The sequence below is a fragment of the Streptomyces sp. NBC_00490 genome, from assembly GCF_036013645.1.
Taxonomy (GTDB): Bacteria; Actinomycetota; Actinomycetes; order Streptomycetales; family Streptomycetaceae; genus Streptomyces; species Streptomyces canus_F.
Genome location: NZ_CP107869.1, coordinates 9,450,369 through 9,565,044 on the forward strand (window position 1 = coordinate 9,450,369; position 114,676 = coordinate 9,565,044).

General features: G+C 70.1%; 99 protein-coding genes (2 of these 99 only partly in view). 40 read left to right on the top strand and 59 right to left on the bottom strand.

The features are described 5' to 3' along the window. Positions 1–241 carry the start of a Cmx/CmrA family chloramphenicol efflux MFS transporter gene (locus tag OG381_RS43130; RefSeq protein ID WP_327721428.1) on the bottom strand. The gene continues 989 nt to the left of window position 1, outside the view, so only the first 241 of its 1,230 coding nucleotides appear in the window; the start codon lies at positions 239–241; the stop codon falls past the left edge of the window. A gap of 207 nt (positions 242–448) precedes the next feature. Beyond that, positions 449–2,104 carry a phosphodiester glycosidase family protein gene (locus OG381_RS43135; protein ID WP_327721429.1) on the bottom strand — a complete coding sequence of 552 codons (1,656 nt, stop codon included), beginning with the start codon at positions 2,102–2,104 and terminating at the stop codon, positions 449–451. A gap of 244 nt (positions 2,105–2,348) precedes the next feature. Between OG381_RS43135 and OG381_RS43140 the strand changes: the two genes are divergently transcribed. After that, entirely contained in the window at positions 2,349–2,660 is a 312-nt protein-coding gene (locus OG381_RS43140) for a ferrous iron transport protein A (RefSeq protein WP_327721430.1), read from the top strand. Between the two features lie 384 nt (positions 2,661–3,044). Next, the gene (locus tag OG381_RS43145) at positions 3,045–3,248 is read left to right on the top strand and encodes a cold-shock protein (RefSeq protein ID WP_037751662.1); all 204 of its coding nucleotides are present in this window, start codon (positions 3,045–3,047) and stop codon (positions 3,246–3,248) included. A 69-nt stretch (positions 3,249–3,317) separates the two neighbouring features. On the opposite strand, the gene OG381_RS43150 is transcribed toward OG381_RS43145, so the two are convergent. Both OG381_RS43150 and OG381_RS49725 read right to left on the bottom strand, forming a co-directional pair. Beyond that, positions 3,318–4,088, bottom strand: coding sequence for a polysaccharide deacetylase family protein (locus OG381_RS43150; RefSeq protein WP_327721431.1), 771 nt, complete (start codon positions 4,086–4,088; stop codon positions 3,318–3,320). Positions 4,089–4,256: 168 nt separating this feature from the next. Then, positions 4,257–4,490, bottom strand: coding sequence for a methyltransferase (locus OG381_RS49725; protein ID WP_443061985.1), 234 nt, complete (start codon positions 4,488–4,490; stop codon positions 4,257–4,259). A 501-nt stretch (positions 4,491–4,991) separates the two neighbouring features. On the opposite strand from OG381_RS49725, the gene OG381_RS43160 reads away from it, so the two are divergent. Then, a complete protein-coding gene (locus OG381_RS43160; RefSeq protein WP_327721433.1) occupies positions 4,992–5,156 on the top strand; it encodes a hypothetical protein in 165 nt (54 codons plus the stop codon). A gap of 77 nt (positions 5,157–5,233) precedes the next feature. Here OG381_RS43160 and OG381_RS43165 read toward each other — a convergent pair whose 3' ends face one another. The 4 genes from OG381_RS43165 to ligA all read right to left on the bottom strand — a co-directional run bounded on the left by OG381_RS43165 (position 5,234) and on the right by ligA (position 10,012). Continuing rightward, positions 5,234–6,652 (bottom strand): DEAD/DEAH box helicase, encoded by a 1,419-nt coding sequence (locus OG381_RS43165; protein WP_327721434.1) that lies wholly within the window; start codon positions 6,650–6,652, stop codon positions 5,234–5,236. Between the two features lie 202 nt (positions 6,653–6,854). Then, on the bottom strand, positions 6,855–7,205 hold the full coding sequence (locus OG381_RS43170; RefSeq protein WP_327721435.1) for a hypothetical protein: 351 nt from the start codon (positions 7,203–7,205) through the stop codon (positions 6,855–6,857). A gap of 108 nt (positions 7,206–7,313) precedes the next feature. Next, on the bottom strand, positions 7,314–7,787 hold the full coding sequence (locus OG381_RS43175) for a hypothetical protein (protein ID WP_327721437.1): 474 nt from the start codon (positions 7,785–7,787) through the stop codon (positions 7,314–7,316). 137 nt (positions 7,788–7,924) lie between these two features. Continuing rightward, positions 7,925–10,012 carry an NAD-dependent DNA ligase LigA gene (ligA, locus tag OG381_RS43180; protein WP_327721439.1) on the bottom strand — a complete coding sequence of 696 codons (2,088 nt, stop codon included), beginning with the start codon at positions 10,010–10,012 and terminating at the stop codon, positions 7,925–7,927. A gap of 242 nt (positions 10,013–10,254) precedes the next feature. Between ligA and OG381_RS43185 the strand changes: the two genes are divergently transcribed. Together OG381_RS43185 and OG381_RS43190 are read left to right on the top strand one after the other, a co-directional pair. Beyond that, on the top strand, positions 10,255–10,401 hold the full coding sequence (locus OG381_RS43185) for a hypothetical protein (RefSeq protein WP_327721440.1): 147 nt from the start codon (positions 10,255–10,257) through the stop codon (positions 10,399–10,401). Positions 10,402–10,422: 21 nt separating this feature from the next. Then, positions 10,423–10,983, top strand: coding sequence for a hypothetical protein (locus OG381_RS43190; RefSeq protein WP_327721441.1), 561 nt, complete (start codon positions 10,423–10,425; stop codon positions 10,981–10,983). A gap of 88 nt (positions 10,984–11,071) precedes the next feature. Here the strand turns inward: OG381_RS43190 and OG381_RS43195 are convergent, their stop codons facing one another. From OG381_RS43195 to OG381_RS43205, 3 genes are all read right to left on the bottom strand, one after another. Next, the gene (locus OG381_RS43195; RefSeq protein ID WP_327721442.1) at positions 11,072–12,826 is read right to left on the bottom strand and encodes a pentapeptide repeat-containing protein; all 1,755 of its coding nucleotides are present in this window, start codon (positions 12,824–12,826) and stop codon (positions 11,072–11,074) included. Positions 12,827–13,121: 295 nt separating this feature from the next. Further along, positions 13,122–13,652, bottom strand: a complete 531-nt coding sequence (locus OG381_RS43200; protein ID WP_327721443.1) for a proline dehydrogenase — start codon at positions 13,650–13,652, stop codon at positions 13,122–13,124. 30 nt (positions 13,653–13,682) lie between these two features. Then, entirely contained in the window at positions 13,683–14,045 is a 363-nt protein-coding gene (locus tag OG381_RS43205; RefSeq protein ID WP_327721445.1) for a hypothetical protein, read from the bottom strand. Positions 14,046–14,295: 250 nt separating this feature from the next. On the opposite strand from OG381_RS43205, the gene OG381_RS43210 reads away from it, so the two are divergent. Further along, complete coding sequence (locus OG381_RS43210) at positions 14,296–14,709, top strand: SCO4402 family protein (RefSeq protein ID WP_327721446.1); 414 nt, start codon at positions 14,296–14,298, stop codon at positions 14,707–14,709. A gap of 249 nt (positions 14,710–14,958) precedes the next feature. Here the strand turns inward: OG381_RS43210 and OG381_RS43215 are convergent, their stop codons facing one another. Beyond that, on the bottom strand, positions 14,959–16,881 hold the full coding sequence (locus OG381_RS43215) for a rhamnogalacturonan lyase family protein (RefSeq protein WP_327721448.1): 1,923 nt from the start codon (positions 16,879–16,881) through the stop codon (positions 14,959–14,961). A 434-nt stretch (positions 16,882–17,315) separates the two neighbouring features. On the opposite strand from OG381_RS43215, the gene OG381_RS43220 reads away from it, so the two are divergent. The 4 genes from OG381_RS43220 to OG381_RS43235 all read left to right on the top strand — a co-directional run bounded on the left by OG381_RS43220 (position 17,316) and on the right by OG381_RS43235 (position 22,983). Then, the gene (locus OG381_RS43220; RefSeq protein ID WP_327721449.1) at positions 17,316–18,383 is read left to right on the top strand and encodes a hypothetical protein; all 1,068 of its coding nucleotides are present in this window, start codon (positions 17,316–17,318) and stop codon (positions 18,381–18,383) included. 2 nt (positions 18,384–18,385) lie between these two features. Further along, positions 18,386–19,495: a hypothetical protein gene (locus OG381_RS43225; RefSeq protein WP_327721450.1), complete on the top strand. Its 1,110-nt coding sequence runs from the start codon at positions 18,386–18,388 to the stop codon at positions 19,493–19,495. A 112-nt stretch (positions 19,496–19,607) separates the two neighbouring features. Continuing rightward, entirely contained in the window at positions 19,608–21,323 is a 1,716-nt protein-coding gene (locus tag OG381_RS43230) for a serine/threonine-protein kinase (RefSeq protein ID WP_327721451.1), read from the top strand. Between the two features lie 511 nt (positions 21,324–21,834). Continuing rightward, entirely contained in the window at positions 21,835–22,983 is a 1,149-nt protein-coding gene (locus OG381_RS43235) for an FAD-dependent oxidoreductase (RefSeq protein ID WP_327721452.1), read from the top strand. 93 nt (positions 22,984–23,076) lie between these two features. Here the strand turns inward: OG381_RS43235 and OG381_RS43240 are convergent, their stop codons facing one another. The 11 genes from OG381_RS43240 to OG381_RS43290 all read right to left on the bottom strand — a co-directional run bounded on the left by OG381_RS43240 (position 23,077) and on the right by OG381_RS43290 (position 38,407). Continuing rightward, complete coding sequence (locus OG381_RS43240) at positions 23,077–24,615, bottom strand: hypothetical protein (protein ID WP_327721453.1); 1,539 nt, start codon at positions 24,613–24,615, stop codon at positions 23,077–23,079. Further along, the gene (locus OG381_RS43245) at positions 24,615–25,796 is read right to left on the bottom strand and encodes an FAD-dependent monooxygenase (protein WP_327721454.1); all 1,182 of its coding nucleotides are present in this window, start codon (positions 25,794–25,796) and stop codon (positions 24,615–24,617) included. The genes OG381_RS43240 and OG381_RS43245 overlap by 1 nt, the downstream gene beginning before the upstream one ends. Positions 25,797–25,978: 182 nt before the next feature. After that, the gene (locus OG381_RS43250; RefSeq protein WP_327721455.1) at positions 25,979–27,304 is read right to left on the bottom strand and encodes an MFS transporter; all 1,326 of its coding nucleotides are present in this window, start codon (positions 27,302–27,304) and stop codon (positions 25,979–25,981) included. Positions 27,305–27,574: 270 nt separating this feature from the next. Further along, complete coding sequence (locus tag OG381_RS43255; protein WP_327721456.1) at positions 27,575–29,380, bottom strand: RICIN domain-containing protein; 1,806 nt, start codon at positions 29,378–29,380, stop codon at positions 27,575–27,577. 46 nt (positions 29,381–29,426) lie between these two features. Next, entirely contained in the window at positions 29,427–31,553 is a 2,127-nt protein-coding gene (locus OG381_RS43260) for a beta-galactosidase (protein ID WP_327721457.1), read from the bottom strand. 46 nt (positions 31,554–31,599) lie between these two features. Further along, a complete protein-coding gene (locus tag OG381_RS43265) occupies positions 31,600–32,541 on the bottom strand; it encodes a carbohydrate ABC transporter permease (protein ID WP_443061986.1) in 942 nt (313 codons plus the stop codon). Continuing rightward, positions 32,538–33,434, bottom strand: a complete 897-nt coding sequence (locus OG381_RS43270; RefSeq protein ID WP_327721458.1) for a carbohydrate ABC transporter permease — start codon at positions 33,432–33,434, stop codon at positions 32,538–32,540. Before OG381_RS43270 ends, OG381_RS43265 begins: the two co-directional genes overlap by 4 nt. A 1-nt stretch (position 33,435) precedes the next feature. After that, positions 33,436–34,827 carry an ABC transporter substrate-binding protein gene (locus OG381_RS43275; protein ID WP_327721460.1) on the bottom strand — a complete coding sequence of 464 codons (1,392 nt, stop codon included), beginning with the start codon at positions 34,825–34,827 and terminating at the stop codon, positions 33,436–33,438. A gap of 322 nt (positions 34,828–35,149) precedes the next feature. Continuing rightward, entirely contained in the window at positions 35,150–36,292 is a 1,143-nt protein-coding gene (locus OG381_RS43280) for a LacI family DNA-binding transcriptional regulator (protein WP_327721461.1), read from the bottom strand. A gap of 290 nt (positions 36,293–36,582) precedes the next feature. Then, positions 36,583–37,707 (bottom strand): sensor histidine kinase, encoded by a 1,125-nt coding sequence (locus OG381_RS43285; RefSeq protein WP_327721463.1) that lies wholly within the window; start codon positions 37,705–37,707, stop codon positions 36,583–36,585. Continuing rightward, positions 37,700–38,407 carry a response regulator transcription factor gene (locus tag OG381_RS43290; RefSeq protein WP_327721464.1) on the bottom strand — a complete coding sequence of 236 codons (708 nt, stop codon included), beginning with the start codon at positions 38,405–38,407 and terminating at the stop codon, positions 37,700–37,702. Before OG381_RS43290 ends, OG381_RS43285 begins: the two co-directional genes overlap by 8 nt. 86 nt (positions 38,408–38,493) lie before the next feature. On the opposite strand from OG381_RS43290, the gene OG381_RS43295 reads away from it, so the two are divergent. Next, the gene (locus OG381_RS43295) at positions 38,494–39,147 is read left to right on the top strand and encodes a M15 family metallopeptidase (protein ID WP_327721465.1); all 654 of its coding nucleotides are present in this window, start codon (positions 38,494–38,496) and stop codon (positions 39,145–39,147) included. A 23-nt stretch (positions 39,148–39,170) separates the two neighbouring features. After that, positions 39,171–40,289 carry an endonuclease/exonuclease/phosphatase family protein gene (locus tag OG381_RS43300; RefSeq protein WP_443062064.1) on the top strand — a complete coding sequence of 373 codons (1,119 nt, stop codon included), beginning with the start codon at positions 39,171–39,173 and terminating at the stop codon, positions 40,287–40,289. Here OG381_RS43300 and OG381_RS43305 read toward each other — a convergent pair. After that, positions 40,279–40,899: a hypothetical protein gene (locus OG381_RS43305; RefSeq protein WP_327721467.1), complete on the bottom strand. Its 621-nt coding sequence runs from the start codon at positions 40,897–40,899 to the stop codon at positions 40,279–40,281. The two genes, OG381_RS43300 and OG381_RS43305, sit on opposite strands and share 11 nt — an antisense overlap. A 249-nt stretch (positions 40,900–41,148) precedes the next feature. Here OG381_RS43305 and OG381_RS43310 point away from each other — a divergent pair, with 249 nt between their 5' ends. Together OG381_RS43310 and OG381_RS43315 are read left to right on the top strand one after the other, a co-directional pair. Beyond that, positions 41,149–42,285 carry a sensor histidine kinase gene (locus tag OG381_RS43310; protein ID WP_327721469.1) on the top strand — a complete coding sequence of 379 codons (1,137 nt, stop codon included), beginning with the start codon at positions 41,149–41,151 and terminating at the stop codon, positions 42,283–42,285. Further along, complete coding sequence (locus OG381_RS43315; RefSeq protein WP_327721471.1) at positions 42,282–42,935, top strand: response regulator transcription factor; 654 nt, start codon at positions 42,282–42,284, stop codon at positions 42,933–42,935. Before OG381_RS43310 ends, OG381_RS43315 begins: the two co-directional genes overlap by 4 nt. Positions 42,936–42,967: 32 nt before the next feature. On the opposite strand, the gene OG381_RS43320 is transcribed toward OG381_RS43315, so the two are convergent. Together OG381_RS43320 and OG381_RS43325 are read right to left on the bottom strand one after the other, a co-directional pair. Next, positions 42,968–43,933, bottom strand: coding sequence for a GNAT family N-acetyltransferase (locus OG381_RS43320; RefSeq protein WP_327721472.1), 966 nt, complete (start codon positions 43,931–43,933; stop codon positions 42,968–42,970). A gap of 287 nt (positions 43,934–44,220) precedes the next feature. Next, the gene (locus OG381_RS43325; protein ID WP_327721473.1) at positions 44,221–44,952 is read right to left on the bottom strand and encodes an HAD family hydrolase; all 732 of its coding nucleotides are present in this window, start codon (positions 44,950–44,952) and stop codon (positions 44,221–44,223) included. Positions 44,953–45,618: 666 nt separating this feature from the next. Between OG381_RS43325 and OG381_RS43330 the strand changes: the two genes are divergently transcribed. Beyond that, a complete protein-coding gene (locus OG381_RS43330) occupies positions 45,619–46,389 on the top strand; it encodes a phosphotransferase enzyme family protein (RefSeq protein ID WP_327721474.1) in 771 nt (256 codons plus the stop codon). Positions 46,390–46,422: 33 nt separating this feature from the next. Here the strand turns inward: OG381_RS43330 and OG381_RS43335 are convergent, their stop codons facing one another. Together OG381_RS43335 and OG381_RS43340 are read right to left on the bottom strand one after the other, a co-directional pair. Beyond that, positions 46,423–47,391 carry a phosphotransferase family protein gene (locus tag OG381_RS43335; protein ID WP_327721475.1) on the bottom strand — a complete coding sequence of 323 codons (969 nt, stop codon included), beginning with the start codon at positions 47,389–47,391 and terminating at the stop codon, positions 46,423–46,425. A gap of 12 nt (positions 47,392–47,403) precedes the next feature. Continuing rightward, entirely contained in the window at positions 47,404–48,615 is a 1,212-nt protein-coding gene (locus tag OG381_RS43340) for an acyltransferase family protein (RefSeq protein WP_327721477.1), read from the bottom strand. 274 nt (positions 48,616–48,889) lie between these two features. Here OG381_RS43340 and OG381_RS43345 point away from each other — a divergent pair, with 274 nt between their 5' ends. Then, complete coding sequence (locus OG381_RS43345; RefSeq protein WP_327721478.1) at positions 48,890–52,621, top strand: nSTAND1 domain-containing NTPase; 3,732 nt, start codon at positions 48,890–48,892, stop codon at positions 52,619–52,621. Positions 52,622–52,785: 164 nt separating this feature from the next. Here the strand turns inward: OG381_RS43345 and OG381_RS43350 are convergent, their stop codons facing one another. Further along, entirely contained in the window at positions 52,786–53,961 is a 1,176-nt protein-coding gene (locus OG381_RS43350) for a cytochrome P450 (protein ID WP_327721479.1), read from the bottom strand. A gap of 113 nt (positions 53,962–54,074) precedes the next feature. Here OG381_RS43350 and OG381_RS43355 point away from each other — a divergent pair, with 113 nt between their 5' ends. Then, entirely contained in the window at positions 54,075–54,593 is a 519-nt protein-coding gene (locus OG381_RS43355) for an adenylate kinase (protein WP_327721480.1), read from the top strand. 639 nt (positions 54,594–55,232) lie between these two features. Continuing rightward, positions 55,233–56,042, top strand: coding sequence for a peptidoglycan-binding domain-containing protein (locus OG381_RS43360; protein WP_327721481.1), 810 nt, complete (start codon positions 55,233–55,235; stop codon positions 56,040–56,042). A 62-nt stretch (positions 56,043–56,104) separates the two neighbouring features. Here OG381_RS43360 and OG381_RS43365 read toward each other — a convergent pair whose 3' ends face one another. Then, entirely contained in the window at positions 56,105–57,445 is a 1,341-nt protein-coding gene (locus OG381_RS43365) for a diacylglycerol/lipid kinase family protein (RefSeq protein WP_327721482.1), read from the bottom strand. Positions 57,446–57,762: 317 nt separating this feature from the next. Between OG381_RS43365 and OG381_RS43370 the strand changes: the two genes are divergently transcribed. Together OG381_RS43370 and OG381_RS43375 are read left to right on the top strand one after the other, a co-directional pair. After that, a complete protein-coding gene (locus OG381_RS43370) occupies positions 57,763–58,137 on the top strand; it encodes a hypothetical protein (protein WP_171145452.1) in 375 nt (124 codons plus the stop codon). 205 nt (positions 58,138–58,342) lie between these two features. Next, positions 58,343–58,702 (top strand): ArsR/SmtB family transcription factor, encoded by a 360-nt coding sequence (locus OG381_RS43375; protein ID WP_327721483.1) that lies wholly within the window; start codon positions 58,343–58,345, stop codon positions 58,700–58,702. 43 nt (positions 58,703–58,745) lie between these two features. Here OG381_RS43375 and OG381_RS43380 read toward each other — a convergent pair whose 3' ends face one another. Then, positions 58,746–59,963 (bottom strand): serine hydrolase domain-containing protein, encoded by a 1,218-nt coding sequence (locus OG381_RS43380; RefSeq protein ID WP_327721484.1) that lies wholly within the window; start codon positions 59,961–59,963, stop codon positions 58,746–58,748. A 516-nt stretch (positions 59,964–60,479) separates the two neighbouring features. Here OG381_RS43380 and denD point away from each other — a divergent pair. Next, positions 60,480–61,490, top strand: a complete 1,011-nt coding sequence (denD, locus tag OG381_RS43385; RefSeq protein ID WP_327721485.1) for a D-erythronate dehydrogenase — start codon at positions 60,480–60,482, stop codon at positions 61,488–61,490. Between the two features lie 23 nt (positions 61,491–61,513). Here denD and OG381_RS43390 read toward each other — a convergent pair whose 3' ends face one another. Both OG381_RS43390 and OG381_RS43395 read right to left on the bottom strand, forming a co-directional pair. Beyond that, the gene (locus OG381_RS43390) at positions 61,514–61,825 is read right to left on the bottom strand and encodes a hypothetical protein (RefSeq protein WP_327721486.1); all 312 of its coding nucleotides are present in this window, start codon (positions 61,823–61,825) and stop codon (positions 61,514–61,516) included. Next, the gene (locus OG381_RS43395; protein ID WP_327721487.1) at positions 61,822–62,640 is read right to left on the bottom strand and encodes a phytanoyl-CoA dioxygenase family protein; all 819 of its coding nucleotides are present in this window, start codon (positions 62,638–62,640) and stop codon (positions 61,822–61,824) included. The genes OG381_RS43390 and OG381_RS43395 overlap by 4 nt, the downstream gene beginning before the upstream one ends. 70 nt (positions 62,641–62,710) lie before the next feature. Here OG381_RS43395 and OG381_RS43400 point away from each other — a divergent pair, with 70 nt between their 5' ends. After that, positions 62,711–63,496 carry an AraC family transcriptional regulator gene (locus tag OG381_RS43400; protein ID WP_327721489.1) on the top strand — a complete coding sequence of 262 codons (786 nt, stop codon included), beginning with the start codon at positions 62,711–62,713 and terminating at the stop codon, positions 63,494–63,496. Positions 63,497–63,545: 49 nt separating this feature from the next. Here OG381_RS43400 and OG381_RS43405 read toward each other — a convergent pair whose 3' ends face one another. Further along, positions 63,546–63,899, bottom strand: coding sequence for a VOC family protein (locus OG381_RS43405; protein WP_327721490.1), 354 nt, complete (start codon positions 63,897–63,899; stop codon positions 63,546–63,548). Between the two features lie 50 nt (positions 63,900–63,949). Beyond that, positions 63,950–65,059 carry a hypothetical protein gene (locus tag OG381_RS43410; RefSeq protein ID WP_327721491.1) on the bottom strand — a complete coding sequence of 370 codons (1,110 nt, stop codon included), beginning with the start codon at positions 65,057–65,059 and terminating at the stop codon, positions 63,950–63,952. A gap of 362 nt (positions 65,060–65,421) precedes the next feature. On the opposite strand from OG381_RS43410, the gene OG381_RS43415 reads away from it, so the two are divergent. Together OG381_RS43415 and OG381_RS43420 are read left to right on the top strand one after the other, a co-directional pair. Continuing rightward, positions 65,422–66,210 carry a heparin lyase I family protein gene (locus tag OG381_RS43415; protein ID WP_327721492.1) on the top strand — a complete coding sequence of 263 codons (789 nt, stop codon included), beginning with the start codon at positions 65,422–65,424 and terminating at the stop codon, positions 66,208–66,210. A gap of 168 nt (positions 66,211–66,378) precedes the next feature. Continuing rightward, on the top strand, positions 66,379–66,834 hold the full coding sequence (locus OG381_RS43420) for a hypothetical protein (RefSeq protein WP_327721493.1): 456 nt from the start codon (positions 66,379–66,381) through the stop codon (positions 66,832–66,834). A gap of 151 nt (positions 66,835–66,985) precedes the next feature. Here the strand turns inward: OG381_RS43420 and OG381_RS43425 are convergent, their stop codons facing one another. From OG381_RS43425 to OG381_RS43435, 3 genes are all read right to left on the bottom strand, one after another. Next, the gene (locus OG381_RS43425) at positions 66,986–67,441 is read right to left on the bottom strand and encodes a DUF6069 family protein (protein WP_327721494.1); all 456 of its coding nucleotides are present in this window, start codon (positions 67,439–67,441) and stop codon (positions 66,986–66,988) included. 296 nt (positions 67,442–67,737) lie between these two features. After that, positions 67,738–68,736, bottom strand: a complete 999-nt coding sequence (locus tag OG381_RS43430) for an RNA polymerase subunit sigma-70 (RefSeq protein WP_327721495.1) — start codon at positions 68,734–68,736, stop codon at positions 67,738–67,740. An 82-nt stretch (positions 68,737–68,818) separates the two neighbouring features. Beyond that, complete coding sequence (locus OG381_RS43435; protein ID WP_266883743.1) at positions 68,819–69,199, bottom strand: winged helix-turn-helix transcriptional regulator; 381 nt, start codon at positions 69,197–69,199, stop codon at positions 68,819–68,821. Positions 69,200–69,334: 135 nt separating this feature from the next. Here OG381_RS43435 and OG381_RS43440 point away from each other — a divergent pair, with 135 nt between their 5' ends. After that, on the top strand, positions 69,335–69,742 hold the full coding sequence (locus OG381_RS43440) for a RidA family protein (protein WP_327721496.1): 408 nt from the start codon (positions 69,335–69,337) through the stop codon (positions 69,740–69,742). Positions 69,743–69,746: 4 nt separating this feature from the next. Here the strand turns inward: OG381_RS43440 and OG381_RS43445 are convergent, their stop codons facing one another. Beyond that, complete coding sequence (locus tag OG381_RS43445) at positions 69,747–70,235, bottom strand: carboxymuconolactone decarboxylase family protein (protein WP_327721497.1); 489 nt, start codon at positions 70,233–70,235, stop codon at positions 69,747–69,749. Positions 70,236–70,237: 2 nt separating this feature from the next. Then, positions 70,238–71,314 carry an NAD(P)H-dependent amine dehydrogenase family protein gene (locus tag OG381_RS43450; protein WP_327721498.1) on the bottom strand — a complete coding sequence of 359 codons (1,077 nt, stop codon included), beginning with the start codon at positions 71,312–71,314 and terminating at the stop codon, positions 70,238–70,240. Positions 71,315–71,585: 271 nt separating this feature from the next. Between OG381_RS43450 and OG381_RS43455 the strand changes: the two genes are divergently transcribed. The 7 genes from OG381_RS43455 (at position 71,586) to OG381_RS43485 (ending at position 82,003) form a co-directional block, all read left to right on the top strand. Then, complete coding sequence (locus OG381_RS43455; RefSeq protein WP_327721499.1) at positions 71,586–74,135, top strand: discoidin domain-containing protein; 2,550 nt, start codon at positions 71,586–71,588, stop codon at positions 74,133–74,135. Between the two features lie 344 nt (positions 74,136–74,479). Further along, positions 74,480–75,496 (top strand): DNA-directed RNA polymerase subunit alpha, encoded by a 1,017-nt coding sequence (locus OG381_RS43460; RefSeq protein WP_266818958.1) that lies wholly within the window; start codon positions 74,480–74,482, stop codon positions 75,494–75,496. 583 nt (positions 75,497–76,079) lie between these two features. Beyond that, positions 76,080–77,201, top strand: coding sequence for a DUF4037 domain-containing protein (locus OG381_RS43465; RefSeq protein WP_327721500.1), 1,122 nt, complete (start codon positions 76,080–76,082; stop codon positions 77,199–77,201). A 222-nt stretch (positions 77,202–77,423) separates the two neighbouring features. Next, positions 77,424–77,513 (top strand): K(+)-transporting ATPase subunit F, encoded by a 90-nt coding sequence (kdpF, locus tag OG381_RS43470; protein ID WP_016434100.1) that lies wholly within the window; start codon positions 77,424–77,426, stop codon positions 77,511–77,513. Between the two features lie 7 nt (positions 77,514–77,520). Further along, positions 77,521–79,200 carry a potassium-transporting ATPase subunit KdpA gene (gene kdpA, locus OG381_RS43475; RefSeq protein WP_327721501.1) on the top strand — a complete coding sequence of 560 codons (1,680 nt, stop codon included), beginning with the start codon at positions 77,521–77,523 and terminating at the stop codon, positions 79,198–79,200. A 29-nt stretch (positions 79,201–79,229) separates the two neighbouring features. After that, positions 79,230–81,329, top strand: a complete 2,100-nt coding sequence (gene kdpB, locus OG381_RS43480) for a potassium-transporting ATPase subunit KdpB (protein ID WP_443062065.1) — start codon at positions 79,230–79,232, stop codon at positions 81,327–81,329. A gap of 5 nt (positions 81,330–81,334) precedes the next feature. Continuing rightward, positions 81,335–82,003, top strand: coding sequence for a potassium-transporting ATPase subunit C (locus OG381_RS43485; protein ID WP_327721503.1), 669 nt, complete (start codon positions 81,335–81,337; stop codon positions 82,001–82,003). Positions 82,004–82,033: 30 nt separating this feature from the next. Here OG381_RS43485 and OG381_RS43490 read toward each other — a convergent pair whose 3' ends face one another. After that, positions 82,034–82,861: a class I SAM-dependent methyltransferase gene (locus OG381_RS43490; protein ID WP_327721504.1), complete on the bottom strand. Its 828-nt coding sequence runs from the start codon at positions 82,859–82,861 to the stop codon at positions 82,034–82,036. A 72-nt stretch (positions 82,862–82,933) separates the two neighbouring features. Between OG381_RS43490 and OG381_RS43495 the strand changes: the two genes are divergently transcribed. Continuing rightward, entirely contained in the window at positions 82,934–83,536 is a 603-nt protein-coding gene (locus tag OG381_RS43495) for a TetR/AcrR family transcriptional regulator (RefSeq protein ID WP_327721505.1), read from the top strand. A gap of 16 nt (positions 83,537–83,552) precedes the next feature. Here the strand turns inward: OG381_RS43495 and OG381_RS43500 are convergent, their stop codons facing one another. The 4 genes from OG381_RS43500 to OG381_RS43515 all read right to left on the bottom strand — a co-directional run bounded on the left by OG381_RS43500 (position 83,553) and on the right by OG381_RS43515 (position 88,340). Then, entirely contained in the window at positions 83,553–84,164 is a 612-nt protein-coding gene (locus OG381_RS43500; RefSeq protein WP_327721507.1) for a glyoxalase, read from the bottom strand. 81 nt (positions 84,165–84,245) lie between these two features. Continuing rightward, positions 84,246–87,257: a glycosyl hydrolase gene (locus OG381_RS43505; protein ID WP_327721508.1), complete on the bottom strand. Its 3,012-nt coding sequence runs from the start codon at positions 87,255–87,257 to the stop codon at positions 84,246–84,248. 159 nt (positions 87,258–87,416) lie between these two features. After that, entirely contained in the window at positions 87,417–87,740 is a 324-nt protein-coding gene (locus OG381_RS43510; protein WP_327721509.1) for an antibiotic biosynthesis monooxygenase, read from the bottom strand. Positions 87,741–87,944: 204 nt separating this feature from the next. Further along, complete coding sequence (locus OG381_RS43515) at positions 87,945–88,340, bottom strand: RidA family protein (RefSeq protein WP_327722707.1); 396 nt, start codon at positions 88,338–88,340, stop codon at positions 87,945–87,947. Positions 88,341–88,476: 136 nt separating this feature from the next. On the opposite strand from OG381_RS43515, the gene OG381_RS43520 reads away from it, so the two are divergent. Continuing rightward, positions 88,477–89,451 (top strand): helix-turn-helix transcriptional regulator, encoded by a 975-nt coding sequence (locus tag OG381_RS43520; RefSeq protein ID WP_327721510.1) that lies wholly within the window; start codon positions 88,477–88,479, stop codon positions 89,449–89,451. Positions 89,452–89,477: 26 nt separating this feature from the next. Here OG381_RS43520 and OG381_RS43525 read toward each other — a convergent pair whose 3' ends face one another. From OG381_RS43525 to OG381_RS43545, 5 genes are all read right to left on the bottom strand, one after another. Continuing rightward, entirely contained in the window at positions 89,478–90,122 is a 645-nt protein-coding gene (locus tag OG381_RS43525; RefSeq protein WP_327721512.1) for a hypothetical protein, read from the bottom strand. A gap of 116 nt (positions 90,123–90,238) precedes the next feature. After that, positions 90,239–90,442, bottom strand: a complete 204-nt coding sequence (locus tag OG381_RS43530) for a hypothetical protein (RefSeq protein ID WP_327721513.1) — start codon at positions 90,440–90,442, stop codon at positions 90,239–90,241. A 343-nt stretch (positions 90,443–90,785) separates the two neighbouring features. Beyond that, positions 90,786–91,313, bottom strand: coding sequence for a DinB family protein (locus tag OG381_RS43535; protein WP_327721514.1), 528 nt, complete (start codon positions 91,311–91,313; stop codon positions 90,786–90,788). Positions 91,314–91,472: 159 nt separating this feature from the next. Continuing rightward, a complete protein-coding gene (locus OG381_RS43540; protein ID WP_327721515.1) occupies positions 91,473–92,171 on the bottom strand; it encodes a response regulator transcription factor in 699 nt (232 codons plus the stop codon). Then, entirely contained in the window at positions 92,168–93,445 is a 1,278-nt protein-coding gene (locus OG381_RS43545; RefSeq protein WP_327722709.1) for a sensor histidine kinase, read from the bottom strand. Before OG381_RS43545 ends, OG381_RS43540 begins: the two co-directional genes overlap by 4 nt. 241 nt (positions 93,446–93,686) lie before the next feature. Here OG381_RS43545 and OG381_RS43550 point away from each other — a divergent pair, with 241 nt between their 5' ends. Then, positions 93,687–94,409, top strand: a complete 723-nt coding sequence (locus OG381_RS43550) for an ABC transporter ATP-binding protein (protein ID WP_327721516.1) — start codon at positions 93,687–93,689, stop codon at positions 94,407–94,409. Further along, positions 94,406–96,760, top strand: a complete 2,355-nt coding sequence (locus OG381_RS43555) for an ABC transporter permease (protein ID WP_327721517.1) — start codon at positions 94,406–94,408, stop codon at positions 96,758–96,760. Before OG381_RS43550 ends, OG381_RS43555 begins: the two co-directional genes overlap by 4 nt. A gap of 31 nt (positions 96,761–96,791) precedes the next feature. Here the strand turns inward: OG381_RS43555 and OG381_RS43560 are convergent, their stop codons facing one another. Further along, entirely contained in the window at positions 96,792–98,009 is a 1,218-nt protein-coding gene (locus OG381_RS43560) for a GNAT family N-acetyltransferase (RefSeq protein ID WP_327721518.1), read from the bottom strand. Between the two features lie 151 nt (positions 98,010–98,160). On the opposite strand from OG381_RS43560, the gene OG381_RS43565 reads away from it, so the two are divergent. Continuing rightward, positions 98,161–98,472 (top strand): NIPSNAP family protein, encoded by a 312-nt coding sequence (locus OG381_RS43565; protein WP_307022121.1) that lies wholly within the window; start codon positions 98,161–98,163, stop codon positions 98,470–98,472. A gap of 48 nt (positions 98,473–98,520) precedes the next feature. On the opposite strand, the gene OG381_RS43570 is transcribed toward OG381_RS43565, so the two are convergent. The 5 genes from OG381_RS43570 to OG381_RS43590 form a co-directional block, all read right to left on the bottom strand. After that, positions 98,521–101,076 (bottom strand): CBM35 domain-containing protein, encoded by a 2,556-nt coding sequence (locus OG381_RS43570; RefSeq protein WP_327721521.1) that lies wholly within the window; start codon positions 101,074–101,076, stop codon positions 98,521–98,523. 133 nt (positions 101,077–101,209) lie between these two features. After that, positions 101,210–102,055, bottom strand: a complete 846-nt coding sequence (locus OG381_RS43575; protein ID WP_327722710.1) for a carbohydrate ABC transporter permease — start codon at positions 102,053–102,055, stop codon at positions 101,210–101,212. Positions 102,056–102,060: 5 nt separating this feature from the next. Further along, entirely contained in the window at positions 102,061–103,017 is a 957-nt protein-coding gene (locus tag OG381_RS43580) for a carbohydrate ABC transporter permease (protein ID WP_443061987.1), read from the bottom strand. A 78-nt stretch (positions 103,018–103,095) separates the two neighbouring features. Beyond that, positions 103,096–104,406, bottom strand: a complete 1,311-nt coding sequence (locus OG381_RS43585) for an ABC transporter substrate-binding protein (RefSeq protein WP_327721522.1) — start codon at positions 104,404–104,406, stop codon at positions 103,096–103,098. 112 nt (positions 104,407–104,518) lie between these two features. Beyond that, positions 104,519–105,589, bottom strand: coding sequence for a LacI family DNA-binding transcriptional regulator (locus OG381_RS43590; protein WP_327721523.1), 1,071 nt, complete (start codon positions 105,587–105,589; stop codon positions 104,519–104,521). Between the two features lie 242 nt (positions 105,590–105,831). Here OG381_RS43590 and OG381_RS43595 point away from each other — a divergent pair, with 242 nt between their 5' ends. Continuing rightward, complete coding sequence (locus OG381_RS43595; protein WP_443062066.1) at positions 105,832–107,901, top strand: alpha-galactosidase; 2,070 nt, start codon at positions 105,832–105,834, stop codon at positions 107,899–107,901. A 50-nt stretch (positions 107,902–107,951) separates the two neighbouring features. Here OG381_RS43595 and OG381_RS43600 read toward each other — a convergent pair whose 3' ends face one another. From OG381_RS43600 to OG381_RS43610, 3 genes are read right to left on the bottom strand one after another with little or no spacing between them, the layout of a single operon-like run. Beyond that, positions 107,952–110,243, bottom strand: a complete 2,292-nt coding sequence (locus OG381_RS43600) for an ABC transporter permease (protein WP_327721525.1) — start codon at positions 110,241–110,243, stop codon at positions 107,952–107,954. A gap of 3 nt (positions 110,244–110,246) precedes the next feature. After that, entirely contained in the window at positions 110,247–110,996 is a 750-nt protein-coding gene (locus OG381_RS43605) for an ABC transporter ATP-binding protein (RefSeq protein ID WP_327721526.1), read from the bottom strand. Next, positions 110,993–111,508, bottom strand: coding sequence for a PadR family transcriptional regulator (locus tag OG381_RS43610; protein WP_327721527.1), 516 nt, complete (start codon positions 111,506–111,508; stop codon positions 110,993–110,995). The genes OG381_RS43605 and OG381_RS43610 overlap by 4 nt, the downstream gene beginning before the upstream one ends. Before the next feature lie 124 nt (positions 111,509–111,632). On the opposite strand from OG381_RS43610, the gene OG381_RS43615 reads away from it, so the two are divergent. Both OG381_RS43615 and OG381_RS43620 read left to right on the top strand, forming a co-directional pair. Further along, the gene (locus tag OG381_RS43615) at positions 111,633–112,901 is read left to right on the top strand and encodes an ABC transporter substrate-binding protein (protein ID WP_327721528.1); all 1,269 of its coding nucleotides are present in this window, start codon (positions 111,633–111,635) and stop codon (positions 112,899–112,901) included. A gap of 195 nt (positions 112,902–113,096) precedes the next feature. After that, positions 113,097–114,676, top strand: the 5' portion of a protein-coding gene (locus OG381_RS43620; RefSeq protein WP_327721529.1) for a glycoside hydrolase family 13 protein. Its footprint extends 67 nt past the window's final position; 1,580 of the gene's 1,647 nt are visible here — the first part of the coding sequence; its start codon is at positions 113,097–113,099; the stop codon falls past the right edge of the window.

Genomic DNA, 114,676 nt, shown 5'->3' on the forward strand with positions numbered 1-114,676 from the left:
CTGCCGCGAAGGTGAGGACGAAACTGAGAAGAGTGGAGCGCCTGGGCCAGGTGCGGGCAAGCGTGGCGACAAGAGGGGCGCCGACGACCATGCCGATGGCGAAGGCGGAGGTGAGTACGCCTGCCGTGGCGACGCTGATATCGAGATCCGACGCGATGTCCGGCAAGAGGCCGGCGAGCATGAACTCCGAGGTGCCCATGGCGAAGACCGCCACGGCAAGCAGATACAGGGGGAGTGGCATCGAGTGGCTCCGAGGTGAGGACAAGCACGAGAGGGGCATCTCGTCACCGCGGCCGGCCCTCAGGAGCGCTCGCGTCCCACCGCGGGACGCGGTGCGACGGCAGGGCTATGAGCTCAGTGGTTCAGGGGGCTGACGGCGTGACCGAAAGCCCCCACCGTGTCTGACTCAGGACTCGACATGGCCCGCACGCTACTCGACCGATGCCGGTCAGGGCACCTCGGTTTCAGCGGAAGCGGACCCAGTCGCACGCGGCAGGATCTGGACGGTGTCGCCGACGGCTCGCTCGCCGGTCGCGTCCGACGGCACGTTGACCAGGGCTCCGTCGACGGCCATCGCGCTGGAGCCGCCGCCGTCGAGGTTGAGGGCCTGGACGGCGCCTAGGGTGCGCATGAACCGCGCGGCCTCGGCGAGTGTGAAACCTTCGCTGACGCCGGGCTGCCGTCCGTCGACGGTCACCAGCAGCAGCCTGCCCTGCCGGTCGACGCCGGCCAGCGTGCGGGGCTGGCGGACGTTGGACCAGGCGAACCCGAAGGAGAGGTCGAGCGGGTCCAGCGTGCCCTCGGTAGCGGCGTCGATGTGGATGCGGCCGTTCTCGACGAGGGTGGGTGCCGCGCTGACGACGTCGTCGTCGGGACCGAGGCGCAACTGCCGTCCCGCGGCGTCCCGCACGAGCTCGCGCAGGTGCAGCCGTCGGCCCACCTCGGCGTTCTCGGTCAGCCAGGCGGCCGCTGCCCCGGTGCCCTGGAGGACGGAGCCCTCGGCGGGCACGGAACCGCCCCGGTCGCCACGGGAGACGACGACATCGTGCTCGTCCAACACGACCTGGACACCGGCGCCCGTGGGCAGCGGCGCCCCGAACGACTCGGTGAACTTCACCAGGTCGTCCGGCAGGGAACACGTGAGGTCCTGCCGGGGCAGTTCGGTGGGTACGGCGCCGGGACGGCCGCAGTTGCGCACCTTGCCCGGCACCCGATTGATGCCCTGCACCGCGTGGACGGCGGAACCGGCGCGCACGGTGACGGTGGTGGACAGATCCGCGACACGCACGTGCCGACCTCCGTCCTCGAGAACCAGCGCGGCGCGCGAGCCGACCGCCATCGACTGCAACTCGCCGTCCACCACCGACAGTCCGGCGGTCGTGCCCTGTACGCCGTCTGCATCGGAAGTGACGAAGAATCCGCCGTTGACACCCACCAGGGACCCCAGCCGAGCGGCCACTGCCGAGGTCTTCTCGCGGTCGGCCGTATTGCCGCCGTCACTGACCTCGACGGTGCCCCGCAGCCGGCCCGGATCGATCACGGCCACGTGGATGCGCTCCGCGTCGGCGCGCTGCCGCCCGTCGTACCCCGTCCACTCCACGGACGTACGGAAACCAGCCGCCGACACCGCCGAGTTGAGCGTACGGGCCTCGGCCTGGGTGCCGTACTGACCGACCCTGACCTGCCACCCCATCGTGCCGCGCGGGGTGTCCGCATACGCGTCCCAGGTCACCCGCTCCAGGCGCGGCGCGAATCCGTCCGCCCGCAACTTCTCGGCGGTGGTGTCGGCCCAGGACCGGTCACCGAGCGGCGCCCATGTGGCCGCCCCGGTCAGGCGGTTGACCGCGGGCGCCTGAACCGTGACCGTCCAGACGCCGACGGCCTCCGGGGCGCTCAACACCCCGGTACGGACCTCGACTCCGGGCGCCACGTACTGCGTGGTCCACGAGATGGCACCATCGCCGACCGAACTGTCCCGCTCGCTTGCGGCCGCCGGTGGAGCGAACGCGATCAGGGCGAGCGCGGTCCCCAGCGCGAAGCTGCGTACGGTCCTGTGTTGTCCACGGTGTGCTGTGCGTCCGGGTGTCTCGGCAATCACAGACATACCTCTCCTGACCTCTGGCCCGTGCGGTGGGCGACGGCACCTGGGCACCGCACCCGTCATCACAGTTCCGCGCGAAGGCCGTTGCGTGAAGACGCGGGCATGAGCAGGGAAAGCCTCGCTGATATCCGGGAGACCGAGAAGGACCGGATCGAGACGTCTCGCGTGCCTCGAGACAGGCCCCGGACGCAGGGTGTCGAGGGGTCACCTGTGGCGTCTCGGAGACGGTGCGGGCAGGGTGGGCGCCATGAAAGAAGCTTCCGACCCCGGTCCTGCCGATGTGGGTCAGACATGGCCGACCGGTGCATTGCCGCCCGGCAGCCGGGTCACGGTGGTTCGCGCCTCGGACTGGGACGGCCCCTGGCAGGCCGAGTTTCCCGGAACGATCGACACCACCTGCGCGCCCGAGCCCAACGAACATGCCCAGGCGCTCAGTGGCGAGTTGCTGTACTGGGTCACCTTCGACACCCCGCAGTACGACAGCGACGGAGACGGCCCCTACCGCAAGGCCCAGATCTGGGGCCGGTATCTGAGGACCGGGCCCGCTGCCGACGCGTAGGGACTTCCCAGCCGCTGACAACCACTGCGTAGGCGACCGCTGCTCGAAGGCATGAGAGCCGATGGAGCCTCGGTCGCGGAGTGCATGGGCAGAGCCTGCTCAGGCTGCGAGAGGCCGGCCTTTCCGTACCATTTTGAACAATCCCGCACCGTGGAATGCGGCAGAACGAAGCTCTTGAGACATTTTTCCAACCAGCTTGGTGTGGTTCGCCGTTGTTGCTCTCTGGTGATCGTCCTTTCCGCGGTGTAGCGTCACTGTCAGCTGTCGTGGTTCGCAGTACCTGCCCGCGCTTAGGCGCGGGCGCTTTGCTGTGCAGTACCGGACCAGGGCGAGCACCTTCAGGACCGCGAGGTGCGGTTCTGACGTCTATTGAGAGGTACCAGCATGGCCAGCGGAACCGTCAAGTGGTTCAACGCGGAGAAGGGCTTCGGCTTCATCGCCCAGGACGGCGGCGGACCGGACGTCTTCGCTCACTACTCCAACATCAACGCCTCCGGCTTCCGTGAGCTCCAGGAAGGCCAGGCGGTGACCTTCGACATCACCCAGGGCCAGAAGGGCCCGCAGGCGGAGAACATCACCCCCGCCTAGTTCTGAAGGCAGCGTTTCGGGCCCGCGAGTCGAACTCGCGGGCCCGAACCGTTTCACGGCTGCCGGGGTTCAGCGCACCGGGAAGCCGAAGGAGTAGCCCTGGGTCTTGAGCCAGGGCAGGACCCGGCGCAGCGCCTCGACGGTCTGGGAGCGGTCGCCGCCCGCGTCGTGGAAGAGGAGCGTCGGTCCGTTGGGCAGCTCCCGCTGGACGGTGGCGACGATGGCGTCGGCGCCCGGCCGTTCGAAGTCCTTGGTGTCCACGTTCCAGCCCAGCGGGCGCATGCCCCGGGAGGCGGCGAGCTTGCGGCTGTAGGGCGTGAACGCGCCACCGGGAGCCCGGTAGTACATCGGCCGTACGCCCCCGGACGCCTCGGTGATCATCCGTTGGGCGTCGAGGATCTGCTGCGACTGGTACGCCTGGGGCTTGGTGTCCATGGCGGTGTCGTGCGCCACCGAGTGGTCGCACAGCCGGTGCCCGGCCGCGACCACCTGCTTCACGAGGTCCGGGTGGGCCTGCGCCTGGGTACCGACCATGCAGAAGGTGGCCTTCACCCCGTACTCCCGCAGTACGTCGAGCATCTGGGGCGTCCACACGGGGTCGGGACCGTCGTCGATGGTGATGTTGACGCCGCGCGCGCCCTTGTCCGAGGCATGCGCGATGGTCACCGACACGGGCTTGGCACTGCCCGGCGTGGCGGAACTCTCCGCCCGCGGCGACGAGCCGTCCACGGCGCCGGCTTGCGCCGACCACGCCGAGGCACCGGCGGCCAGCACCGTCACACCGAGAGCGGCCCCGACGACCTTGCCGTACCAGCCCCGCCCGCCGCCGTGCTGCGCCATGTCCGCCCCGCCTTCCAACAGTTCCTCGCTGATCCCGCGTCGCCATGCGACACCAAGCAGGACGATGGCCGGCGCCCCCGGGATGCGTCTGTTACCGATCAAGGACAATTCCGGGGGAGTTCACGGACAACACGGCGAGCAGCAGCCGGAACCAGACGCAGGGAGACGTCACATCGCGGCACCTCTCACGACGTGGATCAGAGAGCCGCCCAGGGGCAGACCATGGCAGGCCGTCACCTCGAAGCCCGCTTCCGCCGGCAGCCGCTCGTAGTGTTCCTCGGTCCGCTTCCTGCCGCCCACGTCGCACAACATATGGAAGTCCCAGGCCACCGCAAGCGACGGCACCCCCTCGTCCTGGGGCAACACCCGCTCCACGACCAGCAGTTCGGTTCCGGCCCGCATCGCCCGCGCGCACCGCCGGAGAAACCCTCCAGATGCCCGTGTGTCCGCAGGACTCGCGTGAGCAGGGCGCCGTTTCCGCCGCCGACGTCGACGACGCGCCGCGCACCGGAGAAGTCCACCAGTGCCGGAACCGGCATGAACATCTCCGCGCGCGGCCATCGCCCGGTTGCCCGTGCGCACCGGGCGCGAGGCCTTGGCCCACCGGTACGGGCAGGAGTACGTCAGTCCGGCGAAGGAGTCGTAGAACGGGCCGCCGTAGAGCTGGGCCAGCGGCCGCAGCGAGAACTCGGTTGTGGTGCGCGGGGGTTGGGAGTGGTGCTGGTGTTGCGGTGCATGGATGATTCCCTGCGCCGATGGATTGGCGGTCACAGAAGGGTTCGTAGCGGACATTCGGTCGGCTTGCTCTCGGCCGAGTCAGCAGTGGCGCAGGCCGTGCCGGACACCTGGAACTGATCGACTCCCGGGGGCGTCCTGGCGTGTATGGCACAGGGTGGGAGCACGATGGGCGAGGAGCCGACCTGGGCGGAGCTTCTGCTGAACTTCGCTCTGATAGCCGCCGTCCCCATGGTCATCGGAGGGGCGTTGATCGTTTCCCTCGTCGGGCTGACGGTGTGGGGGACAGCACCGCTGCGGCGACGCAGACGTTCACGCGCCGCCGACCGCTGAGCGGTTTCGTATCGAGGGTCCGCTCCGCAATGCTCGTAGTTCGTACGACGTTCAACGCCCGACCAACCACACCGCCGTCAGCGGCTCTTGCGCACCCGGGCCGCCGCGCGGGCTTCCGCGGCCTTGCGGGCATCGGCGGCTTTGCGGGACTCCTTCGCGGGGCGGCCCGTACGGTCGCCGATGCCGCGGAAGGGGATGTTGCCGGTGGTGGACTTCGTCGCCGTCGGCGGGCGCTTCGCACCGGTGATGGCGGTCAGTTGCGCCTCGCCGGAGCGCACCTGGGTGACCGTCGGCCGGATCCCGGCCTCGGACATCATCCGGTTCACATCACGTCGTTGGTTGGGTGTGACCAGGGTGACCACGGTCCCGGACTCGCCGGCGCGTGCCGTACGCCCGCCGCGGTGCAGGTAGTCCTTGCCGTCGGCGGGCGGATCGACGTTGACGACGAGGTCGAGCGTGTCGATGTGAATGCCTCGCGCGGCGACATTGGTGGCCACCAGGACGGTGATCTCGCCGCTCCTGAACTGGCTCAGGGTGTGCATGCGCTGAGGCTGCGACTTTCCGCTGTGCAGGGCCCCGGCCCGTACGCCGCTGGCCCGGAGATGACGGGTGAACTGGTCCACTGCGGCCTTGGTGTCCAGGAACATCAGGACCCGGCCGTCCCGCGCGGCGATCTCGGTCGCGGTCGCGTACTTGTCGGCGGGGTGGATGTTGAGCTGGTGGTGTTCCATCGTGGTGACCGAGGCCGCCGCCGGGTCGACGGATGCGAGGACCGGGTCGTGGAGGTAGTCGCGCACCAGCTGGTCGACGTTGCGGTCGAGTGTGGCGGAGAAGAGCAGGCGCTGCCCGTCGGTGGGCATCTGGTCCAGGATTTCCGTGACCTGCGGCAGGAAGCCCAGGTCGCACATCTGGTCCGCCTCGTCCAGCACGGTGATCCGCACATGATTCAGGAGGCAGTCCCGGCGTGACACGAGGTCGGCCAGTCGCCCCGGCGTCGCGACGACCACCTCGGCTCCGTCCCGCAGAGCGGCCTGCTGCCGGTTGATCGACAGCCCGCCGACCGCCGTCGTCAGTCGCACCTTGAGGGTCTGCGCGTACGGCGTCAGCGCGTCGCTCACCTGTTGCGCGAGTTCCCGGGTCGGCACCAGGACCAGCGCGAGCGGGCGCTTCGACTCAGCTCGCAGGCCCGCGGTTCGGACGAGGAGCGCCAGCCCGAAGGCCAGCGTCTTGCCGGAGCCGGTTTGTGCCCGGCCGAGGACATCGCGGCCGGCCAGCGCGTTGGGCAAAGTGGCTGCCTGGATCGGGAACGGTTCCGTCACCCCGAGACCCGTCATCGCCTTCCTCAGCTCCGACGGCAGCTCGAGTGCCTCGAAGGACGCGGCCGCGGGCAGGCCCGGCGACACCGTCTTCGGCGTCGAAAGGTCGCCCTGCACCCCTGTCGCCCGCTGCGGTGTACCAGCACGGGAACGTCCACGGGTCGACGGCTTCGCGTTCATGAGGGGAACCTTCCTGAAGTGGCGCCCCGGAACGGTCCGGGGCCCGTACCCCTTGGCACGGGCCCCGGCGATGTCGAAGCGTGCCCCCATTTTACCAGCGGACGTCCAGCGGCCCGCTGGTCCGGGCCCCGGGCATCACGGCGGTCGCTTTCAGCGGCGAGGGGGAACAAGTGTTCGTTTAATCTGTTCGCCGATGTGGCACTCAGCCGTGGCCTGTGTGGGGGCGCACGGGACGTGGCATCGGCTGACGCCAGTCGCCCAGCGCCGTGAGGAGGAACTGGCGGGCGAGAAGACGTATCTCGCCCCACGCCGGATCCGCAGCTGTCAGGGCGTCGGTCCAGAGGCCGGTGCGGGAGGCGGCATCGATCTCGCCGAGGCGACGGCCGACGGCGCGAAGATCGCGCAGCTCCTGGGGTTCGAAGACTCCGCGCTCTGCCAGCCCTTCGGCGACGCGGCAGAAGAGCTCCAACTCTTCGACGATGGACTCCGTCTCCAGCTCACGCTCGCCCAGCCAGGAAAGCTGATCGTGGGCGTCGGCTGCGACGAGAGTCATCAACCGCACCGTCAAAGTGCGTAGGTGCGCGTCACCGAGATCGTTCATACCGGCAGGATCGCACCCGGCTTCCGCCGGACCGTGTTCGAGGGCGAGGGCGAGGGCGCCTCACTGATCATCGAGGGATGCCTGTCGGGCAAGGAACTCCTCGAACGCCGCCTTCTGCTTCGGATCCATGAACCCTTGGCGGACGTTACGGACCTTCTCCTGGAGCCAATGCGCCTCGTCGGGGTCCAGAAGCTCGGCGACCACCACGCCCTTACGGGCAACCGCCGTACGCCCGCCCACGCGACGACGAAAAAGAGTGAACGCACCGAACTCCGCCGGGTGGGCCAGCTCCGGCTCCTCCGCCACAGCCTGGTCCGCTTCCCCAGCGCCGCTCGGCGTGTACGCCGTAGGGGCCCAGTGCTCCCAGAGCGCCAGCTTGGCCGCGGGCACCAGCACCACGCGTTCCGCCTTTTCGTGCCCCTCCCACATGAACGTGACGGTGATGGGTTCATCGACAGCCTCGGCCAACCCGAGCACCCGCTCCACCTCGTCGTTGATCGGGTAACCCACCACTACGTCGATCTCAATGCCCATGATTCGCAGGCTACTTGCCGCCTCTGACATGTCGGTACGACGGCACCTGGTACAGGCCCGGCTCCGGCAGCGCGCCCTGTATTTGGGGGCGGCGCCGCGGCTGGACGGGGGAGGCCGGCCGCGGCTCCAGGTGTCGGTCAGTTGAGGAAGTCGGCGATGAGCGTGGCGAATTCGTCTGGGCTGGCCAGGCGGATGCCGAGGTCTTCGGCTTTGGCTCGCTTGGAGCCGGCGCCGTCTCCGGCGACGACCAGGGAGGTCTTCTTGGAGACGCTGGAGGAGGCACGGCCGCCGGCGCGTTCGATGAGCTCGTTCATCTCGTTGCGGGAGAGCTTCTCCAGCGCGCCGGTCATGGATCCGGTGACCACGACGGCCATCCCGGCCAGCGGCAACTCAGCTCCTTCGACCTCGCCGTCGGCCCCAGCGCTGTTCTCGTCCACCGGGACGGGCGGGGTGGCGCCCGGTTCGGTCATGTTCACCCCGGCCGCGGCGAGCTTGTCGATGAGCGGGGCGAGCTCGGCGAGTTCGGCGACGATGGAGGGGGCTTTCTCGGTGCCGATACCGTCGACCCGCTGCATCGCTTCGGCGTCGGCGGCCCGGATGTTGTCCATGGTGGCGAAGTAGCGGGCGATACGGCGGGACATGGACCGGCCGGTGCCGCGTACCCCGAGCGCGCAGAGCACTCGCGACAGCGGCTGGCTCTTGGCCGTGGTCAGCGCGGCAAGGAGGTTGTCGGTGCTCGTGTCGCCCATCCGTTCAAGGGCCAGGAGTTGGTCTCGGGTGAGGGTGAACAGGTCGGCGAGGTCGGCGACCAGGCCGGCGTCGACGAGCTGGACGACGCGGGTGTGGCCGAGGCCTTCGATGTCGAGCTGGTCGCGGCCGGCGGCGTAGGACAGGGATGCGACGAGGTGGCAGTTGCGGCCGTTCTCGCAGCGCCAGCGCTGTTCGCTGGTGTCGATGGCGGAGCCGCAGCGCGGACAGACCTCGGGGAAGACGATCGGCTGTTCGTCGCCGGTGCGCAGGTGGGCGACGGGGGCTTCGATGCGGGGGATGACGTCGCCGGCGCGGTAGACCATGACGTGGTCGCCCAGGCGCAGGTCGCGGCGGGTGATGTCGGCGGGGTTGTGCAGGGTGGCGTAGGTGATGGTGGAGCCGTCGATCTCCACCGGTTCCAGGACCGCGCGGGGCGCGATGATGCCGGTGCGGCCCACGTTCCACTCGACTTCGAGCAGCCGGGTGACCTTCTCCACGGCGGGGAGCTTGTAGGCGATCGCCCAGCGCGGGGCGCGCGTCCCGGATCCGGCGGTCCGCTGGTCGATGGCCAGGTCGGCCTTGATGACGACCCCGTCGATCCCGAAGGGCAGCTCCGCCCGGAGTGCCGCGATCTCCTGCACGCGCGCCAGGACCTCCTCGACGGTGTCGGCGGTGCTGCCGGGCACGGCGGTCGTCGCGGTGGTGTTCACGCCAAGCCCGCCGGCCTGTGCCATCAGGTCGCTGTGGGCGCTCTCGCCGAGCTGTTCCGCCAAGGCCGGCGGGGTGTCGGGCAGGGGGAGCAGACCGTAGCCGAAGAAGGTCATCGGCACGGTGTAGGCACGCTCCTTGGCACGCAGAGTGCCCGCCGCGGCATTGCGCGGATTGGCGAACGGCTGCCCGCCGTGCGCGGTGCGCACCTCGTTGGCGTGCTCGAACTGCGCCGTGGTCATGAGGACCTCGCCGCGCACCTCCACGGTGACCGGCTCGGACAGCTCCTCCGGGAGCCCCTCGATGGTGCCGATCGCGTGCGAGACGTCCTCCCCGGCGGTCCCGTCCCCGCGCGTGATCAGCTGTCTCAGACGGCCGTGGGTGTAGCGAGCGGCGATCGCCAGCCCGTCGAGCTTCGGCTCGACGCTGAAGCAGGTGACGTCATGGCCGATGCGCCGGGCCAGCGAGGCCGTCCAGGTGGTGAACTCCTCCGGCGAGAACACGTTGTCCAGACTCAGCATCGCCACCGTGTGCGGTACATCCCCCTCCACGGCCCCGCCGGCGACCTTCCCCGTCGGAGAGTCGGACAGCACCTCATCGGGATGCTCCGCCTCCCACGCCGCGATACCGCGCACCAGCCGGTCGTAGGTGTCGTCGTCCAGGGCTGAGGTGCCGCCCTCGTAGTAGGCGGCCGCGGCCTTCACCGCATCCTCGACCGCCTGCGCGTAGGCGGCGGCATCCACGATCTGTGCAACGGGTGTCGTCATACCCATCATCCTGCCTGCCACCACTGACAATGCCCTCGCGACCCGGCTCCGGGTGGAAGATCATCGGGGTCGGTGAGCGGACGGCGGGACGGCGGTCACGCCGGCCGGCACCACGCTGCGCCGAACGATCACGAGGCGATGCGGCCTGGGGTGCCAGCGCGCCGCCACCTTCCGGAGGGCCGCACCTGGAGGCGGCGAGGCTTTGCCTCAACTGGCGGCTGTCGAGGGCCCATGAGCAGTCTTTGATCGGCTGGTACACCTTCACGCTGTACGTCGGCGAGGTCAGCGGCGACCTGAGCCGGGCTGGCCAGGCCTGCACCTCGGCAGTTGAAGGCGCCTGCGAAGCTGATGACGCATGCGCCGCGATATCCAGTGTCGGCACCGGCTGATCTGTTGCGAAACTTCGCGTCATGACCTCACCCGAGCTGAGCGAGTTGGACTATCTCCGGGAGATCGAGCGCCTCGCCAATCGCGTCAGAGTGGAGGCATCCGACGAAGGATGGCTTTCGTTCCAGGCAGACCCGGCAGAGTCCACACCGCTGCAGCGCAGCGTGAACGCGCTCGCTCGGACACTGCGCAGTTACCACTTCGAGGGCGATGGCTGTACGGAGGAGGACCGGCCCCTGGTCCGACTCGTCGGAGCCTCGGTGCTGAAGCCCGGGGTCCTGCCGGCAGGGGTGGAGGAGGAGTACGACGAGGTGTGCGCTCGGATCGGTGTGGAGCCGAGGCCTGAGGGCTGGGCCCTGTGGAACACCTGGAGCGACGGCGGGGAGTCGAAGGTGACCATGGTGGTGTCCGCCGTCGAGACGACAGAGGGACTGCTGGAGAACTGGTCACGAGGACGGGCGATCGATCCGGTCTCCCCTCTGCCGTCCCAGATCGTCCTCGTCCGCCACGGCTGGAGAGGACCCATCACGTTCTCACCACGGGGCGTCCGCCGGACGGGCCTGTCCGGGCACCCACTGTCATAGATCACTGCACCCCGTCCCGCCAGGTCCAGCAGGGGCAATCAGATGGCGCGTGTGCGCGTCGGCATGCGGAGCATCGCCCAAGAGACTGTCACCGCTTGACGCGGCCACGGGCGGCAAGAGCCGCCAAGCCGAGCAAGGCGGGCTCGACAAGACGGGACAGCATCTCGGCGTACGTTCCAACGGTGGTGAGGTCCTGGCTCGATGACCGGAACACCGCCGAGTTGATCACCACGCGCATGGACTTCTCGAATCGCTGAGACGTCAGACGCCGGCCGAGAGGCCCGTCGGGAGCGACGGGATCGGTCGTGCTGTTCGTCATCAAGATGTTTTGGCCTACCAGCCGACCCCTGCTCTCGGATGGCGCCACCTCCTTCGGCACACCCCACAGCATCATCACGAGCACAGTCGCGGCCATGGACCCGAGCAGCCAGCCAAAAGCGCGAGAAGCACGTAGGCCATAGCCCGAAACCGCCCAGTAGACGGAAAGCAGCGAACGCTCGGCGCGGGGCCGTTTGGTGTCGTGTCGCCGCATTTCCATCTCACCGTAGTAAAAGTCGCTGGCGTCAGGCTCGTTCTTGCTGTCTTCGAAGGCCTTGCGAAGCTGCCGGTACGCGGCGGCCAACCCTGCGGGTCCTACAACTTCCACGCCGGTCGGCGCCGCTGTCCACGCATTCCAGCCCTGGGCGGCTCGCCAGTGCTGCTCTTCGGCCAGCGTTCGCCGTGTGGTCCAACGCACAGGCAAAAGGCCGCGTCGACGCAAGCCCGCGGGCGGCAGCGCGAGAAGGTATTCGCCCTCCAGACGTAGTTGGTCCAGATGCACGGCATCGGACAGCAAGCAGGGCGTCATGTCAACGTCTTGGAGCACTAGATGGGCTGCGTCCACACCTTGCAGGGAAGCGATGCGCACTCCAGAGTCGCCGCCATCCAAGGGCCCCTCTTCCAGAACTTCTTCAGGCCCCTCGACCCCGGTCCGCTCGGTAAATGGAGTCGCCCGGATCGTGATGATCAAGGGATAGGCGAGGACCGCATCGCTGAGGTCCACGGTGGCGTACCGCAATCGCAGGCTTGCTCTTGCGGCCCATTCTGTCCGTATGCACCACAGCCTTCTCGTAGCCGCCTCGATGACGACCGGAGCGGCGAATATCGCTGCTGACAGATCCACTGCCTCTTCGCACACCAAGGGACCCAGCCGCGACGCGCTCTCAAACCTCGCTCCGTCAAACCAGGCGCAGCCGACGAATCGGGCGCCCTGAAAGTCGACACTTCCCGAGAACTGCACGCCGTCGAACGCAGCGTTGCCGAAGTGAGTGTGCCGGAACCTGACATGTCCAGAAAAGCGTGCGCCATCAAATCGAACGTCGTCAGTGAACCGTGCTTCGCCAAACCACGCGCTCTTCTCGAACACCGCTCCGCGGAACTGGGCCCCACAAAAGCGCGCCCGTTCAAACGAAGCGTCTCCTTTCAATTCTGATCCCACGAACCGCGCGGTCCCCAGGAAGACGGCCTGCTCAAAGCCAACCTCGTTCCCGAAGCACACACCGTTGAAGTCGGCGTCGCCGAAGAACCGCGCTTCTTCGAAACGGGCTGTACCGACGAGGGCTTGCCGGGTGTCGGGATCCCGCACGGCATCAAGGAGCGCGCCGAGGAGGCTCTCGGTGATCGAGGTGCCTCGGTGATCGAGATCGCTCCCGGGACCCAACTGTGCCAGGTAGGAGCCAAGCTGACTGTCGGCCAGGTGTTCCAGGCATGCGTCGTACGGATCGACGCGGCGTCCCCGGCAACCGGCAGCGGCGTCCGTCGAGTTGGAGCGGTGTCGGCAGTACGGCCAGGGCGGCGCGGTCACGGGAAGCTGATGTGTCACATCAGAAGGGGACGGCCGGGGGCGGGCCAGAGTTCCGGGCATTCCTCGACGGGGGCGTCCGGTCCAGGGGACTTCTGGCGTCGCCCGGGCCTACGGCCACGCACATGATCCCCCGGCGACCAATAGCGAGAGGCCAACGGCATTGACGGCAACGAGTTCGGACGGCTACCGCACGCGACAGCTCATCGCGACAGTGACACGAAGCTGTCGGCCAGTCTCTCGGGGCACCCGCATCTTCTGAGCGCTGACCTGCTGTGAGGACCACGCGGTCCGATGACTAGTAGACGCCTATCCGGCTGTCGTCGAGGACATCAGAGGCCGCCGCCCGGAGGCCTTTCACGGCCTGGTACAGCAGGTCTTCCCGCTCGGCGGCGAGCGCGGTGTTCGCGGTCTTGCGGGAGTCATCCCCGGCGTGGGCGTCACGCACCATGCGTCGGATGACATCGGCGAGGTCGTCGGCCGCGTGGACCACACGGTAGAGCGCTTCCACCACCGACGGCGGACCTTCGAGGATGACGAACTCGGCAGCCCGGTGGACGCCGCGGACCTGGGTGGCGAAGCGCTCCATCTTCTCGTCGACGTCCCGCAGGTCCGGCCGGGCTGCCGACAGCGCGTCGCGCACGGCATCCAGGGCGACATCACGGTCGTAGACAGCGCCCAGATAGTTCGCGTAGGCGTCCCGGCGGTGCTGGCGGCGCCACTGATCGAACTGCGACCGCGCCGCCGCGCGTCCTGTGACCATCGCGGAGCCGAGGGTGGCGAGTGAACCCACGGCGGCGCCGAGCAGTGCGGTGAGTCCAGCGTCCATGGAGTCATTCTGCCTGCGGCAGGGCCGGCGTCATTCCTCGCGATGCTGAGCGAACACCTGCTGCTGCTCGTCCCGCCAGCTCCAGTTGGCCGGCCGGGAGAACGGCAGGGTTCGGGCCAGGCCGGAGAACTGCTCAGACGGCTCCTGGCTGGCCTTGTTCACCACGATCGCCGAGAGCATGGGTGCGCGTCCGTCGGCGTTGCGGTGGAGACAGACGTCCTTGAGCAAGTACGTCATGATTCCGCGGTGAGGCGGGATGGAGTCGAAGCCTTGTGTCGCCAACTCCGCGCTCAGTTCCCCATATGTGGTGGTCTGGCCTTGCCGGGCGTGGTTCCGCAGGATCGCCACGGCTGCTTCGATCGCTGCCGGATACTCCGGGTCTTTGGTCCTCATCGCGCTTCCCCCAATGCGTGGACAGTGCCCAGCCTGCGCATCGTATCGGCCGGACACCGGCCCCCGTACCGATAGCAGGCAAGACAGCAACTCTCCTGAACTCAGCCGAGCACCTGTGCCAGCCGACCATCCCCTGAGCAAGCCCAAGTTGCCCTTAACTTCCCAAGCTGAGAGTCAGGCACCTCTACATGGCACCCGCTCCCGGGCAACGTCAGCACACCCACGGAGCCGGATCACTAGGCTCGCCCCCGTGAGCCAAGACGCCCGCCTCATCGCGAACCACCGAGTCCACGTCGTACCCGTCGTCCTGGCTCTGGCCAACCCCCCTTGGCAGCGGGACGTATGGCTCGCCCCTTCTACGTTTGAGAACCTGGACCACGTCTTCCACACGCTGTTCGACGACTTCTGCGACGCGGACGAGCCCGAGCGGTACCTCGGCGTCAGTCTGAGGACAGAGGAAGAGGTCGCTCTCATGCGTGAGTTGGGTGTCGCGCTCAACGCCGTTGGAGAAGAGGCGCCCGGCGATACCGACGAGGAGTATCTCCGGGCGCCCTCCTGGCCGGACGTGGTCGCCGTCGCAGGTCGCCTCGCTCAGGTCATGGTCGCGAATGACCTCCAGGAACTCGCCGCTCTGCATAACGCCGAGCCCAGCACCTGTCCTTGAAAAGGGGCCCAGGAGTGAGTGTCCAATCACGTGACAGCGCCCACGCGCACCGGCGGACAAGTACGGCGGTGGCCCTACGCGGCACCCGACGTCAACCCCGACCCCAGCCCCAACCCCAAACCGCATCAGTCGGCATCAGCAGGACGATCCGGTCCCGTGCTGCATCGCCTCATCGCCGCATCAGCGATGCCTCACCGGGCGCCCCAGCCGTCTCCGATCAACCGGCCACCCGTCCAAGAAGACCAGTTTCTAGCCGCCCGAGCCGTTCGCGCTGACCCGTGCTTCCGCCGCGCTCGTGGCAGCACTGCCCGCGTAGGCGATATTCGGCCGAGGCGCCGGTGACATGTCGGCTCCGAGGAAGTAGTCGACGTGGTGGGACTGCATGTAGCCCTTGAAGGTCATGGCGTTGCGGTAGGCGGGGTTGTGGGCTGGGGTGTAGAGGCGGGTGGTGGTCGGTTGGTTCGTGGTGAAGATGATCAGTTCGTTGTAGGAGGCGTTGGTGTAGACGGCCTCCTCGCGCCAGTCGCCGAGGATGTCACCGACGAGGGTGGGGCCGCCCTGGGCGGCTGTGACGGCGCCGTAGTTCCAGGTGCTGACCAGGCGGGGGAGGCTGCCGGTCGACGTCGGGTTGAGCGGGTTCCATTTTTCGATCTTGCCGTCGTTGAGGAGCTCCGTGGTGAGGTCGCCGTCCCACCACAGGCCCAGTTGCGGCCAGGGCCGTAGTGAGGTGTTCGGTTCGGTGAGCTGGTTGGAGGGGGCGTTGTACAGGCCCGAGAAGGACCAGACCTCCATGCCGGGGAAGCGTGCGTCGACGTCGGCGGCCATGCCGCGCCCGACATCGGCGGGACCGCCGTTGTGCTTCCAGATGATGGAGCCGGTCGAGGCGTCGTAGTAGTACTCGAGGAGGCCGCTGGGGTTGTCCTGCTGGACGCCGTAGCCCTCGAGGCCCGGGCGGCCGGGGTCCATGTCGGCGATGTGGAATCGGTCGCCGTGAATGATGCCCTGGGGGCCCATGGTGTAGCGCAGGGTGCCGTCGCCGTTGAGGACGAACCCGATCTCGGCGACCTCGTCCGTCCCGTCGCCGTTGACGTCGAGGGCGCGGGAGTTGTGTCCGTCGGGTGCGTTCTGGCTGCCGCGCAGCCACGTCCATTCCTGCCTGAGCGCGCTGCCGGTGAATTTCCAGGCGGCCATCATCAGGTTGAACGCGCCGTCGTCGCGCCGGTTCTTCATGTAGGCGACCAGACTCGGCGTGGTGCCGTTGAGGTACGCCACGCCCAGACGCGCCCCCATCGGGCCGTCGCTCAGGTAAGTGGTCGGTACGGCGGCCCAGTTGCGCAGTGCTCCGGTCCGGCCGTCGAGTATGGCCATGAACTGCCGGGCGTCGTCCGCGTGCGTCCAGGTCGCTCCGTCGCCGAACCTGACACCGTCGGCGATCTTGAGGGCGACCTCCGCTCGGCCGTCGCTGTCGAAGTCGTAGACCGTGACGCCGTCCCAGTGGCCTACGTCGATCGCGGACGACCCCGGTTCGATGTTGTCCTGGTTCTGGCTGTTCGGCCCCATGTCGACGTCCCAGAGGAAGTCGCCGTCGCTGCTGTACGCCTCGAGCTTCTGGGGCGAGGTCTGCCGGTCCACCAGGTAGTCGTACTCGCCGTCGCCGTCGAGGTCGCCGACCCAGACGAACTTCACCGGACCGCCGGAGCGCAGCGGCACGCGGACCACGGGTTCCGTCGCGTGATTGGCCGTCAATGTGAAGGCCCCGCTGGGCGCCTGCTCCTGACCGCCCACGACCGCGGCCACGCGATAGCTGTTGGACCGCGTCAAGTCGGCCGTCGAGTCCGTGTAGTTGGTCCCGCCCGTCAGGACGGCGGCATTGACCTTGGCGTACGCGCCGCCACCGGTGGACCGGTACACATTGAAGCCGATGCCCTGCGGGTCCAGGCCCAGCAGCCGCCAGGAGACCAGGACCTGGCTGCTGCCGGAGCGCACCGCCACGACCCCGCGTCCGAGGTTCTCCATCACGCGCGCGGCCTGGATCGTCACGTCCCCGGCCGCGGCCGGGTTGGGCGAGGCGACGCTTCCCGGGGCGGCGGCCAGGGTGGCGCAGACGGCCAGGACCGCTGAGACGGTGACGGGGAGCCGGTGGGCGGCTCGCCACCGATGCGTTAACTGCACGACGGTCTCCTTGGGTTGCTCGCGTTGCCGTTTGTGGCGCGGTGCATCGGACCTGGCTCGGCTGCGCTCGTGACCGCTCGTCGGCGTGACCTTCGCGTCGGTCGATCGCCAACGGGCCGTCCGGAGTTGAAGCGTTTACACGGTGGCGATGGAAGCATCGTGATGCGTACGCGTCAAGGTAAAGTGCATGGTTACGGTCCATAGAGTTCAGGGCGGTCGTCTCCTCCTGATCGTCTGCTCGCCCTGTAAGTGAAAACGCTTGCAACTCCGCACGGAAAGCAGGAAGTAGGACCCCGTCCGACGAACCGTGCTCGTGACTCCAGAAGCCCCGCGACACGGACGTCCTCCAGAGGGAACCGTGATGGCCGAATGCCGTCTGTTCCCGGTGGGTGAACGCCAATACCGTGTGCGACCGTCGCGTACTGGGGGGTCTCGTGAACGGTCTCCGCACAGTCATCGTCTGCCTTGTGATCGCGTGCGCCACGGTCGTGTCACCGGCCACGGCCGCGCCGCCCGCCGCCGCTGCGAAACCGAGCTGGTCGGCGCTGCCGGTGCCGGCGGCGGCCCCGCCGGTGACCGTGTCCGATCTCGCCGCCCGCGGGCCGGGCGAGGCATGGGCCACCGGGTACGAGCACGCCGCCGACGGGCTGCGGCCGATGCTGTACCGCTGGGACGGCACGGCATGGAACCGGGACACCACCTTCCCCGGCGCCGACGAGCTGGGCTGGCTCGGCAAGGTGCAGTTCGTCGGCGAGGAGGTGTGGATCTTCCACAACCGCGCGGGGGCGGGGGAGATCCTGCGCCGGTCGGCGACGGGATGGAGTGCCGTACCACTGCCGCGGACCCTGTGGACCTACCAGGACTTCACCGCCGTACCGGGTGCCGCGTGGGTCGTCGGCGAAGACGACACCGGGCTGAAGGTGTTGCACTACGACGGCTCCCGCTGGACCACGCAGTCCACCCCGGACGGCGTGATCTACCTGATGGGCGTCACCGCGCGTACGGCCACCGACGCCTGGGCCTGGGCGGACACCAACACCGGGACCACCGTGCTGCGTTGGGACGGCACGGTGTGGCGGGACGCCGAGGTACCGCTGCCGCCGAACAGCAACGTGCACACGATCCTGCTCGAACCGTCCGGCCGGGCCACGATCGGCGGCAGCCAGTACATCGACGGCGTGCCCCGCACCTACCTGATGACCTTCAACGGGCATACCTGGCGCACCACTTACCCCTCGCTGGGCGACACGTACACCGAGGGCATGACGCGCGGACCGGACGGCGCCCTGTGGCTGCCGGTGCGCAGCGACCGGGCGTTCCAGTCGAAGTACGCACGGGTGGACGGCAGCCGCACCACCTTCTCCTATGGTCCGGAGCGCACGAACGCGATCGACGTCAAGCCGCGTGAACTGACGAGGGCCGGGTCCTCACTGCTGTCCTTCGGGACCGTCGAGATCTACGGCTCCAAACCGAACCTGATGAGCGAGCGGCTGGGAGGCTGACCATGGCACGCAGACTTCTCGTCGCGGCCCTCGCCGTCGCCCTGACCATCATCACCTTCATGACCACGGCCGCGGCGGAGACCCAGTCCTGGCAGCACTTTTCCGTCCCGGCGCAGGTACGCCCACAGGCCGGACTCAACGAGGCCGTGGCGCTCGGGCCGGACCGGGCCTGGGTGGTCGGAGCCGACGCCGTGGGCCGCGAGGCGCCGGGCTTCCCGCTGGTGCTGCGCTGGGACGGAACCACCTGGCAGCGCCAGAATCTGCCCGGGATCGGCTGGCAGGGAGAACTGCTGTCCGTCGCCGCGACCTCACCCACCACCGTCTGGGCGGTCGGCCGCGACTCGGCGGGCGGCGCGCACCTGCTGCGCTACGACGGCACTGCCTGGCGCGAGACCCGTTCGCCGAGCGGGGTCCAGCTGACCCGAGTCGTCTCCGGTGGCGGCGAGACCTGGCTGATCGGCTCACGGGACGGAGCCCAGGTACTGCTGCGCTGGGACGGCCGCGGCTGGCGGGACGTGCCGGCGCCGTCGGGGGCCGTGTACGGCCTGCACATCCTGGCGGCCGACAACGTCTGGGCCGCGGGCGAGACCGTCTCGGGCGCGGCGGTGTCGCACTGGGACGGGCAGACGTGGGAGCAGACCGTCGTGGACGGGTTCCCGCGCTCGGCCGTGGGCAGCGTGCTGGCGGTCTCGCCCACGGAGGTGTGGGCGGGTGGCACGGCCGGGTTCGTCGGAGGTCCGGTGGGCCGGCCGATCCCGCCGCTGCTCGTCCGCTTCGACGGACACGAGTGGACCCACGTGACCGTGCCCACCGACTTCGGCGGCATCACGTCACTGGCGCCCACCACGTCCGGCGAGCTGGGCTGGGTCGCGGTGGCCCGCTCACAGAAGTGGGGCCCGCCGGGCAGCACTCCACCGTTGGTCCCCGGACCGGACTTCCTCGCCTGGAACGGGCAGTCGTTCACCGAGTACAGCGAACCGGCGGTGGCCGGGGAGGGAGACTCCAGGACGCTACGGCTGGCACCGGTGCCGGGCACGTCGACGGTGTGGTCGGTCGGCCGCGCCGACGGGCCCGAGGGCACCTTCGCCCCGCGCATCCTGCGGTTCGGCTGAAAGACCAGCAGGGCCCTGTCCGAAGGCCGTTGGGCACGGTGATCGCACAGCACCGGACCGACGGCTCGGGGGCCGTCGAACGATGTCGGTGGCTCCAACTAAGCTCCCGCCCATGAACGAGGCAGACGGAGGTCCCGGCAGACGAGTTGTCGACGGGCGCTTCGAGTTGGAGGGCCGCCTCGGCGGCGGCGGGATGGGCATGGTCTGGCAGGCCAGAGACCTGGTCCTGCACAGGCTGGTGGCGATCAAGGAGGTCCGCCCGCCGGACCGCGATCTCGCCGAGTACGACCCCGAGGCCGCACGCATGCTGCGTGAGCGCGTGCTGCGCGAAGCCAGGGCCCTGGCCCGGATCGACCACCCCAACGTCGTCACCATCCACCACATCGTCGACGGCGGCGAGGGCACCTACCCGTGGATCGTGATGGAGCTGGTCAGCGGCGGCTCGCTCGCCGACCGGCTCGCCCAGGGGCCGATGCCCCCGGCCGAGGCGGCACGGATCGGCCGCGGGGTACTGGCCGCACTGACCGCCGCGCACGACGCCGGAATCCAGCACCGGGACGTCAAGCCCGCCAATGTGCTGCTACGGCCGGACGGGCGCCCCGTCCTCACCGACTTCGGCATCGCCGCGATCCGCGAGACGACCAGCCTCACCGCCACCGGTTCCATCATCGGCACACCCGACTTCATGGCGCCGGAACGCATCTCGGGCCACGAGGGCGGACCCGCTTCCGACCTGTGGTCCCTGGCGATGATGCTCTACAACGCGGTGGAGGGCCACCACCCGCTGCGCCGGGGCAGCACCCTGGCCACCCTCGCCGCCGTCCTCCACGACGACGTGCCCCCACCGGTACGCGCCGGCCTTCTCGGCGACGTCCTGATGAGCGTGCTGGTACGGGACCCCGCAGCGCGCGCATCCGCCGCTGTCCTGGACCGCAGACTCGCCGTGATCGAGTCGGAGCCGACGACCGGCCCGACGCCCCCACGCGACGAACCCACCTCGTACCCCCTGGCGGCACCGTCCACGCCCACGGACCCTTGGTACCCCGGCGCACCTGCGACTCCCGCAGCATTCGGCCCTCCATCGGCCAACCCGATCCCAGGGCCGACAGGACCGACAGCACCCCAATCGGTGACCGCCCCTACCCGAGCGCCACGCCGACGCACCCTGGGCCGCCCCCTGCTGCTGAGCCTGTCGGGAACCTCGCTCGTCGGTGCCGTAGCCCTGCTGTGGTGGCTGCTGCCCCTGGACGACGGCTCCGCCGACCTGAACACGGGAGGCCCCTCGGCGTCCACGTCGTCCTCGGCACCCACGTCCGTCTCGACACCGACGTCGGGCTCGCCCTCCGCCGGCTCGGATCCGCAGGAGACCGCGACGGGGAGCATGCTCACCCCCGCCAACATCCGCACCGCCATCAAGGCGTTGGAGAAGGAGAGCGGCCGGAAGAGGTTCGGCAGCTTCTCCGTGTACGACGACTACGTGCTGGCCCAGATGATGGTCAACGGCAGTGACACCGCGTACGAGTCGTACGACTACCGTCCGGGCACGGGCGCGAAGAAGGGCATCATAGACAGCACCCTGCCGAGTGGCTACAAGCCTTTCGCTGCCGAAGACTTCAACTGGGACAGGATCCCCGCTCTCTTGGCAGAGGCGGAGAAGAAGCTGAACGTCAAGGATGTCGAGACCCGTTATGTGCTGGTGAGCCAGCCCAACGCTTTCAACCCTTCGTTCGGACTGTCGGTCTACCTCTCGGACAAGTACGGCCGTAGCGGTTTCCTGCGGACCGACACCGAGGGCAAGGTGACGGACGTGAACCCGGCGGAGGACTGACCGTTTCGCGCGGTCGTCCGTGTCTGTCGGCCGTCGGGCATCCGGTATGCTTGATCTTGAGCTGGTCGCCAGAACTCCTGGTGTCCGGTCGCGCGTTGGTGGTCCAAGGAAAGACGCCCCGCTTCCTGCGGGGAGATGCAGGTGCAAGGCCTGCCCGGCGCTCAGAAGCAGAGCCTGTCCCGTCGTACATGCGGGACAGGCTCTGTGTGTTTCCGGCCATCGGGCCACCTCGAGCCGCGCGGCTTTCCCGTGACGCCACACATCTCGTGCGCGGCTGTGGCACTGTGGAGATGCTGGCCCGTCGCTCTCCCCCGTAGCGGCGGGCCAGACCTGTGTGCGGCTGTCGGACCAGCGGTGCCCCTGTGGCCTCTTGTCGGGCGGCCGAGCCGTGGTGTCGGGCGGTTGTCGGGGGCTGTTGGTGCGATGTCGGTCGCTTGTCGGCAGGCGTTGGGATCTTTCGGGAGGAGGCCGGCCGGAGACCACCGGGCGGCCCGATCCCCAAGGAGCCACCATGCGCACACCCGTCACGATCATCGGCGCCGGACTCGGCGGACTCACGCTGGCCCGCGTCCTGCACGTCCACGGCATCCCGGTCTCGGTCTACGAGGCGGAGCCCTCCCCGTCGGCCCGTACGCAGGGCGGGATGCTCGACATCCACGACTACAACGGGCAACTCGCCCTGGAGGCGGCCGGTCTGATGGACGAGTTCCGGGCCATCATCCTGGAGGGACGCCAGGCGATGCGCGTGCTCGACCGGGACGGGACCGTTCTGTTCGAGGAGGGCGACGACGGCACCGGCGGACGCCCCGAGGTGCAGCGCAGCGCACTGCGGCAGATCCTGCTCGACTCGCTCCCGGCCGGCACCGTCCGGTGGGGGCACAAGGCCAGCGGTACCCGTGCCCTCGGCGAGGGACGCTACGAGGTGTCGTTCGCCGACGGCACCAGCGTCGTCACCAGTCTGCTGGTCGGCGCGGACGGGGCGTGGTCGCGGGTGAGGCCCCTGCTCTCCAGTGCCACACCCGAGTACGTCGGGACGTCGTTCGTCGAGACCTATCTGTTCGACGCCGACACCCGGCACCCCGCCTGCGCGAAAGCGGTCGGTGGTGGTTCGATGATGGCGCCTTCGCCGGGCAAGGAGATCTTCGGCCATCGGGAAAGCGGCGACACTCTGCACACCTATGTGGCGCTGAGCAGGTCGCAGGAGTGGTTTGCCGGCATCGACTTCACCGATGCCACCGCGGCCGCCGCACGGATCGCCCAGGAGTTCGGCGGCTGGGCGCCCGAGCTGACCGCGCTGATCACCGACGGCGACACCGCACCGGTCGTGCGCCCCCACTACACCCTGCCGGCCGAGCACCGGTGGGACCGCGTGCCGGGGGTGACCCTCCTCGGCGACGCCGCCCACCTCGCGGCCCCGAACGGCGAAGGAGCCAACCTGGCCATGCTCGACGGCGCCGAACTCGGCAAGGCAATCGCCGCGCACCCCGACGACATCGAGGCCGCGCTCAGCGAGTACGAACAGGCCATGTTCGTACGGAGCGCCGAGGTGGCCATGTTCGAAGGAGCCGAACTCCACCACATCGACTCCGAGAACAACACGGCCCAGGGACTGATCGCCGCGTTCACCCAGCACCAGAACCAGCACCAGCAGACCCCGTGAGCCGCCTGCCGAGGTCGCCACGGTGACTGTCCCCTGCCCAAGTGCCGTCCCGCTGCGTGACGTGTGCCGCTCCGCTTTCTCCGGGGCTGCCCGTCAGTCGCCTGGCGGGGCCGGAGTCTTGGCGCAGAGGTAGGGGCGGGCGAGCAGTAGGCCGGTGCTGGTCAGGGCGATGCCGATGTAGACCGGTACGAGGTGGGTGAAGTCGGTGTAGTGGATCACTCCGTGGACCACGATCGCGGGCAGGAAGCCGGCGGTCGCCGCCGCGGCCAGGGTCCAGAACACCCAGGCCTCACCGCGCCGCCAGCCCCACGCGCTGAGCAGGAGAATCGCCACGGCCGCGGACATCAGGGCGCCGCCGAACCCCGCGCGGTCGTGGGCGATGAACGGCACGAGCCGCGGATTGACGGCTTCCAGCGTCTGCGCGCTGGTGCTCAGGAAGGTCAGGTCGCTCGGCACGAAGACGTCGGTCAGGCCGACCACGGAGATCACCGCTCCGCCGACGAACAGCCCGGCTCCCGTGACGATCAGGAGAAGCTGTCCGGTCAGCGCCCTCCGGCGCTCCGGCTCCGGTCCCTCGGGGACCAGGCGCCAGCGGGGTGCGTGCGGGGTGGGGCGGATCCCGGCGACGAACATCGGGAACAGGACGAGGGCGGTGGCCGTGTGCAGGGGTTCCACGAAGCCGGTGACCAGGAAGTAGAACAGGGTGGGGAAGCCGATCGCGCCCGAGAGCAGATACACCTCGCGGGCCCAGGGCCAGCCGCGTCTGATGCCGCCCAGGGCGAGGCCGGTGTAGAGGGCGCCGATCGCCACCATCGTGCCGGCCATGGTGATCCGGTCGTGCTGGAGGAAGTGCACGAGGTGGTGGTTGGCGGCATGCAGGTCGTGCAACGTCATGCCGAGGTAGTCGCGGTCGTACCAGAGCAGTACCGGCCCGAGGGTGATCGCCGCGGCCCCGAGTCCGGCGCCCGTCATCCCGAGCCCGACGAGCAGCGCCCACCACCAGGCGGGCCAGCGCCGGGGATCGAGGCCGACGTCCCGTAGCCGTGGGGCGGGCGCGGTCGGTGTGGCCGCCTCGGTGACCCGGGCGAACCAGCCGGGCCCGGACTCGACGAGCACCCCGGGCCGGGCGAGCACGACGGTGCCCGGCTCCTCGAGCGCGGCGGCCGCGGCGGTGACCGACGGGTCGGACACGTGGACCAGGTGCGGATCGTCGTCGCGGGTGAACCCGTCGACGTGGGGCTTGAGGGCGGCCTCGACCTCGGGGTCGGGGGCGCGGACGACCAGCGGGATCGTGCGGCCCGCAGCGGCTTTGCGGACCGTCTCCACGTCGGCCGTAGAGACGGGCCCCACCTCGATGACACCGGCCCCGAGCGGGGGCATGGCGTGTATCGCTTCGCGGGCGAGTGAGGGCGGAACGGATATGCCGAGGCGGACGGCCAGGGGTACGCCGACGATGTCGCCGGCGAGCTGGTGCGGTGGATGGCGGTGGCCGAACCCGCGGGCGATGAGTCGCGCGCCGGCGGGGCGGGAGCCGATCCGGGCGAGCAGTCCCAGTGCGGTGCGCTGTGAACGGCGTCGGCCGAGCACGGCGGCGGCCGCGTGGCGCAGTGGGTGATACGTCCAGTCCGGCATCAGTGGGTCTCGCTCTGTGTCGCGGTCATCGGGCCATCGGGTGCGGTCCAGCCGAGCACCGGCGTCATGGAACGCAGGGTCGCTCGCGTCGGTGTCAGCCGGGCGGCGGTGTCGCGCAGCAACACCGCGGGCGGCCACGACAGTTGGCCGACAACGCCGAGTCGGGCGGAGCGGCGGGTGATGGCCTGGGTGCGCGGGCGGCGCAGCAGATCGTACGAGCGGAGCGCGGCGGTGATGTCCGGTGTGCTGTCGAGGCAGTGGGCGAGGGTGACCGCGTCCTCCAGTGCCTGGCAGGCGCCCTGGCCCAGATTGGGGGTCATCGCATGGGCCGCGTCGCCCAGCAGCGCGGTGCGGCCGTGGACGAAGGAGGGCAGGGGCGGCAGGTCGTACAGGTCGTGGCGGAGCACCGCGTCCGGGGGGACGGCGGCCAGCAGGGCGGGGACGGGATCCGGCCAGGAGCCGAACCGGCGTAGCAGTTCGGTGTACTCGGAGGAGGGGGAGGCCGCTCCGGCCGGGAGCGACGCGGTCGCGAAGCAGTACATCCGTCCGTCCGGCAGCGCGGTGTAGCCGAACCTCTCCCCGCGGCCCCAGGTCGCCGCGCCTTCGGCGGGCGGCTGGGGGAGGGGCTCGGTGACCATGCGCCAGGCGGTGTAACCGGCGTACCTGGGGCCGGCCGCGTCGGGCCACAGGGCGCGCCGGACCACACTGCGCAGGCCGTCGGCGCCGATGACGAGGTCGGGCCGGGACTGGCCCCCGCCGTGATCCACGACCGGGCGGTGGCCGTCGTCATGGACCGCGGACACCTCGCTGCCCGGCCGCAGACTGTCGGCGGGCAGCGCCTGGGTGAGCGCCCGCAACAGGTCGGCGCGGTGCAGAACCGTCAGGGGGTGGCCGAAGCGGCGTGCCAGTTCCGCGTTGTCCGTACGGGAGAGCCACCGGCCCCGGCGGTCGCGTACGCCGCCCGCGGCCTCTACGGCGCCCAGCGCCCGGACGGCGTCGGCCAGCCCGAGCGCCTCGAGTGCGCGCAGCGCGTTCGGCCACAGGGAGATGCCGGCGCCGATCTCGGCGAACTCCGGAGCCCGTTCCAGCACCTCGACACGCCAGCCCCGGCGATGCAGGGCGATGGCTGCCGCGAGCCCGCCGATGCCGCCGCCGACGATGGTCGCAGCGCGCTGCGGCATGGTTCCTCGCTCTGTACTTAAGGGGCACTGCCCCCGCTCTGTTGTCCGTCGATCCGGTGCCCGAGCGGTGTGCGCCGCGACGCAGATCCGGCTGAGCAGCGCCTCATAGCAACATGTCGACAGACGCCTGTCAACGTGCCTCCCGCACCCCTGACGCAGGTCCGAGAGCTGATGCTTCGGCATCATCCCGAGTCGCCCTTTCCATGGCCAGCTGTCAGCGGCGCGTTCTGTGGGGCCGGGAGGGTCCGTCCAAGACGTGCGAGCGGGGACGGAGCCATCACCACCGGGGACAGCAGCATGCCCGCGACCGTCGCCAGGAGGCTGGTGCGCAGCCCCCACGCCTCGGCGAGGAATCCGCCGAGCAGCGAGCCGAGCGGGGAGAGGCCCATGCCGACGAACGTGATCGTCGCGGCGGCGCGGCCTTGCATCCCGTCCGGCGTGACCGTCTGCCGGACGGCCATGATCGCGACATTCACCAACTGGCTGCCGACCCCGAACACGAAGTTGACCGCGAGGAGCGCGGCAACGGTCACCGTGGGGGAGCCGTGCAGCGCGGGTACGCACAAGAAGACGCCGTCGCCGAGTGCCGCCGCGGCCACGAGTACCGGGCCGTATCCGAACCGGTTCGGCAGCCGGGCGGCCAGGACGGAGTCCAGAAGCGCGCCCGGTCCTGTCGCCGCGAGGGCCAGCCCGACGGCGGCGCCGGACAGGTGCAGTTCCCGCGGCAGGAAGAGCAGATAGACGGTCATCACGGCGGCGAACGAGAACTGGAAGGCGGCCGAGGCCAGGCACACGGTTCGCAGTGCGCTGTCGTTGACGACAAAACGTAGACCTTCGTGGATCCTCCGCCGGACCCGCGAGGGACGGTCCCGGTGCTCCGGGGCCGATTCGACTCGACGGATTCGCCGGATGGACAGGAACGAGAGCGCGAAGAACAGCGCGCTGGAGACGGCGGCGACCGGCGCCGACAGCAGCGACACCAACGCACCACCCAGGGCCGGACCGCCGATCTGCGCCGCGGACCGGCTGCCCTCAAGGGCACTGTTCCCGCGCACCAGTTGATCGCGTCGCACCAGCCGTACGAGACACGCCTGGTACGCCACGTCGAAGAACACGGACAGCGCCCCGACGGTGAAAGCGATCACGAACAGCGCGGGCAGGCCGAGCCAGCCCAAGAGGCCGGCCACGGCGGCGGCACCCAGGGCAAGGGTCCGGCCCGCGTCCGTCAGCGCCATCACCGTGCGCGTGCGCCACCGGTCCACCCAGGCGCCGACGAACAGCGAGAGCAACAGGACCGGCGCCTGACCCACGGCACGCAGGACGCCCAGCTCGGTCGCACCGGCATGCAGGGTCAGGACGGCGAAGAGCGGAAGGACCACCAGGCCTGTTTGTTCCCCGAGTTGGGAGGCGGTCTGTCCCACCCAGAGTCTGCGGAAGTCGCTGTCCCGCCACAGGCTGGACGGCACGGGTCGACCGGAATCGGATGCAGCGGAGGAGGCGGACGGCACGGGGACCCCTCGGGTTGCCGACAACGAGGCCTGCCGCCGGGCGCCCGACAGGTGCGCCGACGGTCCAGGCAGGAGAAGGCTCGCTGTGCCGCAACATGAAGGGCAGCACGCGATGACGGGCCGGTCACGGCCTACGACGTCAACGCGCGCTCGGACGACCGACCATCTCTCAACTCCTCGTGGGCGACTCGCTGCACCCAGACGCTAGCTGTCGCCGGACCGGTGCGAAAGGCGGTTTTCGCCTGCCTCGCGCGCCGGGCCGGCGGTGGCCTACGGGACGAGCTCCCAGTCCTGCGAGCCGTCCGTGGTCGCGTTCTGCAAGGTCAGAGGTGCTCCGTCGGAGGCGCCGGTCAGGTAGAGGCTCGTGTTCTTGACCGACTGCAGTTTGTAGAAGCCGTCGCTGGTCTTGATCAGGTTCCAGCTGCCGGTGGCGCTGTCGTCGACCCATTGGCCGATCCGTTGGCCGGCCGTCGCGTTGCCCGTCCAGATGGCCGCCGCACGGCCGCCCGACTTGTTGAGCAGGGTCGTGCCGCCGTTCGGTTCGGTCACCACGTGCCAGTACTGGGTGTCCGGGTTCGCCGCGGCGCCGGGCTCCTCCAGGGCGACATCGGGGACGTCGGCGTTGCCGAGGTTCGCGTCGTTGGTGTTGTTCCCGGTACCGATCACCTGGTCGGTCCTGCGGTTGACCAACTGGTAGTACGCCCCTGCTGATTGGCCGAGGTCGACGTCGGAGTAGGCGATCGTCGAGGTGCCCTGGTTGTTGAGGATCGCGATGCGGCCGGTGCCGTCGACGTACTGCAGGTTGCGGCTGTAAGCGGCCGGTGAGGTGGTCTGGTACTCCTTCCACGTGCCGTCGCTGCGTCCGCTCTCGTTGACCCAGACGCTGCCGCTCGCCGCCGCGTTGTAGACCAGGCGCCCACCGGGCAGCCTGACGATCACCGGACTGCCGTTTCCGGCGAGCGGACGGGAGCGGGAGTCGACCGGCAGGGAGGCGACGTCCGTGCCGGTGGCCGAACCGCGGTAGAACTGCAACGGGTTGTCGGCGACCACGTACCTGGTGTTGGCTCCGCCGCCCCAGTACTCGAAGGGGAGCATCCACTTGCCGTCCGTGGTGCGCACGACGTTCGCCATGCCCGGCCGCCCGCCGCCGATCTCCGTCTTGCCGCCTCCCATGTTCTGGGTCAGTCCGGCGACGTCGACGACGGGGGCGCTCCACTGCGCGCTACGTCCGTCCCAGGTCTTGTGCGCGAGGATCTGGCCCAGCGAGTCCGTGGCGGTGTCGTTGGCGGGGTCCAGCGTCGGGACTCCGGTGCTCGCGTTGAAGCCGGTGTAGTCGTTCTCGTCGGAGTAGTAGCAGACGAGTTGGCCCTTGTAGACCATCAGGTACGGCTCCCACAGGGGATCCACCTGCTTGTTCGTGTTCGCGGCGGCGATGTTCTTCCCGGTCGCGCCCGCGCTGCCACCCTGCCAGCCGCCGGTCGCGACGATGTTGAGGACCTTCCACGTCGCACCCTCGTCGGTGCTGGAGTACAGGGCTATCGCCAGGTCCTTGCGGTCCCCGTCGTTGGACGGCGTCCAGTTCGGGTCGGCCGCCTTGTGCTCCTTGTAGTAGTAGTCGTCGCCCGAGACGACACTCGCGAGGAGCAGCGTGCCCTGCTTCAGGTTCCCGACGTCCTGCGGCAGCGTGTAGAGGTACGGGTTCGTCCAATTGCTCGTGTACTTCGCGTACTTGGGGTCGCTGGAGAGGTACGCGGGAGCCTTGACCTCCGACAGCGGCTGCCACGACGTACCGCGGTCGTCGCTCTTGTACACGGGGAGGGTCTGTCTGTCGGCGCTGCCCGTCGCCGACACGACCGTGGACTTCTCGAACGACGCGACCAGACGCCCGCTCGGCAGCTGCGCCGACTTCGGGTAGACCGCGCAGTTGCCCCGCCCCTTCAGACACGGTTCGCTGCCGAGCTGGTAGAGGATCCCGCCCGTCGGGTTGTACGCCTGCGCACTGGAGGCGGGTATCGCCAGCATCGCTGATGCCGCGACGAAGGTTCCCAGCGCTTTTCCTGCTCTTCTTGTGTGCATTGCCCCTCCTGGGGGATGGCCACGGTGGTGCCGGTAAGGGGTCGGGTCAGGCGACGAGTACGCGGACGTCCCAGGCGCCGAGCTCCAGCGCCGTGCCCGCGGGGACGGAGGCGCCGGTCAGCGCGTCGGAGAGGTCCACCGGTGTCTGGACGCGGGTGGGCTCCCAGCTCCAGTTGTGGACGATGTGGACGCGCCGTCCGTCGGGTGAGGTGCCGGTCGTGGCGGTGACGGATTCCGGGAGGTCCGGCCACGCGCCGCGGGAGGCCGGCGTCATCCAGGACGCCAGTGCCCGGGCGAGGTCGCGGCCGGGGACGGTACCGACGGTGGTGACGCGGCCGGCGCCGTGGCGGCGGGTGGTGACGGCGGGCCAGCGGCCGAAGTGCGGGTGGTCGTACTCGACGAGGACGTCGGCGTCGGTGACGGTCAGGCCCTCCGCCCAGTGGGTCGCCGTCGCGCCCTCGGGCAGGTCGAGCGGTCCGCCGGACGCCGAGCGCAGGGGGACCTCCTGTACGAGGTTGCTGAACTCGTCGTACTGGACGCCCGCGGCGTTGACCAGCCGTCCGGGCGCCGGCTCGTGCCGGGCCCGCGCCTCGTGGTCGGCGTAGCCGGTGCGCGGGCCGAGGACCAGGTGGCCGCCGGCCTCCGCGTAGGCGGCCAGCCAGTCGAGGGTCGAGTCGGCGGCGATGTACAGCGCCGGGACCACGAGGACGGGATGGCGCCGGGCGGCGTCCTGCGGCGTCATTCCCTCCCGGTCGCCGCGCGGGTCGTGCAGCTGGCGGGCGTGGACCATGCGGACCTGGCGGCCGGCGTCGAAGGCGCCGCGGTAGAAGGGGTCGAAGATGCGGTGGTAGGCGGTCGGGTCGGGTTCGCCGTCCGGCTTGGCCAGCGGCGGGTACTTCTCCATCAGCCACTTGCTCGGCGTCGAGTACACCATCGTGATGTCGGCGTCCGGTTCGAGCCCGGCCACCAGCGGACCCGCGGCCTCGAACTCCGCGCCCAGTCTGGCCAGTTCCGCGTAGGTGCGGCCGGGCTGCCCGGTGTGGGGCAGGATGCCGCCCCAGTAGGTCTCCGCGCCGAAGTGCAGCGTGTGCCAGTGCCAGTACTCGATCATCCGGGCCCCGCGTCCGACCAGCGCCCAGGCGGCCTGGCGCCACTGGCCGTCGTAGGCGGGGCGGTTGTCCCACGGCATGCCGATCGAGCCGGCGTTGGTCTCGGTGACCAGGAAGGGCTCCTGGCGGGAGGAGAACATCCAGTCCGCGGTCTGGTACAGCGCCCAGACGCCGGTGGTCTGCCAGCCCTGCTCGAGACCGTCGGGCGTGGGGTCGGGCAGCAGCAGGTCGTCCTGCATGCCGTAGTACGCGTTGCCGGTGGCGATGTCGAGCCGGTCGGTCAGCTCGTCGTCCTCCACCCCGGGGCGCTTGTAGGAGATGCAGGTGGTGACGAACTGCTCGGGCCGGGCGTACTCGCGGACGAGGTCGGCCTGCCAGCCGATGAACTCGGTGACCTGCCGGGCCTGGAACTCCCGCCAGGCGACGTCGTACTGGGGCTGGGCGTTGCCGTCCGGGGTCCACAGGTCGGCCCAGGTCGACAGCCGGTGCGACCAATAGACCAGTCCCCACTCGCGGTTGAGGGTCTCGACGTCGCCGTACTTGGCGCGCAGGTGGTCGGTGAAGCGCTGGAAGACGCCGTGGTTGTGGAACAGCTCCAGGCCGGGTTCGTTGTCGACCTGGAAGCCGATGACGGCGGGGTGGTCGACGTACCGGGCGACGATCTTGCGGATGATCCGCTCGGCGTGGAAGCGGAACGCGGGGTGGGTGAAGTCGACCTCTTGGCGGGCACCCCAGCCGATGCGCTCGCCGGTGCGACGCTCGCCGGTGATCTCGGGGTACTGGCGGGCGAGCCACGGCGGGACGGCGTACGTCGGGGTGCCGAGGACGACCGAGATGCCCCGCTCGTGAGCGCCGTCGAGGACCGGCTGGAGCCAGTCGAGGTCGAACCGTCCGTTCTCCGGTTCCCAGGTCGACCACACCGACTCACCGACCCGGATGACGGTGACATGGGCCTCGGACATCAGGTCCAGGTCGGTCTTGAGACGTTCGTCGGGGCGCTCGTACGGCTGGTACTCGTGGTAGTAAGCGGCGCCGAAGAGGACGCGGGCAGGCAGAGCCGCCATGAAGGAAACCTCCGGGGAAGGGGGAGTGGTACGAGGGCTGCGTGCCCTACTGCTTGACGCCGCCGGCGGCAAGGCCGCTCTGCCAGTACCGCTGCAGGAGCAGGAAGGCCACGACGAGGGGCAGGATCGAGATCAGGGAGCCGGTCACGACGAGCGCGAGCATGTCGCTGCTGGAGCCGGCCCCGCCGTTCTGGGCCTGGGCGGCCCAGGAGGACAGGCCGACCGTGATCGGGTACAGGTCCGGGTCATTCAGCATGATCAGCGGCAGGAAGTAGTTGTTCCAGGTCGCCACCAGCGTGAACAGCAGCACGGTCACCAGGCCGGGTGCGAGCAGCCGCAGGGCGATGGTGAAGAAGATCCGGGCTTCCCCGGCGCCGTCGATGCGGGCGGCCTCCAGGATGCTGTCCGGCACGGCGTCCTGGGCGTAGACCCGCATGAGGTAGAGGCCGAACGGGTTGACCAGGGAGGGCAGGATGATCGCCCAGGGGGTGTTGACCAGGCCCGCCTCCGCGAAGAGCAGGTAGGTCGGGATCGCGAGGGCGGTGGTCGGGACCATAACGGCGCCGAGGACCAGGTTGAAGCCCAACCGGTCGCCGCGGAAACGGAACTTGGCGAAGCCGTACCCGGCCGCGGCCGCGAGCAGGGCGGCACCGACGGAGCTCACCACGGCGTACATCACCGTGTTGAGGAGCCAGTGCACGAAGACCCCGTCGTCCTGGGTGAAGGTCGCCTTGACGTTCGCCAGCAGCTGTGGGGCGTCCGAGAACCACAGGCCAAAGCTGTTGAACAGATCCTGGGTGCTCTTGGTCGAGGCGATCAGCAGCCAGAACAGGGGGAGGAGGAAGTAGGCCAGGGCGGCCAGCATGGCGATCGTCAGCGGGGTGCTGCGGCGCCCGGAGGACGGCGCGCGCCGGCCGCGCGTCGCGGGCTTCCGGCCCTTCACCGGGGTGCTCGTGGTCCCCGGGGGCGGGGCTGTGGTGGTCGTCACGGGGTCCTCCTGCGGTTCGCGGTGAGCAGGATGGCGTAGGAGGCGATCACGATGACGAGGCCGAGGAGGAAGGACACCGTGGCCGCGTAGTTGACCTGCTGGCCGGTGAAGGCGAGGGAGTAGGCGTAGAGGTTGGCGGTGTAGGAGCTGCTGATGACGTCCGGGGCGACCTTCATCAGCAGGTTCGGTTCGTTGAAGAGCTGGAAGCTGCCGATGACGGAGAACAGCAGGGTGAGCATCAACGCCGGCTTGAGCGCGGGGAGTTTGACGGACCAGGCGATGCGCCAGGCGCCGGCGCCGTCCATGGCCGCCGCTTCGTAGAGCTCGGTGGGGATGGTGCGCAGGGCGGCGTACAGGATGATCATGTTGTAGCCGACGAACTCCCAGGTCACGATGTTCGCGAGGCTGCCGAGCATCCAGCCCTCGCTGAGGAATCGCGGGACCGGCAGGTCCAGGTCCCGGCTCAGCTGGGCGAACGGGCCGAAGTCCGGGCCGTACAGATAGCCCCACATGAGGGCCGCGACCACGCTGGGCACGGCGTACGGCACGAAGATGCCCAGCCGGATCACCCGGGCCAGCCGCAGCAGCCCGCTGTCCAACGCGAGGGCGAACAGCAGGGCGAGCAGCAGCATCACCGGGACCTGGATCACGAAGAACAGCGCGACACGTCCGACGCCATGGATGAGCTGCGGGTCCTGGACGGCCTTGACGTAGTTGTCCAGTCCGACGAAGGCCGTGCCGCCGATGAGGCGTTCCTGGAAGAGGCTGAGGTAGGCGGCGTAGCCGAGCGGGGCGAGGAAGAGCAGGAGGAAGAGCACCATGAACGGTGCGACGAACAGCGGTCCTGCCGCACGGCGCTTGCCCTTGGCGGGGGCCGCGGTGGTGGCAGCCATCTCAGCTCCCCTTGACGGTGAAGCCCTGGCCCTTGGCGTACGTCGTCAGTCGCGACTGCCACGTGCCGAGCGCGCGGACGGTGTCGGTCTTGTCGGCGAGGGACTTGCCGACCGTCTCTGTCCAGTCGGTGGCCGCCTGGTCGAGGAACGGCGGCCACTGGAAGGAGGAGTTGACCGTGGAACTGATGTCGGCGAACAGCTGGTTGACCTTCTGGCCGCCGTAGAACGACGGTGCCTGGCCGACGAACTCGGCGTCCGTGAGCAGGGCCTTGGTCGCCGGGAAGAAGAACTGCTCGGTGGCGAACATCCGGGCGCTGGCCGGGTCGGAGTTGAGGAACTTCGCGAACTCGGCCGCCGCGATGGGGTTCTTGGTCGAGCGGATGACCGCGGTGGTCGAGCCGCCCCAGTTGCCCGAACTGGGCTTGGCGGCGTCCCACTGCGGCAGCGGGGCCGCCCGCCACTTGCCCGCGGTGGCCTTGGCGGAGCCGGAGAGGAAGACGGGTCCCCAGGCCGCGGTGAGCCAGGTGGCGTACTTGCCCTTGTTGAGGGCCGCGTACCAGCCGTCGGTGAAGTCGGGCTCGACGCCGATGACGCCCTCCTTGGCGAGCCCGCCCCAGTACTCGCCGAGCTTGCGGGAGACGGCGTCGTCGACACTGATGGCGATGTCGCTCTTGCCGGAGGTGATATAGGGCTTGGCGCCCGCCTGCCACTGCAGGCCGTGCCAGGCGGCGGGCTGGTTCGCCGCGAGGTTGGTGAGGTAGACGTCCGGGTCGGCCTTGTGGAGCTTGCGTGCCGCCGCGGCGAACTCGTCCCAGGTCCCGGGGACGTCGATGCCGTGCTTGTCGAAGATGTCCTTGCGGTACAGCATGCCCATCGGGCCGGTGTCCTGGGGGATCGCCCAGACCTCGCCGTCGCTGCCGCTGACCTGGCCCCAGGTCCAGTCCACGAACTGGTTCTTGAGGGCGGAGGCGCCGTAAGGACGCAGGTCCAGGAGGCTGTTGGTGATCGTGAAGGTCGGGATGGCCTGGTACTCGATCTGCACCATGTCCGGAGCGCCGCTTCCGGCCTTCAGCGCGGTACGCAACTTGGTGTACTGCGGGGTGCCCTGACCGGCGTTGACGATCTTGATCTTGACGGCCGGGTACTTCTTCTCGAAGAGGGCGACCTCCTTGGCGATGTTCGGGACCCAGGTCCAGAACGTCAGCTCGGTCGGAGTCTTCATCGCCTTGTCGATGTCGGCCTGACTGACCGGCTTCGCGGCCGACGAGGAACCGCCGGAGTCACCGCCGCCGCACGCCGTCAGGGCGGCGCCTAGCGACAGGGCGCCCGTCGCGGTGAGGAACAGACGACGGTTCATGGAGGAGGGGCTGACGAAGGATCCGGATGTGGGCATGGTGAACTCCCGCCGATGGCGAAGGGACGGCACGCCGGGGGAGGGCGTGCGGAAAGGTGGATGGCGAAGGGGAGAGCGTGCGTGGCGCGACGATCTGGACGTCGAAGCCGACGGGTTCGGTAAAGCGCGGTGGCGCGGGCCGCCAAACGGCTCGGGAGCCGCTGGGCGAAGGGAACGCGTACGTCGTCCGGGTGGCGGGGTCGTCCGCTGTGGCGGGGACGCGGTCGGGCTGGGCAGGGGCTGAGCTGCGGCCGGTGCGGCCGCCAGACCCTGGGCTCACGGGCCGGGTCCGGGCTCTGGAGCCCGAACTGGTCGGCGCCGTTCAGCGGCGGGTGGACGGGTCTTTCTCAGGGAGCCGGTGAGGGGACACCTCTCCAGGGGATCGGGAGGCGCTATGTCGTCGGCGTCCCGGCGGTGTCCGGGGCGGCGGGGGCTGGGTCGAGGCGCGCACGATGAGGTCGACCGGCGGATCGCTCGCCGGCAGAGCCTGTGCCTGCGGGTTGTCGATGGCGTGCACGAGTCGCTTGAGGCCCTCCTGCGCCACCGTGTCGAACGGCTGTCGCACCGTGGTCAGGGGAGGGGTCACATAGGCGGCGACCGGGATGTCGTCGAAGCCGACGACGCTGACGTCCTGCGGCACCCTCCGCCCGGCTTCCGCCAGCGCCCGGATCAGGCCGATGGCCATGTCGTCGTTGGCGGCGAACACCGCCGTCACCTCGGGGTCGGCGGCCAGTTCCCGGCCCGCCGCGTAGCCGGAGGCGGCCGACCAGTCGCCCTCGATGACCGGCGGCACGTCCCTGTCGTGTGCGGCCAGTGCCGACCGCCATCCCTCGAGACGGTCCTTGGCGGCGTACCACCGCTGGGGGCCGGCGAGGTGATGGACCGTCGCGTGTCCCAGGTCCAGCAGATGCTCGACGACCGCCCGTGCCATCCGGTCGGCGCCCCGTCCCCCGAACAGCACCGTGGAGGCCGTGAAGGGCTGCGGTGCGCCGAGAACCAGCACCGGCACGTCGACGCGGAGGGGTTCGGCTTCGCCGCCGCCCGGCTCGTCGATCGGCTCGGAGATGACGATGCCGTCCACGCCCTGATCGAGGAGCGAGCCGACGGCGCCGGCGAGGCCCGCCGGGTCGCCCTCCATCGTGTTGACCACGCGCAGCGCGTAGCCCGTGTCCCGGACGACCCGCTCCACACCCATGAGCAGTGAGGCGGGACCGTACAGGGCCGTGCCCAGTGTCACCACGCCGATCGAGCGGGTCCGCCCGGAGGCCAGCGCCCGGGCGGCGTTGTTGCGCCGGTAGCCGAGCTGTTCGGCGGCGTCGAGGACGCGCCGGCGTACGTCGGCGGAGACGTACGGCTCGTCGTTGAAGACCCTCGACACCGTCTTCTGGGAGACCCCGGCCACCCGGGCCACATCCACACTGCGCGGTGCGCCGGGGCTTTTGTCCCGTCCAGTACCTCGCGTCATGACGTCTCCCGATGGCCGCACGATCAAGCCCGCTCCCGTCAGACGCCGTATGTCTGACTGCGCGGTCATGTCTACGCAGTCATACGGTGGCCGTCAAGAGCTCGGAACGTATCCGTAACGTTCGGTCGGTCCTGGGCCGCCGACAGGACCGGCGCCGTGGCGGCGAACAACCGGCGCCGACAGCGGCGCGGCGGGCGTCTCGCACCCTGGAACGCGGCCTTCCTGCACGGCTCGGTCTGCCGGGAGACGGGGGCTCTGACCAGGCGCGACGCTCAGGGAGGACCGGCGCGTCAGTGCGCTGGAGCGTCACCTGTCAGGGTGCCGGGAGACCGGGGCAGTTCCACGCTGACGCTGATCCCGCCCGCGGAGCGAGGGGTGAGGGTCAGGGTGCCGTCGTGTGCCTGCGTGATGGTGTTGACGATGGCCAGGCCGAGGCCGACGCCCGCGTGGTCGGTGTGGATGCGCTCGGTGCCGCGCTGGAACGGTGCGGTGAGCGTGGAGATCACCTCTGGGGTGAGTTTCTCGCCGGTGTTCTCGACCGTGAGCACCACGGTCTCGGTGCGGACGCCGGTGTTCACCGACACGGTGCCCTGTCCCGGCAGGTTGTGGACGATCGCGTTGTGGACGAGGTTCATGCTCAGCTGGAGCAGCAGCGCGTGTGAGCCGTCGGTGGGGGCGATGTCGCCGGAGGTCTCGATGGTGACGCCGAGCTTTTCCGCCAGGGAGAGGAGTGTCTCGGTGGCTTCTTCCGCCAGGAGGGACAGGTCGACTCGTTCGCGGGTGAAGGAGCGCTGGCCGGCGCGGCTGAGCAGGAGCAGCGCCTCGGTGAGGTCGATCGCCCGGGTGTTGACGGCGTGGAGGCGCTCGATGATCTCGCCGGTGTCGTGGGTCGGATCGGTGCGGGCCACGTCGAGAAGCGACTTCGAGATAGCGAGCGGGGTGCGCAGCTCGTGAGAGGCGTTGGCCGCGAACCGGCGCTGTTCGGCGACGTGTTCCTCCAGGCGGGCGAGCATGGTGTCGAAGGCGTCGGCGAGCTCGCGGAACTCGTCCCTGCGGCCCGGCAGCCGGACCCGGTGGGCGAGCGAGCCGGTCGAGGCCAGGCGGGTCGCTTCGGTGATGCGGGTCAGCGGGGCGAGCATCCGGCCGGCGAGCAGCCACCCTCCCACGAGGCCGAACACCAGCAGGAACGCCAGCACCGCGACCGCCCTCGGCGCGAAGACGTGCAGAAGGACCGACCGGATGGGAAAGACACCCGTGGGCCGGTCGTCGGGGTTGATGAGCATCGCGCGGTCGGGAACGTAGCGGAGGAGGAAGACCCACACCGCCGCGAGCAGCAGGGCGCCGGCGACCATGAGGAATCCGGCGTAGCTGAGGGTGAGCTTGAGGCGGACGCTCACACCGGGCGCTCTATCCATGGTCTCGCCCCTCGGCTCCGGCCTCCGGGCCGGTCTCTGGCTGGGTGTCGATGCGGTAGCCGACGCCGGGCACGGTGGCGATGATCCAGGGTTCGCCGAGACGCTTGCGCAGTGCCGAGACGGTGATGCGCACGGCGTTGGTGAACGGGTCGGCGTTCTCGTCCCACGCGCGTTCCAGGAGCTCTTCGGCGCTGACGACACCGCCGTCGGCGGCGACGAGGACTTCGAGCACCGCGAACTGCTTCCTGGTCAGCGCGACATAGCGGCCGTCGCGGTAGACCTCTCGGCGGAACGCGTTGAGCCGCAGCCCCGCGATCTCCTGCACGGGGGGCCTGCTGTGGGCACGTCTGCGGTCCAGCGCCCTGAGCCTGAGCGCGAGTTCCTGGAGTGCGAAGGGCTTGGTGAGGTAGTCGTCGGCGCCGAGTTCGAAGCCGGAGGCCTTGTCGTCGAGCCGGTCGGCCGCGGTGAGCATGAGGATGGGCATGCCGCTGCCGGAGGCGACGATGCGTTCGGCGATCTCGTCACCGGACGGTCCGGGGATGTCGCGGTCGAGGACGGCGATGTCGTAGGTGTTGACGCTCAGCAGTTCCAGCGCGGTGTCGCCGTCGCCCGCGAGGTCGGCCGCGATCGCCTCCAGACGCAGGCCGTCGCGGATGGCTTCGGCCAGATGGGGCTCGTCCTCGACAATCAGCACACGCATGCTCCGAGGCTACGAGTCGGCGCCTATCGTCGGCATATCGAAAACCGCATACGTGCCGACAACACCACGCTGCCTTGACTGTCGGTATGACGCGAACCGCACCATCTGCACGGACACCGACCCACCGGCCGCGATGGCTCCTCGCCGTCGGCCTGTTCGTCGCCTTGGTGGGGCTCACCGCGGCCCTCGGCCACCAGGTGACGAAGTCCTCGTCCTCCTGGCCCCCCTTACCTCCTTCCACCGCATCACTCACGAGCCCTCATCGCGCTGAGCACCGTGGTGCGCTCGGCGAGGCCGGCGGTGTCGTCCCCGACGGCGTGACGGTCTTCGATGACGCGCTTCCGGCCGTGACCCACCTCGATCCGGATCTGCTCGAGGCCCTGCGCGAGGCTGCGACGGCTGCCACCGACGACGGCGTGGCGTTCTACGTCAACAGCGGCTGGCGTTCCCCCGAGTACCAGGACCAGCTTCTTCGTGAGGCGGTCTCCGAGTACGGATCCGAAGCCGAAGCCGCCCGATGGGTGGCCACCGCGGCGACGTCTCCCCACGTGTCGGGGGACGCGGTCGACATCGGCCGCTCCGACGCGACGGCGTGGCTGTCGACGCACGGCGCCGCGTACGGGCTGTGCCAGATCTACGAGAACGAACCCTGGCATTACGAACTGCGGACCGAGGCGATCGACCGGAATTGCCCCCGCATGTATGCCGACCCCACCCAGGACCCCAGGATGCAGCAGTGACCAGCAGCGAGCGAGGACAGACGATGGCACAGGCGGACACAGCGCAGCCCGCACAGGACGGCGCCGGCAGCCAGGAAGCCGACGCCGGTACCCGGCCCGCGGGTATCCGACAGGACCCCGACGCCGGAATCTGGCGCACGGCCGTCCACCGGGCGCTCCGCATCGGCTCCCGGCCGGAGCCGTGGAAGCGCGGCCCGGTGCTCGCCGCGCTGGCGCTGCTGCTGGGCCTGCTCATGCTGCTGCACGCGAAGATCCCGAACCGGACCGGTGGCCTCGGCAGTCTGGTCGAGACCTTCCTGCCGTGGTTCGGCCTGTTCATCCCGGTGCTGCTGGCCGCGGCCCTGTGGCGTCGCTCCGCCTCGACCGTGGTCGCGCTGCTGCTGCCGGCCATGGTCTGGCTGAACCTCTTCGGCGGGCTCCTCGGCGACAAGTCCCACGCGGGGGGCGACCTCACCGTGGCCGGCCACAACGTCGGCGCCGACAACCCCGACCCGGCCGGCACCGCCCGCGACCTGGCCGCCTCGGGTGCGGACGTGCTGGCGCTGGAGGAGCTGACCGCGCAGGACCGGGTCGTGTACGAGAAGGGGCTGGCGAAGGCGTACCCGTTCCACACGGTCCAGGGCACGGTCGGGCTGTGGAGCAAGCTGCCGCTGTCGGACACCCGGCCGGTCGACACCGAGATGGACGCCGGGCCGCTGGGGGCGACCAAGCCGGCCGACGTCAAGCTGGCCTACAACCGGGCACTGCGCGCCACGGTCGCCACGGACAACGGTCCCCTCGCCGTGTACGTCGCCCACCTGGGATCCGTACGCGTGACTCCCCGGACAGGCTTCTGGACCGGCTCGCGGGACAGGAACGCGCGGGCCCTCGCCAAGGCTGTCGCCGCCGAGCGGAACGAGCGCGTGGTGCTGCTCGGCGACCTGAACGGCACCATGGACGACCGCGCGCTCTCCGGCATCACCTCACGGCTGCACTCGGCACAGGACACGGCCGGCGACGGCTTCGGCTTCACCTGGCCGGCGAAGTTCCCTGTGGCGCGGATCGACCAGATCCTGATCCGCGGCGTGGAGCCGGACAGCTCGTGGGTCCTGCCGGCCACCGGCAGCGACCATCTGCCGGTGGCCGCCCGCATCAGCTGGTGAACGCCGAGGCAGCGGTCCGGTCGTTCGACGAGGCGGACTGCCACAGAGCGGTCGAGAGCCATACCAGCACGACGCCGACGACGATGTGCAGGGCACTCGTCAGCACGGAATCGGGCAGCGCGATCAAGAAGGCGAACAGGGGCAGTGCGACGGCGTACCCCCACGCCGCAACCCTCGGAAGCATCCGGGCACGGATCAGCGCCGCCCCGAACAGCGCGCAGCCCACGGCGAAGACGAACGCCGAACCGAGGAGGGCGGGAACGGTGGGGCCCGTCAGTTCCGCTTCGATGACGTCGTCGTCCAGGTAGTAGAGCACCAGGTTCGCCGCGAACGCGGCCCCGCCGAACAGGCCGAGCCCGATGAGGTTCACGAGATAGGCGGTCTCTCCGAAGCGGCCGGTGGCGGGGCTCTGCCACTGGTGGAGCGCGGTGAGGAACGGCAGGGCCAACGCGGGGGACAGGGCGAGGAGGAGGCTGGTCACGGCGGTTTCGCCGGTGAATGCCTCGACGGCGGCGGGCAGTGCGATGAGCAGGCCGGACAGCACCCCGCACAGGGCGCCGAAGCGGGGGAGCCGGGCGGGGACGGGCACAGAGCCGAACGCTGCGGACATGAGAGCCAACTCCGGTGTGTCGAAGGGCAGGTCAGGCCGAAACCGTAGGAAGCGAGCAGCCGGTCCGGGCAGGTGCCGAGCGGCCACATCGGCGACTGGAGGTCATCGGCGCCCGCGGTCGGTGGAGTGCCGTTCGGCATGTGCCGTTCGTCCGTACTTCGCGGCTCCCGGCCGGAGTTCTCCCGTCGGTGTCGCCTGGCCCGCGCGTCCGGCCTAGCCTGGGCGGTGGCGTCGGGGGTGGGGGTGTGCATGTCGGCGTACGTGCCCGTGCCGTGGGTGTCACCGCTGCTGTACGGCGCGGTCTTCGCCGGCGGCATCTACTACCTGGCGGCGGATCTGGGCGCCGGCCCCGGGCTGTTGTCCTGGCGCACGGCCGGCTTCGTCGCCGGGCTCGTCGCCCTGTGCGCACTGGACTTGGTGGGGCGTCGGCGGAAGCTGCCGCGGGTGCCGCTGCTGCTCGCGCGGTGCGTGCTGACAGGCGCCGTCGTCGCGGCGGATGCCTCGGAACTCGCCCAAGTGCTGTTCGTACTCCTGCCGTTCACCGCCTACTTCGCGTTCGGCCGCACGACGGCGCTCGTTCTGGGGGCACTGTGCCTGACCGGACTGCTCACCGGCTTCCTGCTGACGGCCCCCGCCTGGTATCGCGACATGGAGTACGTGTCCGACCTGCTGATGGTCGCGGTCGGCCTGGTGCTGGCGATCTCGATGGCCGCCGTCGCCGTCGGCGAGCAACGCGCCCGGAGAGAACTGCAGGCGTACGCCGCGCGCGTCGCGGAGCTGTCCGCGGCGACCGAACGCAACCGGCTCGCCCGCGACATCCACGACAGCCTCGGCCACCATCTCACCGCGATCTCGGTGCAGTTGGAGATCGCCTCCGAGTTCCGCGTCCTGGACCCGGAAGCTGCCGGACGGGCGATGACCGAGGCCAGACAGTCGGTGAAACTGGCCCTCGGCGACGTGAGGCAGTCGGTGCGCGCGCTGCGCGAAGACGCGCGCCCGTCCCTGTCGGCCACGCTCGCGGCATGGGCACGTGACGGCGGTGCGGGGCCGTGCGTCAGCGTGGAGGTGACGGGGGAGGAGGACGGTTACGGCACCGCCGCACTGACCGCGTTGTACCGGGCCGCCCAGGAGGGGCTGACCAACGCGCTGCGCCACGCGCGGGCCTCGCGGGTGTCCGTCGCGGTCCGGCTGACCGAGGACACCGCACGGCTGGCGGTGACGGACGACGGCTGCGGCTTCACACCGGACCGGGCCACGGCCGGATTCGGCCTGACCGGCATGCGCGAACGGGTGCACCTGGTCGCCGGGAGCGTCGACATCGACAGCACACCGGGCGAGGGCACACGGCTCACCGTCGTCGTCCCGCGACGGGAAGGCGAGCGGTGAGCCAGGAGCCGACGGCGGTACGGGTGCTGGTGGTGGACGACCAGCAGCTGATCCGGGACGGCATCGCCGCCCTGCTCTCGATCCGGCCGGGCATCACCGTCGTCGGTACGGCGGTCAACGGGCGGGAGGCCGTGGAGAAGGCGGTGGAACTGGGACCCGACGTCGTCCTGATGGACGTACGGATGCCGGAACTGGACGGCGTGGAGGCCGTCGCCGTGCTGCGCGGCCGGGCACCGGGGTGCCGGGTCGTGATGCTGACGACGTTCGACGACGAGGAGTACGTCGTCCAGGCGCTGCGCGCGGGAGCCAGCGGCTATCTGCTCAAGGACCTGCCGGCCGAGGAACTCGCGCAGGCGGTCTGCCTGGCGCACGCCGGAGTCACCCAGCTCGACTCCTCGGTGGCCGCCCGGCTCGCCGCCGCCCTGCCCCATGCCGCCCCCGAGCCGCCCGCCGCCGCTCCGGCCCTCAGCCCGCGCGAGATCGACATCCTGCGGCTCGTGGCGCGCGGCCGCACCAACCGGGAGATCGCCGCGCAGCTGTACCTCAGCGAAGGCACGGTGAAGAACCACGTATCCCGCATCCTCAGCCGCCTCGCCCTGCGCGACCGCACCCAGGCCGCACTGCGCGCCCGCGACCTCGGCCTGCTGTGAACCCCCGACCCCCTGGATGGGCGTGCCCTGCGCTAGAGCGGCCGCACGTAGCCGATCCACGTGTGCCGAGTGCGGAACCCGCATCGCTCGTACAGGCTCAGCGCACCGGTGGCATTGGCGCTGTCCACATTCAGAGCGGCTCGGTGAAAGCCCTGCTCCTGGCCGGTCCGCAGGCAGGTGGTGAGCAGCGCGGTGGCCACGCCGCTGCCACGCCAGGGCGGTCGGGTGCCGAGCCGGGCGATCCAGCATTCGCGGATGCCGGTCATCGCGGTGTCGGCGTCGTACTCGTGGCTGATCAGGTACCCGGCGACCTCGTCCCCGTCCAGCGCCAGGAACGACATGTCAGGCCGGAACGACCGGGCGCCGGTGGTGCCGTGACGCCACCGGTCGGCGCTGCTCGGGGTGTGACCCCAGTGGTCGCGGAACGCTTCGTTGTGCGCCAACCGGGTCGCCTCGTCGTATACCGCGGTGAAGGGGACGACGCGCAGCCCGCCCGCCGGGACCGTCACCGGGATCTCGTCGGACTCCAGCGGCCGACGCATGTCGAAGAACCAGCGTCGCGCCTCGAACCCGGCTCCCTGATACAGGTCCCGTTTGGTGGTGTTCGGCGCGTGGATCGGGATGTGTGCCTCGCCCGGCAGGTCGGGAAACCGCTCGCGATGCAGCTGTGCCGCCCGGGCCACCTGCCAGTTCACCAGGTCGGCGCCCACGCCTCGGCCGCGTGCGTCGGGTCGTACCGCCCCCTCGACGTGCACCTGGTGTACGTCGGTCGCGTCCGGCAGCCCCGTCGCCTTGGCGTAACCGATCAGTTCGCCGTGCGACCACACCCCCACCGAGTCCTGGGTCAACTCCAGGCGAGGGTCGCCCAGTTCTTCGGCGAGGTCGTCGGCGTCGTAGTGCTCGTCGGTGCCGTCGGCCGCCTCTACCGCGGCGAACAACTCGGCCAGGGCCGGGGCGTTGTCGAGCGTGAGGGGCCGGTGGACCGGCGTCGCATGCATGGGCGGCACGATAGGTGTCACTGCGGCCGGACGCACTTCAGTTTCGGGGCGCGTGGTGAATTCCGCCCCGGACATGGGCTAGAGTTGATCACGAGCCGGTCGCCACAACTCTGGTCGACAGGCAGTGCGTTGGTGGTCCAAGGAAAGACGCCCCGCTTCCTGCGGGGAGAGGCAGGTGCAAGGCCTGCCCGGCGCTCCATATGGGGCCTGTCCGCATCTGCGGACAGGCCCCGCACGTTTTTCGGCTCGTCCCGGACAGGGGCCACGGCGGCAGCCGTGAGCGCCCGTCAGGCGTTCGTACGGGTCAAGCGGTCGGGGAGGTCGGTGAGCTTCTCGATGCGGAGAACCGTCTCGTCTGCCGTCGGCGACGGTCCACCGGTGACGAAGTCGATGCCGCGGTCCAGCCAGACTCCGGTGAGTCCGGCGAGGGCGGCCGCGTTCACATCGCTTTCCAGCATGTCGCCCACGTTGACCGCCTGGACGGGGCCCGTACGCATCCACCGGCAGGCGGCGGCGTAGGCGGCAGGCTTGGCCGCACCGAGCTCGGTCGGGGTCAGGACGGCTTCGAAGTAGTCCAGGAGACCGAACCGGGCCAGCTTGGCGCGCTGTTGGTCGGGATCCCCGTTGGTCAGAACAGCCAGACGCGGTCCCCCAGGGAGCCGTTTCAGGGTCTCCAGACATGGCTCGACATCGGGATAGCACTGCCACGCCTCCTCGAACACCGTGAGGTAACGCTCGGAGATCCAGGCGTCCAGCAGGCCGGGACTCTCCGGAACCGGCTCGCCGAGCATCGGCAGGAAGGAGCGGACCCTGCGCCGGTGGTGCTCGGCGAAGGAGCACTGACCGGCAAGGTATTCCCGCATGTGGCGTGCCTCCAGCGTCCACCACAAAGCTGTCAGCTCCTCCGGTGGAGCCGTCGCGTTCGGCGCGGCCCGGACGATCTGGCCGATCGTTTCCCAGACCGCGCTTCGATGATCGACCAGGGTGCCGTCCAGATCGAAGAAGATCACATCCGCCATGAGGTGATCGTCCCGTGGGCTTGTCCCTGATGCCAAGGCGATTACGGCTTCCGTAGGTTGAGCCAACTCGTCGACACGGAAGGGCTGTTCCGGGCTGCGATGACCGGACCCCTCGCCCCTCTCCGAAGGCGCGGGCCGTGGCAGAATGCCGACATGACTCTGATCAGAAAGGGCAATGCCGCGTAGGCGCCCGAAGGCCGTCCGCGCCGAGCGATGGCGGCCAGCGAAACACATTCCGGTCCGTCGGATCCCCGGCGTAACAGCCCGAACTCGGGCAGCGATACGACGTGTTGAGGCCGACCATCTCTGGCCCGACGCAGTCGCTGACGCCCTCAGTCGGTTCGAGTGGGCCTTCAAAGAGCCGGGACGATATCTGTCCGGCCCCGCCGAGAGCCCCGGCATCGAGATCGAGGACGGCCGAGATGATCTGGAAGTGGCTCTGCTGTACCTGCCCGCAGGAGCCCGAGCAGATCTGGGCCGCTTGGTGGAGCGGATCGACGTGGAGTTCGAACGGCGTACCGTTCCGGACCCCGGTTGGATGAGCGAATGGACGGCGGGACGCTGGTGGTGGTGGCGCATTCGGGAACGGTGACCTCGGCGTCGCCCCATGGCTCAGGGGGCATGGGCCGCGAGTCGTCCCGTCGGAGACGTGGATAGCCTCATGTCGTGACGAACGAGCATGTGTTGCAGGACCACGCTCACCGGCAGGTCGTGCGGATCGGCGACACAGTGCGCCGCCCCGTGCGGCCCTGGACCGAGACGGTGCACGCGCTGCTGCGGCATCTTGAGGGGGTGGGCTTCCCGTGTGCTCCGCGCGTCCTGGGGTTCGACGGGGAAGGCCGTGAGGTCCTCGGCTACATCGACGGCGAGTCGGGGCCGCTGGGGTGGGCCAAGGTCGTGGACGACAACGGCCTGTCCGCGTTCGCCCGGCTGCTGCGCGACTACCACGACGCCACCACCGGCTTCACGCCTCCCGGCGACGCGGCCTGGGCGGTCGGTGCGACAGAGGCCGCCGACGGTGAGGTGGTGTGCCACGGCGACTTCGGTCCGTGGAACGTGGTCTGGCAAGGCCCACGGCCCGTGGGCCTCATCGACTTCGACTTCGCCCGCCCGGCAGCGCGGCTGCACGACATCGCCTACGCATTGCAGTACGTCGCCCCGTTTCGGGACGACGCCGAGTGCACGCGCCGGCTGCACTACCCGCAGCCTCCCGACCGCCGCCGACGCCTGGAGGTGTTCTGCACGGCCTACGGTCTTTCTTCCACCGACGGCGTCGTTGACGCTGTCATCCGCGAACAGCAGGACACCATCGAACGGGTACGCCTACTGGCCGAAGCCGGGCACGAACCCCAGGCGACCTGGGTGGCCGGGGGTTACCTGCTGGACCTCGGACGCAAGCTGGCCTGGAGCCAGGACCACCGGCACCTCTTCGGCTGACACCTCGTCCCTCGCGCCGTCATCGGAAGGAGCTCAGCCCAGCGTGTCCATCAGAGCGGTGACGTAGGCATCGAGCCGCCCCTCGACGGCCCGTGTCGTCAGCTCCGTCCTCCCCGCCTCCCGCCACGGCCGCCCGGCCGACTCGGCGCCCGGCGCGAAGGCCAGCGCGTCCAGCAGCCGCCAGTACAGCCGCTCGCTCGGGGTCGCGGCCAGTACCCCGCCGGCCTCCTCGTACGCCTCGGCGAACCGCGCACCCCACGCCGGGCCGTGCAGCAGCGCGAGATTGGTGGAGCAGTGCGCCACGTCGAGGTCCGGCGGGCCCCAGGAGGTCTGTACCCAGTCGACGACGCCACTGATCCGGAGGCTCGCCGGACGGCCGAGTGGCGGCGGCACGTCGAACAGCACATTGCCGGGATGGAAGTCCCGGTGCAGTAACCGCCCTTCATAGGGTGGCGCCGGCCCGCGGATCACACGGGTCGCCGCGGCCCATGCCGCCGCATCGGCGCCGTCCGGAGGGACGACCGCGTCGGCGGTCGTCCAGGCCTTGTACTCCTGGGGGCGTTCGGCGGGCCGCAACGCGTGGATCGCCACGAGCTGACGGGCCAGCAGGGGGATCCGTGCCTCCACTCCCTCGTCGTCGAGGACGGTCCGGCCCGCCAGATGTGTCATGAGGAGCGAGGGATACTCGCAGTGCGTGGCGGTCGGATCAGCCGCGACCGGTCCCGGAGCGGGCACTCCGGTCCCCGCGAGCCGGGCGAGGACGTCGGCCTCACGGTTGAGCAGCTCCTCGGCGTGCTCCACGAAGTACGGGTCGACGAAGGTTCGCAGGACCAGGTCGCGGGTGGCTCCGTCCCGCGTGCCGATGGTCAGTCGGCGCATTTCGGCGGTGATCCCGCCGTGCAGCACCTCGGTTCCGACGATCCGTTCACCGGTGCCGAGTTGCCGGCCCACCCAGGCCAGGGTCAATGGCCGGACCGTCGCCGGCTCGCCGTGGTCGATCACCGCGCCACTCCATCATCCGGAGAGCGGCCCGCGCAAAGACTTTCGGCCCCACCTCTGGCCGGGCGCTTCGACACAGCGGTAGGTCAGCAGGCACAGCGGCAACAGCACGGCGAAGAACGCCACTTCGAGCAGAAGACTGTCCTGCCGCCGTCGGCCGACCGTACCGTCGATCACCGCCAGCAGCACCGGATGCACCAGATAGACCGAGTAACTGATCGTGCCCAGCCCGGTCAGCACCCGCGGTACGTGCCGGCGCCGCAACAGCAGCCCGGTGCCGAAGGTGAGCACAGCCATCAGGAACGCGACGATCCAGCCACGCCGTACGAAGTGGTCACCGTCGCCGTACCAGAACGCGCTCCCCACGGCACAGGCGACCACGACGACAGCGGTGCCGGCAGCACCGGACCAGGTGCTCTGACCGTTCTCGGCACGGTAGATGGCGGTGCCGAGGAACATCACGGCGAGGATCACCAGCCCCTCCCACTGCGGAACCGTGCCGTTGAACAGGACCAGCACGAGCGCCAGCACCCCGCCCAACACACCCCCGAATCCCCGCAGTACGGGTGACCCGGCGCTCGCGCAGCCGATCGCGACCGCCATGGCGACCGAGGCGAACGCGATCAGCGGACCGGTGCCGACCAGGCCGGACAGGGCAGAGGCCGGCAGTACCACCCCTGCCGTGACGCTGACCGCGGCGAGCGCGGCCAGGACGGTGGCGATCGCCGCGGACCGCTGATGGAGGCGGACCGTGAACAGAGCGACGACGAGGAGGTAGAACGACATCTCGTAGGAGAGCGTCCACAGGACGAGCAGGAGACTGGGTGTGCCCAGCAACTCCTGGAGCATGGTGGCGTGGGCGATGATCACGGTGGCGGCGCTCTGCCGGTCGACGCCACGGATCTCCGCGATGCCAAGGAGGTTGGCGGCGAGGAGCATGGTGACGACAGCCGCCGCCAGCGGGTACACGCGGAAGATCCGCCCGACCCAGAACGTCCGGACGCAGCCCCGGCGTTCCAGCGAAGCGGGGATGACGTAGCCGCTGACCAGGAAGAACACCATGATGGCGTAGCGGCTCGTGTTGAAGTGAGGCATCAACTCCCGCCGGAAGTCGGCCATGAAGGTGTACGAGGAGTGGTCGAACACGACGACGAGTGCGGCGATGCCGCGCAACGCGTCCAGCCAGCCCAACCGCGACGGCCCGACCGTCGAGACGGTGGTGAGCAATCGTGAGGTAGCGGAAAGCGAAGAGGCGGGGTCGAGAGGTCGGAATTTCATGCGTGGGCAAAGTCCTCTTCGACGAGGTTGGCGTTGGGCTTGTCCAACGGCGGTGAAAGGGGCACGGGCACGGTCCGCAGGCTCACGCGGCGAACGCCCTCACCGGCCGTATCGGGAGTCGGTTCTTGGGCACTGCCCGCACCGCTCACAGCACCGAGTCCAGCGGCCGGCGCATTGTTCGGCAGTACCGTTCTGGCGACCGAACAATGAACGGGGTGAAGGTGTGGCGGGGCGTCGTGAGGTGCCGTTGGATCCGGCGGCGGGTCCGGTGCAGCGGTTCGCGTTCGAGTTACGCAAGCTGAGGGCGGAGGCGGACGGGATCACCTACCGGGCGCTGGCGCGGCGGGCGGGCTACTCGGTGACCACGCTGTCGCAGGCGGCGGCGGGCGAGCAGTTGCCGACGCTGCCGGTGGCCCTGGCCTATGCGGGGGCGTGCGGCGGCGACGTGGCGGAGTGGGAGGCCCGGTGGAAGGAGGCGGTGGAGGAGTCGTCCGGTGACGGCCACGGGGACGACGACGGATCACTCACGCCGTACCGGGGCCTGGCACGGTTCGAGACCGGGGACAGTGGCCTGTTCTTCGGCCGGGACCAGCTCACCGCCGACCTGGTCGCGCTGCTGCGCGGCCGACGGTTCGCCGCGGTCTTCGGCCCCTCCGGCAGCGGCAAGTCCTCCCTGCTGCGGGCCGGCCTGATACCCGCTCTCCGACGCACTCAGGAGCCGGGCCTGCGCCCGGCCGCGATCCGCATCCTGACCCCCGGCGAACACCCCGCCCGCAGCCACGCGTCCCTCCTTGACCCCGCGTCGGCCCGCGACGGCAGCGCGGAAGCGGACACGTTCGTGATCGTCGACCAGTTCGAGGAGGTCTTCACCCTCTGCCACGACACGGCCGAACGCGCCCGCTTCATCGACCTGTTGCTGACAGCCCGGCACCCCGACAGCCGCCTGCGGGTGCTCTTGGCGGTCCGCGGCGACTTCTACGGCCGCTGCGCCGAGCACCGCGACCTGGCCGACGCACTGCGCGACGCCAACCTCCTGGCCGGCGCGATGAGTCAGACGGAACTGCGCGACGCCGTCGTCAAGCCGGCCGCGGCCGCCGGGCTGACCGTGGAACGCGCCCTCACCGCGCGGCTGGTCAAGGAGGTCGCCGACGCGCCGGGCGGGTTGCCGCTGCTTTCCCACGCGTTGCTGGAGACCTGGCGCCGCCGCCGCGGCAAGTCGCTGACCATGGCGGGGTACGAGGCGGTCGGATGCCTGGACGGCGCGATCGCCAAGACCGCCGAGCAGGTCTACGACCGGTTCACCGAAAGCCAGGCGACCGCCGCCCGCCGGGTACTGCTGCGGATGGTCGCCCCCGGTGACGGCACCCCCGACACCCGCCGTCCGGTCCAGCGCGCGGAACTGCCGGGCACCGGCCGGGACGACACCGCCACGGTGGTGGAGGCGCTCGCCGGGGCGCGGCTGCTCACCGTGGACGGCGACACGGTCGAGTTGGCCCACGAGGCCCTGATCACGTCGTGGCCCCGGCTGCGCGAGTGGATCGAGGAGGACCGCGAACGCCTGCGCGTGCACCGACACCTGACAGAAGCGGCCCACGCCTGGCAGGACTTGGGCCGCGAGGACGGCGCTCTGAGCCGGGGGAGCAGGCTCACCGCGGCCCTGGAACACTTCGGTGGCGCATCGCGCGAGGACCTGACCGACGTAGAACACGCCTTCCTTCACGCCAGCCGTGGCCATGAGCAGAAGGGCCGCCGTCGATACCGGCTGGTGCTCACCGCGGTCACCGCCGCCCTGTGCCTGGCCCTCGTCGCCGCGGGCCTGGCCGTGGGGCAGTGGCAGAGCGCGGTCACGGCCCAGCACACGGCCCAGTCCCGGCAACTGGCGGCCCAGTCCAGCGCGTTGCTGGACTCCGATCCCGATCTCGCCGCACTGCTCGCCGTGCACGCCTACCGAACCAGCCCGACCCGCGAAGCCACCGCAGCCCTCTACGCCGCCGCGGCGCTACCGCTCCGCAAGCGCCTGACCGGCGGCACCGAACCCGTGGACGCCATCGCCCTCAGCCCGGACGGAAAGACGCTCGCCACCTCCAGCAGAGACGGCAGGATACGGATCTGGAACGTACCCGCAGGCCAACTCCGAGACACCTTCACCGCCTACACCAGCAGCGACGAAGTCAGCCAGGCCGCGGTGTTCAGCCCTGACGGAGGCATCCTGGCCGTCGCCACTTCCGGTGACACCGGAACGAGGGTGACCCTGTGGGATCCGGCCGACGGCAGGAAGATGAGGACCCTTTCCGTTCCCGACGGTTCGGTTCGCGGGTTGGCCTTCAGCCCCGACGGCCGGACCGTGGCCGCCTCCTCCCCGAGCGCCGTACGGGTCTGGGACCTGGCCACCGGCCGTACCCGCCACAGGTTCACCGACCACCCCGACCCGGAGACGGTCGGCTTCGGCGCTGACGGGCGCACCGTCGCCGCAGTAGGCCTCAGCGGAGGGGTGCGGGTGTGGGACGTGACGTCCGGCCGCACCCGAACCTCCCGTGACAGCCACATCAGGGGCAGCGAGGCGGCTTTGAGCCCGGACGGTCAGACGTACGCGGTTGTCCGCACCGATGGTTCGGTGCAACTGCGGGAGACGGCCACCGGTGTGGTCCGGCGCACCATCAAGGACGTTCCCATCGGGTCGCGCGGGATGGCCTTCGCCGCGGACGGGCGCACCCTCGCCATCCCGGGCCCAGGAGACACGGTGCGGCTCTGGGACACCGCCTCCGGCATGGCGCGGGCCACCGTCACGGCCGGCCTCCCGGGAAGGGGAGTCAGGAGCGTGGCCCTCAGCGCGGACGGCCGTACCCTGTTCACCAGCGGCAATACGAGCCCCACCATCCGCGTGCACCGCCTGTTCGCTGATCATCCGCGGACCACGCTGTCCGGCCCCTCCGGCGCGTACATCACCGACATGGAGTTCAGTCCCGACGGACGCTCGGTGGCCGCGGTCCGGCAACCGTCGCTCGGGCGTGGGTCGGTACAGCTCTGGGATGCCAGGACCGGCGAGCTCGAAGCCACCCGGGCACCCGACACCGGCCCGGCACCTCGGGGACAGCGACCGCCAGTCACGGGTTCCCGCCCCGTGGCCGTGGGATTCAGTCCGACCGGGCGCGCCCTGGCCGCCGAAGCCGTCGACCGCAGGGTCATCGAGGTTCGGGATGTCGCCACGGGCCGCCTGCGCCAAAGCCGTGACGTGGGCGGCATTCTCACAGCGGTCTTCAGTCCCGACGGGACACGGCTCGCCATCGTCGGCGAGAAGGGGTCGGTGCACATCTGGCACCTGTCCACGGGTGAACTGCGCACCGTCCACACCAGCCCCGGCGGATCCGTGAGGACGCTGGCATTCGCCCCGGACGGTCACACACTCGCCGTCGTGGACATCAAGACGGGCGGCGACCGGATCACGCTGCTCGATGCCGCGACCGGCCGCACACAGGGCACCATCGACCCGGGCCCCCGGAGCCTGCTGACACTCGCGTTCAGCCCGGACGGGGACGCCCTGGCCACCGCGAGCGGCAGCAACGGCCTGGTGAAGACGTGGGACACGCGCACCGGTCAGCTCGAAGACGCTTTCAGCGTCAGCGCCGAGGTGTGGTCCCTGGCTTTCACCCCCGATGCACGCACCCTGGCTGCCAGCACCGTAAGAGGAGTCCAGCTGTGGGACCTCGCCACCAGCCAGAGCCGCACCACCCTGCCGGCCCGCTCGCCCGGAACAGTGGCCTTCAGCCGGGACGGACGGACCCTGGCGATCGGCACGGGCAGCTCCGTCGGGCTGTGGAACGTCGACCTGCCCGACGTGACCCACGCGATCCGCACCATCTGCGAGGCCGTCGACCGCACCCTCACCTCGGTGGAACAGGCCCGCTACCCGGACACGCGGTCCACTGAGACCGGCTGCCAGGAGACCGCGCGATAGGACGTCCGGTGCGGCATCGAGCCCCGTAAGGGTTGCGGGGAACTGCGCGACCAGCCCCCACCGGCCCGCAGACCCATCACCGCACTTCCACCAGAGCGCTCCGGCGGCGCGGCGAGGCAGATCAGTATTGCGGCCTGCTCGCCCGAAAGCCCGGCCAGGACCGTTCAGGCCGCTCGTCCCCACCGCACGTGCAGCGCGGTCGGCTTGCGGAAGACGAGGCCGCAAGGAGCGGCGGTGTGTTCGGGGTCGAGGCGTAGCCCGGGGAGGCGTTGGAGCAGGTGCTGGAGGGCGATACGGGTTTCCAGGCGCGCGAGGTGGGCGGCGAGGCAGTAGTGCGGGCCGTGTGCGAAGGCCAGTTGGAGACGCGCGTTCTCCCGGCGGACGTCGAACCGGTCGGGGTCGGCAAAGACGGCCGGGTCGCGGTTGGCGCCGGTGAGCGAGACGGTGACGAGGTCACCACGGCGGATGGTGGCCGAGCCGAGCACGGTGTCGCCAGTGGCGTAGCGGTCCACGACCGCCGCGCCGGGTTCGAGGCGCAGGGATTCCTCGATCGCGCCGTCCAGCAGACCGGAGTCCGCCCGGACCAGGGCGAGTTGATCGGGGTGCCGCAGCAGGTGCAGCAGCGCGTTGGTGATCATCGCCTCGGTGGTCTCGATGCCTCCGAACATCAGCACCGCGGCATTGGACGCCACCTCGGGCACGGTCAACTGTCCGGCGGCTGCCGCGAGGAGGGAGGACGTGCTCCGGTCGGCGACGGTCGCTTCCACCGCTGAGCGCAGCTGCTCGTACGCCGTGACGCCCGCCGCTCCCGCCTCCAGGCCAGCCGTGATGTCCGAGACCGACCGCACGATGGCGTCGTGCCAGGCGAGCACCGTGTCCACGGTGGTGCCGGCCAGCCCCAATGCCTCGCTCACCACCGCGACCGCGAGGGGTCCGGCGAAGGAGCGCCGCAGTTCGGCCGCCCCCGCCGGTTCGAAAGCGCTGATGAGCGCGTCGGTCTCCCGCTCGATGAAGGCGGCGAAGCCCTCACGCACGGCCCGGGGGCGGAAGGGCGCGCTGAAGGGCTCGCGGTGCCGGGCGTGCCGGTCACCGTCGAGCGACAGCATGCTGGGGCCGACCACTTGCGCGGTGGAGAACCGGGGGTCATCGACGGTGAAGGTCTCGGCATCCCGCATCACGCTCAACGCGAGATCACGCCGGGTCACCAGCCAGCCGCCCAACTCGGGCACCCACGACACCGGTTCCCGCGCCCGCAGCAGTGCCAGGCGCGGATGCGGATCCCGGGCGAGCTCGGCCAGCGTGGTCTCGGCGCCGAGCGGGCAGGACTCGACGACGCTCATCGCGCGCTCTGGCTCGGGGGCTGGGAACCGTTCATGCGGCTGACGCTAACAAGGTGCTCCCAGGGCAGGGAGGCCGGGGGACTGCGCCGGGGTGCCGGGCATAGAGTGCACCCGTGGAACGGATCTTGGTGGCGGGTGTGACCGGTGCGGGTAAATCCACGCTCGCCCAAACCCTGGGCAGTCGTCTGGGCCTGCCGTACCACGAGATGGACGGGCTCTACTTCAACGGCCCCAACTGGGCCGTCAACGACAAGCTGACCGAAGACGTATCCAAGCTCACCGCCGAGCCCCGCTGGATCGTCGACTCCGTCGGTTACCCGGAAGTCCGTGACCTGCTGTGGGACCGGGCCGACACCGTGATCTGGCTGGACTACCCCAAACGCGTCATCATGCCCCGCGTTCTGCGCCGCTCCATCCGACGCACGGTCACCCGCGAGGCCATCTTCGGCGGGAACAGGGAGACCTTCACCGGCTGGCTGAGCCGGGAACACCCGGCATGGTGGGCCTGGTCCCAGCACGGGGTCCGCCGCCGCGAAATCGGCAGCCGCGTCCGCGACCCCCGCTTCGCCCATCTCGACGTCCTCCGCTTCGGCCATCCCGATGACACGGCGGCCTGGCTGGCATCCCTTTGATGCCAGGGGGCCACGTCTTGATGCCAGGGGCCCACGTCGTGGACGGGGGCGCGCGGCCTGGCTTGGGAGGACTTGCGGATCCGCAGGACGCTCCAGTTGGCAGGCCGATTTCTCACCATGCTTGAGAGGGCACGCGACGATCGTGGCCAGCCGGTTCCGAACACCCAGGGATCTGACTGGCTCGTCGCTGCCAGCAGCGTGGAGATTGCCATGTTCTCGCTGCCTGGGGCCATGGGTGCCCGCACATCGCACGACCTCGGCGCGGCACGGCGTGCCCTCGCAGTACTCAACGCACGGGGACGCCTGCGCGTCTGACGCGGTGGCTGCGGACCGTACTCCAGATGCCACTTGAGCGGCCCGCCACGAACACCAACGGGCAGGTCACGCGCCCTCACCCGCCCCAGACAGCCCGCACGGCCGATTCCCATCGGTCCGGACACGTGGATTCCATTTTTGGACTTCTTGCGGAGCCCTCGCGTGTAGTTCATGTCTAAAATATGGAGCTCATACGGAGAGGGAGCGTGTGTGAGTCAGCCGACGGGTCCCGCCTGTGCGGAGTGCGGTACACCTCGACCCGCGGACGGCAGCCTGGCCTGTTCCTGTGCCCGCCGTGCGGCCGACGCCCATCGTGCGACCCGCATGGCAGAGGCCGAGGCCGCCGAGGACTTCGATCCGGTGCGGATACGGCCCTTCGTGGAGATAGGCGACGACGCCACATCGCCTGACGTCTACGCGACGTCGGCGGAATCCGAGACGCAACCCGCGGACCAACCGGCCGGTGACCGGCAAGGCCGGGAAGACGCGACCTCACCGCCCGTCGACCCTCCGGATGTGCCTCGCTCGGACGACAACACCCAGAACTCCCCACGCAGGCGCCGGATCGCGCTGGGCACCGGCATGGGGGCCGCGGCGGCCGTCCTGCTGACGGGATGCCTGGTCGGCGGATTCCTCTGGTACGACAGTCCTGATCGGGACGGCTCCTTGTCCGGCGGCGTGCGCGCGGGCCTGCCGGACGAACGGTCCACGGCCGTCGATCCCTCGTCCCCGGCCCCCTCCGCGTCGATGACCTCGGCGCAACCGTCCCCGTCCGCTACTTCCTCACCGGACACGACCACGACCACGACCACGGACTCCCTCCCCCCGACCGGCACCACCCCCAGCCCGACCTCGTCCAGCGCCACCGTCACGGGCAGCCCCACATCGACCCCCTCGCAGGGGGAGGCCGCCCCCGTGCTCCGCCTCGGCGACCGGGGACCCGAGGTGATCGAGCTCCAACTCCGCCTACGGCAGACCGGTTTCTTCGCCGGAGAGGCCGACGGCGTCTACGACCGTGAGGTCGAGAACGCGGTCCGCGCCTACCAGTTGACGCGTGTGGTGGTCGATGACGAACCGGGCGTCTACGGACCGGCGACACGAACCTCACTCGAATCCGAGACGTCGGAGCCGTGACAGTCGACCCTTCCGGACGTACGAGTGGGCAGCCGGCAGCTCTGTCAGTTCAGCGGTGACCCTCACATACGGCGTGGGGCGGCAGTACGGCCGACCGTCGCCGCCAGTTTCCTCAACCGGCGCCAGTCCAGGCGGGGTTGACGTTGCACCACCCCCGGCCGCTTCCGGGGGACGCGGACGGTGAGAGCGCCGGGCGCTATGCGGCAGTGGACCGGTGAGGGAAGGACGAGGGCCTCGCCGTCGAGCCCCACCTGCACCTCCGGACCGTCGGCTTCGACGACGACCTCGCGGACGGTCAGGACGGTGAGCGCGGCCGGTTCCGGGTCGAGCAGCAGCGCGGCGGCGTCGGCCGCGCCGTCCACTCGTACGCCGAGGACCCCCAGTGCTCCGGTGTCGAGCCGGTCACGGCGGCCGAACCCGAAGGGATCGCCGGTCCGATAGGGGTTGTTGCTCACCAGCACCGCCTGGGGGGAGTCGAGGGTGGTGTCTCCCGCCTTCGCGGTGAGCCGGGCACCTTGCTGACCGGTGAGCAGGTCGGGCAGCAGTTCCAGGCTCGTGCCGATCTTGTCGCCGCGATAGGAGGGACTCTGCACGATCGCCGCGTAGGCCCCGAACGAGGCGTTGTTGACGAAGGGACGGTCACCGGCGAAGCCGAGGTCGACGCGGAGTTCGACACCGTCGCTGAGCGCGTCGAGGCAGGCGCCGGGGTCGTCGCGGTCGAGACCTAGGTCCAGGGCGAAGTGGTTGCGGGTGCCGGCGCTGATCACGAGGAACGGTATGCCGTGCTCGGCGGCGACGGCCGCGACCAGGGCCTGGGTTCCGTCGCCGCCCGCGGCACCGAGCAGATCCGCACCCTCCGCGACGGCGGCCCGGGCCAGCGCCGTGATGTCCTGCTGTTCGTCCGGGTCGAGCAGGACGACTCGAGCGCCGAGCCGCTCGGCCTTCTCCTTGAGCCCGAAGCGGTCCACCTTGCCGCCGCCCGAGCGCGGATTCATGATCAGGAACGGTCGTCGCGGCGGGGGCGTGCGGTACTCCTTGCTCCGCACCCGATGGCTTCCGGTGCCGCGCAGCGCATACCGGCCGCTCCACACGGCCACGCCCCACAGCGCCAAGGACACCGGCAGGGCCCAGAGGAGGGTGGCCGCGAACAGGGCGACGATCGCGGCGGGGACGGCCAGGACCAGCACACCCGCCGCCCAGCGCAACGGTCCCCGCAGGGTCAGCGTCCACCACGCCGCAGCCGAGGCGACCGCCAGGCCGGCAGCGCCGCACACCAGGAGCAGCACACCGGCCAGGCCGTCGTAGCCGAGAGGCACCAGGACCGCGAGGGCGGCAGCGGCCAACGCCACCCTCGCCGCCCAGCGCTGCCTTCGATACGCCCGTCTGCTCACATCTATGACCAAGTGTTCTCTCCGCCCGGGAAACCCGCCTCGACCTCGCACGACCGAACTCTGGCAGATCCCTGACAGAACCGTCGTCCTCTGTGATCCGCCGCACTGCTCGCCGGGCGGCGCCTGCCGAGCGGGGCGGGGCGTCAACTTCATGGCCAGTCACGGCACTTCCGGTCGGTCGAACGGTCCAGGCATGCCGTTGTTCGGTCGGCACAGGACAGTCTCAAAGACTCGGCCGTGGTGTGCGGACGGCGTGCGTACGGTCCGGAGACCGAGGCGGGTCGGGAGCATCGGTCCGCCGCAGTCAACGGCATGCAAGGGGAGGCGTTGTGGCGAGTGTGGAAGTGTCGCTGAAGGAGATGATGGCCGGGGTCGAGGGCTCTTTGGGAGCCGCCGTCGTCGACTACACCAGCGGAATGGCGCTGGGCACACTGGGCGGGGGCAAGGACCTGGACCTGACGGTCGCGGCGGCCGGCAACACGGATGTGATCCGGGCCAAGGTGCGCACGATGGAGCAACTGGGTCTCAACCGTCGGATCGAGGACATCCTGATCACGCTGGACTCCCAGTACCACCTGATCCGCCTGGTCACCGGCCGCACGGGCAACGGATTGTTCCTGTACCTCGTCCTGGACAAGGCCCGCTCGAACCTGGCGATGGCCCGCCATCAGCTCAAGCGGGTGGAGGAGGCGATCGAGATCTAGCGCGGCCGAAAACCCTGGGCCACGTCTGCCCATCATGTGAAGACTTCTTCAAGTCACCACATGAGCATGGTTCCAATGCGCGGTCGTGGCGGGCCCGGGGCGTGAAGGATCGGCATCCGAGGGCGGCAAGCGGTGCGGCGGCGTCCCCGGATGCCGCCGCACCCCGGCGGCCCCGTCGCCCCCACCCGACCAGGAGCGAGCAGACATGCAGGCCCCTCTCTACCAAGTCAAGGCGGAGTTCTTCCGCATGCTCGGTCACCCCGTACGCATCCGGGTGCTGGAGCTGCTCCAGGACGGCCCGGTGTCCGTCCGGGACCTGCTCGCCGACATCGAGATCGAGCCGTCCAGCCTCTCGCAGCAACTGGCCGTTCTGCGTCGCTCCGGCATCGTCGTGTCCATCCGGGAGGGCTCCACCGTCCGCTACGCCCTCGCCGGCGGGGATGTCGCCGACCTCCTGCGCGCCGCCCGCCGTATCCTCACCGAACTCCTCACCGGCCGGAACCAGCTCCTGGCAGAGCTGCAGCAGATCGACGCCCCGTCCGAACCGCTGCACCCCACCAGGTGACACCGACCGGAGACGAAGGGGACCTGTGGGGCAACTGCCGGCGCTAGCTCGTGGGGAGCGGCCGGTCGTAGACGTTGTCCGGGGTCACGATCTCGGTGATCGCCCGGGCGAGCAGCGAGGACGGCTCCTGGCCCTGGTACGAGATGTCGGTGTTGAGCATCAACACCAAGGTGGCCTTCTTCGAGGGCAGGTAGACGGTCACGGTCTGGTATCCGGGGATGGAGCCGTTGTGCCCGATCCAGCCGTCGCTGTTGAAGATGCCCAGGCCGTAGCTGGTGCCGGGGTGGCCGGTGGGCAGCATCTTGAGCCGCTGCTCCTGGGTCTGCGGCCGCAGCAGCGTACCCGTGGCGACGATCTTCGCCCAGCGGCGCAGGTCGTGCAGATCGGAGATCATCGCTCCGGCCGCCCAGGCCCAGCTCGGGTTCCAGTTCGTGCTGTCGGCGACCTCACCGGTCAGCGTCTGGTTGGTGTAGCCGTGGGGGTGCGGTCGAGGGAACTCGAAGCCGCGCGGGAACAGCGTGTGGGACAGGCGGGCGGGACGCAGAACCCGCTTCTCGATGAAGTCGTCGAGACGGTGTCCGCTCATCTTCTCGACCACGAGGCCGAGCAGGATGAGGTTGGTGTTGGAGTACTCGAACTGCTTGCCGGGCGCGAAGGTGTTCTTGTGCTTGAAGCCGTACGCCAGCACTTCCCGCGGGGTGAACGAGCGCTTGGGGTTGCTCAGCAGGTCGTGCACGAAGTCGGCGTCCTCGGTGTAGGGGAAGAGGCCGCTGCGCATCTCGGCGAGATGGCGCAACGTGATCCGGTGCCCCTTGGGTACGCCGTGGATGTACTGGGAGATCGGGTCGTCGAGTCCGACCAGGCCGTCGTCGACGAGCTCGAGCAGCGCGGTGACCGTGAAGGTCTTGGTCTCGCTGCCGATCCGGACGAAGACATCGGAGGTCATCGGCTTGCGGGTGGCGGTGTCGGCGACGCCGGTCGCACGGACGTAGCTGCCTTTGCCCGGCATCCACAGCCCGGCGACCACGCCGGGGATGCCGGCCTGCCGGCGGACCTTCTCGATGGCCTTGTCCAGCCGTGAGGCCAGTTCAGGGTCGAGTACGTGCGCCGGGCAGTCGTCCGGCCGGGACGGGTGGGACGGGTAGGACGGGTGGGAGGCGACGGACGGTGCCGCCGTGGCGGGAGCGGCCGCCATCGGGGCCAGCACGGACGCCACGAGCAACGCTGCGGCGAAGACACGGCGGGCGGAGGAACGTTTCACGACTCGGTGCCTCTTCCAGGTCAGGGTCGGGGCAGCCACGTCACCACCCGCAGCCTCGGAGCCGGTCCCGCGCGTGGCCGCCCTCCGCGCAAGTCCACCCGTTCGGCGCCGCTCGGGTCGCTGGGACGCACTACAACGTGGCACGTCAGCGGCGCGTCGGACCGCTCGGCTGCCGACGTGTGGTGTGGACCCCAGCCGTGCGGGTCGGTCGGGCCGCGTAAGGCCGCCTCGGTTCGCTGCGGGGGTGTGTGCTGTCGGCTCATCGACCGCCGGCCGGGGTGGCGTTCCGCCGAGTGGTGCAGCCATACCGGCCGTGCGGCTGCGCTCAGTGCTGCTCGCGGGCGTAAACACCCAGATCCGGCGCCGAGGTGACTGCGTCGGCCGACTGACCTGCGGAGTCACGAAACCCGCGCCGCCGCACCACTCGATGGGAAGGCAGACGGGGTGCGGTGTCGCGAAGCGGCCCGGTGCGCCATCGTGAGACGTGCCGGTTGTCTGGTGAGGGGGGAGTGGCGGGTGAGGGTCGTCGTGACGGGGGCGTCCGGGTTCCTGGGACGCCTGCTGGTGAGGGAACTCCTACGGAGGCGGACGTTCGCCGCGGAACCGGTCACCCGGCTGGTGCTGGTCGATCGTGTCGCCTGGCCGGATGGTCCGGCGGCCACGGATCCGCTGGTGCGGACGGTCGGCGGTGACCTGGTCGACCATCTCGGCGAGGTGTTCGCGGAGCCGGTGGACGTGGTGTTCCACCTCGCGGCGGCGGTGTCCGCCGAGTGCGAGGCCGACTTCGACCTCGGGATGCGCGTCAACGTGGACGCCACCCGTGCGCTGCTGCAGGCCGCGCGGGAGCAGTCGGCGAGCGGCGGACCGGTGGCGCGGGTGCTGTTCGCCGGCAGCCTCGCCGTCTACGGCCCTCTGCCGACGGGAGGGTTCCCGCCGATGGTCAGCGAGATGACCCTGCCGGCACCGCGATCGAGCTATGGCACACAGAAGTTGATGTGCGAGCACCTCATCGCGGACATGACCCGCCGCGGCTTCGTCGACGGGCGTGTGGCCCGGCTGATGACCGTCGCGGTCCGGCCGGGCAGGCCGAACGCGGCCGCCTCCGGGTTCGTCTCCGCCATCATCCGCGAGCCGCTCGCGGGGCGGCCGACCGTCTGCCCCGTCGCCCCCGGCCTGAAGGTGGCCCTGGCCTCGCCGCGGAGCACGATCGAGGCCGTGCTCCGCATCGCGGAGGCCGAGCGCGGCAGCGGGCCGGGACAAGTGCAGGGGGCGGCGCCGGTCAACGTGCCCGGTCTGACCGTCTCGGTGGCCGACATGCTCGCCACACTGCGGACAGTGGCGGGCGCTCCGGCCGCCGATCTTGTGACCCTCGCACCTGATCCGGCCGTGGAGGCCGTCGTCGGTTCCTGGCCCGCGGTCTTCGACAACCGTCGCGCGACGGACCTGGGCCTGCTGCCCGACGCGAGCTTCGAATCGGTGGTGCGGGAGTACCTCGCCGATCATCCCGAGGCGGTAGTGGATCACTGAGGCGAACCCGCCCGATCGTCACCTCACAGGCCGACGAGCTTCTCGAAGAAGAACTCGTGCTTGAGGAAGGACGTTTCGTGCTCCGCCCCCGGATACGGCGGGATGAGCTGGGCGGCCTGGAAGAGCCGCCAGCCGTCGCGCAGGGCGGCGACGCCTGTGCCGTAAGGGGGTTCGTCGCTGTCACCGGTGGTGGGAGAGGTGGCGCCGGTGCCGTCGTAGCGGGCCCACCCGACCACGTGCGAGTCGAGGGCGGAGGTGGCCAGGTACAGGACGAGCACCTGCTGACGCGTGGTGTGTGCGACGGTGCCGGTCGTCTCGCTGTCGGTGATGGTCATGCCTGGCTCCTCAGAGCGGGCCGGTTGGCGATACGGGTGGCCCAGTGGTCGATGTCGAAGCCCGGGTCGCCGCTGAGGGTGCGCCACAGCTGGATCCGGTTGTGGATCTCCAGCCGGCCGGTGGCCGGTTCGTACCAGGGGAAGGTGCGCCCCAGTTCGGAGGAGACGGCGGGGGAGCCCAGATCCGAGACGTCCCACAACCGGACCTGGGGCACGGTCGGGTTGAAGCGGATCTTGTACATGTGGCGGACGGTGTCGCTGTCGTTGCGACGCCCGCCGTGCCAGATGCCGTGGTGCACCAGCATGACGGTGCCCGCCGCACAGGTCAGCCGGGTCTGGCCGAGCAGGTTCTGGTAACGACCGGTGTCGGACTCGTTGGTACGGCGCAGATGGCTGCCCGGTACGACGAGCGTGCCGCCCATATCCGCGGTGACCTCCTGCGGGTAGTACATGAGCTGCACGTCGAACGCGTCGGGCCGCACATCGATGAGGGCGTCGGCGTGCAACGGCTGCGCGCTGCCCTCGTGCGGTTCGCGGGTGTGCACGAAATGATGGTCGACGCTTGGGTCCGATCCCACCAGACTCTCCAACGCGCCCGCTACAGCGGGGAGTTCGACGAGTCGCCGGGAGAAGGAGCCCTCGGGGAACGCCTTCGGAACGGGAGTGCCGTACGGCACGGCGGGCAGCCCGGTGGCGAAGACGCCGAGCGCCTCCTCGTTCATCTCCCGGGGCACGATGCCGTCCAGGCGCAGGAATCCGTGAGCCACGAACCGCGCCACCTCGACGGAGTTCAACAGCTGTCGTGTGGTTGACATACGACGACCGTAAAAGTGACCGCCGTCCCTGTCGTGGGCTGTAATCAGCGACCACTGGTAATTTTCCACCATGCGGCAACAGGTGGAACTCGCCCTCGACCAACCGCCTCACGTGGCGAACGCGGGCGTGGGCGTGCACGGCTCGGCCGGCCCGCACGAGGTCTTCCGGCTGCCCAGGCTGTGGCAGCTCCATCTGTACAGCTACTCCGGCACGCTGGAGTTCGGCGGCGTCTCGCACCCGATCCGGCCCGGCCACGTGAGCCTGGTGCCCCCCGACACCGAGGTCCACTTCCACTACGACGCCCCGCGCTGCGAGCACCTCTACGCCCACTTCCGGCTGCCCGGCGACGGAGAGCGGCGCCGCCTCCCGGCGATGCAGGATGCCGGTGCGGAAGCGGCCGCGCTGAGCGGGCTGCTGAGACAGACGGTCGCGGCGAGCACCCAGTCCCCGTCCCGCGCCTCCGCGGAGCTGTGGACGGTGCTGTGGCGCACGACCACCCTGACCGGCTCCGCGGACAGCAGCCCAGGCCCCCGGCATCCCGCCCTGCGCACGGCCATGGCCCACATCGAGGAGCACCTGGCCGGTCCCCTGACCATCCCCGCCATCGCCCGCGCCGCAGGCGTCTCCCACACCCATCTCACCCGACTGTTCCGCGAGGACACCGGGTCCACCGGCGTCGGCTACATCAGGCACCGGCGCATGGAACGCGCCCGGCACCTCCTGATCGCCTCGACGCTGGCCATCCCGGCGATCGCGGCCGCGGTCGGCATCTCCGACCTCCAGGCGTTCAACAAGACCTGCCGCAAGGAACTGGGCGCCTCACCGCGGGCGGTACGGCAGGCGGCGAGCGGCTGAGCGCCGTGGGCCGGGGCGAGCAGGTATGCCCGCCTGTACGACGACGAGGTCAGGCGGGCTGCCACAGCTCGACCCGGTTGCCCTCGGGATCGGTGACCCAGCCGAATCGACCGACACCGTCCATGTCCTGCGTCTCTTCGGCCACGTCGGCGCCCTTGGCGCGCAACTGCGCGAGCATCGCATCCAGGTCGCGGACCCGGAAGTTGAGCATGGTTTGCTGCGCACGAGACCCGAAGTACTCGGTCCCGGACTCGAACGTGGCGAACACCGTCACCCCGGCGTCCTGACGCCACATGCCGTGCTCATCGGCGTCCAGGCCCAGACAATCGCGGTACCACGCACTCAGGGCCGCAGGGTCGGAAGCCCGCATGAAGTAACCGCCGATACCCAGCACACGTTCCATGCCGCCATCTTGCCAGGACGGCTCTCGAGAAGTGTCGCTCCGCCGTGCTGCTATCCGCGCTGCTTGTACTGCTTCCACGCGCGCCCGCCGTCGTGCGAGATCCACAGCCCTTCGCCCTTGACCAGGCCGTACGTCGACGTCGTCGCGTCAGCGATGCCGTAGAGCGTCGTGCCGTCGACGGCGAACGACGTGAATCGTGCCGGTGTCTTCAGCGCGTGGAAGGCGCGGTTGGAGCGGTCGTCGGCGAGCCAGTAGCGGCCGCCCTCCTCGCCGACGAGCAGCCGCCCGTCCGTGAGCAGCTCCAGGTCCAGCGACACCGAGCCGTCCTTCAGGGACTTCCAGGGGATGCCACCGTCGAGGACCGTCCGCCAGTGTCCGCCGTCGTCCGTCGTCACCAGCAGGCCGCGCACGTCCTCGCTCCGGGTGAGGGACAGCGCCGCGGTGCCGCCCCCTGCGACGAGGATGCCTCCCGCGTCGGAGGACCCCTTCGGGACAGCCCTGGAGCCGAGGGTGCGACCGTCGCGCTGCCATACGACACGGTTGGGCTCGTCGGTGAGGAACTGTTCCAGGCTCCAGACCGTGCCCCGCTCGTCGACGGCGTGGAGGATGGCGTCGTCCGGCACCCCGGCCGGGGGCGCCACGGTGCGCGTGGCCGGGCGGTAGACGAGGGTGGGCTCCAGCTCGGCGAGCAGGATGTCGCCGGGCCGGGTGCGCATCGGCGTATCGGTGATGGCGACCTTGTGCCGCTCGCCGCGTACGTCGAGCAAATACGCTCCGTCTGCCCCCTCCCCGGACGGCACTCGCACGAAGCCCCCGCTCACTCCCTTGAACGCGGTCCGCGTGGCCTCCGCGTTGCCGTGTTCCGCGTGCTCGGCGACCGTACGGCCGTCCGGTCCGACGATGCGCCAGGCGAAGGCGGCCGGCCCCTCGTCGTCCTCGACGTTGAGGACGTCGTACGACAGCAGCAGCGAACCGTCGTCCGCGCGGGCCACACCGGTGGGCGCGCCGGCCGCCTCGATGACGTCGGCGGGTCGCGGGTGAGGGTCCTCGATGACGCGCTTGTACTCCGCCTCACGGCTCCCGGAGTCCCCGGAGTTTCCGTCGTCCGCGCCTGCCGCACCGCAGGCGGCCACCGCGACCACCGCACTCACAGCGGTCACGAGCCTGAGCGTCCACGTCCCACGTCTTTTCAGCCACACCATTGCCGCATCCTGGCACGAGTCGGCGGCCTCCGTGGCGATAGATCCGCGAGGTCACCTGAGGCGTTGCGATAGCCGAACTGTTCTCGCCCTCTGTGCACGCTCGTTCGCCGGCGCGTCCAGGCTGTTCGCGCTCTGGCCGGAATCCTTCCCGGGGGCTCGGGCTTATCGGTCTGGACCATTGACCCGGCATGGTCGGGGCGCCACTCTGTTCTCCGCTGGCAGATGCGTGAGTGAACATTGGTCAGATGCATGAACTGACTGCTGCTCGCGACCCGGCCTCCGCCCACGTCCACCCCCCACTCACGACGAGGTGAACGGTCATGAGCACCACGCGCAGAAACCTTCTCGGCGCCGCGCTCGGCGGTGCGGCCGCCGCAACGGTCGGTCTGCCCGCCTCCACCGCGCACGCCGCCGCCTGGCAGCTGAAATGGTCCCCGTCGGCGAGCGGCGACGGACTCGGCGCCTTCGAGACCATCGAGGACGACCGCGCCGACTCGCACACCTCCGCCGCGCCGCACATCTACGCCACCGGCGACAACTGGCGCTTCAACATGCACACCGTCGACCGTGACACCTCCACCGACCGTCAGCGCCACGAGGTCACCGGCCTGCGCAACGGCAACGGCGGCAACTACCTCAAGTGGACCGAGGGCCAGGCCTGGCGGGTCACCTACTCGATGTACATACCGAGTTCCCTGAAGGCGACCACCAGCTTCACCCACATCATGCAGATGAAGCAGCCAGGCACCGGCTCCTCGCCCGTCGTCGTTCAGTCGCTGCGCCGCGTGAACGGCGTCCAGACCATCGAGTTGAAGCAGTTCACCGACGACATCCTCATCGGCCGCACCGAACTGGAGCCGCTGCACGACAGATGGGTCGACGTCGACTTCCAGATCAAGGTCGGCAACGGCTCGGCGGGTTCCCTGCGCTGGATCCTCAAGAACGGCTCGACCACCGTCATCGACAAGTCCCGCACCGGCATCGACACCTTCCTCGCCGACCGTGTCCGCCCGAAGTGGGGCATCTACCGCTCGTTGGGCGACACGTCAGGGTCCCTCCAGAACTGCTACCTGCTGCTCAGCAACATGCGCGGCTATCAACTCCTCTGACCGGCCCGCCAGTTCGCGGCGACCCGCGGGCCGCTGACCTGCCCCCGGCATGGCCCGCCGTACCTGTGGATCGGGTGAACTACCCTGCTCCTGAACCTGGAAGCGTGCTCCCGCTCAATGGCGTGTGGCTGATTCCGTGGACGGGTCCGGCGGTGAAGGGCGGGGCGTGTGGACCAGGGCGAGGACCAGATTCTGGCGGACGAGCTTGCCGCGCTGGGTGGCGCGAGCGGGGGCAGCGGTCGCCTGACCGGACTCGTGGCCAAGCTGATGAGGAAGAACGTTCACGAGGTCGACCTCGTCGTCCCCCTCCCGTTCGGCGATGCCGTGGACCGCGTCGCCGCCGTGCTCGGCGAGGGAGGCCGGCCGGTGGTGTCCCTGCGCGTCGAGGACGGCGCGGACCAGGAGATGCTGCGTGTCGTCCTCGGGGGTGGTTTTGGCGGCCTGAATCCCGTGGTGGTCACCGTGTTGGTGACAAAGGGCGCGGAGGACAGCTCGCCGGTGAGGCTCCGCGCGGCTGCCAAAGAGGGCTTGGTCAAGCAGCGAGCGGGAGAGAAGACCGCCACCCGCCTCGCGGCGTTGCTGCCTGGGCCTGTTGAGGAATCCGGTGTCTCACGCCAGGAGTGACCGCCGCGTCTGATCCGTGAGTTCTTGGCGCTGCAGAAGCTCATCGTGCGGCCCTCCGCCAAGCCGTGACCAGCCGCGTCACCGGGCGCGGTCGGTCGAGGGCGCGGTCGGGAAACACTCGCACGCCACGCCGTCGGGGACGACGGAACCGTCAACCGGTCCGGGGCCGGAGCCTGCGCGCCAGAGCGGGGATCATCACCGCCGCCGGGACGAGGTGGAGCCCGAGGAGGGCGGTGACGGTGGCGGTGTCCGCCCCGCAGAGAAGAGGCGGGACCCACGAGAGCGCGGTCAGTGACACCGCCGTCCACACGAATCGCTCGGCGGGGCGGGCGCTCCAGCGCAGAAGAGCGGCGGCGATGACGATGCCGAGGACCGAGAAGAAGCCGGTCACCACGGCGAACCCGGGCAACGGGATGCTATCGCCGCCCTCCGGGACCTCGAAGTCGACACCGGCGGCCCGGGCCAGCGCCGCGCCCAGGGTGGTGGCCGTCATCGCCGCGAGCGTGGCAAGGAGGCCGGTGCCCGCGAGCCTGCCGAGTCGGTGGGTGCGGCGGGTGGGGCCCGCCACCGGGCCTGCGACGACCCCGAGGTCATCCATGTTGTTCATCCCGCTCCTCCATCGTTCGGTAGGCGACTTACGGGGGTGTTGACCGGCATACGACGGTTCTGGCCCCGGGGTGAGGACACGCACCCTGGCCGTGCGGCGACCGGGGTTCCGCAGGGCCCGGACGCCGGTGCCACGGAGCCAGAACACGGCATCGCGTCCCAGGACCGGCCCGGGCCCGCCGTCGCGCAGCTCCAGCTGTACCCGCCCGCGGATGACGACGCCGAACGCGTCGTACCACTGCGCCGCGACCACCGCGACACGCGCGCCACCGCGCAGCGTGAGCGTCCGCACCGGGACTACTCCGTACCGTCCGCGGGCAGGCGCTCCGGCAGCCCGAGCCGCGGGAACTGGTCGTCGTGGAACGTGACGATCTCGGTGATCGCCCCGCCGGTGATGCGCAGGACGTCGAGCGTCAGCGGCAGGTACGCGCCCTCCCGCTCCCGCCAGAGGTAGAAGGCGACGGCGGGCTGCCGGTTCACGGAGGTGGGGACGCCGCGCAGGCCCTTCATGTCCTCGAAGCCGTCCTCGACCCAGTCGTTCACCACCGCGTCGCGGCCGACGTACAGGCCCGGCGTGGGCGGCATCGAGCAGCGGACGTCGTCCCGCAGCAGTGCGGCGAGCGTCGGGATGTCCGTGGCCACGCTGGCGTCGGTGAAGCGGCGCACCAACTCGCGCGTCCCGGCGTCCTGTTCGCCGCCGGTCCAGTCCTGTCGCTCGGCTGGCAGGTGCTCCCGCATGCCGGCGCGGGCTCGCTGGAGCGCGCTGTTCACGGAGTTGACGGAGTCCCCGAGGATCTCCGCGACGTCCTTGGCGGGCCAACCGAGCACGTCCCGCAGGATCAGCACGGCACGTGGGCGCGGGGCGAGATGCTGGACCGCGACCAGGTACGCCAGTTCGATCGTCTCCCGCGCGACGGCGAGGCTCTCCGGCTCGTCCGTGTCGCCCGCGGGCAGCTCGTCGAGCAGCCGGTCCGGGTAGGGCTGCAGCCACAGCACCTCGCCGCCGGTCGCGGGCTCCGGGCGGCGCTTGGCGAGCAGGTCCAGGCAGGCGTTGGTGGCGATCCGGTACAGCCAGGCCCGGAACGTCGACCGCCCTTCGAAGGTCTCCCGCCGCCGCCAGGCACGCAGGAACGTCTCCTGCACGGTGTCCTCGGCGTCCTCGAACGACCCGAGCATCCGGTAGCAGTGCACGTGCAGCTCCCGCCGGTGCCGCTCCGCCAGCCCCGCGAACGCCGGCTCGTCGACCTCGCCCAGCCGGCTTCCGCCCGGCTCCTCCAGCCGCGTGTCCGCACTCATCACGTCATCCTTCCGCCTCGTCATGTCCTGACGTAGGTGTGACGGGTGCGGTCGCGAAAACTCATCACCGGCGTACCGGCCCTCAGCTTTCGAAGCGCTGCCGGGCGGACTCGATGTGCCGGAAGTAGCGGTAGGTCCACTCGCACATGCCGTCGACCGTCGCCCGCAGGCCGTGGCCCGCTTCCGTGAGGGTGTACTCGACACGGGGCGGGACGGTGGGGTGGACGGTTCGCTCGGCCAGGCCGTTGCGCTCCAGCATGCGCAGGTTCTGGGTGAGCATCTTGTGGCTGATGCCTTCGACCCGGCCGCGCAGCTCGCTGAAGCGCAGGGTGCCTTCCCCCAGCGCTTCGATGATCAGGAGTGCCCACTTGTTGGCGACGTCGGAGAAGATCTCCCGCGCCAGGGAGTCGGCGAGACGCAGATTGGCGTCATCGGTCGAGCCGCTGAGCTGCTTGGTCACCATGAGGTTCCCCAGTCACTGAAAAGTGCGTTCTTCCATGTCACCGCTCACTCTCCTACGGTTCCTAAGTAACCACAAGAGACCGCATCGGTCTGACGGACACGGGCTCACAGGAGCCCGGACAAGGAGACGGACACCATGACCATCACGCTGAGGAACCCCGAGGGGCTGCCGAAGATCGATGTCTACCGGCAGGTGGCGATCGCGTCCGGCACGAGGCTGGTCTTTGTCGCGGGGCAGGTTTCCTGGGACGCCGAAGGGGTCACGGTCGGCCAGGGAGACCTCGCCGCGCAGGTCGAGCAGTCCTACCTCAACGTCGCCACCGCGCTGGGCGAGGCCGGCGGTTCCTTCGAGGACGTGGCGAAACTGACCTTCTACGTCGTCGACTGGACCGCCGACAAGATGCCCCTCCTCCTGGAGGGAATCTCCCGGGCGACCGCGAAGCTGGGACTCACTCCGGTGCCGCCGGCCACACTGATCGGCGTGGCGGCCCTGGACGTCCCCGACCATCTGGTCGAGATCGAAGCCACCGCAGTCCTGGACTGATTTGTCAGGGGTGCTTCACCGACGGCAGCGTGCAGGCCGTGTCGAGCCCCAGGACGTGGTTGAGACGGCCGAAGGCCAGCCATGAGCCGATGCACATGCTCAGCTCCACGATCTCCGCCTGGCTGTAGTGCGCCGCGAACCGTGCCCAGAAGTCCTCGTCCAGGCCGTGATGGTCGAGGGCGTAGCGCTCGGCGTACTCGGCGGCGAGCCGGGTCCGCTCGTCGAAGGCGTCCGTGGTGCGCCACTGGGTGACCGCGTCGAGGAAGTCCTCCTCGACCTTCTCCCCGCCGCGTTCGGTGCGCCAGTCCAGGCAGAACAGGCATCCGTTGATCTGGGCGATACGCAGGCGGGCGGCCTCGAACTCGCGCAGTCCGAGGGTCGTGTACTCGTAGACGGCCAAGGAGAACGCGCCGGCCGCCGGGCCGATCCCGGGCACCATGTCGCCCCAGACGTGCAGGATGGGGTCGACGCCCTGGGGGATGTCGATCCGCATGATCACTTCTTTCCCAGTCTGCCCACCGCGGGGCGCAGCGGGACGTCGAGGGCGTCGAAGAGGCCGGGTCCGGCCCCGACGAGCCAGTCGATCGCGTTCACCAGACGGCCGGCCGCCGTCGCGTTGCCGCCGGCGGCCCTGTTGTCTCCCTCGTCCGTGGCTTCGACCGTGACCTCTATCCGGGGGCGGCCTTCGATGATCACGCGGTGCGCGCCCGCTCCGCCGCCGGGTGGCGTCGGCCAGTCCGGGGCGCAGGTGGCATGGATGCGGGTGACATGCTCGATGACAATGCGGGGTTCGCCCGCCACCATGCCCCGCACTTCAAGCCGTATCGCTCCCTGGGTGCCGGCCGAGAACTCTCCCATCGCGTCGGTGACGACGGACGTGTCGAGGGGGCGGCGTTCCAAGGTCTCCTCGACGCCGTCCAGTTCGGCGCCCAGGGCCCGGGCCATCATGCGCAGCTGTCCGCCCCAGATCATCGTCGGAATGCCCTCGGCGAGCATCAGCGGCTGGTAGTCCAGGGGATGCCCCATACCGATCAGGTCGCGGACGGCTTCCTCCTGGTCGTAGGTCGAGTAGTCGAAGACCTCCTGGCAGCGGACGGCGTCGATGGCGGACCCCAGCCCGCTCACCAGCAGCGGGAGCACGTCGTTGGCCCACCCGGGGTCCACCCCGGACACGAAGAGCGAGCCGCCGCCGGCCTCGACGGACTCCAGCAGCACGGCGCGGATCTCGGCAGGCGCGTGCGTGCAGTCGTACATGCCGTACAAGGACGGGGTGACCACCACCGCGCCCGCGCGCAGCGCACGGCTGATGTCCTCGATCGCACCGTCCGGGCGCACGTCCCCGGAAGCCGCGTACACGACGGCGCGAGGGGCTCGGGAGAGTACCGCGGCCACATCGTCCGTTGCCGTCACGCCGAGGCGTCGGCCGAGTCCGCTGAGCTCGCCCGCGTCCTTGCCGACCTTGGCGGGGTTGGCCACCAGCACGGCCACAAGGCTGAGCTCCGGGTGCGCGGCGACGGCCCGAACGGCGGCGCGTCCGACGTTGCCCGTGCCCCAGACCACCGTGGGAATCATGGGCGGAGAGTAACGAGGCACCCCGGAACTTCCCATAGCCGTGCGCGAGGAATCCGGTGCCGGGGCCGATGCCGGTGTGTCATCAACCTGTCAAGGGATACGGCGGAGATGGGCCCGGAAAGATTTCAACTTTCGAAGGCTTGCCGAGAGTTGTAACTCATTAGTTAAATCAAGACGTGAACTAAGCGTCGCGGCAGTGGCCTTGGCATACGGCCACGTCCGTCGTCGGCGCGCCCTCATGTCCTTTCCCGACGCACCCGCAGGGACCTCCATGAGACTCAGATCCTTGGGTGTCGCGCTCGCCGCCACGGCAGCGCTGATCACCCTGCCCACCCTCCAGCCACCGGTGGCCGCGGCCGCCGACGCCAACCTGTCCCAGGGCAGAACGGCGACGGCATCCTCCAACGAGAACGCGGGCACCCCCGCGGCCTACGCGGTCGACGGCGACACCGGCACCCGGTGGTCCTCGGCCGCCACCGACGACCAGTGGATCCAGGTCGACCTCGGAACCGGCGCCACGATCAGCCAGGTCGTCGTCAACTGGGAGACGGCCTACGGCAAGGACTACAAGATCCAGTCCTCGTCCGACGGCAACACCTGGACCGACCTGCGCACGGTCACCGGCTCGGACGGCGGCACCGACACGCTCGCCGTCTCCGGCCAGGGCCGGTACGTACGTCTGCAGGGCGTCCACCGCGCGACGGCATGGGGCTACTCCGTGTGGGAGTTCCAGGTGTTCGGCACCACCGGGTCATCGCAGCCCGGCACCTGCTCGACCGCCGACTCGGCGCAGGGCAAGAACGCTTCCGCGTCCTCGACGGAGAACGCCGGCACCCCCGCCTCCGCCGCGGTCGACGGCAACGACTCCACCCGCTGGTCCAGCCAGGCCGCGGACCCGCAGTGGCTGCGCGTCGACCTGGGCTCCTCCCAGGACATCTGCAAGATCGACCTGAACTGGGAAGCCGCGTACGGCAAGGACTTCCAGCTCCAGGCCTCCGCCGACGGCCAGAACTGGAACACCCTCAAGACCGTCACCGGCGCCACCGGCGGCCGCGCCTCCTACGACGTGAGCGGCACGGGCCGCTATGTCCGCGTCCTGGGGACGGCACGCGGGACGGTCTACGGGTACTCGCTGTGGGAGATCGCCGTCCATACGACGTCCGGAGGCACCGGAGGCCCGGTCCAGGGCGGCGGTGACCTCGGCCCGAACGTGATCGTCGTCGACCCCTCCACACCGAACCTCCAGCAGAAGTTCGACCAGGTCTTCGCCCAGCAGGAGTCCGCCCAGTTCGGCGCCGGCCGCTACCAGTTCCTGCTCAAGCCGGGAACCTACAACGGCATCAACGCCCAACTCGGCTTCTACACCTCCGTCTCCGGCCTCGGAATCAACCCCGACGACACCCAGATCAACGGCGACATCACCGTGGACGCGGGCTGGTTCAACGGCAACGCCACCCAGAACTTCTGGCGTTCGGCGGAGAACCTCGCCATCACACCGTCCAACGGCACCGACCGCTGGGCCGTCGCCCAGGCCGCGCCGTTCCGCCGTATCCACGTCAAGGGCGGCCTCAACCTCGCCCCCAACGGCTACGGATGGGCCTCCGGCGGCTACATAGCCGACTCCAAGATCGACGGCACGGTCGGCCCGTACTCGCAGCAGCAGTGGTACACCCGGGACAGCTCCGTGGGCGGCTGGACCAACGGCGTGTGGAACATGACGTTCACCGGCGTCCAGGGCGCCCCGGCGAGCAACTTCGACACCGGTCCGTACACCACGCTGGACACCACCCCGGTCTCCCGGGAGAAGCCGTTCCTGTACCTCGACGGCAACGACTACAAGGTCTTCGTCCCCGCCAAGCGCACCAACGCCCGCGGGGTGTCCTGGCCCGCCAACGCCGGGACCTCGCTGCCGCTCAGCCAGTTCTACGTCGTCAAGCCCGGCGCGACGGCCGCCACCATCAACACCGCACTGGCCCAGGGCCTGAACCTGCTGTTCACGCCCGGCGTCTACCACCTGGACCAGACGATCAACGTCACCCGCGCCGACACCGTGGTGCTCGGGCTCGGGCTGGCGACCATCGTGCCCGACGGTGGCATCGACGCCCTGCACGTCGCGGACGTCGACGGCGTACGGCTGGCCGGCTTCCTCATCGACGCCGGCGCCACCCGCTCCGACACCCTGCTCCAGATCGGCCCCGCAGGCGCGGGCGCGGATCACTCCGCCAACCCGACGACCATGCAGGACGTGTTCATCCGCATCGGCGGCGCCGGCCCCGGCCTGGCCACGGACTCCGTCGTGGTCAACAGCGACGACGTCGTCATCGACCACACCTGGATCTGGCGCGCCGACCACGGCGAAGGCGTCGGCTGGGAGACCAACCGCGCCGACTACGGACTGCGCGTCAACGGCGACGACGTCCTGGCCACCGGCCTGTTCGTGGAGCACTTCAACAAGTACGACGTCGTATGGAGCGGTGAGCGGGGCCGCACGATCTTCTTCCAGAACGAGAAGGCGTACGACGCCCCCAACGCCGCCGCCATCACACACGACGGCATGGTCGGCTGGGCGGCCTACAAGGTCGCCGACACGGTCGCCGTGCATGAAGCGTGGGGCCTTGGCAGCTACTGCAACTACACCTCCGATCCGTCGATCGTGCAGCACCACGGCTTCCAGGTCCCGGTCAAAGCGGGCGTCAAGATGCACCACCTCCAGGTGATCTCCCTGGGAGGCAAGGGCCAGTACGCCCATGTCATCAACGACACCGGCGCCCCGACCTCGGGGACGGACACTGTGCCGTCGAAGGTGACCTCGTTCCCGTGATCCACGTCGTCGCCTGCCCTCGGGTGGTGCGCCCTCGGGGGTGCGCCACCTGCGGGCAGGCGACTGCCGGGCGGTGTGATGAAAGAAACAGAGGACTTCCTCGCGGCTCTCGACACACGAGACGGACTAACCCGTTCTAGCTGCATGAGATAGGGCTTCGCGTTGACTCTCCGGGGCAGAAGCCGCTGATGGCCGGGCTCCACGGAGGGTGGATCAGGGCCGCCGACTGGCTGGTGGACAGGCGGAGTCGGCGGGTTCGGTGTCTTCGACGGCCGTATCGCCCGTACCCTTTCGAGGGTCTACGGCGTCACATAGCGGGCGTCAAATACTGGAGGACACACCTCGTGCTCATTGCTCAGCGTCCGTCTCTGACCGAAGAGGTCGTCGACGAGTTCCGCTCCCGGTTCGTGATCGAGCCGCTGGAGCCGGGCTTCGGCTACACCCTCGGCAACTCTCTTCGCCGCACCCTGCTGTCGTCGATCCCCGGCGCTGCTGTCACCAGCATCCGCGTCGATGGCGTCCTGCACGAGTTCACCACCGTGCCGGGCGTCAAGGAGGACGTCACCGACCTGATCCTCAACATCAAGCAGCTGGTCGTCTCCTCGGAGCACGACGAGCCGGTCGTGATGTACCTGCGCAAGCAGGGTCCGGGTCTGGTCACCGCCGCCGACATCGCGCCTCCGGCCGGTGTCGAGGTGCACAACCCCGACCTGGTCCTGGCCACGCTGAACGGCAAGGGCAAGCTGGAGATGGAGCTCACGGTCGAGCGTGGCCGTGGTTATGTCTCCGCCGTGCAGAACAAGCAGGTCGGCCAGGAGATCGGCCGTATCCCGGTCGACTCCATCTACTCGCCCGTTCTCAAGGTCACGTACAAGGTCGAGGCGACCCGTGTCGAGCAGCGGACCGACTTCGACAAGCTGATCGTCGACGTCGAGACCAAGCAGGCGATGCGTCCGCGTGACGCCATGGCCTCTGCCGGTAAGACGCTGGTCGAGCTGTTCGGTCTCGCCCGTGAGCTGAACATCGACGCCGAGGGCATCGACATGGGCCCGTCCCCCACGGACGCCGCCCTGGCCGCTGATCTGGCGCTGCCGATCGAGGAGCTGGAGCTCACCGTTCGGTCGTACAACTGCCTCAAGCGTGAGGGCGTCCACTCCGTGGGCGAGCTCCTGGCGCGCTCCGAGGCCGACCTCCTGGACATCCGTAACTTCGGTGCGAAGTCCATCGACGAGGTCAAGGCGAAGCTGGCCGGCCTGGGCCTGGGCCTGAAGGACAGCCCGCCCGGATTCGACCCGACCGCCGCCGCCTTCGGCGCGGACGACGACGCGGACGCGGGTTTCGTGGAGACCGAGCAGTACTGAACGCCGCGCCTAGCCGCGCGTGAGTGAGGGCCGGCGAGGGCGTGGACGCCTGTCCCGCGCTGACGCCGCCCTGAAGCGACGTGCCGCTTGATCTCCGCAAGAGGGACCGGGCCCCTGGTGAAGCAGCCAGGGGCCCGGTCCTTCCCTTGTCCCCGACGCCACCAGGGTGCGCGCGCCAGCGAGTCCGGCCATCGGGGTCGATGTCCATGCCGCCTGATCATGGAAGCGCCGACGGAGGGATGCAGTATGAAGACCTTGGTGATCGGAGCGACCGGCTCCATCGGCCGAGCGGTCGCTGAGAGGCTGGAGCCCGAGCATGAGGTGATACGGGTGCGGTGATCTGCTGCGCCGGGCTTTGCACCATGTGCGGGACGGCGGGTCCGTCACTCTCACCAGCGGCTCTTTCGCGAGCCCACGCCAGGCGGCTCGTTCGGCGCTCTGGTGATGAGCGACGTCGCGCACGCTTACCTCCAGGCGGTCACGGGGGACATGCAGGGACAGATCTTGCGGCCTCTGCCCCGCTGACAGCCGCCGCAGGGAAAAGCTGTCGACCGGCCGGACGCCGGTGCGGCAGGCTCCCCGCATGACCACGGCGTCCTTCATCCCCGGGCTGGAACTGTCGCGTCGGTTCTACTTCGAGGCGGTGCGTCCGTTGCTGGACGAAGCCGCTCCCGGGCTGGCGCATTCCGCCGCCCGTCTGGGCAGCGGATCGGAAGTCCTCGGGTTCGACACCGTCCGTTCCGCCGACCACGAGTGGGGGCCGCGCCTGCAGCTCTTCCTCCACCCGCAGGACGTCACCCGCCATGGCCCGATGATCACCGCACTGCTCGGCGAACGCCTGCCGAAGACCTTCCACGGCTATCCGACACACTTCGCCTCCACCGGCGAGGCGGGCATCGGGGTCATGCGGACAACGGACGGCCCCGTCCACCACCGGGTCCAAGTGGCGGACCCTGGCGCCTGGTTCACCGACCTCCTCGGCTTCGACCCGTGCCACGACGTCACGGTCGCCGACTGGCTGGCCGCCCCCACCCAGCGCCTCGCCGAGGTCACGGCCGGTGCCGTATTCCACGACGGACTGCGCCGACTCGCTCCGGCCCGCGCCCGACTCGCCTGGTATCCCCGCGATCTGTGGCGGTACCTCCTGGCCTGCCAGTGGCAGCGGATCTCCCAGGAGGAGGCCTTCGTCGGCCGCTGCGGGGAGGTGGGAGACGAACTCGGTTCCGCGGTCGTCGCGGCCCGCCTGGTGCGCGATCTGATGCGGCTGTGCCTGCTGATGGAGCGCCGCTACCCGCCGTACGGCAAGTGGCTCGGCAGCGCTTTTTCCCGCATCCCGCAGGCGTCCGCGCTCACCCCGGTCCTGACCGCGGCACTCACCGCCGTCGACTGGCACATCCGCGAGCAGCACCTGGCCCGCGCCTACGAGACGGTCGCGGCCGCGCACAACGACCTCGGCCTGACCGACCCGGTCGATCCCGCCACGCGGCACTACCACAGCAGGCCCTTCCGGGTGCTGCACGCCGAACGCTTCACCGCGGCGCTGATGGCCCACGTCACCGCCCCGGAGGTCCGCTGCCTGCCCGTGATCGGCGCCGTCGACCAGTTCGTCGACAGTACGGACGTCCTGAGCCGTCCGGCGCTGACGCGGGCCGCCACCCACGCAACCCTCGGCCCTCTCCCTGAGACCCCTGCCCCGAAGGATTGAGGCGCTCTGGTCCCGGCCGTAAGAGGTCCGTCAAAACCGTGGGCACCGCCGTCAGGGAGCCGTCAACGGACGACCGATCCGGCGAAAGAGGCGCTTTCCTCTAGCTGTCCCTTTCCCACGAACCTCACTCCGGGAGTTCGCGATGGCCGATCTGGCCTTCGTCATCGTCACGATCGCGGGTTTCGCGCTGGTGGCCCTCGTCGCCAAGGGGGTGACGAAGCTGTGACCGCCGAGAACATCGTCGGCCTCGTCGTGGCCGTCGCCCTGCTGGGCTATCTCGTCCTCGCGCTGATTTTTCCGGAGAGGTTCTGAGACACAGATGGGTCCCGTACTCGCCGGCGTCCTGCAACTCCTCGCCCTCATAGGCGCGCTGGCGCTCGTCCACATCCCCCTCGGCAACTACATGGCCAAGGTCTACACCTCCGACCGGCACTGGCGCGTCGAGAAGTGGATCTACAAGGGCATCGGTGCCGACCCGACCACCGAGATGCGCTGGCCCGCCTACCTGCGCGGAGTGCTCGCCTTCTCGGCCGTGAGCGTCCTGTTCCTGTATCTCCTCCAGCGGCTCCAGGGCGTCCTGCCCGGTTCGCTGGGCTTCGCGTCGATCGACCCGGACCAGGCGTTCAACACGGCGGTCTCGTTCGTCACGAACACCAACTGGCAGTCGTACTACGGCGAGCAGACCATGGGCCACGTCGTACAGACCGCCGGTCTGGCCGTGCAGAACTTCGTCTCCGCCGCTGTCGGTATCGCGGTGGCGGTGGCTCTTGTACGAGGGTTCGCGCGCTCCCGGACCGGTGAGCTCGGCAACTTCTGGTCCGACCTGGTGCGTGGTGTCGTACGCATCCTGCTGCCCGGGGCTTTCCTTGCCGCGATCGTGCTGGTCGCCTGCGGTGTGATCCAGAACTTCTCCGGGATCCATGAGGTCGGTCAATTCCTCCATGGCCACAGCATGGGCGGCTCGCAGCAGTGGAACGGCGGTGCGGTCGCCTCGCAGGAGGCCATCAAGGAGATCGGCACCAACGGCGGCGGCTACTTCAACGCCAACAGCGCCCACCCCTTTGAGAACCCCACCCCGTTCACGAACCTCTTCGAGATCTTCCTGATCCTCGCCATCCCGTTCGCGCTGACCCGCACCTTCGGCCTCATGGTCGGCTCGGTCAGGCAGGGCTACGCGATCCTCGCCACCATGGCCGCCATCTGGATCGGCTTCACCGCCCTGATGATGTGGACCGAGTTCGCCCACCACGGTCCGGCGTTCGACATCGCCGGTGGGGCGTACGAGGGCAAGGAGGTCCGCTTCGGCGTCGGCGGCTCGTCGATCTTCGCCACGGCGACCACGCTCACCTCGACCGGTGCGGTGGACTCCTTCCACTCCTCCTTCACCGGGCTGGGCGGCGGCATCACGATGCTCGGCATGATGCTGGGCGAGATCGCGCCCGGCGGTACCGGTTCCGGTCTGTACGGCATGCTGATCATGGCGATCATCGCGGTGTTCATCGCCGGGCTGATGGTCGGCCGTACGCCCGAATACCTGGGCAAGAAGATCGGCACCCGCGAGATCAAGCTGGCGGCCTGCTACATCCTCATCACCCCGGCGCTGGTCCTCGTCTTCACCGCCGCCGCGATGGCACTGCCCACGCCGGGCAACTCGATGACCAACAGCGGGGCGCACGGGTTCTCCGAGATCCTGTACGCCTACACGTCCGCCTCGAACAACAACGGCTCGGCCTTCGCCGGTCTGAACGCGGACACGCAGTGGTTCAACAGCACGCTCGGCCTGTGCATGCTGTTCGGCCGCTTCCTGCCGATGGTGTTCGTTCTCGCGCTGGCCGGTTCGCTCGCCGAGCAGAGGCCCGTGCCGGCCACCGCCGGCACCCTGCGCACCGAGAAACCGCTGTTCACCGGTCTGCTGGTGGGAGCGATCCTGATCATCACCGGTCTGACCTACTTCCCGGCCCTCGCGCTGGGTCCGCTGGCCGAGGGGCTGGCGTCATGACCACCGACGTAACGAATCAAGAGGACTCCATGTCCACAGCCACCCCGACCCGGGCGCCGCACAGCGACGTCCCCACCGGGACCAAGGCCGCCGAAGGACGTGTCGGCGCGGGTCTCTTCGACCCCGGGCAGTTGGTGACGTCGCTGCCCGACGCCTTCCGCAAGCTCGATCCGCGGGTGATGGTGAAGTCCCCGGTGATGTTCGTGGTCCTCGTCGGCTCGGTGCTGACGACACTCTTCTCCTTCAAGGACCCGGGGGACTGGTTCGGCTGGGCGATCAGCGCCTGGCTGTGGCTCACGGTCATCTTCGCGAACCTCGCGGAGGCGGTCGCCGAGGGCCGGGGCAAGGCGCAGGCGGACACCCTGCGCAGGGCCAAGACCGACACGGTGGCCCGTCGTCTCGTGGGGGAGTCCGAGGAGCAGGTGCCGGGCACCGAACTGCGCATCGGCGATCTGGTCGTCTGCGAGACCGGCGACATCATCCCCGGCGACGGTGACGTCGTCGAGGGCGTCGCGTCGGTCGACGAGTCGGCCATCACCGGTGAGTCGGCACCCGTGATCCGGGAGTCCGGCGGTGACCGCAGCGCCGTGACCGGCGGGACGAAGGTGCTGTCCGACCGCATCGTCATCAAGATCACGACGAAGTCGGGCGAGACCTTCATCGACCGCATGATCAACCTCGTCGAGGGCGCCGCGCGCCAGAAGACACCGAACGAGATCGCGCTCAACATCCTGCTCGCGTCCTTGACGATCGTCTTCCTGCTCGCGGTGGCCACCCTGCCGCCGTTCGCCGACTACGCGGGAACCCACCTGTCCATGGTCGTCCTGGTGGCGCTCCTGGTCTGTCTGATCCCGACCACCATCGGCGCCCTGCTCTCCGCGATCGGTATCGCCGGCATGGACCGGTTGGTGCAGAGGAACGTGCTGGCCATGTCCGGAAGGGCAGTTGAGGCCGCGGGTGACGTCTCCACGCTGCTGCTCGACAAGACCGGCACCATCACCCTCGGCAACCGGCAGGCGGCCGAGTTCGTGCCGGTGAGCGGGACGACGGAGGCCCAGGTAGCCGACGCTGCCCAGCTCTCCTCGCTGGCCGACGAGACACCCGAGGGCCGCTCCGTCGTCGTCCTCGCGAAGGAGAAGTACGGGCTGCGCGAGCGGCACCAGGGCGAGCTGGCCGGTGCCGAGTGGATCGCCTTCACCGCACAGACCCGGATGTCGGGGGTGGACGTCGACGGGCGCAAGATCCGCAAGGGTGCGGCCGGTTCGGTCGTCGCCTGGGTGCGGGACCAGGGTGGCGAGGTGTCCGAGGACGCGGGCGCGCTCACCGACCGCATCTCCGAGGCGGGCGGCACCCCGCTGCTCGTGGCCGTCGAGGACTCGGAGGGCGCCCGCGTGCTCGGGGTCATCCACCTCAAGGACGTCGTCAAGGAGGGCATGCGGGAGCGGTTCGACGAACTGCGCCGCATGGGCATCAAGACCGTCATGATCACGGGTGACAACCCGCTGACCGCCAAGGCGATCGCCGAGGAGGCGGGCGTCGACGACTTCCTCGCGGAGGCCACCCCCGAGGACAAGATGGCCCTCATCAGGCGGGAGCAGGCGGGCGGCAAGCTCGTCGCGATGACCGGCGACGGGACCAACGACGCGCCCGCGCTGGCCCAGGCGGACGTCGGCGTGGCGATGAACACCGGCACGTCGGCCGCCAAGGAGGCCGGCAACATGGTCGACCTCGACTCGAACCCGACCAAGCTCATCGAGATCGTCGAGATCGGCAAGCAACTCCTCATCACCCGGGGCGCGTTGACGACGTTCTCCATCGCCAACGACGTCGCGAAGTACTTCGCGATCATCCCGGCGCTGTTCGCGGCGGTCTACCCGGGCCTGGACAGGCTCAACATCATGGGCCTGACCTCGCCGGACTCCGCGATCCTGTCCGCCGTCATCTTCAACGCGATCATCATCATCGCGCTGGTGCCGCTCGCCCTGCGGGGTGTGCGGTACCGCCCGGTGAGCGCCGACAAGATGCTGCGCCGCAACCTCACCATCTACGGTCTCGGCGGACTGGTCGCCCCCTTCATCGGCATCAAGCTCATCGACCTGCTCATCTCTCTGATCCCCGGAATCGGCTGATCGCCATGAACAACTCCGTCACGAACACCCTCCGGTTGCTCGGGGCCGGCCTGCGCGCCCTCCTCGTGCTGTCCCTGGTGACCGGCGTCATCTACCCGCTGGTCGTCACGGGCGTCGCCCAGGCGCTCTTCACCGACCAGGCGAACGGCTCCGAGATCAAGGCGGACGGCAAGGTCGTCGGCTCCTCCCTGATCGGGCAGTCGTACAACCTGCCGCTGAAGAAGGGCGAGGAGAGCGCGTCTCCCGACCTGAAGTGGTTCCAGGGGCGTCCGCAGAACGGCCTCGGCACGAACAGCGTCAACACGCAGTACGCGCTGATCCTGTCCGGTGCCACCAACCGCTCCGGTGACAACGCCGAACTGATCGCGTGGGTCAAGGCCGCCAAGGCCGCCGTCATCAAGGACAACTCGACCCCGGACCACAAGGTCGAGGCGTCCGAGGTGCCCGCCGACGCGGTGACGTCCTCCGGATCCGGCCTGGACCCGGACATCTCCCCGGCCTACGCCGACCTCCAGGTCTACCGGGTCGCCGAGAAGAACCACCTGTCGGTCGCCCAGGTGCGGAAGCTGGTCGACGACCACACCGAAGGGCGCACGCTCGGCTTCATCGGTGAGTCCCGGGTGAACGTCCTCGAACTCAACATCGCGCTCAGGGACCTCATAGCGAACACCTGACGGCCTTGCGTGGCGGATTGGCCGATGGATTCAGGAAGGAGTGGCGCGTACGGCGGTCGTCGCCAGGGTGGTGTAGTTCATCGTGAAGCGTCCGCCGAGGGAGTCGATGGCGTCGCCGACCGCGTTCAGGACGTCGGCCAGTTGATCGGGAGGGAGCTGGGTCAGGCCTCCGGTGGTGGGGAGCAGGTCCAGCCATTGGTCGCGTGTGTAGGACCGCTCCCAGTCGAATCGCCACTGTTCGGGAGCGTTGAACTGCCCGGTCTCGCGGATCTGGTCGGCGGACTTCGCGTAGGCCGCCTGGTACAGGTCGAGTGGACGCCGGGCCGGTTGGCCGGTGAGCGGGGAGTCGGGCGCCGCGCGTCGGTAGGCGGCGGCGAACGGTTCGGCCACCTCGGGCGGCGGCTCGTACACGTGCCCGAAGATCGCCAGCCGTCCGCCAGGACGCAGCACATGTGCCGCTTTCATGGGTCCGGTGGCCGGATCCACCCAGTGCCACGACTGGGCGGCGATGACCGCGTCGAACGTCCGGCCGTCCGGCTGCCAGCCCTCGAAGGTCGCCACCTCGACCTGTAGGCCACGGGTTCGTGCGAAGTCGGCCATCCGCGCGTCGGGCTCGACGCCGAGCACGGTGCAGCCGGCGGCCTGGAACTGGCGGGCCGCGATGCCGGTGCCGCAGCCGACGTCGAGTACGGCGGGGCCCGGGATCGAGGCGAGGATCCGCGTCACCAGTGCGTCGGGGTAGCCGGGCCGGGCTTGGTCGTAGCGCCGCGCGTCCGCACCGAACGACTCGGCCATGCGCCGGGCCTGATGCGGCTGCGCCGGGGAGGGATCTGGCTGCTCTCGCGGTAAGGTGGGCATGTGCCCACCTTAGTGGGCGCATGCCCACTCGGCAACGGACGCCGACGGGTCGACGTACGAGAGGATCGATGAGTGCCAACCGGGGTGCACCTTCGTGACGCGCGCCAGCAACTGTTCGACGCTGCCGAACGCGTGCTCCTGCGAGACGGGCCGAACGGGCTGACCAGCCGGGCCGTCACCGATGAGGCGGGCTGCGCCAAGGGCGTCCTGCACCGGCACTTCGCCGACTTCGACGCCTTCCTCGCCGACCTCGTGCTCGACCGGGCCGCGCAGTTGGAGACGCAGGCGACCGCGCTGCGCGAGTCCGCCGGCACCGGCACGGTGGCCGACAACCTCACCAGCGCGCTGACCACCCTGTTCGGACCGATTCCGGTGGCGATCATCCCGCTGATCACCTTCCGGGACGAGCTGCGCGCACGGCTGCGGCAGGCCAGACCCGGGGGTGGCATCGCGATCCTCGCCGATGCCACGTCCGCGATCTCCGCCTATCTGGCCGACGAGCGTGAACTGGGCCGTATCGCGGCCGACGCCGACATCGACTCACTCACCCTCTCCCTGGTCGGGGGCGGGCATCTCCTGTTCGCGGACCGTGACCCCGGCCCGCCGGACACGGCAGCCGTCGGCAAGCTCGTGACCGCGGTCATCGCCGACGCCGTGCAGCGACGACCCGTCTGAGAACCGGTTCGCCACCTCAGGCCACGGTCTCCCAAGCGAACCCGTCCGGGTCGGTGAAGGGCCCGGCATCGCTGCCGATGGCGATCCGATGCGATCCGGTGCCCTCCGGCGAGACACCGGCGACCTTGGCCAGGCCGCGATGCCCGTACAGGGACAGCTTGACCGGGCTCGACGAGGAGTCGAACTCGACGTACTTGCTGCCGAAGCTCTTCGCCACCTTGAGACCACGGTCGACATAGAACCGCTTGGTCGCCGCCATGTCCGAGACGCCCAGGAGCAGAACGATCTCGTCGATCTGCCGGCTGTCCGGTCCGGAGTCCTTCTTCGAGGAACTCGCGATCTGCCAGATGGTTCCGTCCGGCGCCTGGACGACGCCGCCGTATCCCCACAGCGACTTCTTGGCGGGCTTGAGAGTGGTGGCACCGGCGTCGAGCGCGGTGGCGACGAGGCCGTCGACGATCGACGGCTGGGACACGACGAGGGAGAGCGTGAACCCGCGGAAGCCGGAGGTCGGTGCCTCCGAGGCACGCAGCCGCACCTGCTTGCCCAGGCCGAAGGCGTCCGCGTAGAAGCGCTCGGCGGCCACCGGGTCGGTCACTTCCAGGGTGATGCAGTCGATTGAGGTCATGTCCTTCACGCTAGGGAACCTCGCCGGCCATCGCTTCTCGAATCCTGACCGGTGTGGCCGGCCGGCGTGCGGCCGCCGCCGTCACCTCACCGGAGCCTGGGCGTACGGCACCAGGCGGACAGGGCCGGACAGGCCGTATGCCTGCCGGGCGGCCGTGCCGAAGACGGAGGGCCGGCTGACGCGGAGGCGGTTGATGAGGGGCGTCGCCACCTCCACCTCGATCACGTTGCTGCCGGGGCGCAGGTGTCCGCCGAGGTCGACGACCGGGTGGAGCCGGTCGCAGGGGGCCAGCCGTGAGCCGTTGACCGTGACCCGGAAGGTGTCGCTGACGGCGCCGAGTTCGAGGTGGGCGCCGTGCGCCGAGGTCCAGTCGGCGGGCAGCGAGACGGTGGTGCGGTAGCGGCCGATGCCCGCGGAGTCGGCGAGCTCGGGGATCTGCGACCAGGGCAGCAGGGCGTCCAGGGTGAGACTGCGGCGGACGATGTCGGTGTCGGTCGCCCGGGCGCCGGGCTGCCAGTCCTGCACGTCGAGCCGCCAGCGCTCCAGTGTCATCGGGCCCGGTACCGCGGGCAGCGTGGTGGTGACCGTACGGCCGCGGGAGAGCCGGGAGGTGTACGTGCCGCCGCTCGTGGCGCGCACGACCAGGCCGCGATCCGTGAACAGCGCGCGGTCGGCGGTGCTGTCCACGGCGTGCTGCCGGTCGCCGTTGCGGTCCCCGAACAGGCCGGGCCCGCCCAGGGCGATGACCGTGGCCTGACCGGGTTCCAGGGTGACGCGCACGGTCAGGGTGTCGCCGTCCTCGGTGTAGCGGCCGATGCGGGTCGCTTCTCCCGTCCACGGGTCGAGCAGGTAGGGGATGGTCGTGCCGCGCCGGGTGCGGCGCAGGGTGACCTCGTGGTCGATGGTCGCGACCGGCGGCTTGACCGTCTCGGCGTGCTTGCCGTTGCACAGGTAGTACAGGTCGGTGTCGCCGACGACGCGGTGGGCGTTGAGGAGAGTGGAGGAGGCGGCGTAGCGAACGTCTGGGGCGATGCCGAGGGCGGCGAGGGCGTCGCCGACGGCGCTCTTGTCGGTGACGGTCTTGACATGGGGCAGGGCGAGGAGGCTCGCGAGGACCCCGCGCAGTTGTTCCGTCTCGTTCTCACCGGGAACGCCGGGGGTGAGTGCCTGGTCGAAGGAGCCGAGCAGGACCATGGGCAGTCCGGCACGGGCCAGGCCCAGCAGCTTCCGGGCGTCGGCGAGGGCGAGGGTCGCGGTGGAACCGTAGAAGAAGTCGCCCTCGACGAACAGCGCCTTGTACGCGGGGCCTTCGGGCGCCAGGCGGCCGTCCGAGACGCGGGCGGCGGGCAGGTCGAGCAAGGGACCGCTGAGGAACTGGTGGGTCCAGCCGAGCGGGACGCCCGTCGCGGTGAACCAGGAGGCCCCGATGCCGGTGGCGGTGTAGCCGGTCTGGCGGAAGACGGCGACGTCCGCCCGTGCCGTGCCCGCCTGGAGCACCTGGTGCACGCGCCCGAGGTATCCGGCGATGTCCTCGGCGTGCCGCCAGGTGGGCTGTCTGGGACCCCACGACTCGCCGTAGCCGGGCGCGCCGTTGTAGGGGCTGAAGGCGGCGAAGCCGGGCCAGCTCACGCCGGGCGCGGACGCGTACGAGAAGCCGTGCACCACCGTCTGGTTGACGCCGGCGGCGTACGCACCGCCCATGGTGCGCAGGAACCGGTCCCACGTCGTGCTGTATGCCGAACCGTTGTAGGCGCCCGACTCGCAGGACAGCACGGTGTGCCCGGCCATGTCCCGGCCGCCCGCCAGACAGCGGTAGTCGTCCAGGTTCTTGAAGCCGAGCGACTCTCCCTCCGCGATGTCGAGGAGCGCGGCGGAGGCGATGGCGTCGGTCTGCAGACCGTAGGGCTGGGCGCGCAGCTCCATGCCGAGGGAGTGGGCCCAGTCCCTCAGAGCGGTGACGTGGTGCGTGTTGAACAGATGGGAGACCGTCTCCCAGAAGTCGTGCCGGATCTGCCGGGTGATCTGCGCCTCGAAGGCGAAGACCTGGTTGCTCTTGTCCAGGACGAGCGCCGGCAGGTACGGCAGCAGCGAGCGGCCCCAGCGCTTCTCGAAGGCGTCGGGTAGCGCCGACGTCCACACGAGGGAGTCGGTCTCCAGTTCGATGGAGTCCTCGAAGAAGGCGCCGCCCACGGCCCTGAGGAGTCGGCGCATCGTGCCGGTCAGAACGGAGTCGTCCCAGAAGCCGGTGACGGCGGCGGTGCCGGCCGGGCTGAAGTGGTCGACGACATAGGCGGCCGGGGCGGAGTGCGGCCCCGACTCGGGCTGCTGGGCGGTGCCGCGCTGCCAGTAGGAGATCAGCACCCAGTCGCCGCCGGCGGGAGCGGTCCAGCTCAGTGCGCCGTCCTCGACGGTGGCGGTGAGGTCCTGGACGCTCGCGAGATCGAGACCGGTCTCCTTGCGGGTGGCGTTGGCAGGCTCGACGCGGGCCGCCTGGACGGCGAGCAGGGTGCGCCGGGTGACCGCGTCGGCGGCCACGCGCACGGGCTCGGGCACCGGGCCCTGGTAGGTGGTGCCGCCGGGCACGGAGACGCGCCCGTAGGCGAGTTCCTGGGCGGCCGACTCGTCGTCGGGGGTGACACCGGGTACGGCGACCGGCCAGCTGGGACCGAGGGTGAGGTCGACGGTCAGGCCGCGGCGGGCGGCCTGGCGCAGGGCGGCCTCGACGCCGTCACGCCAGGGAGCGCTGCCCCAGCCGTGGTGCGCGGTGTCGAGGACGGACTTGTCCTTGATGCTGTGGTGGACGGCGGAGACCTCGGCGCCGCCGAAGCCGGCGTCGGCGATCTGGTCGATCTCGCCGGCGATCTCCACCGGGTCGACGAGTCCGTCCGGCCACCACCAGCGGAACTTGGGGCGTACCGAGCGCGGGGGAGCGGCGAACCAGTCGCCCGACAGGGGGTGACGGCCGGTCAGAGGAGCGGCACCGGCGTTCGCGGCGCCCGTCGCGGTGAGCGCCGTCGCGGCGCCTGTGGCGAGGGAGGCGGCCAGGACCGTGCGCCGGGATATCCCGCCACGCTGCGGGATGGGCTTCTGCATGGGTACGCCCCCAGGGAATGAAACGTTTCAATCGACCGTAAACGCGGGAACGTTAAGCCTGGATTCCCCGGCGGGTCAAGATCGGCGTACGAAATCCCTTGCCTGCGTTGCGCGGTGGGCGGTCGGTGCGCAGTCCTGCCGAGCGGTTCGCAGGTCTGCTCAGTCCGACTGCTGGCGTCGGTCGAGCACCTCGAAGTGGGCCGACCGCTCGTCGAAGTCGGAGAGCACGGCCTGGGCGGCTTCCGGCACGTGTGCCTGCTCGTAGTCCTCGCCCATGAACGCCCGCACCGAGGCGAGGCCGTCGAACCACATCAGGGTCAGGAACTCGACGTCGTTCTCGCGCTCGCGCCGCATCAGATCGATCGACTGGAAGCCCGGGATGCGCCGGGCCTCGATCCCGGGGATGACCTGCCCCCGGACGATGCGCTCGTACGCGTCGGCGTTCGCCCTTGTGGTCCAGCCGCGCCACACACGACAGATCATGGGCACAGTCTAGGCGCGGTGCCCCACGGGACTGTCGGGGACAACAGGCCGGGCAGGCACCGGAGATGACTCAGTGCCGGATCGGACCGCCGGCCGGGACAGGTGCGAGGTGGCCGCTTGCCGGAAGGGGCCACCCGTGAGTCCACTCCCGGCAGGCGATCCACCGTCGCGGCCTGTCCCGTCTGCGTCAAACGCCCTTTCGCGTCACGCGACGGCCGTCCCCTCGAGCTCGACCAGCTGGCCGGGGATCGCCAGGCGCGTCACCCCGAGCATCGTGGTGGTCGGCGCCACCCCGGCGGCACCCAGCCGAGCCGCCAGTACGCCGTAGTGCGGGAAGAGCAGATCGACGTCGGTCGTGTAGACGTTGAGCCGGACGAGGTTCACGAGGGACATGCCGGCCTCGCCGAGCACCGCCTCCAGATTGTCGATGCTGAGCGCCAACTGGGCCGCCATGTCACCGTCGTGCTGGGGCTTGCCGTCGCCGCTCATCGCGGTCTGCCCCGAGATGTACAAGGTCCGCGTGTGCCCGGAGACCACCTCGCCCTGGTTGAACCCCATCTCCGCCGACCACGTCACCGGGTTGACCGCCGTACGTTCCACTGCCACTTCAGCTCCATTCGATGCGTCGCGCGTGCGTCCGTCCGTCGGCTCGGTAGCCGTCGGTTCTGGCGTCACGTCGACGAGCCTCGCAACAAATCACGACACCAACAGTCATGTATTCGACTAGCGTTCTCGTATGCGTGCCGACCGGCTGGTCTCACTGGTTCTCCTGCTGCGCCAGCGCGGTCGGCTGACGGCGGACACCCTGGCTCGCGAGCTGGAGGTGTCCACCCGCACGGTGCTGCGCGACATCGAGGCGCTGTCCGCGGCCGGAGTCCCGGTCTACGCCGAGCGCGGCCGGCACGGCGGTTTCGCGCTGCTGCCCGGTTTCCGGACCGAGCTCACCGGACTGAACCATGACGAGGCGCTTGCCCTGCTGACCGCCGGATCAGGGCGTGGTGAGCAGGTCTTCGGCCTCGGCTCGGCGCTCTCTTCGGCCATGCGGAAGGTGGTCGACGCGCTGCCCGAAAGCCACCGGACCACCGCGAGCGACGCGGCGCAGCGATTCCTTGTCGAACCGGAGACCGATCTGCTGTCACGTCGGCTGGTCACCGACGAGGTGCCCGGCACCACGATGATCGAGGTCCGGCGCGCGGTGCTGGCCGGGCACAAGCTCCGTATCCACTACGCGGCCTCGGGCCAGACCGCACAGTGGTGCACGGTGGACCCGATCGGCCTGGTCACCGTACGCGAGCGGAGCTACTTGCTCGCCACGAGAAACGGTGCGGACCGCACCTATCGGCTGTCGCGGGTGCTGGCGGCCGAGGAACTCCCCGAAACAGCGCAACGGCCATCTCGGGTCGATCTGGACCGGATCTGGCGGGAACGCTCCGCGCGGTTTCTCTCCGGCGGCGATCACCTCACCGTGCGGGTACGGGTGGCTCCGGCGCGGCGGGAGAACCTGCTGGACAGCGCGCTGGCCGTCCGGGCCGAAGAACCCGACGCGGACGGCTGGCTGCGGCTGGAAGTGACCTTCCAGGACGCGGAGCACGCCGAATGGGCGCTGTGGCAGCTCAGCACGGACGCGGAAGCCCTGGCCCCGCAGTCGTTGCGCACGTCCCTGCGCAACCGCGCCGCCGCGGTCACCGCTCGCTACACGAGCTCATCGTGAGAGGGCCGTGTGTGGGGGGGGCCGGCTCAGTAACGCTGGGCCTTGGCGATCTCGGCCGTCAGCTTCGGCTCGGAGGGCTTGCGGCTGATGGCCAGCGGCTGCGCCCTGTCGCCGGGCTCGAGGTCCTGCGCGCCTACGAAACGCGTCTCGACCACCTTGCCGTCCGGGTCCCGGAAGTCGACCTGGACGGCGTACGACGCGGTCTCGTCCGTTCGGTTGGTGATGTTCACGACGAGGGCGAGCAGGCCGCCCGTCTCCGCGCGCGGCAGGCCGGTCATCGAGACGTCGGCCGTCGCGTTGCCCCGGCCCTCGACGTCCGCGAGCTCCTTCTGCGCCGCCTCGTTGGCGCGTACGGTCTCGGCGGACACCGATGCCTCGAACGCGGACGCCCGAGCGGAGGCGGAGGAGGCCGCGGCCGAGGCGGCCTCCTTGGCGGACGCCTTCACGGACTCCCCGATCGAGGCGAGCGCGGACGGCGATGTGCCGGAGAACGACGCCGTGTCGGCCGCCGTAGGAGTCGGGGTGAACGAGGAGGAGTCGTCGCCGTCGCTGTCGGTACTGCACGAGACGAGCGCCGCCGCACTCACGGCTGCCAGCACGAGCCCGACGACCGGGGCCGCGATTCGGCGTCGCGGTGAGGGGTCCTTTGCCTGTGACACGTCGGCACTCATGCGGTCAAGCCCCTTCCAGCGGTACATGTGACAGTTCGCGGCTTTCGCCGGATTCCATCCTGTGCCCCGCGAGATCGCCGGGCCACTTCACGGGGGCCAACACTGGGCGGGGGTGATCAGTCGCGCGTGCTGGTGTACTGCACGCGTGAGTCCCACTGCTCCTTCGCCATGGCCATGCACCACTGGCACAGCGGCTCGCCGCCGCTGCCGTACCGGTGGGTTCTGCGGTGGCAGCCGGCGCACAGGCCGACGCGGTCGCCGGAGCAGGCAAGCGCGGACGGGTCCGGCTCGGAGATCGGTGGCGGGGGTGTGGTGGTCATGGGGCAGGGGCTCGTTCCGGGCGATCGGGGTGAGTCGCCATGAATGCAGCATAACGCCCATACGGTACAGGTGTTCGATCGGCGCGCCGCTGACCTGGCATGATGCCCCCATGGAAGCTGGGTTCCCGTGGGGTCCACGCCGACCGTCGATCTCCGTCTGTGGCGTTCCGACGCCATCGTTCTGTTCGACTGGCTGATGAGCACCCGGCTCAGAAGCAGGCTCTCGCGGACCTGCTGACGCGCTTGGAAGAAGTGGACGTCATCGAGTTCGAGGCGCACCACTTGATGGCAGACCTGGCCGGCCGGGCGACTGTCGCAGGGTCGCCGAGCCGGATCGGGGCTCTCAGGTCAGGACCAGCCAGCGGCGGCCGTCGATCAGCTCCCGGGCCGCGTCGAGGTGGCCGGCGTGGCACGCGGTCTCGGTGATGACGTGCAGCAGCACGTCGCGCAGGGTGTGCAGGTGTGGTTCGCCGAACAGATCGTGGGGCCACCAGGCCGGCGGGGCGTCGGCGGGGGTGGCGGTGATGACGGCATCGGCGAGTGCCGCCTCTTCCCGGTATCGGTCGAGCACGTCGACGGCCGGGACTTCCGGGGGCACCTGCCAGGCCTCGTCGTCGCTCGTCAGGCCGCGGATGACCTGCTGGTCCCCGGCGACGACCGCGCGGAACCAGAACCGCTCGACGTCCAGCGTGAGGTGCTGAACCAGGCCCAGGCAGTGCCATCCGGACGGCAGCACGGGCCGTCGTAGATCCTGCGCGTCTAGCCCGTCGAGGATGTCCACCACGTGGCGCCGTTGCCCGTGCAGGACTCGGAGCAGCGCCTTGACCTCATGGTCCGGAGTGTTGTCGCTCAGATTCTCGGTCACCGCCACAGGATCCCCGAATCTCCCCGGCCGGGCAGGGAATTGCCCGACAACCGGAGCAGGACTCCACCAACTCGGCGCACTGTCCCGGCAGTTGGCGCTCCTCGCGAACGTGGAGAGACTGTCGAACGCAGGGTTCGCCTGCCCGTGCCCAGTCCTCGCTTCCTTCTACGTCTGCTCGGTCGGCTGCTGGGCGGCCCCGCCCGCGCCGACGCTGACCAGCCCTGTCTCGTAGGCGACGATGACGGCCTGGACACGGTCACGCAGTCCGAGCTTGGCGAGGATGCGGGCGACGTGTGTCTTGACGGTCGCCTCGGCCAGATGAAGGCGGGTGGCGAGTTCGGCGTTGCTCAGCCCCCGGGCCAGCAGGCCGAGGACTTCCAGCTCGCGTGGGGTGAGCGAGGCGAGGTCGCGGTGGAGGGCGGCGATATCGCTGCCCCGGTGTGCGAACCGCTGCACGAGACGGCGGGTGATGGTGGGTGCGAGGAGGGCGTCGCCGGTACGGACCGTGCGGACCGCCGCGGTCAACTGCTCGGGCGTGACGTCCTTGAGGAGGAAGCCGCTGGCTCCGGCGGACAGGGCGGCGTAGACGTACCGGTCGAGGTCGAACGTGGTGAGGATGACGACGCGGGGCGTGTCGGCGGCCCCGGTGAGGATGCGGCGGGTGGCCTCCAGGCCGTCCATCTCGGGCATCCGGATGTCCATCAGGACCACGTCGGGCCGGGTACGGCGGACCGCCTCCACGGCTTCGCTCCCGTTGGTCGCCTCGGCGACGACGTCGATGCCGTCGGCGCGGAGGATCAGCCGGAACCCGGTGCGAACCAGGGTCTGGTCGTCGGCGAGGAGCACGCGCAGCGGCTCGGTCACGGTCCCTCCAGGGGGATCAGGGCTTCCACACGGTAGCCGCCGGTCAGTCGTCGGCCGGTGGTGAGGGTTCCGTCGTGCACGGCGAGGCGCTCGCGCAGACCGATCAGCCCCCGGCCGCTTCCGACGGCTCCGCGCGAGTGGCCACCGGTGTCGGTGACTTCGACCCGGAGCCGGTCCGGGCCGTAGTCGACGGTCACGGCGGCCCTGGCGCCGGACGCGTGCTTCACGGTGTTGGTGAGGGCTTCCTGGACCACGCGATAGGCGGCGAGTTCGAGGCCGGGCGGGAGGGGGCGGGGCGGCCCGGTAACGGTCAGGTCGACGGGCAGTCCGGTGTCCCGCACCCGCCCCACCAGCGACTCCAGCTGGTCCAGGCCGGGTTGCGGGGTCAGCTCCTCTGCCGTGCCGACCAGGTCCGCACCGCTGGACGTCTCCTCATCCTCGTCGGCCATGGTGAGCAGTCCCATGACGTGGCGCAGTTCGGTCATGGCCGCTCGCCCACCCGCCTCGACGGCGAGCAGTGCCTCGCCGGCCTCCTCGGGGGAGGTGCTCATGATCTTGCGGGCGGCACCCGCCTGGATGATCATCACGCTGACGTTGTGCGTGACGACGTCGTGCAGTTCGCGGGCGATCCTGGCCCGCTCGTGCTCGACGGCCCGGCGTAGTTCCTCGGTCCGTTCCCGTTCCAGGGTGGAGATCCGGGTACGGCCCTCGTCGGTCCGGAGTTTCCAGGTGCGCAGGCCGATGGCGGCCACGGCCATCGGGACCAGGATCAGCAGGACGATGTAGTCGTTGGGGACGATCGGTGTCACCGAGTCCCCAGAGGTGCCGACCAGGACGACCGACACCGGCAGCGCCGCCAGGGTCGCCACCCGGTACGGGCTGTGCACGGCGGCGCTGTAGACGGCGATGATGAACGCGTAGAAGGTCAGCCGCAGCACGCTCTGCGGTGTCGCCAGGGTCGCCGCCGTCACGACGCACAGCACGGCGAGCGGATAGCGGCGGCGCAGCGCCAGGGCGCCCGAGGCGACGACCGCGAGGGTCACCATGAAGGCCAGCCCGCCGGGGCCGGACGGGCGCACCACGGTGTACGCCACGCCGGGTGCGATCTCCCGCACCACGACGACGCCGACGTTGTCGAGGCCGTAGTAGACGGTGGAGACGCCGATCACCAGAGCCACCAGCGCGTCGAACCGCCAGGCGCGCGGGGTGGGCCGCAGCGGTGGGCCGCTCGGAACCCTGGCGTCGCGGACCGCCCTACCGGCGGCTCCCCGCATCCGCTCCAGCGTCGTACGTACGTCCGTCACCGGATCATTCTCGCCGCCGTGCGGACTCGCGGAGTCCGCCCCCGTGGTCATTTCCGCCGCACCGGATACATCACCCGCCTACATCGCAGGGATGACGTCCGCGAGGCTCATCCCAGCTCGGTACCGCAAGGGGTTCGAGCGGGCGACGCGTGCCGGCCGGGCCCGCTCCTAGCGTTCACGCAGCCAACTGCCCTTACCCGAGGAGCCCTTCATGACCATGCCGGTGATCGAACTGCGTGAGGTGAGCCGCCGCTACGACGACGGCCCGCCCGCTCTGCACGAGGCGTCGCTGACCGTGCGACCCGGGGAGGCCGTCGCGATCCTGGGCCCGTCCGGCAGCGGCAAGTCCACGCTGCTCAATCTGATCGCGGGCCTGGACCGCCCCGACGTGGGGACCGTCACCGTGGACGGGGTGCGGGTGGACCGGCTCGGTGAGGCCGGTGCGGCGCTCTACCGGCGCTCGAGGATCGGCATGGTCTTCCAGTTCTTCAACCTGCTCGACGATCTCACCGTCACCGACAACGTCGAGCTGCCCGCGCGCCTCACCGGCATCGCACGGGTCGAAGCGGGCCGCCGGGCGGCAGAGCTCCTGGAACTGCTGGGCATCGACCGGCACGCCCGCGCCTACCCGGGACGGCTGTCCGGCGGCGAACGGCAACGCGTCGCGGTCGCCCGTGCGTTGATGAACCGGCCCGCGCTGCTCCTGGCCGACGAACCGACCGGAGCCCTGGACACGGCCGCAGGACAGGACGTCAGCGAGCTGCTCACCGACCTCAACGCCGAGGGTCAGACCCTCGTCGTGGTCACCCACGACCTCGCTCTGGCCCGGTCCTGCACGAACCGCACGGTCCACATCGCCGACGGCCGGATCACACAGGACACCGGGTCGCAGGCCGTCACCCCGCAGGCCGTCACCCCGCAGGCCGTCCGATGAGCGCGCTCGGCAAGGTGGTGCGCTCGGGTGTCGCACGACGCCGGGTGCAGACGCTGGTGATCGGGCTCGCCACGATGATGGCGGTGGCCGCCTCCGTCCTCGGGGGAACGCTGCTCGTGGTCTCGGGCGCGCCCTTCGACGACGCGTTCGCGCGCCGGCACGGGGCGCATCTGTCCCTGCAGTTCGACGCGGACACGGTCGGCGCCGGACAGCTCTCGGCGTCCAAGGACGCGGAAGGGGTGAGCGATGCCGCCGGCCCGTTCCCCACGGCGACACTCACCCCGCGGTCGGACGGCATGGGCGGCCCCGGCTGGCCGATGACCGTGGTCGGCCGGGACGGTCCCGGCCGGGACGTGGACGAGCTGACACTGCTCGATGGACGCTGGCCCACGCGCTCCGGCGAGATCGTGGTGTCCGCCGACTCCGCGCTCCTCACGACCCGGGGCATGAAGGTCACCTTCCCCGATCTGCCCGGCGATCCGACGCTGACGGTGGTCGGTGCGGCCCGCTCGGTCACGCAGACCGCCGACGCCTGGGTGCTGCCGTCCCAGATGCCGGCGCTCACCGCGCCGCCCGGCAGCGGCGGCCACCAGATGCTCTACCGCTTCACCGATGCCGGCACCGCCGCGCAGATCACCGCGGGCGGCAAGGCCGTGACCCGGTCCCTGCCGCGGGGAGCCGTCACCGGCGAACAGTCCTGGCTCACCGTCAAGAAGACCGTCGAGCGCGACACCGCCCTCTACGTTCCCTTCCTCATGGCCTTCGGCGCCCTGGGCCTGGTCATGTCGGTGCTCATCGTCGGCAACGTCGTCGCATCGGCCGTCGGCACGGGAACGCGCCGTATCGGGATCCTCAAAGCCGTCGGCTTCACTCCGGCGCAGGTCGTTCGGGCCTACGTCGGCCAGGCGCTGATCCCGGCCGCCGTGGGCGCCAGCCTCGGAGTCCTCGCCGGGCATCTGCTCGCCGTCCCCGTACTGGCCGAGGCGCAGGACGTCTACAGCACCTCGTCCCTGGCCGTCGCCCCCTGGGTCGACCTGACGGTGATCGCGGGGGTGCTCGGTCTGGTGGCGGCGACCGCCTGGGCGAGTGCCCTGCGGGCCGGCCGTCTGCGTACCGTCGACGCGCTCGCCGTCGGGCGTAGCGCTTCGGCGGGGCGCGGCCGGTGGGCGGCCCGCCTCGCCGGACGGCTGCCGCTGCCGCGACCCGTCGCCCTGGGCCTGGCCCGTCCCTTCGCACAGCCCGCCCGCGCGCTGGCCATGGGCACCGCCATCCTCTTCGGCGCCATCGCCGTCACGTTCACCGTGGGGATGGGCGCCTCGCTAGGCCAGGTGATGACAGCAAGGGCCCACAACGCGGCCGATGTCGTCGTCCCCGCGCCCCTGCCGGACTTCGCGCCCCGGAGCCCCGACGCCGAGCATCGGCCCGAAGTCGATCCCGCCGCGGTCGCCGCGGCCATCGAGGCGGAACCCGGGACCGGGAGGTACTACAGGGCTACGAGGGTACGGGCGACCGTGTCCGGCCTGACCGGGACCATCGAGGTGAACTCCTTTGCCGGCGACGCCTCCTGGGGCGGCTACACGATGGTCTCGGGCCGCTGGATCGAGCGCCCCGGCGAGGCCGTGGTCCCCACCCCGTTCCTGGCCGCCACCAGCACCCGTATCGGTGACACCGTCACCCTCAACGGCCTGGCCCGGCCGGTCACGGTCCGGATCGTCGGCGAGGTCTTCGACACCCGCAACGACGGCATGCAGGTCTTCACCGACGCCTCGACGCTCAAGGACGCGCATCCCGACCTGACGGAGACGAGCCACCACATCGAGGTCACCTCAGGCACCGACGTCACCGCCTACGCCGACGCGCTGAACAAGGACCTGACACCACTCGGTGCCACAGCGAAGGCCGGCAGGCTCGGCTCCGGCAGCGACATGGTCGGCACGCTCAACGCGCTGTCCGCGATCCTCACCCTGATGCTCGTCGCCGTCGCCGCGCTCGGCGTACTGAACGGCGTGCTGCTCGACACCCGCGAGCGCGTCCGCGAGATCGGCGTCCACAAAGCGCTCGGCATGACCCCGCGCCAGACCGTCGCCATGGTCCTCACCTCCGTCGTCGTGACCGGACTGGTCGCGGGCGCGCTGGGCGTACCCCTCGGTGTGGCCCTGCACGGCTGGGTCATCCCCGCGATGGGCGACAGCGTGGGGCTGCGCCTCCCCGCGTCCGTCACCGCCGTCTACTACGCGGCCGAACTTCTCCCGCTCACCCTCGGCGGCCTGTTCATCGCCACTCTGGGCGCCCTGCTGCCCGCCGGCTGGGCCGCCCGGGCCAGAACCGCCACCGCACTGCGCACCGAATAGGACGCACGAGACGTGCGCATGGTCTGCGCGGTCAGAACCAGTGCAGACAGTGCGGGGAGCGCTCGGTGCGGAAGAGGGTGTCGGCGAGGGTGGCCGCGCCCGGGTGGTGGGCCTGGATGTGTCCGGCGCGCACGAGCGTGCTCGGGGCGGTGCCGCCGAGGTAGATCGAGCCCAGGTCCCTGATGTCCAGGGACAGGTCGGGCTTCCGGTCCGTGGGGAGGCAGTCGGCCTTGCCGTCCCGGACGGTCAGCAGGTAGCGGCCGTGCTCGCCGAGGAACGGGTCGGCGACGTCGAGGACGAGTTCGCCGTCCGTGAACCAGCCGCGCGCGGTCAGAGCGGCCGGGACGTCCAGGATCCGTACCCACAGCCAGTCCATCTGGCCGCTCACCTGGCCGGCGCGGAAGTCCGTGAGCTGCCAGCGCAGCGGGTGCTCGGGCGGGACGTGCTTGAACACGACCTGAGAGACCAGGTCGTGTTCGAGGACGAACCGGGCCAGGGCCGTGAAGACGGCGTCGTCGGTGGTGATGGTCTCGTCGACCGTCAGGGTGCCGGACTCGATCGAGTAGCTGGCGTACCCGTCCGGGACGCCGTCGGCGTCCCGGTGAACCGCGAGGTAGCGTGGCGCCGGCGAGATCGGCGGCTGGCCCGCGCGCTGGGCCCACCAGCGGTGCGGCCGGGACAGTGCGCCGGGCTGGGCGCGGCGGTACCGGTCGTAGACCTCTTCCAGGATCTCGCCGCACTCGGCGCGCCGCAGCACCTCGACCGAGCCGGCCGCACGAGCCTCGGCCGCTCCGCGTGCCCGGGGGAGCGCGAGGGCGGCCCGGTGGCGCTCCACCGTCAGCTGCCCCGTGTACGTCGCCGGTCCGTAGCCGAACCTGCCGTAGATGGTGGCCTCGGAGCACAGCAGCACGGAGAGGAACTCCGCGCCGTCCCGCAGCCCGTCGAGGTGACGCCGCATCATCGCGTTGAGCACGCCCTGGCGCCGGTGCGAGGGCAGGACGCCGACGGCGGTCACTCCGGGGACCGGGACGAGGGTGTCGCCGGGCAGGGTGAGCTCGAAGGAGTGCGTGGCGGCGGTGCCGACGGGCCGCCCGTCCGCCGTCCGGGCGAGCAGGCAGCGGTCTGTCTCGAGCGCCGACCACCAGAGCCCGCCGCCCTCGACCGGGGTCTCCGGGAAGCTCCCGAACGCGGCATAGAGGGTGTCGACGAAGACGTCGAAGTCCTCATCGGTCGTGGTACGAATCTCCATCGGCGCCGCTGCCTCCTCGCAATACCGGCACCACGAGTCGTGGTGCCGGGGATCAGTGCAGCGTTGACCTGTGTCCAGAGCAAGCGAATTACGAACCGGGCCCGCGGCGGCCGCCCTTCGAGCCCTCATCGGATCGCTGCATCATGTACGCATGATCACCATTCACCTGAAGTACGAGATCGACGCGGACAAGCTGGAGGACTTCGAGGAGTACGGCCGTCGCTGGGTCCGGCTCGTCGACCGTTTCGGCGGGACGCACCACGGCTACTTCCTGCCGAGCGAGGGCGACAGCGACATCGCCTACGCCCTCTTCTCGTTTCCCAGCCTCGCCGCCTACGAGCAGTACCGCACGGACAGCGTGTCCGATCCGGAGTGCCAGGAGGCGTTCGAACTGGCTCGTCGCACGCGTTGCATCAAGCGGTACGAACGCCGTTTTCTCCGGCCGCTGGACGGCGTTTCCTAGGCCGGGGGGCGGGGCATGACCGCCCCTCGGCGACAACCGGCGGTGCCGTCAGCCGTTCAGCGGGGCGACGGTCACCTTGTCGATGTCCGGTGCGTAGGCGGTGGAGTTGGCGAAGGAGATGGTGTTGACGCCGGCCTTGAGGGTGACCGGGACCGGCAGGTCCCAGAAGTTGGACCAGCTGTAGGAGTTGCGGAACATGACCGTCCGGGAGGTGTCGTTGACGGTGATGTCCGCGGCCCGGGAGACGACGTTGGTGTTGTAGTTCCCGGACCCGGCGGTCTCGTTGTTGGCGTAGCGCACGTTCATCACATAGCGCCCGGCTGAGGGCGCGTTCACCCTGAAGGTGAGGGTGTTGGCGGCTCCCAGGCCGATGTGGCCCACGTATTTGTCGCCGGAGGCCCAGGAGTTGCCGGAGACCGACGCGGTGCCGGCGGGGGTGGCGTCCTCGGCCTCGTAGGTTTCGGCCCCCGAGGTGCTGACCTCACCGGTGACGCGCAGGTCGCGCAGGGTGAGACTGCCCTTGCCCGGGGCGGCGGCGGTGATGCGGTTGTTGCCCGCCGACAGGTACAGCCGCAGGGCCTTGTCGGTCACGCGGCCTCGGGTGGAGGGCAGGACGGCGGCGTCGGCGCCGTCCATGCTCAGGGTGGCGTCGCCGGTGGCGGCGTAGTGGGCGTGCACGGTGTAGTAGCCGTCGGCCGGGGCGTAGACGTCGAGGGCGGCCTTGTCGCGGCGGTCCAGCACCAGGGCGCCGGCGCCGCTGATGCCGGAGGCGCTGTAGTCGTATGACGGGGAGCCGCTGATGTCGGCGTAGGCCGCGGGGTAGACGGCGTCCGGGGTCCTGGACGCGGTGAGGTCGATCTTGTCGAGGGTGACCTCGTTCGTGCCCTTGGACAGGGTCAGGGTGTGCGTGCCGGCCGTCAGGGACACGGGCGTGCTCGCCGTGGCGCGGTAGGTCCAGTTCAGGGTGGACCCGTAGGTGAGCGTCCGGGGTGAGCCGCCGTCGACCGTGAGGGTGTGGGTGGCGGGCCCGCCGGACTGGTTGCCGTAGAAGACGTCCAGGTCGTACGTGCCGGTCTTCGGGACGTCGACGGTGAAGGCGACCTTGCTGTCGGACTGGTTCAGGCTGCCGACGTCCTTGGTGCCCGAGGTGGCGAAGCCGTAGGGGTTGGTCACCGAGCCCTGGGAGTAGACCGTGCCGCCGGTGATCGTGGCGTTCTCCGCCTCGTACGACGTGGACCAGGGCAGGCTCGCCGCGGTGGGCGAGCCGCTGCCGGCCGGGTTGACGGTGACGCGGTAGGCCGACATGGCGTCCAGGCCGGTCAGCGGCACGTTGATGCTGCCGTTCTTGGCGACCTGGGTGGTGGCGCGGGACACCACGCCGGGCGCGGCGGCGCCCTCGTAACCGCTCCAGCCGATGCGCTCGACGGTCACGTTGACCTTCTTGCCGAAGCGCGCGGGGACGTTGCGGATCACGGTGTTGACGTCGCCGGAGGTGCCGCCGAGCAGTACCTGGGCCTGCTTGCGGGCGGTGTCCAGTGAGGCGATGCCCTGGACGGTGTCGATGGTGTTGGGCTGCGGCGGGTCCAGCTGGACGGTCTTGCCGGTCAGGCCCGCGTACCAACGCAGCAGCCACCAGGTGCCGTTGGGGATGTTGGTCTGGGCGGCGTTGTCGTTGAGGTTTCCGGCGATGTTCCAGTACGCCTGGTCGGCGTAGACCTTGTTGCGCTCGAACATCGACATCCACTGGACCATCTGTCCGGGCACGGACTGGTCACGCCGGTTGCCGTACTCGTTGATGCTGACCGGCCGCTCGCTGATCCCGGCCTTCTTCTCGATGGCCCGGTAGTCGGCGAGGTGGGACTCGAAGTCTTTGAGGGAGTCCGGGCCCAGTTCGTGCCAGGTCGTGATGTCCGGGAGCACCCCGTTGGCCTTGGCCCAGGGGTAGAAGTCGCCCATGAGCTTGGCGTCGTAGTGGGTCTCGTTGGGGCCGGCTATCCGGGCGTCGGGGATGATCGAGCGGATCTTTTTGTAGACGGTGGTCCAGTCGCTCTGGAACTTGCTCAGGGCGCTTGCGTACTTGGCGTTGTCGGAACTGCCCAGATCCGGATACCAGTTGCCGTTGGGCTCGTTGAAGGGCACCCACACGAAATCGTCCGTGTCGGGGCGTGCGGCGACCTTGCGGACCATGGTGTCGACCTTGGTCAGGTAGTCGCTCAGACCGAGGTTCTCGTACGGCCACTGTGCGTAGACGTCCTGCATGTAGATGTGGACCTCGCCGCCGCCGTTGCGGTCGTAGCCCATCTTGATCGCGAGAGCGTCGCCGTTGGGGTGCTGGGCACCGTCGGGTGCCTTCTGGATGACGGTGGTCATGTGCAGCGGTGCGACCAGCTCGTCACCGGGGACGCCGTCGTCACTGAGCCCGTACAGCGTTCCGTTGGCTCCGTGCATCACGTCGCCGGTGGTTCTGCCCAGGTCGACGGTGACCTGCGCGGTGGCCGCCTGGGCGGACGGCATGGTCACGGACGTGCCGATCAGCGCGGCGGTGAAGGCGATTGCCCCCATGAGGCGCGTGGTGTGGCGTGATCCGTGCTCGGTTCGGGGCATGTGTGTGTCCTCCGCCTCCCGCGTCGTTGCGGGGGGATCGTGAGTGGGCCCGGGAACCCGGGTGGACCGGGCGGCCCGGATGTGGGGGCCGGGGCGTGCGGGGAGTCACGCCCCGGAGATCGGGGGAGCGGGGCTACTTGACGGCGCCGCTGGTGATGCCGGCGACGATCCGGCGCTGGGCGATGACGAAGACCGCCACCATCGGCAGGCTCATCATCACGACGTAGGCGAAGACGAGGTGCCAGTTGTTCAGGTACAGCTGGGCGTTGGCGACCTGGTAGAGGTTGAGCGGGAGCGTGGCCTTCTCACCGCCGCCCAGCACGAAGAAGGCGTAGAAGATGTCGCTCCAGGCGAAGAGCATCACCATGATCGTCGCGGTCGCGATGACCGGGCGCAGCAGTGGCAGGATCACCTGGAAGAAGACCCGGGGCGGGCTCGCGCCGTCCATGCGCGCGGCCTCCTCCAGTTCCTCCGGGAGGTTTCGGATGAAGCCGGTCATGAAGAAGATCGACGTGGAGAGGTACATCCCCGTGTAGACGGCGATCATGCCGAGCTGGGTGCCCGCCAGGCCGAGTTGGCGCAGCTCCATGACGATGGTGATGACGGCGGGCGGGAGCAGCAGGCCGCTGATGCTCAGCGCGTACAGCGTCCCGACCAGGCGCCCCTTGCGACGGGCGAAGACCCATGCGGCGCCTGCACCCAGGAGCAGGACGAGGACGACGGAGGGGACGACGACCAGCACGCTGTTGACGAACCCCTGGACGATCTTGCCCTCGTCGAAGGTCTGCCGGTAGTTCTCGGCGGTCTGCATGTGCTGCGGCAGGGAGAGGTTGGGTTTGATCGCCTCGGCCTGCGGCTTCACGGAGGTCACCGCGACGAGCCAGAGCGGGATGCCGATGGTGACGGCCGCGACGACCAAAGTGACGAAGGGCTGGACCCACCGCACGGGGCGTCGGCGTACGGGGGCGGGCACGGGCATGGTGGTCACTGGTTGTTCTCCCTGCGCCGCAGGCCGACGATGACGGGTACGGCGAGGATGACGACGATGAGGAAGAGGACCAGGCTCATCGCGGACGCCTGGGCGTACAGACCCTGGCCGAAGATGCGGAACATGTAGATGTTGAACACCTCGGTCTCGCTGCCGGGGCCGCCCGCGGTGGTGGCCTGGACGATGTCGAAGGTGTTCATGGAGCCGATCAGCGCGGTGGTCACGTTGAACGTCACCGCGGGTGCCAGCAGCGGGAACCGGATCGACCAGAAGGTGCGCCAGGCGCCGGCCCCGTCGATGCGGGCGGCCTCCAGCACGTCGTCGGGCATGCTCTTCAGGCCCGCCAGATAGATGAGCATGGCCAGGCCCATCCACTTCCAGCCGTGGATGAGCGTCACCACGACCAGCGTCCACGTGGTCGATCCCAGCCAGGGGGTGTCGACCTGGTGTCCCGCGAGAGAGGACAGCACGCCGTTGAGCGCCCCGTCCTGCTCCAGGAGGGCCTTGAAGATGTAGCCGACGGCCAGGGCGGAGATCAGCACGGGCAGGAAGAAGACCGCGCGGAAGAAGCGGTTGAAGCGGGTGTCGCGCTCCAGCAGGAGGGCGAGGCCGAGACCGAAGCCGTTCTGGAAGAGGGCCACGAGGACCGCGTACATCAGGGTGATGCGGATGTCCCGCAGCATCGATCCGTCGTCGAGGATGGTCTTGAGGTTGTCCAGGCCCACGAAGCTGATCTGCGGGTGGAACGCCGACCAGTCGGTGAACGGATAGACGAAGTTCAGCAGGTTCGGCAGCAGGAAGAACACGCCGAACACGGCGAGCGCGGGAAGCGCGAACCACCACGGCTGGTTGGCCTTCTGCCGGGTGCGCTCGCGCCGGCCGCGACGGGGCGGGCCGCTCCGGTCCTTCGCGCGCGGGGGCTCGATGACGCCCCTGGCGGCGGTGTCCACCACTTTCCTACCTCCGGTTACGGGGCCCCGGGCACGCCGCCGACGGGCGGCCCGGGGAACGGGCTGGCGAAGGGACGCCGGTCAGAAGCCGGAGACACCGCGCGCCTTGAGGACCTGCTGGAACTGGTCCTGGGCGGCCTGGGCGACCTGCTGGGGGGTCTTCTTGCCGTAGATCATGTCGGCGAGGGCGAGGTGCATGTCGGGCGCGGTGAGTGCCTTGACCTGGAAGACGCCGGTGGCGGAGGACAGTGCCTCGGCCTGGGCGATCGCGGTCTGCGGCAGACCGGCGGGGTTGGGCACCGACGGCTGCACCGACACGAGCTTGTTCGCCTTGATGTAGTCCGGGTAGTCCTGGCCGAGCCAGTAGGACAGGAACTGCCGGGCGGCGTTCTGGCGCTTGGTGTCGCCGGTCTTGAAGGCGACGACGCCGTTGGTCTGGTCCGGCGAGTACTCGGCGCCGGCGGAGCTGTTGGCGATGGGGAACCAGCCCAGCTTCTTGTCCATCTCCTCCGTGCTGGAGGTGGCCTGTATCTGGGACTGGAGCGAGGTGACGTTGAGGGCCATCGCGGCGCTGCCGTCCATGATCGCCTTGCCCTGGTCGACGAACGTGGCGGTCTTGTAGTTCTTCTGCGCCAGGCCGCCGTCGAGGACCTTCGTCTTGTACTTGGTGATGGCGTCCACGACGGCCTTGTCGGTCCAGCTGTCCTTGTTCTTGTTGAGGTTGTCCCAGAACGTCTGGGGCAGGTCCGTCATCTGCACCTGGACCTGCCACTGCAGGGGCCACTTGTCGCCGCCGACCTCGAAGAACGGGGCGGTGCCCGTCTTGGACCTGATGGTCCGGGCGGTGGCGAGGAGGTCGTCGTAGCTCTTGGGCATCGAGGTGATGCCGGCCTTCTTGAAGACGTCCTTGTTGTAGTAGACGCCGAGGACCGTGGGGCTGGTGACGATGGCGGCGTAGCGGTGGCCGTCGACCTGGCCGAGGCCCTTCTCCGTCTTGCCGAGCTTGGAGACCCAGTCCTCGTTGTCGAGCTGGAGCAGGTTCTGCTGCGGCTGGATGAACGGCAGTGTGCTGCCCGTGGGCTGCCAGAACATCAGGTCCGGCTTGACGCCCGAGGCGAGCTTGGTCGGGACGTTCGACTCGTAGGGGTCGGGGATGACCTCGGTGTTGATCTTGGCGCCGATGGCCTTCTCGAACGCCTCGATGGCCTGCTTGGGCTGTCCGACGCTGTTCTGGGCCGTCCACATGGTGAGTTCGACGCCCTTGAGGTTCGCGGTGGGGTCGACCGTCCCCTCGGGTGCGGTGCCGGTGCCGCCGGCGGTGCTGTCGCTGCAGGCGGTGGCGGTCAGCCCGAGCAGACAGGCGGTGACAAGGACGGAGAGGGCTCTTCTCATGGCGGATCCTTGGTCGTCAGGGGAGGGAGGCGGTGCGGTGCCGCCCGGGCGGGGGGACGGCTGCGGGGCGATGACCTGGGAAAAAGACGGCGAGCGGGGGCTTCCGTGGGGCTTACGTCTCCCGGGAACCCGAGCTCTCCCGGAGGATGAGGGCGGGTTCGGCCGGTACCGGCGCGGGTGCCTGCTCTTCGGTGTCGAGCTGGGTGTGCAGCAGCCCGAAGGCGGTGCGGCCCAGCCCCTGGAAGTCCATGCGGACCGTGGTGAGGGACGGTGTGACGAACGCGGAGTGCGGGGCGTCGTCGAAGCCGATGACGCTGACGTCCTCGGGGACCCGTCGGCCCGCGTGGTGCAGGGCCCGCAGGACACCGAGCGCCAGGTCGTCGTTGCCGCAGAGGATCGCGGTGACGTCCTGGTCCCGGGCGAGCTTCTTCCCGGCCTCGTATCCGGCCTGGGAGTCCCACCCCTTGCCGGACGGCTCGGGGGCGGTGACGCCGGCCGCTTCCAGGGCCTGGCGCCAGCCTTCCGCGCGCGGTCCCACCGAGCCCGGGGTTCCGGTCGAGGTGGGGATCGCCACGTAGTGGACGGTGTCGTGCCCGAGTCCGAGGAGGTGCTCGGTGGCGGCACGGGCCGCCTCGCGGTCGTCGGCCCACACGGCGGGAAGTCCGGGTGACTGTCCCTGGGGCGGCGCTTCGACCACCGCCGCGCACGGCACGTGGGCCGGTACCCGTTCCAGGGCCGCCGCGCCGAGCCGGTCGAAGCCGATGACCACCAGTCCGCCGCCGGCGTCGGCGGCCGAGGCGATCGTGCGGTCCAGGTCGTCCTCCGGGGTCAGCACCCGTACGCCGAGGGTGTAGCCCGCGGCGCGGGACGCCTCCTCCAGGCCCTGCAGGGTCGCTGCGTAGCCGTAGAGAAGCGTGTTCGACGTGAGGACCGTGACCGACCGGGTCACGCCGCTGGCCAGCGCGAACGCGGTGGCGTTGCGCCGGAAGCCCAGGGCGGTGATGGCTTCCTGCACTCGCTGACGCGTCTCTTCCCGGACGTTCGGGTGGCCGTTGATGACCCTCGAAACGGTCTGGTAGGAGACGCCCGACGCCTGGGCGACATCGCGGATGCTGGCAGCTTTCTGCTGCCCGTGCGGGGGCTCGGAGCGGCCGCCCGACCTTGTGTGACCGGTCACAGACATGCGAGGATTGTGAGCGGTCACAACGTGGGCGTCAAGAGACCGTAACCGGGGGGTTATCACCCCGGTACATTCGACGGAGCGGCCCATCCTCACTGCCCCGAGGGTGAATTCGCAGATCAGCTCCACGAGATCCAGCCGCAGAACCGAACCATCCCGGAAGGGGAATCGCGTTGACCGCTGCCGTCGAAGCTGCCGAGGTGTCCCGGGTCTGGTCGCATCCGGAACTCGGCCTGCACGCCGTCATGGACGCCACCGGCGCGGTGCGACTGGGCAGACCCGGCCAGGACTGGGCCGGCCTGGTCCCCCTGGTCGAGGTCACCGCCACCGGCCACGGACGCATGTGGTCGGGCGAACGCTTCATCGAGACGGCGATCGGTGACCGTCTGAGCTATCTGAGCCATGAGACGGTCCAGGACGGCGGACGGGAGCGTACGACGATCCGGCTCGCGGACGCCACGACCGGTCTGGCCGCCGACGTCACCCTGGAGGCACGTCCGGGCAGCGGTTTCCTGCGGGCCCGGGTGCGCCTGGCCAACGAGGGCGGCACAGCGCTCCGCCTGGAGAGCGTCTCCACCCTGACCCTCGGCGGCATCGTCGACGCGGACGGCGGTCTCGACGACCTGACCCTGCACTGGGCGGACAACGACTGGCTCGCCGAATGCCGTTGGCGCCAGGACGCCTTCCGCAAACGGGTGGTCCCGCTGAGCCGGTCCGCCCACGGCCACGAAGGCCGGGGCTGCTTCGAGCGGTACTCGCAGGGAAGCTGGTCCACCGGCCGCCACCTCCCCGTGGCCGGCCTCACCGACAGCGCGGGCCGCGCCTGGCTGTGGCAGATCGAGTCCAGCGCGGGCTGGCGATTCGAGACCGGCGAGCGCGAAGGTGCCGCCTACGTGGCCCTGTTCGGCCCCGACGACGCCCACCACCAGTGGCACCACACCCTGGCCCCCGGCGAGGAGTTCCACACCGTTCCGGCCGTCCTGGTCCACACGGAGACCGGCGGACTGGACGCGGCCTTCGGTGAACTGACCGACTACCGCCGCGGCATCCGCCGCGATCACCCCGACCGCCTCGCGCTGCCGGTGATCTACAACGACTACATGAACACCCTGATGGGCGACCCCACCACGGAACGCCTCCTGCCGCTGATCGAGGCGGCGGGCGAGGCCGGCGCCGAGGTGTTCGTGATCGACGCGGGCTGGTACGACGACGACGCCCAGGGCTGGTGGGACGCCGTCGGCGCCTGGGAGCCCGCCGCCCGCCGCTTCCCGGGCGGTCTGCCCGAGGTCCTGGACGCCGTCAGAGCGCACGGGATGACCCCGGGACTCTGGCTCGAACCCGAAGTCGTCGGCGTACGCAGTCCCCTGGCCGGCACGCTGCCGCCCGAGGCGTTCTTCCGGCGCGGCGGTCTGCGCGTCACCGAACACGGGCGCCACCACCTGGACCTGCGTCACCCGGCCGCCCGCGCCCACCTCGACGAGGTCGTGGACCGGCTGGTCGGCGAGTGGGGCGTCGGCTACCTGAAGCTCGACTACAACATCAACATCGGCCCCGGCACGGAGAACGGCTCCGAGAGCCCGGGCGCCGGTCTGCTCGGGCATCACCGCGCCCACCTCGACTGGATGGCCGCGCTCCTCGACCGGCATCCCGATCTCGTCCTGGAGAACTGCGGGTCGGGCGGTCTGCGCATGGACTACGCGCAGTTGGCCGTGGCCCAGCTGCAGTCCACCAGCGACCAGCAGGACCTCCTGCGCTACCCGCCCATCGCCGCCGCGGCCGCCACCGCCGTGATACCGGAGCAGGCCGCGGTCTGGGCCTACCCCCAGCCGGACCTCACCCTCGACGAGATCGCCTTCACCCTCACCGGGGCGCTGCTCGGCCGCGTCCACCTGTCCGGCTTCCTCAATCTGATGAGCGAGGAGCAGGCCGGCCTCGTCCGCTCGGCGATCTCCGTCTACAAGGAGCTCCGGCCGGAGCTCGGCGGCGCGCGTCCGTTCTGGCCTCTGGGGCTTCCCGCCTGGGAGGACGCCTGGCTCGCCCACGGACTACGAGGTCAGGGCGCCACGTTCCTCACGGTCTGGAGAAGGGCACCGGGCGACGCCGGAACACCCGATCCGTCCGCCGACACCGACCGCACCCTCACCGTCCCGCATCTGCGAGGCGCTCACGTACAGCCCACGGTGCTGTACCCCACGACAGCCGATGCTGCCGTGAAGTGGGACGCGGACGCGGGGCAGCTCACCGTCTCGCTGCCGAGGGAGAACACCGCTGTGCTCCTCCGGTTGAGCTCGGACGTGGTCGACTCGTCGCCATGACGCCTCTGGGGCCGCTCGCTCGTGTCTCCGAGGGGGATGTACCGAGGTCCTTACGCCACGCCGCTCAGCGTGTCCGCGAACCGGCGGCGGGAGGCGCGGGCGGCCGGTAGCACCGCCAGCGCCAGGGCGCCCAGTACCGCCGCCGCGCCGAACGCCGACAGCATGACGGGGGAGGGGCCGTGCGCGATCCCGGCCCCGATCCCGCTCGATCGGCCCTGGGCGTCGATCAACCAGTGCGCGAGGGGGAGCCCGACCACCAGGGCGACCGTCACCGCGGCGAGCGCGGTGCAGCCGGTGGCCGTGACGGTGATCGCGGTGATCTGCCGGGGTGACAGTCCGATCGCCTTCAGCGCGAGCAGGTCCCGTTCCCCCTCGCGGACACTGCCGCCGATCGCGGTGAGGAGATCGACGAGTCCGATGAGGGCGAGGACGCCGAGCAGACCGACCACGACGGCGCGCAGCGGCGGCAGACCGTCGGCGGGGTTCGCCACGACATGCACGTCCAGCTGTCCGCGACCGGCCGAGGTCGCCAGGTCGGTGGCGACCCGGTGCGGCTCGGCACCGGCCCGCAGCCGGATCTGGTAGAGCATCGGCCGAAGCGTCGGGTCGTTCTCCTGCAAGGTGTCGAGCGAGGTGGAGATGGTCCGGCCGGCGTTCTCGGGTTCGATGCTGCGGCCCACGATGTGCAGGATCTGGGGTCGGCCGGAGACGGTCATGCGCACCCAGTCGCCGACACGTACGTCCAGCAGATCCAGCAGCCCCTGCCCGGCGACCGCCTCGTCGGATCCGTGGGCGAGACGTCCCTCGGCCAGCGTATAGGGGTACGGCTCCGCACGGGTGCCGAGGCCGCGCAGGGCGATCGTGGCCGTCTGGCCCGGTACCAGGGCCGCCACCTCGACGCCCGGATAGACGGCGGCGACTTCGGGACTGCGGGCGAGGAGTGCGCGGGTGGCCGGGTCGCTCAACGTGTCGTCGGCACGGACGGTGAGGGCGGCCGCCAGCCCCATCTGCTCCGGTCTGCTGTGGAAGCGGTCGATGGTCGTCCACGCGCTCATCGCCACCACGATCAGCAGCAGCGGCAGGGCGAGACGGGCGATCGTGGCCAGTGAGCGCGCGCGGCGCGTGAACGCCTTGTGCCAGCCGAGGACCAGCGCGGGCGGCAGCCGCAGGCCGAGGGCGCGGCGCGCGGGGCCCGACAGGCGTCCGGCGGCCGGGGCTGCGGTCCGCGGCACCGGGACCGGTGGCACCCGTCCTGCCCGCCAGGCCGCGAGTCCGGTGGTCGCCGCGATGAAGAGCACCACGCCAACGGGCACCGCGACCAGTGTCACGGCATGCCCCGGCAGCCCCTGCCACAGGGCGACCGCGTCCCCGAGGCGCCCGGGCATCCGGCTGCCCAGGGCCTGCGTGAGCGTCGCCGCGGCCACGGCACCCAGCAGGGCGTACGCGAGGTGCTGGAGCAGGAAGACACGGACCACCTGACCCGGTGTGAAACCGATCGCCTTGAGGACCGAGATGTCCCGCAGATGGCCTCGGATGCGGGTGCCGATGGCCCCGTGCACGGCGAGACCGGCGGCGACCAGCGCGCCCAGGCCGAACAGGCCCAGTATCTGGCCGAGCAGCCGGTCGTCGCCCTGTGCCTCGGACCGGGCCTGCCGCCAGGTGGAGACCTCGCCGACGGCACCGGCACCGAGCACGGTGACAGCGCGCTGGACGGCGTAGTCGGTGTCGTCGGGGTCGGTCAGGCGCAGTCCGATCACCTGGCCCCCGGAGCCGGCGTGCGGTACGGCGGACGGGAGCGCCCAGACCACCCCCGACCGCTCGCCCCGGCGATACTGCGGCTCGGCACTGTCGGCGACGCCCAGGACGGTCAGCGCTCCGGTCCCGCCGGACAGTGTCAGCGCGTCTCCCGGCTCGGCCAGCAGCGCCCGCGCGAGGCTCTTCTCCAGCACCACGCCGTCGGGTGTCGCCGGGTCCAGCCAGCGGCCCGAGGTGAGCAACGGGCGGCCGGTCGCGGGCTCTTCGGTCGCGCCGCGCAGTTCGACGGAGGCCCGGGAGCCACGGGAGGTGACGGTGGCGGAAGCCGTGGGGTAGGGGCCCGCGACGGCCTCGACGCCGTCCAGCCGGGCGAGCTCGGACACCTTGGCGGAGGGCTCCGTGTGGATCCACACGTGTGCGCCCCGGGACTGCGTGAAGACCCGCTGCCAAGGGTTGGTCGCGTAGCCGAAGAGCGCCGCCGCCAGCAGCAGGGAGGTGACGATGCCGACGGTGGCGAGCACCAGGAACAGTGCCTCGCCGCGATGTGTCCGCAGGTCCGAGTGCGCCCAGCGCAAGGTGGCTCGCATCGGTCAGTCCTTCAGCTGGAGCACGGCGGAGGCGTCCGTGCTCGGCGACGGCGTGCCGTCCAGCCGAGCGTCGTCGGCTATTCGGCCGTCGAAGAAGCTGATCACCCGGTCCGCGGCGCTCGCCAGTCGTGCGTCGTGCGTGACCAGGAGGATGGTCTGGCCGCGCTGGTGGAAACGGGACAGCAGCCGCATCACCTCGCGGGTGCCCTTGCTGTCCAGGCTGCCCGCGGGCTCGTCGGCGAGCAGCAGCGGCGGATGGTTGACCAGCGCCCGGGCCAGCGCCACCCGCTGCTGTTCGCCGCCGGACAGCTCGCCCGGCATGCTCCGCTCCTTGCCCGTGAGGCCCAGCTCGGTCAGCAGCTCGTCCCGCTCCGCGCGCGCCTGCTTGGGGGAGACCCCGGCCAGCAGCGCGGGCAGTTCGACGTTGTCCGCGACCGACAGGTTGGAGACCAGGTTGAAGAACTGGAAGACGATGCCGATCCGGCGCCGGCGTTCCACGGCCCACCGCGCCTCGCTGTAGGCGTCCGCGCGCTCGCCGTTCAGCCAGATGCTGCCGCTGTCCGGTCGCTGGAGTCCGCCGAGCAGATGCAGCAGGGTCGACTTGCCGGCGCCGGAAGGACCGGTGACGGCCACGAATTCGCCCTGCCGCACACACAGATCCACCCCGCGTACGGCGTGCGCGGGCGCACCCTCGCCGTGGTGGGTCTTGACGAGGCCTTCGGCGCGCAGCACAGGAGTGGGGGTGTCGCTCATTCCGGCTCCTCCAGTTCCTCCTGGCAACGCTCCAGCCAGTCGAGGTCGGCCTGGAGGTGCAGCATGGCGCCTTCGACCAACAGATGGGCGATCCGGTTGTCCCGGTTCTCGGCCGTGACGAGCTTCGACAGGTTGCGCATGGTGTTCAGGTAGTGGCGTCGCTGCTTGTTGATCAGGTCTAGCTGGTCGGCGAGACCGGTCTGCGGGGCGAGCGCGAACTTCATGAAGAACTCGTCCCGCACCCGCGGTTCGTCGGCCGTGTCCTCGTACCAGGCGAGCAGCGTCTCCTGCCCGGCGTCGGTGAGGCGGTAGATCTTCTTGTTGGGCCGACTCGACTGCTCGACCTCTTCGCCCTCGATCAGTCCCGACTTCTCGAGGCGGCCGAGAGTCACGTAGATCTGGCCGATGTTCGGCTGAGGGTACGCGGCACCCAGCAGTTGCTCAAGGTCCTGCTTGAGCTCGTAGCCATGGGCCGGGCCGCGTGCCAGCAGTGCCAGGAGGGGCAGGCGCACTCGTGCTGTCCTCCTCGCAGCCTCGTAGTGTGGTCCAGGCCCTAGTATCGCCCATACCTAACGGGTATACATGGCCACTGATTCCGGGCGAGGGAGCCCAGCGCCGGTGTACAGGGAGGAACCTATGCGGTGGATACGCGCCGCCGGTAGGGGCCTTCTCGTCCTCGCGGTGGTCCTGGCCGGTTACGGCGGGACGGGCGCCCGTGCCGACGGGGGGTCCGAGGGCCGTGGACCACTGACCCTGGCCACGGGCGGCGACCTGACCGGCTATCTCGGCTCGCTCCTCCAGGGCTGGAACCGCGCCCACCCGTCGGAGCGGGTCACCCTTGTCGAACTGCCGGACTCCCCGGACGAGACCCGCGCCCAGATGATCACCGACCTGCGCGACGGGGACCACGGCCGTTTCGACGTGCTCAACATCGACGTCGCCTGGACCTCGGAGTTCGCCGCCGCCGACTGGATACGCCCACTGCCGCGCGACCGTTTCCCGCTGGGCAGTTTCCTCCCGCCGGTCGTGGACACGGCGACGTACGACGGACAGCTGTACGCCGTCCCGTACGTCACCAATGCGGGCCTGCTGCTGTACCGCAAGGACGTCCTCGCCGCGGAGGGCGTCCCGGCGCCCCGCACCTGGGCCGAGCTGGAGCGCGACGCGAAGACGATCGCGCCCCGGCACGCACTCGACGGCTACGCGGGCCAGTTCCTGCCCTACGAGGGACTCACCGTCAACGCGGCCGAGGCCGTGTACTCGGCGGGTGGCACCATCCTCGGCGACGAGGGCGACCGTGTGACCGTCGGCTCGGCCGCCCGGGAGGGTATCGGGTTCCTCGCCCGGGGCGTCCGGGAGGGCTGGGTGCCCAAGGAGGCGCTGACGTACACGGAGGAGGAGTCCAGGCGGGCGTTCCAGGACGGGCGGCTGCTCTTCCTGCGTAACTGGCCCTACGCGTACGTCAGCGCGTCCGCCGCGGGTTCCGCGGTCGCCGGCAAGGTCGGCGCCGTGCCTCTGCCGGGTCCCGACGGGCCCGGGACCAGTGTGCTCGGCGGCTCCAACCTGGCCGTCACGTCACATGCCGCGCATCCGGAGACCGCCGCGCGCCTGATCGCCTACCTCACCAGTGAGGGAGTCCAGCGGCAGGTTCTGCTGAAGGGCGCGCTGCCTCCCGTACGCGCGGATCTGTACGCGGATCCGGACCTGGTGCGGAAGTTCCCGTACCTGCCGACCCTGCGCGCCAGTGTCCTCACGGCCGCGCCGCGCCCGAAGAGCCCCCGCTACGACCAGGTCAGCCTGGTGGTGCAGGCGGTCGTCCACGACGCGATGACCGGGCACACGACTCCCGCGGCGGCCGTGCGACGGCTGGCCAGGGAGCTGGCGGAGATCGCCCGTCGCGGCTGAGAGCTCTGCCGCTCTCCCTTCCTCCTACCTACATGTTAGGTAACGCCACGGTCTCACCCTCTCTCACTTGGGGACCATTTATCCGTATATAGAGACCCGTTGTCTCGATAGCTGCTGCGAGTTCATTGACACCTGCCTGAAACGGATACCTAACATGCATGCATAACAGTCAGCCCGCACAGACAGGTCCATGGGGTGAGCTCCAAGCACATCGACACGCCGCACTGGTGGCGTGATGCAGTGATCTACCAGGTGTACGTCCGCAGCTTCCTGGACAGCACCGGCGACGGCGTCGGCGATCTCGCCGGAGTCCGCGCGGGGCTGCCCTACCTGAAGAAGCTGGGAGTCGACGGGATCTGGCTGAGCCCCTTCTACCCCTCACCGCAGCACGACCACGGCTACGACGTCGCCGACTACTGCGATGTCGACCCGCTCTTCGGGGACCTCGCCGAGTTCGACCTGCTGATGGCGGCGGCCCGGCGGCTGGGCATCAGGGTCCTGCTCGACATCGTCCCCAACCACTGCTCCAGCGACCACCCGTGGTTCCGCGAGGCACTGGCCTCCGAGGCGGGCAGCGCGGCCCGGGCCCGCTTCCACTTCGCCGACGGGCAGGGCCCCGACGGGACCGAGCCGCCCAACAACTGGCACGCCATGTTCGGCGGCCCCGCATGGTCCCGGGTCACGGAGCCGGACGGCCGCCCGGGCCAGTGGTACCTGCACATGTTCACCCCCGAACAGCCCGACTGGAACTGGCGCGACCCCGAAGTCGGTGCCGAGTTCGACCGCGTCCTGCGCTTCTGGCTCGACCGGGGCGTGGACGGCTTCCGCATCGACGTCGCCGCCGGACTCTTCAAACACCCCGAACTGCCCGACTCGCCCGACCCCGAGGCCGACGCCCGTACGCGTGACTCCGTCAACCCTCTCGCCTGGAACCAGCCGGAGGTGCACGGAGTGTGGCGCCGCTGGCGCGCGGTGTGCGAGGAGTACGCGGCGCGCGACGGCCGCGAGCGGCTCCTGGTCGGCGAGGTCTCGGTCCCCACAGCCCGTGAACACGCGAAGTACGTACGCCCCGACGAACTGCACCAGGCCTTCTTCTTCGACCTGTTGAGCGCCTCCTGGGACGCCGACGCCTTCCGCAAGGTCATCTCCGAGGCCATGCAGGACATCGCGGGAACGGGATCGACCGTCACCTGGGTACTCAACAACCACGATCAGGTCCGCACCGTGACCCGCTACGGCGAACCGGCCCCCGAGGGCAGCGGACTCGGCGCCGCCCGCGCCCGTGCCGCCGCCCTGCTGATGCTCGCGCTGCCCGGCGGCGCGTACATCTACCAGGGCGAGGAGCTGGGACTGCCCGAGGTCGTCGACCTGCCGGACGACGTGCTCACCGACCCGATCTTCCACCGCACCGGCAGCCGCGCCCGCATCCGCGACGGCTGCAGGGTGCCCCTGCCGTGGTCCGGACAGGCCTCGCCCTTCGGCTTCACCTCGGGCGTCGAGCACGTCAAGCCCTGGCTGCCGCAGCCGGACTACTTCGCCGAGTACGCCACGGACCGGGCCCTCGCCGACACCCGCTCCTTCTGGCACCTGTACCGCGACGGCCTCCAACTGCGCTCCGCGCTGCCCCAGTTGGGCGAGGGTGAGATGCGCTGGCTGGACACCCAGCCCGGCGTCCTCGGCTTCGTCCGCGGCGACGGCCTCGTCTGCGCCGTCAACTTCGGTACGGCGCCCACGCCGGCGCCCGTCTCCGGCACCCCCCTGCTGTCCAGCGGCCC

Bases quoted from the DNA above. Each gene is read 5' to 3' on its own strand.
- OG381_RS43240 (WP_327721453.1), bottom strand. From the start codon at position 24,615: ATGCCGGACTGGACGTATCACCCACTGCGCCACGCGGCCGCCGCCGTG.
- OG381_RS43565 (WP_307022121.1), top strand. From the start codon at position 98,161: ATGATCACCATTCACCTGAAGTACGAGATCGACGCGGACAAGCTGGAG.
- OG381_RS43550 (WP_327721516.1), top strand. From the start codon at position 93,687: ATGACCATGCCGGTGATCGAACTGCGTGAGGTGAGCCGCCGCTACGAC.
- OG381_RS43225 (WP_327721450.1), top strand. From the start codon at position 18,386: ATGGCACGCAGACTTCTCGTCGCGGCCCTCGCCGTCGCCCTGACCATC.
- OG381_RS43200 (WP_327721443.1), bottom strand. From the start codon at position 13,652: ATGGACGCTGGACTCACCGCACTGCTCGGCGCCGCCGTGGGTTCACTC.
- OG381_RS43150 (WP_327721431.1), bottom strand. From the start codon at position 4,088: ATGGCGCAGCACGGCGGCGGGCGGGGCTGGTACGGCAAGGTCGTCGGG.
- OG381_RS43290 (WP_327721464.1), bottom strand. From the start codon at position 38,407: ATGCGTGTGCTGATTGTCGAGGACGAGCCCCATCTGGCCGAAGCCATC.
- OG381_RS43395 (WP_327721487.1), bottom strand. From the start codon at position 62,640: ATGTCAACCACACGACAGCTGTTGAACTCCGTCGAGGTGGCGCGGTTC.
- OG381_RS49725 (WP_443061985.1), bottom strand. From the start codon at position 4,490: ATGCGGGCCGGAACCGAACTGCTGGTCGTGGAGCGGGTGTTGCCCCAG.
- OG381_RS43270 (WP_327721458.1), bottom strand. From the start codon at position 33,434: ATGGCTGCCACCACCGCGGCCCCCGCCAAGGGCAAGCGCCGTGCGGCA.
- OG381_RS43500 (WP_327721507.1), bottom strand. From the start codon at position 84,164: ATGACCTCAATCGACTGCATCACCCTGGAAGTGACCGACCCGGTGGCC.
- OG381_RS43435 (WP_266883743.1), bottom strand. From the start codon at position 69,199: ATGGTGACCAAGCAGCTCAGCGGCTCGACCGATGACGCCAATCTGCGT.
- OG381_RS43280 (WP_327721461.1), bottom strand. From the start codon at position 36,292: ATGACGCGAGGTACTGGACGGGACAAAAGCCCCGGCGCACCGCGCAGT.
- ligA (WP_327721439.1), bottom strand. From the start codon at position 10,012: ATGACGACACCCGTTGCACAGATCGTGGATGCCGCCGCCTACGCGCAG.
- OG381_RS43615 (WP_327721528.1), top strand. From the start codon at position 111,633: ATGCGGTGGATACGCGCCGCCGGTAGGGGCCTTCTCGTCCTCGCGGTG.
- OG381_RS43520 (WP_327721510.1), top strand. From the start codon at position 88,477: ATGCGTGCCGACCGGCTGGTCTCACTGGTTCTCCTGCTGCGCCAGCGC.
- OG381_RS43505 (WP_327721508.1), bottom strand. From the start codon at position 87,257: ATGCAGAAGCCCATCCCGCAGCGTGGCGGGATATCCCGGCGCACGGTC.
- OG381_RS43390 (WP_327721486.1), bottom strand. From the start codon at position 61,825: ATGACCATCACCGACAGCGAGACGACCGGCACCGTCGCACACACCACG.
- OG381_RS43530 (WP_327721513.1), bottom strand. From the start codon at position 90,442: ATGACCACCACACCCCCGCCACCGATCTCCGAGCCGGACCCGTCCGCG.
- OG381_RS43575 (WP_327722710.1), bottom strand. From the start codon at position 102,055: ATGCCCGTGCCCGCCCCCGTACGCCGACGCCCCGTGCGGTGGGTCCAG.
- OG381_RS43175 (WP_327721437.1), bottom strand. From the start codon at position 7,787: ATGGGCATTGAGATCGACGTAGTGGTGGGTTACCCGATCAACGACGAG.
- OG381_RS43525 (WP_327721512.1), bottom strand. From the start codon at position 90,122: ATGAGTGCCGACGTGTCACAGGCAAAGGACCCCTCACCGCGACGCCGA.
- OG381_RS43605 (WP_327721526.1), bottom strand. From the start codon at position 110,996: ATGAGCGACACCCCCACTCCTGTGCTGCGCGCCGAAGGCCTCGTCAAG.
- OG381_RS43405 (WP_327721490.1), bottom strand. From the start codon at position 63,899: ATGGAACGTGTGCTGGGTATCGGCGGTTACTTCATGCGGGCTTCCGAC.
- OG381_RS43255 (WP_327721456.1), bottom strand. From the start codon at position 29,380: ATGCACACAAGAAGAGCAGGAAAAGCGCTGGGAACCTTCGTCGCGGCA.
- OG381_RS43585 (WP_327721522.1), bottom strand. From the start codon at position 104,406: ATGAGAAGAGCCCTCTCCGTCCTTGTCACCGCCTGTCTGCTCGGGCTG.
- OG381_RS43310 (WP_327721469.1), top strand. From the start codon at position 41,149: ATGTCGGCGTACGTGCCCGTGCCGTGGGTGTCACCGCTGCTGTACGGC.
- OG381_RS43275 (WP_327721460.1), bottom strand. From the start codon at position 34,827: ATGCCCACATCCGGATCCTTCGTCAGCCCCTCCTCCATGAACCGTCGT.
- OG381_RS43595 (WP_443062066.1), top strand. From the start codon at position 105,832: ATGGACGCCACCGGCGCGGTGCGACTGGGCAGACCCGGCCAGGACTGG.
- OG381_RS43570 (WP_327721521.1), bottom strand. From the start codon at position 101,076: ATGCCCCGAACCGAGCACGGATCACGCCACACCACGCGCCTCATGGGG.
- OG381_RS43430 (WP_327721495.1), bottom strand. From the start codon at position 68,736: ATGAGTGCGGACACGCGGCTGGAGGAGCCGGGCGGAAGCCGGCTGGGC.
- OG381_RS43325 (WP_327721473.1), bottom strand. From the start codon at position 44,952: ATGGCGGATGTGATCTTCTTCGATCTGGACGGCACCCTGGTCGATCAT.
- OG381_RS43305 (WP_327721467.1), bottom strand. From the start codon at position 40,899: ATGTCCGCAGCGTTCGGCTCTGTGCCCGTCCCCGCCCGGCTCCCCCGC.
- OG381_RS43485 (WP_327721503.1), top strand. From the start codon at position 81,335: ATGAACAACTCCGTCACGAACACCCTCCGGTTGCTCGGGGCCGGCCTG.
- OG381_RS43165 (WP_327721434.1), bottom strand. From the start codon at position 6,652: ATGAACGCGAAGCCGTCGACCCGTGGACGTTCCCGTGCTGGTACACCG.
- OG381_RS43285 (WP_327721463.1), bottom strand. From the start codon at position 37,707: ATGGATAGAGCGCCCGGTGTGAGCGTCCGCCTCAAGCTCACCCTCAGC.
- OG381_RS43510 (WP_327721509.1), bottom strand. From the start codon at position 87,740: ATGATCTGTCGTGTGTGGCGCGGCTGGACCACAAGGGCGAACGCCGAC.
- OG381_RS43415 (WP_327721492.1), top strand. From the start codon at position 65,422: ATGAGCACCACGCGCAGAAACCTTCTCGGCGCCGCGCTCGGCGGTGCG.
- OG381_RS43160 (WP_327721433.1), top strand. From the start codon at position 4,992: ATGGGCGAGGAGCCGACCTGGGCGGAGCTTCTGCTGAACTTCGCTCTG.
- OG381_RS43235 (WP_327721452.1), top strand. From the start codon at position 21,835: ATGCGCACACCCGTCACGATCATCGGCGCCGGACTCGGCGGACTCACG.
- OG381_RS43350 (WP_327721479.1), bottom strand. From the start codon at position 53,961: ATGAGCGTCGTCGAGTCCTGCCCGCTCGGCGCCGAGACCACGCTGGCC.
- OG381_RS43260 (WP_327721457.1), bottom strand. From the start codon at position 31,553: ATGGCGGCTCTGCCTGCCCGCGTCCTCTTCGGCGCCGCTTACTACCAC.
- OG381_RS43140 (WP_327721430.1), top strand. From the start codon at position 2,349: ATGAAAGAAGCTTCCGACCCCGGTCCTGCCGATGTGGGTCAGACATGG.
- OG381_RS43135 (WP_327721429.1), bottom strand. From the start codon at position 2,104: ATGTCTGTGATTGCCGAGACACCCGGACGCACAGCACACCGTGGACAA.
- OG381_RS43545 (WP_327722709.1), bottom strand. From the start codon at position 93,445: ATGCGGGGAGCCGCCGGTAGGGCGGTCCGCGACGCCAGGGTTCCGAGC.
- OG381_RS43190 (WP_327721441.1), top strand. From the start codon at position 10,423: ATGACCTCACCCGAGCTGAGCGAGTTGGACTATCTCCGGGAGATCGAG.
- OG381_RS43230 (WP_327721451.1), top strand. From the start codon at position 19,608: ATGAACGAGGCAGACGGAGGTCCCGGCAGACGAGTTGTCGACGGGCGC.
- OG381_RS43445 (WP_327721497.1), bottom strand. From the start codon at position 70,235: ATGCGGATCGACATCCCCCAGGGCGTCGACCCCATCCTGCACGTCTGG.
- OG381_RS43245 (WP_327721454.1), bottom strand. From the start codon at position 25,796: ATGCCGCAGCGCGCTGCGACCATCGTCGGCGGCGGCATCGGCGGGCTC.
- OG381_RS43490 (WP_327721504.1), bottom strand. From the start codon at position 82,861: ATGCCCACCTTACCGCGAGAGCAGCCAGATCCCTCCCCGGCGCAGCCG.
- OG381_RS43560 (WP_327721518.1), bottom strand. From the start codon at position 98,009: ATGGAGATTCGTACCACGACCGATGAGGACTTCGACGTCTTCGTCGAC.
- OG381_RS43590 (WP_327721523.1), bottom strand. From the start codon at position 105,589: ATGTCTGTGACCGGTCACACAAGGTCGGGCGGCCGCTCCGAGCCCCCG.
- OG381_RS43170 (WP_327721435.1), bottom strand. From the start codon at position 7,205: ATGACTCTCGTCGCAGCCGACGCCCACGATCAGCTTTCCTGGCTGGGC.
- OG381_RS43375 (WP_327721483.1), top strand. From the start codon at position 58,343: ATGCAGGCCCCTCTCTACCAAGTCAAGGCGGAGTTCTTCCGCATGCTC.
- OG381_RS43205 (WP_327721445.1), bottom strand. From the start codon at position 14,045: ATGAGGACCAAAGACCCGGAGTATCCGGCAGCGATCGAAGCAGCCGTG.
- OG381_RS43295 (WP_327721465.1), top strand. From the start codon at position 38,494: ATGACGCGAACCGCACCATCTGCACGGACACCGACCCACCGGCCGCGA.
- OG381_RS43440 (WP_327721496.1), top strand. From the start codon at position 69,335: ATGACCATCACGCTGAGGAACCCCGAGGGGCTGCCGAAGATCGATGTC.
- OG381_RS43360 (WP_327721481.1), top strand. From the start codon at position 55,233: ATGGCAGAGGCCGAGGCCGCCGAGGACTTCGATCCGGTGCGGATACGG.
- OG381_RS43465 (WP_327721500.1), top strand. From the start codon at position 76,080: ATGACCACGGCGTCCTTCATCCCCGGGCTGGAACTGTCGCGTCGGTTC.
- OG381_RS43450 (WP_327721498.1), bottom strand. From the start codon at position 71,314: ATGATTCCCACGGTGGTCTGGGGCACGGGCAACGTCGGACGCGCCGCC.
- OG381_RS43425 (WP_327721494.1), bottom strand. From the start codon at position 67,441: ATGAACAACATGGATGACCTCGGGGTCGTCGCAGGCCCGGTGGCGGGC.
- OG381_RS43455 (WP_327721499.1), top strand. From the start codon at position 71,586: ATGAGACTCAGATCCTTGGGTGTCGCGCTCGCCGCCACGGCAGCGCTG.
- kdpA (WP_327721501.1), top strand. From the start codon at position 77,521: ATGGGTCCCGTACTCGCCGGCGTCCTGCAACTCCTCGCCCTCATAGGC.
- OG381_RS43600 (WP_327721525.1), bottom strand. From the start codon at position 110,243: ATGCGAGCCACCTTGCGCTGGGCGCACTCGGACCTGCGGACACATCGC.
- OG381_RS43400 (WP_327721489.1), top strand. From the start codon at position 62,711: ATGCGGCAACAGGTGGAACTCGCCCTCGACCAACCGCCTCACGTGGCG.
- OG381_RS43320 (WP_327721472.1), bottom strand. From the start codon at position 43,933: ATGCATGCGACGCCGGTCCACCGGCCCCTCACGCTCGACAACGCCCCG.
- kdpB (WP_443062065.1), top strand. From the start codon at position 79,230: ATGTCCACAGCCACCCCGACCCGGGCGCCGCACAGCGACGTCCCCACC.
- OG381_RS43555 (WP_327721517.1), top strand. From the start codon at position 94,406: ATGAGCGCGCTCGGCAAGGTGGTGCGCTCGGGTGTCGCACGACGCCGG.
- OG381_RS43145 (WP_037751662.1), top strand. From the start codon at position 3,045: ATGGCCAGCGGAACCGTCAAGTGGTTCAACGCGGAGAAGGGCTTCGGC.
- OG381_RS43300 (WP_443062064.1), top strand. From the start codon at position 39,171: ATGGCACAGGCGGACACAGCGCAGCCCGCACAGGACGGCGCCGGCAGC.